Below are 114454 nucleotides of genomic sequence, written 5' to 3'. Positions count from 1 at the left end.
CGGTGGCGAAGGTCAACCTGAAAGACCTGTGGACCCAGCCGCCGAAGCCCTTCACCGAAGGCGACCTGATCAAGGCGATGAAGAACGTCGCCAAGCTGGTGGAAGACCCGTTGCTCAAGCAGAAACTCAAGGACACCACCGGCATCGGCACTGAAGCGACCCGGGCCGGGATCATCCAAGGTTTGCTGGATAGGGGTTATCTGGTGAAAAACGGCAAGGCCCTGTCCGCGACACCCGCGGCGTTCAGCCTGATCGATGCCGTACCACGGGCGATTGCCGACCCCGGTACCACGGCCATTTGGGAGCAGGCGCTGGACATGGTGCAAAGCGGTGAAATGAGCCTGGAAGAATTCGTCTCCAAGCAGGCCGCGTGGATGAGCAAGCAGGTCAGCCGTTGCAGCGGGTTGAGCCTGACTATCAGCGGTCCAGCCAGCCCGGCGGGACGTGGCGCCACACCCTGGAAAAACAAACGCAAGCCCGCCAAACGCAAGACCACCGCCAGCCCGAAACACGCAGCAAAACCGGCAAACAAGACGTGAACAGGGAAAAAGTCCTGCCAATGACGTTTTTCGACGGGATATACAGCGCTTTAGACCTTGCTCAGTCGTGGACCGTCTAGGATTCTGTAGGGATCGCTGACTTCCCAACAACAACACCGGAGTGGCCGCCATGAAGACCGTTGCACAAGTGCTCAAATCCAAGGAACAGAAAAACCAGGAAGTCCATACCATCAAGTCACACCAGACAGTGATGGAGGCTCTGATTCTGATGGCGGCAAAAAACGTCGGTGCCCTGCCGGTCGTTGATGAAGGCAAGGTTATCGGCGTCATCAGCGAGCGTGATTACGCGCGCAAACTGATTCTCAAGGGTCGATCCTCTGCCACGACAGCGGTCAGCGAAATCATGAGCTCACCGGTGATTACCGTCGACATTCACCAAAGCGTCGAGAAATGCATGAACATCATGACCGACAGTCACCTGCGCCACTTGCCGGTGGTGGAAGATGGGAAGTTGCTGGGCCTGCTGTCCATCGGCGACCTGGTCAAGGAAGCGATTGCCGAACAGGCCGACCTGATCAAGCAGCTGGAGCAGTACATTCGCGGCGAGTGACAGGCATAAGCATCTACAACAGCAACTGCCGTAGCAGTTGCCGAGCCCCAGCGAGGCTACGTTGGCCTCACCACTGCCATCAGTCGTCCTCGACGCTGCTGGTGGAACGCTTGGGATAGCGAAAGCACTCGACCCACCCGCACAAAAAATGACGCTCAAGTCACAACTTCCTGCTTTCTCCTGCCTCCGCAACGATTTATGTAGTGATCAAAAATAATCACTACATAATCGTTGACGTAACCTTTTTGTCCTTGCATGATTCAGTTGTCTCCCGGATCGGGAGCGTTGGTAACAAGCGCTTTGAACTAGCTCGTCTGACCGCCGAGCTGTTTTTCCCGGATGTGCACTGCCCACAAGGCAGATTGATGAAGCTGACTGGCCCGAAAGGATCGGTACAAGGAGCTAAAACGCTGCTTGTCTTCGTTATGAAAGCATTGCGTAGCAGTTCATCAGCAAGACTACATGCATCAGGTTCAAGACCCTGCCCGTATTCGGCAGTCCGTCGCTGACGCCCGGTTTTCGGAACCGGAGACAACTAAACAGTTTTAACGAATCAATTGAAGATCGCCAACTGGTCAAGGGGCTTACACATGAATCTGAACAACCAACCAACTATTAATGAATTGGCTGAGATGTTCGCAGCGCAGAAAGACACGCTCGACGACCATATCCTGTGGATTGGTAAATCGGGTCAGGTCCATATTGACTGCCTGGCGCCCCATACCGTGGAAGAAGAGTTCGACAAGAATAACCGTGAGTTGGCAGCGCGCCTGAAGGTGTACCGCCGCGGCCAGGGTTATGTCGGCAAGAAGGCTGCCGCCGATCGCGGCTTTATCGAGCAGGTTTTCCATACGCTGAACAGCGAATGGCAGGCTTTGAAAGACAACTCGAAAGTTCGAGTTATTGATAAATACTGCTGATTAATAGCAACTAATAACTTGAGCCTGCTCGCTAAACCGAGCAGGCTTTTTTATTGCTGATTTTTATAACTAGGCCGGAAACCGCCCCCTCCCCGCCTCATCGCGAAAGATATCAAACAATGCCTGGGCTGCTGCCGAGAGTTCATGGCCGGATTTGGTCAATACGCCAATGGGTCGTTCGATCACCGGATCACGCAAGGTAATGCAATGGGCGCCCGCCTCCTGCATTTGTCGGGCACACAACGCCGGTACTGCGCTGACACCCAGGCCACTGGCGACCATTTTTCCCACCGTCGCCAGTTGATGGCTTTCCAGCGCCACTGGCAATTTCATACCCAAGGCGCCCAGGTGTTCCTCCAACATCACCCGTACCGTTGAAGGGCGTTGCAGGGTAATGAAGGGTTGCTCCAGCAGGCTTTTCCAGTCGATCTCGGCCATTTGCGTCAACGGTGAGTCAGCGGGTACTACGGCGATAAAACGGTCCAGGTACAACGGGGTAAATCCCAGTGACGAGCTTTGTGGCGGCTCGAAGGCTACCCCCAGCTCCACTTGGCGATCACGGACCATTTCCAGCACCTGCTCGTTGATCACGTCATTGACCGTGACATTGACCTGGGGAAAACGCGCACGAAATATCTTCAGGATCGGCGGCAGCAGGTTGCCGGCAAATGACGGCATCGCCGCCACGGTCACCCGCCCACGCTGCAGGGTGAAACGCTGGCGTAGTTCGTCCTCGGCGTTATCCCAATCAGCAATCAAGCGCCGAGCCAGGGGCAACAGGGATTCGCCTTCCGGGGTCAGCGCGACATTACGGGTATTTCGGCTGAACAGGCGCCCGCCCAGGCCCTCCTCCAGGCCTTTGATGGTCAGGCTCAGCGCCGACTGGGAAAGGTGCAGGCGCTCGCAGGCGGCAGCAAAACTCAAGCTATGGGCCACGGCAAGAAAGGCCCGCATCTGTTTAACTGTCATGAGACTACTCCGGACCGTCGGCGACTATGCTGTTTTTTAAATCAATCAACCTTAAAAAACAACTTAACAAATCAATCCCACGGCGCAACACTCGGGGCATATGGCTGACCCACAAACAATAAAAGAGGTGCATATGGCAGGTTTCGATAAACGCGTGGCGTCCTATGAGGAAGCGCTGGCAGGTCTTGAAGACGGCATGACCGTACTCTCCGGCGGTTTCGGCCTGTGCGGCATCCCGGAAAACCTCATCGCCGAGATCAAGCGCAAAGGCACCCGCGACCTGACTGTGGTCTCCAACAACTGTGGCGTCGATGGTTTCGGCCTGGGCGTGCTGCTGGAAGGCAAGCAGATCAGCAAGGTCGTCGCCTCCTACGTCGGTGAAAATGCCCTGTTCGAGAAGCAACTGCTCAGCGGCGAAATCGAAGTAGTGCTCACTCCCCAAGGCACCCTGGCGGAAAAGCTGCGTGCAGGCGGCGCCGGCATCCCGGCCTTCTTCACTGCAACCGGCGTCGGCACCCCGGTTGCCGAAGGCAAGGAAATCCGCAAATTCAATGGTCGCCCTTACCTGATGGAAGAATCCATCACCGGCGACTTCGCCATCGTCAAAGGCTGGAAGGCCGACCACTTCGGTAACGTGATCTACCGCCACACGGCGCAGAACTTCAACCCGCTGGCCGCCACCGCCGGCAAGATCACCGTGGTCGAAGTCGAGGAAATCGTCGAACCGGGCGAGCTGGACCCGGCGCAGATCCACACCCCTGGCATCTACGTCGACAGGATCATTTGCGGCACCTTCGAGAAGCGCATCGAACAGCGCACCGTGCGCAAGTGACCTTTATCCAGCCCAAATAATAAGGAGACAACACATGGCTCTTACCCGCGAACAAATGGCTCAACGCGTCGCCCGCGAAATGCAGGACGGCTTTTACGTGAACCTGGGCATCGGCATCCCGACCCTGGTGGCCAACTACATCCCCGAAGGCATGGAAGTGATGCTGCAGTCGGAAAACGGCCTGCTTGGCATGGGCGCGTTTCCTACTGAAGAAACCATCGATGCCGACATGATCAACGCTGGTAAACAAACCGTCACCGCCCGTATCGGCGCTTCGATTTTTTCCTCGGCCGAGTCCTTCGCGATGATTCGCGGTGGCCATATCGACCTGACGGTATTGGGCGCCTTTGAGGTCGACGTCGAAGGAAACATCGCCTCCTGGATGATCCCCGGCAAGCTGGTCAAGGGCATGGGCGGCGCCATGGACCTGGTGGCCGGTGCAGAAAACATCATCGTCACCATGACCCACGCCTCCAAGGACGGAGAGTCGAAACTGCTGAGCCGTTGCAGCCTGCCGCTGACCGGTGCCAATTGCATCAAGCGCGTGCTGACGGACCTGGCCTACCTGGAAATCGAAAATGGCGCATTTGTCCTCAAGGAACGCGCACCTGGCGTCAGCGTTGAAGAGATTGTCAGCAAGACCGCCGGTAAACTGATCGTCCCGGACCATGTTCCAGAAATGCAGTTCGCTGCGCAGTGAGGAAAGATTCCATGCAAGACGTCGTCATTGTTGCTGCCACACGCACCGCCGTGGGTAGTTTCCAGGGCTCGCTGGCCAACATCCCAGCGCCGGAACTGGGGGCTGCGGTGATCCGCCGCCTGCTGGAGCAGACCGGCCTGGACCCCGCGCTGGTGGATGAAGTGATCCTCGGTCAGGTGCTGACCGCAGGCGGCGGCCAGAACCCGGCACGCCAGGCCTCGATCCTCGCCGGCCTGCCCCACGCCGTACCCGCGCTGACCTTGAACAAGGTCTGCGGCTCGGGCCTCAAGGCCCTGCATCTTGGCGCGCAGGCCATTCGCTGCGGTGACGCCGAGGTGATCATCGCTGGCGGCATGGAAAACATGAGCCTGGCGCCCTACGTCCTGCCAGCCGCCCGCACCGGCCTGCGCATGGGCCACGCCAAGATGATCGACAGCATGATCACCGACGGCCTGTGGGATGCGTTCAACGACTACCACATGGGCGTCACCGCCGAGAACCTGGTGGACAAGTACGGCATCAGCCGTGAAGCCCAGGACGCTTTCGCCGCCGCCTCCCAGCAAAAAGCCACTGCCGCCATCGAAGCTGGGCGATTTGTTGATGAGATCACGCCGATCCTGATTCCCCAGCGCAAGGGCGACCCGGTTGCCTTCGCCGTGGACGAGCAGCCTCGCGCCGGTACCACCGCCGAATCCCTGGGCAAGCTCAAGCCGGCCTTCAAGAAAGACGGCAGCGTTACCGCTGGCAACTCCTCCAGCCTCAACGACGGCGCTGCTGCCGTACTGCTGATGAGTGCCGACAAGGCCAAAGCCCTCGGCTTGCCGGTGCTGGCGCGTATTGCCAGCTACGCCAATGCCGGCGTCGACCCGGCGATCATGGGCATTGGCCCGGTTTCGGCCACCCGTCGCTGCCTGGACAAAGCCGGCTGGCAGTTGAGCGACCTGGACCTGATCGAAGCCAACGAAGCCTTCGCCGCCCAGTCGCTGGCGGTGGGCAAAGAGCTGGAATGGGATACAGCAAAGGTCAACGTCAACGGCGGCGCAATTGCCATCGGCCACCCGATTGGTGCGTCAGGCTGCCGAGTGCTGGTGACCTTGCTACACGAAATGATCAAGCGTGATGCCAAGAAAGGTCTGGCGACCCTGTGCATCGGCGGTGGCCAAGGCGTAGCACTGGCCCTCGAACGCAGCTGATTCAAAGAGCACCATGGAACAGGCCCGGCTCCACGAAAAGCCGGGCCTTTTCTTTGCCTGGATTTACCCGGAACTTGCCACACGTCGCGTGCCCTGCGCTATTCACATAGCTGTCGAGCTTTAGCGAGGCGGTGTCAGGGGCAACTTGGTACCTGCGGCACCGCAAACACCGCACTGGCCCGCACCACCACCTTCTCCCCTACCTGCAAGCTCACTGTGGCAAAGGCCATCTGCCGACCGCGCTTGTGGTGTTCCAGTCGGACCTCGATCCACTCCCCCACCTGTACCGAACCCAGGTAGTCCAGGGTCATGCTGGCAGTGATCAGTGGCAATGGTGGCTCACTGGAAAACGCCATCGCGTAGCCCATGCCGACATCCGCCAGGGTTGCCAATACGCCGCCGTGGACGGTGCCGCGCCCGTTGGCGTGGCGGTTGTCGGCGCGCAGGCCGAGTTCCAGTTGCAGGCCTTCGCCGCGACAGTACACCGGACCCAACAAATCCAGGAGAGGGCTGCTGCGCGATAAGGGGATAAATCCTTCGGGGACACGGGTCATGGCAGGTTCGTCCTAGAGTGAGACTTGAGGTGTAACCCGGCCCATCCGCCGAGACCAGCAAGATCAGCGCGGCAAATCCCGGGCGATGCTTTGCGTTAATCCTGCAGACCCGCTTTAATCGCCCTCGACCTTATCTTGCACACTCAAAGGAACTGCAATGCACCACCTGGAAGGCAGATTCACCGCGCTGATGTTGTTGACGACCCTGGCCCTCACCGGCGGCTCACCCAAGGATCACCCAAGGATCACTCCGAAGCCACGGTGATCAATGGCGAACAAGGCCGCGCAGATGCGCAATTGGCCTATGAACATGAATTGAGCCTGTCCTTGCCCGTCGCCGTGCTGGTACCGCGCATGCAGGCCACCCGCGAAGCCTGCGAATCGGCACGTTTCGGTGCCTGCAATATCCTGCGTATTGAAGAGAACAGCGACGGCGGCACGATTGTGCTGCGTATCGCCCCCACCGGGGTCGAGCCGATGGTGGCCATGGCCGCCGAAGGTGGGCAACGCGGGCAACGGATCACCAGCGCCGAGGACTTGGCCGATGCCGTAGCTAACAACCGCCGCGGCCAGGAACGCTTGCAGGCACAGCAACAGCGCCTTGATGCATTGGCTGCGCGCAAGGACATCACCGTGGGCGACCTGATTGCCTTGACCAAAGAGCAGGCAAACATCGAGAACGCATTGCAGGAACTGGCCCAGGTCGCCGCCGGCCACCAGCGGCGGCTGGACACCAACCGCGTGACCCTGAACTTCCGGCCATCCGATGGCACGCAACAACAGTCGCGCTTGAGCCGGATGTTCAGCAACCTGGGGGACAACCTGGTGGACGGCACCGCCGATGCCCTGGAACGGTCGAGCTACGTACTGCCGTTCGTGATCCTGGCGTTCCCGGTGTTGTGGCTATGGGTCTGGTTGTGGCGCAAGCTCGTGAAGCGTCGTCACTGAGCGTCGTCGTAGCCAGTTGGGCTGGGCCGTGTCAGCGCTTCATGCAGCGCTGGTAGCGATCATCCACCCGCTTGGCAAACCAGGCCGTGGTCAGGTTGCGGGTGATCTTCGGGCTTTTCAGCACGATGCCCGGCAAAATCGCCCGAGGCAGCGGTTTGCCTTCGGCCTTCTCGGCCAGGGCAAACACGCGTTGATACAGGGTGGTGTCTTCGAAATCCAGTCGGTCACCCTGCTCCAACTGGCTGCGAATACTCGGGTTTCGCATGTCCAGGGCCTTGCCCAGGGAGCGCACCGCCAATTCCGTGGTGCCCGGCAGGATCGAGCCATAGCGGATCAAATCCCCATCCAGTGCCAGACTCTTTCCCGAAGCGCGACTGACCGCCGCCTGGAACGCGGCGTTGCGGCTGGCATACCAACCGGCGTTGAAATCGGCGAAGCGGTACAGCGGCTGATCGTAGCTCACCGGGTAGCCCAGCAAATGGGCGATGCCAAAATACATACCGCCGCGACGGGTGAACACTTCCCGGCGAATAGTGCCATCCACCGTGTAGGGATAACCCCGAGCCTGCTTCTCGGCGAAGGCAATGCTCACCTGCATCGGGCCTGCGGTGTGCACCGGATTGAAACTGCCAAACAGCGTGCGCCCCAAGGGTACGACACTGATGAAATCATCAAAGATCGCGCTCAGGTCCTTTTCCGTGCGCGCAGCACTCAAGCGTTCGGCATAGGATTTGCCCGTCGGCGAGCGCAATTGCAGTGCACCACGCACCAGCACAGCGGGCATATGCACCTTGGCCGCACGCCGCAGAATTTCATCCTGGGCAATCTTGCCCATGCCCGGCACTGGCGGGTCGACCTGATAAGTTGACTCCTGTTCGGTCACCGCCAATACCGCGCAGATATTCTCGGTGCTGGGGTAGATTTTCTGGATATCGAACGCGGTATAGATGTCCTGGGCCCAGCCGGTGCGGTCCGGGACTTTCGCCGGCAGCAACCGCACGATCTGCGCCTTGACCTCGGCTTCGCTGCGCTCAGGCTGTTGCGCGGTACGTTGGCTGGAGCAGCCGGCCAGCACCAGCAATGTGGTCAGGCAGAGGATCAGGCGGTGGGAATGCATGGGGCTTCCTTGGGCAGCGACAGTCCAGTCATGGCAGATATCGACAGGCAAGTTTAACGCGGGTTCTATCGTATGGCTGCGGGATACATCCCTACTCGCCGATGGAAACGAAACGTGAAAGGATTGGATTCCCCTCGTTCCAACAAGGAGTTTGAATGCCATGCTCAGCCTGAACTTCCTCATTACCTGCCTGATTGTCGTGCTAATCCCCGGCACCGGCGTGATTTTCACTATTTCCACAGGCCTGACGGCCGGTAAGCGTGCCAGTATCTTCGCGGCGCTGGGCTGCACCGCTGGAATCGTCCCGCACCTCCTGGCATCGGTATTGGGGCTGTCCGCCCTGCTGCACACCAGTGCATTGGCATTCGAGGCGTTGAAGTTCGCCGGAGCGGCTTATCTGTTGTACCTGGCCTACGCGACGTGGCGCGATCGCTCGGCGTTTGCCATGAACGACACACCAACGGTTTCCAGCTCCCGCAGCCTGATGGTCAGAGGCTGCCTGCTGAATATCCTCAACCCGAAGCTGACCATTTTTTTCCTGGCCTTCCTGCCGCAATTCGTCAGCCCAGGCAGCACCGCACCGGCCGTGCAAATGCTGATGTTGAGCAGTGTGTTCATGGCAATGACGCTTGCGGTGTTTGTGATTTATGGCCTGCTGGCCAATGTTTTCCGCCGTGGCGTAATCGAATCGCCACGGGTGCAGAATTGGCTGCGCCGCAGCTTTGCCGCGACGTTTGCGGGGTTGGGGTTGAATCTGGCGTTTGCGCAGCGGTAAGGCTACTTCCTCTGTACAAGGAGCGAGCTTGCTCCTACAGAGGATTGGGCTTGGATCAAATCCCGGCCAACGCCAGGTCCATCGCAAAGTAGGTAAAGATCAAATCCGCACCGGCCCGTTTGATCGAGCCCAGGGTTTCCCTAACGATCCGCGCTTCATCAATGGCTCCAGCCTGGGCGCCGAACTTGATCATCGCGTATTCGCCGCTGACCTGATACGCCGCCACCGGCAAGCGCGAGGCTTCGCGGATGTCGCGGATGATGTCCAAGTATGCGCCGGCCGGCTTGACCATCAGTGCGTCGGCGCCTTCCTGTTCGTCCAGCAGGGATTCGCGCACGGCTTCGCGGCGGTTCATCGGGTTCATCTGGTAGCTTTTACGATCGCCCTTGAGCGCGCTGCCGCCGGCTTCGCGGAACGGGCCGTAAAGCGCCGAGGCAAATTTGGTGGAATAGGCCATGATCGGGATATGGCTGAAACCAGCCTCATCCAGGGCACGGCGAATGGCCTGGACCTGACCGTCCATGGCCGCCGAGGGCGCGATTACATCGGCACCGGCGCGGGCGGCTGCCACGGCTTGCTTGCCAAGGTTGACCAGGGTGCGGTCGTTGTCCACTTCACTGCCGTGCATCACGCCGCAGTGGCCGTGATCGGTGTATTCACAGAAGCAGGTATCGGACATGACGATCATTTCCGGCACCGCATCCTTGGCGATAGCGGACATGCGCGAGACCAGGCCGCGCTCGTTCCAGGTGTCGCTGCCACTGGCATCCAGGTGATGGGAGACGCCGAAGGTCATCACCGATTTGATCCCGGCACGGGCGTAACGCTCGATTTCGCCCGCCAGTTTCGATTCAGGGATGCGCATCACGCCGGGCATGCTGGTGATGGGCACGAAATCGTCGATTTCTTCTTCGACGAAAATTGGCAGCACCAAGTCGTTAAGGGTGAATTCGGTTTCCTGGAACAGGCTGCGCAACTCAGGGGAACGGCGCAGGCGACGGGGACGGGCTTCGGGGAACTGGCTAGACATTGGTTTTCCTACAATTTTCTACAAAAAGGGCCAACGCATGTGGCGAGGCAGATAGCTTAATAGGGCGAAAGCTTATGCCCGGATTGACCGAAAACACAAACACCGCATCCATAACGGTGCCTTTGCGTTTGCGTGATAATGGCTTTTGCGACTATGCCCGGAACAAACAAAAGGCACGCTGGCGGCGAATAATCGTTAAAGGGTCAACCTCCCCTCAATACACACCGAGACCGCGCCTCCAATCCATATCTCGTCGTCTTGTTGTTCCACGCGGATTCGCCCGGCGCGGCCCATGGCCGTGCCCTGGCTGACCACATAGCGGCTCGGCGCCAGGCCTTCACCCAACAGCCATTGGGCGACGCCGGCGTTGAGGCTGCCGGTTGCCGGGTCTTCCGGGGCGCCGTCGCCAGCAATGAAGGCGCGGACTTCGAACTGCGCTTCGTCGCCGTCCCGATCCAGGTTCCACGGGGCGATCACGCCTACCGCCAGCCCCTGCAGTTGCGAATAGTCCGGACGCAAGCCCAACACCTCCTCACGATCAGCCAACATTACCGCCAGCCAGCCTGCACCGTTGTCGGCCCACTGGGTACGCACGATGGCACCCGGTTCAAGGCTCAAGGCCAGGCGAACACGCTCCACCAACTCGGCCTCGATCGGACCGGATCGCAACAGCGGTGGTGCAATAAACGCCAGTTCGTCACCTTGACGACGGATACGCACCAGGCCGATTTCGCACTCCTGGATGATCTCCTCACCCATAGGCTTGCCACCGGCATGCAGCCAGGCATGACAACTGCCCAGGGTTGGGTGCCCGGCGAAGGGCAATTCCTGCAGCGTGGTGAAAATTCGCACACGATAGTCGGCACGTGGGTCACGGGGTTTGAGCAGGAAGGTGGTTTCGCTGAGGTTGGTCCACTTGGCGAAGTCGGCCATCTGCTGGTCGCTGAGGCTGTCGGCGCCCAGCACCACGGCCAGTGGGTTGCCTTTGAGGGGCTGGGAACTGAAAACGTCCAGTTGCTTGAAATCGAAGGAAGGCATCGGGCTGCACTCAAATGGAGATTAGGCTGTTGGAATATTCAGGCCGCGGATCACCGCCGGCCGCGCGACAAACCCGTCCAGCGCCCGCAGCACGTTAGGAAAGTCGGTAATCCCCACCAGGTCGCCTGACTCATAGAAACCAATCAGGTTGCGTATCCAGGGAAAGGTGGCGATATCGGCGATACTGTAGTCATCACCCATGATCCAGGTGCGGCCCAACAGGCGCTTTTCCAGCACATCCAGCAAGCGCCTGGCTTCGGCGACGTAACGGTCGCGGGGGCGCTTGTCTTCGTAGGCCTTGCCGGCGAATTTGTTGAAAAAACCGACCTGACCGAACATTGGACCAATACCGGCCATCTGAAACATCAGCCATTGAAGCGTCTCGTAACGCGCCGCCGGGTCAGTGGACAGGAACTTGCCGCCCTTCTCTGCCAGGTAGATCAGGATCGCACCGGACTCGAACAGCGCCAGCGGTTTACCACCTGGGCCATTGGGGTCAATGATCGCCGGGATCTTGTTGTTCGGGTTCAAAGAAAGGAACTCGGGCGAGAACTGGTCCTGAGTCTCGAAGCTGACCCGGTGCGGCTCGTACGCCAGGCCTAGCTCTTCCAGCATGATCGACACTTTGACCCCGTTGGGGGTCGGCAACGAGTACAGTTGCAGGCGCTCGGGATGTTGGGCTGGCCATTTGGCAGTGATCGGGAAGGCAGAAAGTGAATTCATCAGAGACCCCAAGGCAAGAAGTGCCAATGATAGTCATCTGGCGGGCAACCTGCACCGGTCTTCAATTCGCAACATCTGCTGACTATTATCCCTTGGAACCGAACGAAAACGCGTGAGTACACTCTTAAGTGCGCTCAACCGACTGAAGGGAGGCGCGCGCCCACACCGACACGAAACACCGCACGACGCTGGATGCGTCGTTGGGGCCTGGCTTGTACGCCTTAATCCGACGCACTGAAGACTCGAACCATAATGAAGATCAAGCCTCTGTGCCTTGCCAAACGCCTTAAACGATATTCATACACCATGTTGCCGCTGCTACTGGTAGGCGGAGCGCTGGTGCTGACCCTGGAAGCCCGGGAAAGCCGTGCCCAGCAAGTGGACGGCGTGCAGACCCTGGTGTTCCTGCGCCACGGCGAAAAACCCGCCGGCGGCCTGGGCCAGCTCAATTGCCAGGGCCTCAACCGCGCCATGAACCTAGCCACCGTGCTACCGGAAAAATTCGGCAAGGCCAACTTTGTGTTCGCCGCCAACCCGACGCGCAATGTCGAGGAAGGCGAACTAGACAACTCCTACAGCTACATTCGCCCGCTGATGACCATCAGCCCCAGCGCCATCAAGCTCGGCCTGCCAGTGAACATCAAGTTCTCGGCCAACGACACCAGCGCCCTGGCCGATGAACTGGTGGAAGACAAGTACCACAACTCGATCATCTACACTGCCTGGTCCCACGGCTATCTGCCGGAGTTGATCAACAAGGTGGCGAGCGAAGCGGTCGGTGAAAAGCACACCATCACCGATGACTGGTCCGGCAGCGATTTCGATACCCTGTATGTGCTGACCCTGACTTGGCACAACGGCAAGGCCACCTTGCTCAGTCGCAACTACAAGCAGGGCCTGGATAATGGCCTGGAAACTTGCCCGGATGCGACGCAGGTCAGCGCCGATACCTGAATGCACTGAATCTGTGGCGAGCGGGCTTGCTTGCTCGCCACAAGAGCCACACGGAGTATGATGCGCCGCTATCGACTCATCTGCGGAATCCCAACATGTCCAACCTCACCTCTACCAGCCTCGCCCGGGGCTGGTCCTTCTGGTGGAAGCCTGCGCTTTTTCTGCTGGTGGCCTGTGTCGGCCTCTACTACGTAAAGTGGTCGCCCTACTACTTCAAGGCGTTTGTGGCTGCGGATAACCACAGCATCGGCGCCTCGATTCTCAACGACGAGCAAAGTACACCACTGGCGGCAGCGCTGGCCTATGCCAAGGTGTATTTCCTGGCCATCTGGAAAGCTGCTGTCCTGGCCGTGATTCTCGGCTCATTGCTGCAAGTGCTGATCCCCCGGGACTGGCTGTTGCGCCTGTTCGGCCGTGCCGGGCTGGGTTCAACCCTGCGCGGTGGGCTGTTCGCCTTGCCGGGGATGATGTGCAGTTGCTGCGCCGCACCGGTAGCCGCAGGCATGCGTCGACAACAAGTGTCAGTGGGCGCCGCACTGGCGTTCTGGATTGCCAACCCGGTGCTTAACCCGGCGACCCTGGTGTTCATGGGCTTCGTTTTGGGTTGGGGGTTTACTGCCTTGCGACTGGTGGCGGGGATTGTGCTGGTGGTCGGAGTGTCCCTGGTGGCGCAGCGTATCGCCCGTCCTGATCAGGTACCCGAAGCGGCGCTGGACGCCGTGGCCGAAGTCAGCACCACCGACAGCCAACCGTTCCTGACCCGCTGGCTGCGCACCTTGTGGCAGCTGTTCTGGAGCACCATTCCGGTCTATATCCTGGCGGTATTGCTGCTGGGCGCGGCGCGGGTCTGGCTGTTTCCCCACGTCGACGGGACGATGGCTGACAGCCTGTGGTGGCTGGTGCCACTGGCGATTGTCGGCACGCTGTTCGTAATCCCCACAGCGGCGGAAATCCCTATCGTCCAGACCATGATGACCCTTGGGATGGGCACCGGCCCTGCAGTGGCATTGCTGATGACCCTGCCGAGCGTGAGCCTGCCGTCGCTGTTGATGCTGCGCAAGGATTTCGATGCGCGGGTGCTGGTGACGGTGGCAGGGCTGACCATGCTCATGGGCGTGCTGTGTGGCTTGGTCGGGGCCTTCATTCTCTAAACTGACCGAGCAGCCCGCTCGCGCAAATACTCCAATACGGCCACCTGTTCCCCGGAGAACTCGATTCGTACGCCTTTGCTTTCACGTTGGAAGGCGTACATCGGGTCGTAATACTCTCGCAACAAGCCTTCGATCCAGCCCCGATGCAGGTCTATGGCACCGCTGCGCGCCTGTTCCGCCAGGGCGTCCTGCATGATCGCCTGCAATCGTTGAAATCGCTCGCCGCCCAAGCGTTTATGGATGTTACCCAAGCTTTGGGTTAGACGCTCGGCGAATAGCCGGTAACCCGTTTCGCCAAATACCTCGATAAATTCAGCACACAAGTCGATCACATAATCGCGCAGGATTCGTTCGACCCGGCCTTCAACGCTGTCTTCCAGCCACACCAAGGGAAAGGCCTGCATACCTTTATGCAATGGCAATGGCAGGGCACAACTGCCGATCATGCGGCTTTCGTCCTCTACCACGAACTGTTCGATGCCAAGCGCACGTTTTTTCAGCAGGTCGACCGCCAGGCGATTCTCAAAATCGATGTTGGAGGGCTGCGTTGTGGCGCGCTTGCCAAAGCTGGAACCACGGTGATTGGCGTGGCCCTCAAGGTCCAGGGCATTGTTCAATTGACCGAGCACTTCGGTTTTGCCGGTGCCAGTCATGCCACCCAGCAACACGAAATCACACTGGGCGGTGGCCTGCTCGACGGTGTCGAGCAGGAACGTGCGCATAGCCTTGTAGCCACCCCCGATCCGGGGATAATCGACTCCCGCCTCGCTTTTCAACCATTGCTGGACGATCTGCGAGCGCAGTCCGCCGCGAAAGCAGTACAGATAACCGTCAGGGTTGGCGCGTGCGAACTGCGCCCACTGCTCGATACGTTCGACCTTGATCGTCCCGGACACCAACTCATGCCCGAGCACAATCGCCGCCTGCTGGCCCTGCTGTTTGTAACAAGTGCCCACGCGCTGACGTTCATCGTCGTTCATCAGCGGCAGGTTGATTACCCCAGGGAACGCGCCCTTGACGAACTCCACCGGCGCACGGGTATCCATCATTGGCCGGTCGTTGAGAAAGATGTCGCAGTAATCGGTGATGTCGATGGGCATCAAAACACCTCTACCGCGTTGGTCTGTCGCTCAACCAGTTGACCAATCGGCTCCAGGTTCAACCCCAACTCAGCCGCCACTGCCAGGAACTCGGCATCGCCCTCGGGCGTAACCGCTACCAACAGGCCGCCGCTGGTTTGCGGGTCGCACAACACACGCTTGTGCAATTCAGTCATGCGCCCCAGTTTGCTGGCGTAGCTGTCGAAGTTGCGCAAGGTACCGCCGGGCACGCAGCCCTGCTCCAGGTAGTACTCGACCCCTGGCAGGCGTGGGACTTTTTCGTACTCGATGCGCGCGGTCACACCGCTGCCGTCGGCCATTTCCACCAGGTGGCCCAACAGGCCGAAACCGGTGACATCAGTCATTGCTGTGACGCCGGACAACTTGCCAAAACGGCTGCCAGGTTTATTGAGGGTGCACATCCAATCCCGCGCCAGGCAGATGTCGTTTTCCCGCAGTTTGCCCTTTTTTTCCGCCGTGGTGAGGATGCCGATGCCCAAGGGCTTGGTCAGGTACAACTGGCAGCCGGCGGTGGCGGTGTCGTTGCGCTTCATATGGCGTTTTTCCACTAGCCCGGTAACGGCGAGACCGAATATCGGCTCCGGGGAGTCTATGGAGTGACCTCCGGCCAGGGGAATGCCTGCAGCGTCACACACCGAGCGGCCACCGCGAATCACCTCACGGGCAATCTCCGGGGCCAGCACGTTGACCGGCCAGCCGAGAATGGCGATGGCCATCAACGGGTCGCCGCCCATGGCGTAGATATCGCTGATAGCGTTGGTGGCGGCGATGCGGCCGAAGTCGAAGGGATCATCGACAATCGGCATAAAGAAATCAGTGGTGGAGACCACGCCACGTTCGTCGTCGATGGCGTAAACCGCCGCGTCGTCGCGGGAGGCGTTGCCTACCCAGAGCTTGGGATCAAGGTTCTGCGCGCCGCTGCCGGCAAGAATCACTTCCAGTACCTGAGGGGAAATTTTGCAACCACAACCCGCACCATGGCTGTACTGGGTCAGGCGAATCGGCTCGTTCATGGTTTACCTCCGGACATCAAGGTGACGGATTCTAACAGAGCCGTCCGGCAAACCTGTGTTCTTGGTGTCAGACAGCAAAAAGGCCAGCCGCGCTGATCAGAGCGCGGCCGGCCTTTGTTGTTTCAGCCCTTAGTGTTTTTCAGCAAGCCGTCTATGCCGGGTACGCCGTGCAATATTCAGGCACTCGATCACCGCCGAGAACGCCATGGCCGCGTAGACGTAGCCTTTTGGAACATGAGCGCCGAAGCCTTCGGCAATCAGGGTCATGCCGATCATGATGAGGAAGCCCAGGGCCAGCATCACCACCGTCGGGTTGTCGTTGATGAACTTGGCCAAAGGTTCGGCCGCCACCAGCATTACGATTACCGAGACCACCACGGCAATGATCATGATCGGCAAGTGCTCGGTCATGCCCACGGCGGTGACGATGCTGTCGATGGAAAACACCAGGTCCAGCAGCAGGATCTGGCCGATGGCCGAGGCAAAGCCCAGGGACACGCTCGGCGAATTACTTCCAACCTTTTCCGGCTCTGGGTCCATGCTGTGGTGGATTTCGGTAGTCGCCTTCCACAGCAGGAACAGGCCACCGGCGATCAGGATCATGTCTTTCCAGGAGAACGCATTCCCCAGGATTTCAATGACTGGCTCAGTCAGTTGCACGATAAACGCGATGGTGCTCAACAGGCCCAGACGCAAAATCAGCGCCATGCTGATACCGATGCGCCGTGCCTTGGCCCGGTGTTGTACGGGCAATTTGTTGGTGAGAATCGAGATGAAGATCAGGTTGTCGATCCCCAACACGATTTCCATGACGATCAAGGTCGCCAGGGCCACCCAGGCGGTAGGGCTCGCGGCCAGTTGTACAAGGTAGTCCATAGGTCAGTCCTGACTCGGTGTGCTGGGGTTAGGTTTCCTGCGAGGAAGCTTCACGCGTCTCGCTGTCGGATTGCTCTTCGGCGTTTTTCTCTTTGGGGCTGATCAACCCTTGGGTCGCCTCGCTCAACGCCTGCTCGGCCGCCTGATGAGTATCGTCGATGACTTGCTTGGCCGACTCGCTCGCTTTGCCCAGCAGTTGCTGCGCACTTTTCTCGGCCTGATCACAACCACTGATCATCACCAATGAAAGCGCAAGCAACGACGCCGCGCCCAGAGAATTGAGTTTCATGATGCGTTCCTCGTTAGAACCGTTGGACCCAAGCATTGAGCCCGCGATAGCGAGGCATTCTAAGGAAGCAAACAGTTCAGGAAAATTCGTATTTTTTCCGCTTATACTTCGATTTACACGAAGTAACACTCTCCCTTAAGGCGGCCCATGCTCAATTACCGACAATTGCACTACTTCTGGGTGGTCGCCAAGACCGGCAGTATCGTGCGCGCCTGTGAGCAATTGAACCTCACGCCGCAGACTATCAGTGGGCAAATCAGCCTGCTGGAGCAGACTTTCGGCGTGGCGCTGTTTCAGAGGGTGGGGCGCAAGTTGGAGTTGACTGAGGCCGGACGGCAGGCGCTGCCTTATGCCGAACAAATGTTCCAGATGGGTAATGAATTGGAAGCCATGCTGCGGGCCCAGCCCAATGAGCAGCAGATTCTGTTTCGTGTCGGCGTCGCTGATGTGGTGCCCAAGTCGATCGTCTACCGGCTGATCGCGCCCATCATGGAATTGAGCGAGCCGATCCGCATTACCTGCCGCGAAGACAAACTCGAACGCTTACTGGCGGACCTGGCGATCCAGCGGCTGGACCTGGTGATCTCCGACAGCCCGATGCCCTCGCACCTGGATATCAAGGGCTACAGCCAAAAACTGGGGGAATGCGGCATCAGTTTCTTTGCCACCCAGGCATTGGCTGACCGGCATGGCGGCGAGTTTCCACAGTGCCTGCAGGGCGCTCCGCTGCTGATTCCGGGGGTGGAAACGGTGGTACGTAGTCGTTTGTTACGCTGGTTTGCCGAGCAGCAGATCCAGCCACGGATTGTCGGTGAGTTTGACGACAGCGCCCTGATGCAGGCCTTCGGCCAATCCGGCAGCGGCATTTTCATCGCCCCCAGCGTCATCGCCGATGAGGTCAAGCACCAGTACAGCGTGGCCCTGATCGGCCAGACCGACGCGGTGACTGAATCGTTCTACGCTATCTCGGTGGAGCGCAAGATCAAGCACCCCGGCATCGTGGCGATTACCGAAGGTGCCCGGCGAGAACTGTTTACCTCACTGCCCGGCTAGACGCAGACTTCGCGGGCCTTGGCGGTCATCAGCCAAAACGCCAGGAGGATCGACAGCAGGATAAAACCGGCGGCGGCAAAGCCAAGGCTACCCAGCCCGAGGGTATCGATCACCCGCCCACCGACCATCGCCCCCAGGCCAATGCCCAGGTTGGCACCGGCGATGTTCAGCGAAGCGGCAAACGCCGGAGCATGAGGCGCCACTTTCATCAGTCGTACATGGCTGACCAGGAACAGCGCCGCCTGGGTCACGCCCCAGATGCCCATCGCCGCCGCCAGGCCCAGGGTGGAATGGATAGCCGGCACCAGCGCCACCATACCGGTGATCATAAAACCGCAGAACACCATCGAAGCCATCAGCGGATGGCGGTCGACCATGCGTCCGCCCAATGAGTTGCCGATCAGGCCAACGGCGCCAAAGCCCATCAGGCACCAGCCCACCAGTGTGCCGTCGAAGCCGGCCAAGCGCTCCAAAATGTCCGCCAGGTAGGTATAAACGGTGAACATGCCGCTAAAGACCAGAATCGACAGCAGAACGTGGCCTTGCATCAAAGGGCTGCGCAGGATTTTGAACTGCGAACGCAAGGTCACCGCTTCTTTCTTCACCGTGGTGGCAGGCAGGTAGATAAACAGCAACAAGGCCTTGGCAAGCGCCACCACGGCGAGAATGCCGAAGGCTGTGCGCCAGCCGAACATATCGGAGATCAATGTGCCCACCGGAATGCCGAACACCGTGGCACAGACGATGCCGAAGCCGATCTTGGCAATGGCCCGGCCCGCGTACTCCGGCCCGACGATGTCCACGGCGGTTTCACTGGCCAGGGCCCAGAACACGGGTAGCCCAAGCGCCGGAATTAGCCGCGCCACGGACATGACCCAGATATTGGGCGCCAGGGCCGCCAGGGTATTGGCCAGGCTGAACATGATCAGGATCGTGATAAACAGGCGCTTGCGCTCAAAGCGGGCGAAATAGGCGGTAAGGAACGGGCCGAAGGCCGCTACGGTGAAGGCAAACAGGGTCACCAGCAAACCGGCCTGGGACACACTGACATCCAGGTCGCGGGCGATGGAAGGCAGCAGGCCGACGATGACGAACTCCGTGGTCAGCACGGTAAAACCGGCTGCCGAGAGCAGCAGGATGGGCAACAACATGAATAACTCCAGAAACAGCGACGCCAACGACAGCCCGAGGGCCCGCTGACAGGTATGGAATAAAAAGGATATTGAATGTTAGCAGAGTGTGTCGATCTTGGGGACCGGTAAGGTTGAATGGTCTGATCTCTGAGCGACCTAATGCCGCACGCTGGGCGGGACACGTCCTACAGCATGTTAGACTTCGTCGATTGCACCAGGCGCATTCGGCTACCGTGTGCCCTCATCAAAACTTTCCAGCGTTTTACTCTCTGGCAGCCTGCCCGGCTTCTGCTGCCTTGGTTGCACGCACCGCCGCACACACTAAAAAAACTAGAGACGCCCTTATGACTGCTGTCCCGCCCCTCTTTCGTCGACTCATGCGCGTCAGCCTGGTCACGCAAATTATCATCGGCCTAGTGGCCGGTATTCTGCTGGCTCTACTTTTGCCCGGTGTCGCCCAATCCACGGGGTTTATCGGCAAGGTGTTTGTCTCGGCCCTCAAGGCAGTCGCGCCGATCCTGGTATTTGTACTGGTCATGGCCTCAATCGCCAACCACAAGCACGGCCAGGAAACCCATATTCGGCCGATCCTGTTCCTGTACCTGCTGGGCACCTTTGCCGCTGCCGCCGTTGCGGTGATTGCCAGTATGCTATTCCCTTCCCCCCTGGTGCTCGTGACCCACGATGTGGCCGTGAGTGCCCCCGGCGGCATCGGCGAAGTGCTGCAAAGCCTGTTACTCAGCGTGGTGGACAACCCGGTCAGCGCGCTGATGAACGCCAACTTCATCGGTATCCTGGCCTGGGCCATCGGCATGGGCGTCGCTATCCGCCATGCCGGCGAAACCACGCGCACCGTGCTGAATGACCTGTCCAACGGGGTCACGTTGATCGTACGCATGGTGATTCGCTTTGCGCCGCTTGGGATCTTCGGCCTGGTGGCCTCGACACTGGCCACCTCCGGTTTCGGCGCGCTGCTGGGCTACGCACACCTGCTGCTGGTGCTGATCGGTTGCATGCTGTTTGTAGCGTTGGTGGTCAACCCGGCCATCGTCTTCTGGAAACTGCGCCGCAACCCTTACCCGCTGGTGCTGATGTGCCTGCGGGAAAGTGGCATCACGGCGTTTTTCACCCGCAGCTCAGCAGCCAATATTCCGGTCAACCTGGCGTTGAGCAAGCGCATGGGACTGCATGAGGACACCTATTCAGTGTCGATCCCGCTGGGGGCAACCATCAACATGGCCGGCGCCGCCATCACCATTACCGTATTGACCCTTGCCGCCGTGCATACCTTGGGCATTGCCGTCGACTTGCCAACCGCCATACTGCTCAGCGTAGTGGCAGCGGTCTGTGCCTGTGGTGCGTCGGGAGTTGCCGGTGGCTCGCTGCTGCTAATCCCCCTGGCGTGCAGCCTGTTCGGTATTCCCAGTGAAATCGCCATGCAAGTGGTCGCCGTGGGCTTCATCATTGGCGTGCTGCAGGACTCGGCGGAAACCGCACTGAACTCATCTACCGACGTGCTGTTCACTGCCGCTGCATGTCTGGGTCAGGATGCAAAAACTGCGGCATAAACCGTCAGCTACAAAAAAAGCCCGGGCCAACTCACTGCGAGCTGGCCCGGGCTTTTTTATGTCGCTGGGTTTAGAACGCGCCCATGTAATCGCGCTTGCCCACTTCCACTCCGTTATGACGCAGCAAGGCGTAGGCGGTGGTGACGTGGAAGAAGAATTGCGGCAGGCCGTAGGTCAGCAGGTAGGCCTGGCCGCTGAAGCGCTTCTCTTTAGGTGTGCCTGGACGGGTGACGATTTCGATGCCTTCCTTACCGTCGACTTGGGCTGGGGTGATGGTGTCAATAAAGGCCAGGACCTTGGCGATCAGTGCTTGCAGGTCGGCGAAGGTGACTTCGGTGTCTTCATATTTCGGCACTTCGATCTCAGCCAGGCGCGCGGAAACACCCTTGGCGAAGTCGACAGCAATCTGCACCTGACGCACCAGCGGGAACATGTCCGGGGACAGGCGCGCTTGCAGCAAGGCGTTCGGGTCGATGTTCTTGGCGGTGGCGTGGGCTTGGGCCTTGTTCAGCACATCGCTCAGGGCGTTGAGCATTTGCTTGAAGACCGGGAGGGAAGCGGCGTACAGGGAAATAGTCATGACAGTCTCGACAGTTGTGGCAGGGTTCGGATCAGGCACGATTATAGCCATGCAGGCTGCCAGTGCCGCTTGTCTTTTATTTTTTCGAGATTAGGCTAGTGGGCTCACAGCATAGGGAAAGCGCGATGACCAGCGAGCACGACACCACCTCCTCAGAGCCACGCCTCAACAGCACGGAAATCCGCGTTTTGGGTTGCCTGATCGAAAAACAGGCCACCAACCCTGAAACCTACCCGCTGACGCTTAACGCCCTGGTGATCGCCTGCAACCAGAAAACCAGCCGGGAACCGGTAATGAACCTCAGCCAGGGCCAGGTCGGCCAGAGCCTGCGTGCCCTGGAAGGTCGCGGCTTTACCAAGCTGGTGATGGGCAGCCGTGCCGACCGCTGGGAGCACCGTGTGGACAAGGCCCTGGAGCTGGTGCCAGCCCAGGTGATTCTCACCGGCCTGCTGTTCCTGCGCGGCCCGCAGACGGTCAACGAACTGCTGACCCGCAGCGGGCGCATGCACGACTTTGAAGATGCTGAGCAAGTGGTGCATCAGTTGGAACGCCTGATCGCTCGCGACCTGGCATTGCTGGTGCCTCGTCAGGCGGGGCAGCGCGAAGATCGCTATATGCATTCCCTGGGGGACCCGGCGGATATCGAGGTGATCCTTGCCGCCCGCGGCAATCCGCAGGAACGTGGTGCTGGCGGCGGTGTTTCCCTGGAGCGCATTGAAGAACTGGAAGCGCGAATTGCAGCGCTGGAAGAGCGCCTTACCCGCCTGGAATAAAACCCTCTGTGGCGAGCGGGCTTGCCCGCTCGCCACAGGTGTAGTGGTCACAGGTACAGTGTTCACCCTTAACTGCTTGCCACATTACCCCCTAGCAAACGCCACCGCAGCCTGAAACTGCTCATCCGTCGGCCGCACGCCGGTGTACAGCACAAACTGCTCCAGCGCCTGGATCGCGATCACTTCCAGACCAGTAATCACCCGCTTGCCCTGGGCACGACCGCGCTGAATCAACGGGGTTTCCGCAGGAATCGCCACTACATCGAACACAGTGTCAGCAGCATCGATGGCATCGGCGTCAAAGGCCAACTGCTCGGCTTGCGGGCCGCCGGTCATGCCGATGGGCGTCACATTGATCAGCATCTGCGGGCGCAGGTCGCCCAATTGCGCCTGCCACTCATACCCCAGGCTTTGCGCCAATGCCCTGCCGGCGGCTTCGTTGCGCGCAACAATCACGCCCTTGGTGTAGCCGCCATCGCGCAATGCGCTGGCCACGGCCTTGGCCATACCGCCGCTCCCGTGCAGGGCGAAGGTCGAATCCTTGGGCACCGCATGTTTTTTCAGCAATTGTTCAATGGCGATGTAGTCGGTGTTGTAGGCCTTGAGGTGCCCGGCGGTGTTGACGATGGTATTGATCGAAGCGATAGCCCTGGCCGAATCGTCCAACTCGTCCACCAGGGCAATGCAGGCTTCCTTGAACGGCATGGACACACCGCAACCGCGAATGCCCAGAGCGCGGATACCGGCCACGGCGCCGGGCAAATCCTGACTACTGAAGGCCTTGTAGTAAAAATTCAGACCCAATTGTTCATACAGGTGGTTGTGAAAGCGCAGGCCAAAATTCCCGGGGCGCCCCGACAGTGACATGCACAGTTGGGTGTCCTTGTTGGGGTTCATCAGCATGAGTAACTCCTTGAGTAAGCAAATCGGTACAGACCTTACACAACCTTTACCTACCGGCTGTGCTGTTTTTCAGAAATACGCTGTCTTAAAAGTATCCCCGCGACAATCCTTGAGTCTATTGATTGCAGACCACAAGCGCAGGGACCAACCGAGGAATGACCATGATTCGTAAAATCCCCAAGATCGCGTTGCTGATCGGTGCACTTGCTGTGGCAGGCCAAGCCTCTGCCCACGGTGGTGGCTGGGGTGGCCCGGCCGTAATCGGCGCCGTCGTCGGTGCAGCCGTAGTGGGTTCGGTGATCGCCAACCAATCCCGGCCGGTCTATGTAGAGCAACCGGTGTATGTCCAGCCGCAGCCGGTATACGCGGCTCCACCGCCGGTCTACTACCAGCCACAACCGGTCTACGTGCAACAGCCGGTTTATTACCGCCCTGCCCCGGTCTACTACGGGCCACCACGAGGTTATTACGGCCCACCTCGCGGCTACTACGGCCCGCCCCACGGCTATTATGGCCGCGGCTGGTAACTTGTTTGACTGAGACACCTGAACAGGCCTCGCAGCAGCTGCGGGGCCTTTTTTATGGCTCATACGGCCTGAATAAATCTTGCCGAGGTCGTTGTGAGGACAATGGCTGCGGTTAAATCCGACATCATTGAGTCAATGTGCACTTGCCCAAACCGGGTTCGTGCTGTCATGTTTTCGTCATGTCACGCTTTCACTATCAAAACTGTCCACCCCTGACAACTCATAACAACAAGGACGCCCCAGCATGCCCACACAGAACCCGCACCGCACTGCCGGCCTCTGCACTTCCAGCAAGGTCTATAGCGCCTTGACCGAACTCAAGCACCTGGAAGGCCATCGCAGCGCCAAGTTCCTCTCGCTGCTAACGGAAAACCTGGTCCGCAAGGGCCTGCTCAGCGAACAGGAAGTGGTGAGCATGCTCGATCAGGTGGTTGACTGATCGCAGCATGCCGCGCTTGTCTCGATGACAGTGATGTCGACTATCGAGCAGGGTGATTTCTCCCCAAGGCGTATGAACCGTAAGGTGAACGCCATAGAGAAATGGAGGTAGATATGCCCACTATTAAAATCATGTCCGTCATCGGCAGCGCCGTTCCCGCCCCACTCAGGGATCTGGGTTTACTCGCCTGCTGGTACCTGGTACGGGACGGCGAGGCCATCAGCGGCCCGCTCACCTCATTGCCCGACGCCCAGGCCCTGTCACGCAAGATGGCTCACTGTTTCCAAGCCTAAGGCAATCGTACCCGTGGCTTGGTTTCGACGAACAGCGCCCAGCTCGACATGAACAACGCAGCGATCAACGGCCCGATGACAAACCCATTGAGACCGAAGATCGACAGGCCGCCCAAGGTCGAGATCAGAATCAGGTAATCGGGCATCTTGGTGTCCTTGCCTACCAGGATCGGCCGCAGCACGTTGTCCACCAGGCCGATCACAAAAATGCCGAACAGCGCCAGCACCACCCCTTGCCAGATCGAACCGCTGAGCAGGAAGTATGCCGCCACCGGGGCCCAGACAATCCCCGCGCCCACTGCCGGTAGCAGTGACAGAAACGCCATCAATACCGCCCACAGCAATGCACTGGGAATATCCAGAAACCAGAAGATCAAACCGCCCAGCGCGCCCTGGGTCACGGCCACCAGTAGGTTGCCCTTGACGGTAGCGCGCACCACCCGGTTGAACTTCAGTTGCAAGCGACGCTTCTGTGGTTCGGCCAGCGGCACCGCCGTGCGCACCTTGCGTACCAGTTCAGGGCCGTCGCGCAGCAGGAAAAACAGCAAGTACAGCATGATGAAAAAACTGACAAGGAAATCAAAGGTGCCCTGGCCAAAGCTGAACGCCTGGCTGGCGAAGAACTGGCTGCCTTGCATGGCGCCCTTGACGATTTTTTCCCGCAGCCCTTCCAGGTTGCCCATGCCGAAGCGATCCAGAAGGTGCTGGAAATACGGCGGCAGAAGGGTCTTGAATTGCTCGATATAGCCGGCAATGTCCAGTTTGCCGCTTTCAATATTTTTGTACAGCGTCGCGCCTTCCTGCACCAGCAAGGCACTGGTGATGATCACCGGCAAAATCGCGATTACCAGGCAGACCAGCAGGGTAGAGAGTGACGTCAGGTTTCTATTCCAGCCAAACCGCAGCTGCAGGCGCTGCTGCAGGGGCGCAAAGACGATCCCCAGAATAATCGCCCAGAACACTGCGCCGTAGAACGGCAGCAGTATCCAGAGAAACGCACTGGTCACCAGGGCCAGCAGCAACAGCAGGGTTTTGAATTGCAAATTCGTTTGGTTCATGTCCAATCCATGCCAGAAAAACACAGAGCGCCCAGCGCGCCCTGTTGCTTAGTCCGCCGCAAATCCTGCGAGTGCCATCTTTGTCCCTACAGAATAGACGCAGATCAATAAAGCCCAGGCCGGGTTCGATTACCCTGCCACCCTTTTGCGATCGAAGTCCTCATGTTCCCTGCCCTCGCCCCCGAATTGCTAGCTCCCGCCGGCACCCTGAAAAACATGCGCTACGCCTTCGCCTACGGCGCCGATGCGGTGTACGCCGGGCAACCGCGCTACAGTCTGCGGGTGCGCAATAACGAGTTCGACCATGCCAACCTGGCCCTCGGCATCGAGGAGGCCCATGCCCAGGGCAAGCGTTTCTACGTGGTGGTCAACATCGCGCCCCACAACGCCAAGCTAAAAACCTTCCTCAAGGACATGGCGCCTGTGATCGCCATGGGGCCGGACGCGTTGATCATGTCCGATCCGGGCTTGATCATGCTGGTGCGCCGACACTTCCCGCAGATGCCGATTCACCTGTCGGTGCAGGCCAATACGGTGAACTGGGCGAGCGTCGAGTTCTGGCAGCAGCAAGGGATCTGCCGGATCATCCTGTCCAGGGAACTGTCCCTGGAAGAGATCGCTGAAATCCGCCAGCAGGTGCCAGCCATGGAGCTGGAAATCTTTGTCCATGGTGCGCTGTGCATGGCCTACTCCGGACGCTGCCTGCTGTCGGGTTACATGAACAAGCGTGACGCCAACCAGGGCACTTGCACCAATGCCTGCCGCTGGAAGTACCAGGCGACGCCTGCGGTGGAAAACGCCGCCGGCGATATCGTCCAGGAATATCAACCCGAGCCGACCCTGGGCTTTGGCGCCCCCACCGACCAGGTATTCCTGCTCCAGGAAGCCAATCGCCCGGACGAACAGATGCCAGTGTTCGAAGACGAGCACGGCACCTACATCATGAACGCCAAGGATTTGCGGGCGGTGCAGCACGTCGAGCGCCTGACCCGGATGGGCGTGCATTCGCTGAAGATCGAAGGCCGGACCAAATCACATTTCTATTGCGCACGCACCACCCAGGTCTACCGCCAGGCCATTGATGACGCGGTCGCCGGACGGGAGTTTGACCGTGGCCTGATGACCAATCTGGAGTCCCTAGCCCAGCGCGGCTACACCGAAGGCTTCCTGCGTCGACATGTGCATGACGAGTATCAGAACTATCAGAACGGCAGCTCAGTGTCGGAGCGCCAGCAGTTTGTCGGTGAGTTGACAGGTGAGCGGCGTGGGGAGTTGGCCGAGGTCAAGGTGAAGAATCGCTTTGCCGTGGGCAATCATCTGGAGTTGATGACGCCGGCGGGAAATTTTCATTTTGATCTAGGGATGATGCAGAACGGTAAAGGCGAGGCAATCGAGGTAGCACCGGGGGATGGGCATACCGTGTATGTGCCGATACCCATGGAGATGGATCTGCGGTTTGGGCTTTTGATGCGTGATGTTTAAGGGAAATTGAGGGTACCTGTTCCGGCCTCATCGCAGGCTTGCCCGCGATGAGGCCCGTATAGGCGCCTCATCGCCTGAATCAGATTCTGAACTGCCCCACCAACTTGCCCAGCCGCTGCCCCAGATCAGCAAGGCTACGGGACGTCTGCGCGCCCAGCTGAGTCTCATCCGCCACGCTGTCCACCGCCACGGCAATCTGATGCACGCTGCGGTTGATCTCTTCGGCTACGGCAGTCTGCTCTTCGGCGGCGCTGGCGATCTGCGCGTTCATTGAGTTAATGGTGCCGATCAACTGGGCCATGGCGTCCAGAGACGCACCGGCTTCGTTGGCCTGGGCCGAGGTGCCATCGCCAGCATCGCTGGAGCGGCGCATGGCTTCCACGGCCGCCTCGGTGCCCTTTTGCAGGCGGTCGATCATGCCCTGGATTTCCTGGGTGCTTTGCTGGGTGCGGCTGGCCAAGGCCCGCACCTCATCGGCCACCACCGCAAAACCACGACCGGCTTCACCCGCGCGGGCCGCTTCGATGGCGGCGTTGAGGGCCAGCAGATTGGTCTGATCGGCAATCGAGCGAATCACCCCGAGCACGCTGACAATCGACGAAACGTCATGCTGCAGGCTGTCCAGGGACACGCCGCTGCTGCGGATGTCATTCACCAGCGCATGGATCTGCGCAATGCTGCCGTCCACCACACGCTTGGCAGCCTGGCCTTCGGCGTCGGTCTGTTGCGCCGCCACTGCCGCACCCTGGGCACTGCGGGCCACTTCATGGGCCGCCGAGGACATTTCATTGATAGCCGTCGCCACTTGGTCAGTCTCGTGACGTTGACGCTCCATCGCCTGTTCCGAGCGATGAGCCTGATCGGAGACCTGGCTGACAAGGCCAGTGAGTTGCGAGGTCATTTCGGTGATCTGGCGCACCAGACCGTGGATCTTGTCGACAAAACAGTTGAACGAACCCGCCAACTCTCCAAGCTCATCCTGGCTGGTGATTTCCAGGCGACGGGTCAAGTCACCTTCGCCGGCGGCGATGTCGTCAAGGTTGACTTTCATCAGGTGTAGCGGCCGCAGGATGGTATTGGCCACCAGCATGCCGACAGCAGCGATCACCAACAGCACCACCACGGCGATGCCGATGATGCTCATCAGTACGCCTTCCATGCGCTCATGAACCTTGACCTCGACCTCGGCGACCTGAGCCTCGATGCCATCCAGATTGACCGCGGTACCGATGACCATGTCCCACTTGGGCAAGTATTCGGTGTAGCCGAGTTTGGGCACCAAGGCCGTTTGCCCAGGCTGCGTCGAACTGTATTGCAGGTAATGCGTGCCATCCTTGCCCACTTTTACCAGGTCACGATTGACGTAGACGCCGTTGGGGTCCCGGTTGTCCTTGAAGCTTTTGCCAACGCCCTCAGGGCTGTTGCCCTTGAACAGGCGAATGGTTTCGGAGTCGTAGCCAAAGAAGTAGCCATCCTTGCCGTAGCGGGTGTTCGACAGCAGCTTGACCACCTGCGCCCGCGCGGCCGTGTCGCCTGGGGCGGCGGCATCGTAGAGCGGTTTGATGGTAGTCATTGCCACCTCGACATAACTCTGCAGGGTGACCTTGGCGTCATTGAGTAAGTTCTGACGGGTTTCTTCGACCTCGTTACGGGCTTGCTCCTGGAGAATCCACACCGTGGTCAGGCTGATGACCACGGCAAACAACAGAACGGGCAGTACTGCGAGGGACAGTACTTTGGCCTTCAGGCTAAGGCGCATGGCTTTTCTCTCTCGTATAGGGGCGACGTAAGAGGGTTAACGGCCTGAGGGGATAAAACTGTAGGCGCGAGCTTGTTGTGGCGAGCGGGCTTGTCGGATCGCCACAAGACAATTCAACGTCACAAGGTCATCGCGGCAAACCAGCCAAACGCCAGCAACGGCAGGTTGTAGTGCAGGAACGTCGGCACCACGGTGTCCCAGATATGGTGATGCTGGCCGTCGATGTTCAAGCCCGAGGTCGGGCCCAGTGTCGAGTCTGAGGCTGGCGAACCGGCATCGCCCAGGGCGCCGGCCGTACCGACGATGCAAACGATCGCCAGCGGGCTGAACCCCAGCTGCACACACAGCGGCACGAAAATCGCAGCAAGGATCGGCACCGTGGAGAACGACGAGCCGATGCCCATGGTCACCAGCAGCCCGACCAGCAACATCAGTAAGGCGCCCACACCACGACTATTGCCGATGAAGGCGGCGGACGCTTGCACCAGGGTCTGCACTTCGCCGGTGGCCTTGAGCACTTCGGCAAAACCCGACGCGGCGATCATGATGAAGCCGATCATCGCCATCATCTTCATGCCTTCGGTGAACAGATCGTCAGTGTCACGCCAGCGCACGATGCCCGACACCGAGAAGATCAGGAACCCGGCCAGGGCGCCGATGATCATCGAATCCAGCCACAACTGGATAATGAACGCAGAGGCAATCGCCAGGCCGGCCACCAATAGAGTCAACGGGTTGTATTGCACGACGACCTGCTCGACCCGCTCGATTTTCTCCAGGTCGTACACGCGTTTCTTGCGGTAGCTGATAAACACCGCCACCAGCAGCCCGAACACCATGCCCAGTGCCGGAATACTCATGGCGTGGGTGACGTTGACCTGACTGATGTCCACCCCGCTCTTGGCAACGTTGGCCAGCAGGATCTGGTTGAGGAAGATATTGCCGAAACCCACGGGCAGGAACATATAGGGGGTGATCAGACCGAAGGTCATGACGCAGGCAATCAGGCGGCGGTCCAGTTGCAGCTTGGTCAGCACATATAGAAGCGGCGGCACCAGCAGCGGGATAAAGGCGATATGAATCGGCAGGATGTTCTGCGAGGCGATGGCCACCGCCCAGAGCAGGCCGATCAGTACCCATTTGACGTGGTTGCCACCGTTGGCTTCCTGGCGATCCACCAGCAGCAGGGCCTTGTCCGCCAAGGCGTGGGCCAGGCCAGACTTGGCAATCGCCACCGCGAAAGCACCGAGCAAGGCGTAGGACAACGCCACCGTGGCGCCGCCGCCCAGGCCGCTGTTGAACGCCTTCAGCGTCGCATCGATACCCAGCCCACCGGTCAAGCCGCCCACCAGGGCGCCGACAATGATCGCGATGACCACATGCACACGGGACAGGCTGAGCACCAGCATGGTGCCGACCGCGGCAATGACTGCATTTATCATGGTTACCTCAAGACAGAAAACATAAAAAACAGCAACAAACGGCACACATCCGCCCTGGCTACCGTCGAGAACGGCTGCCGGAAGGGAAGCAAAAAGGGAGTTTTATTAGAGGGCGCGCACTTTGCAGCAGGTGGAGCAGCATGTCAAAGAGCGACGTCGCTGGCAGCGATTCAATTGGGCGTATGAATAAAGAAAAAACCCGAGCCGCCGATACAGTTAATCATCTCTGCCGTAACGAAGGTTAAGGATCTCCATGTCGCTCAGACAGCTGTCCATTCAATGGAAAATCACCCTCCTGGCCGGCCTTTGCCTGCTGGGGATCGTGACCCTGCTGGTGGGTCTTTCGCTGTATCGCATGGAGCAAAGTTCCCTGCGGGTCAAAGCCTCCAGCATGGAGATGCTCGACGTCGCGGCCCAGGCCCGTATCGAGGCCCAGGGTGAAGTGCAGGCGCTGGGCATTCGCCAGCAATTCATGGACGCCTATCAGTACGGTCACGGGTTTTCCCGTCAGGTACTGTTCCTGCGCGAACAAGCCGAGAAGCGCTTCCTGGATGCCTTCGACCTGCGCGAAGACCTGACCCGCCAGGTCAAGGCGGCGCTGCAAGCCAACCCCGACCTGCTGGGCCTGTCCCTGGTGTTCGAGGCCAATGCGCTGGATGGCAAGGACGAACTGTTTACCGGCCAGAAAGATCTGGGCAGCAACGAAAAAGGTCGATTCGCCCTCTACTGGTCACAGCCAACACCCGGCACATTGACCTCCATGCCGCTTCCCGAAAGCGACATGTCCGACACCAGTGTCGGACCCAGCGGCGAAAAGGCCAACGCCTGGTTCACCTGCCCACGCAACACCCTCAAGCCGTGTGTAATCGAGCCCTACTTCTATGTGATCGATGGGCAAAACGTGCTGATGACCAGCATCGTCTTCCCGTTGATGGTGGACGGCAAAGTCATCGCCTCGCTGTCGGTAGACATCAACCTCAACAGCCTGCAGACAATCAGCCAACGCGCCAGCCAGAAGCTTTATAACGGCCAGACCAACGTCAGCATCATCAGCCCGGTGGGCCTGCTGGCCGGCTACAGCCCGGACGCCAGCAAACTCAGCCAGCGCCTGGACAGCGTTGACACCGCCAGCGGCGCGCAACTGATCAGCGCACTGGCCGCCGGCGCCCAGACACATAGCCTGCGCACCGACCATCAACTCAAGGTGCTGGCGCCCTTCCAACCGATTCCCGACGGCAAGCCCTGGGGCGTGTTGCTGAACGTGCCGGAAAAAGTTCTGATCGGTCCCGCCGAAGCCCTAAAGGCCGAACTGGACGCTGATAACACCAAGGGCACCCTGCTGGAACTGGGCCTGGGCCTCTTGGCAGCGGTGGTCGGCCTGTTGCTGGTGTGGCTGATGGCCCGCAGCGTGACCCGGCCAATCCTTGGCGTGGCGCGCATGCTGGAAGACATTGCCAGCGGCGAAGGCGACCTGACCCGGCGCCTGGCCTACGACAAGCGGGATGAACTCGGTGAGCTGGCCGGCTGGTTCAACCGTTTCCTCGACAAACTTCAACCGATCATCGCCGAGGTCAAGCGTTCGGTGCAGGACGCACGTGGCACCGCCGACCAGTCCGCCGCCATTGCCACCCAGACCAGCGCCGGCATGGAGCAGCAATACCGCCAGGTCGATCAGGTGGCCACCGCCTCCCACGAGATGAGCGCCACCGCCCAGGACGTCGCCCGCAGCGCCGCCCAGGCAGCACAGGCCGCCCGCGATGCCGATAAGGCCACCCGCGAAGGCTTGACCGTGATTGACCGTACCACCACCAGCATCGGGCATCTGGCCGCCGACATGAGCACGGCGATGGCTCAAGTCGAGGGCCTGGCCGCCAACAGCGAGAAGATCGGTTCGGTGCTGGAAGTGATCCGCGCCATCGCCGAACAGACCAACCTGCTGGCGCTCAACGCGGCCATCGAAGCCGCCCGTGCCGGTGAGGCCGGTCGTGGTTTTGCGGTGGTTGCCGATGAAGTGCGCAACTTAGCCCGGCGTACCCAGGAGTCGGTGGAGGAAACTCGCCTGGTGATTGAGCAATTGCAGAACGGTACCCAAGAGGTGGTTGGCTCCATGAGCAACAGCCATCGCCAGGCCCAGGGCAGTGTCGAACAGGTAGGCCAGGCGGTCACGGCCTTACGCCAGATCGGCGAGGCGGTGACGGTGATCAGCGATATGAACCTGCAGATTGCCAGCGCCGCCGAGGAGCAAAGTGCCGTGGCCGAGGAGATCAACAGCAACGTGGCGACTATTCGCGATGTGACCGAGTCGTTGTCCGAGCAGGCCAACGAGTCGGCGCGGGTTAGCCAGGCGTTGAACAGCCTGGCCAATCAGCAGCAGGGGTTGATGGATCAGTTCAAGGTTTGAGGCACTGGCGTCATCGCCCGTTCGATGACAATCCAGTGTGGTTTGTCTGCGATAGCTATGGGTAGCTGCACATTGTTGCAGGCCTTCAGACATGACGGCGGGGCAATTCGATCACCACCTTCAACCCGCCCAACGCGCTCTCCTGCAACTGCAATGTCCCATCCCACACCTCGACGATATCCCGCACGATCCCCAGGCCCAGCCCGTGGCCGGCGGTCTGCTCATCCAGTCGCGTGCCACGGCTGAAGACCTGATCACGCTGGGCCTCGGGAATGCCAGGCCCATCATCCTCGACGCTCAGACTAAAGCCTTGCGCAGTTTCAACGATGCTCAAGCGTATCTCGACATCCGCCCATTTGCAGGCGTTGTCCAGCAGGTTGCCAAGCAGCTCCAGCAAGTCCTCGCGGTCCCACGGCAATTGCAGACCAGGACGAACGTGATAGCTCAAGTCCAGATGCTCGCCGTGGATCATATTCAGGGTCGCCAGCAATCCCGGCAATTCTCCATCGCAATCAAACAACGCGCCCGGCAAGGTCTCCCCGGCCAGCCGCGCGCGATTGAGTTCGCGGTTGAGCCGTTGCTGCACCTGCTCCAGCTGCTCACGCAACAGCTTGCTCAACTGTGGATGGTCCTTGAGCTGTTCGCTGGAGGCCACACTCAGCAGTACCGCCAGAGGGGTTTTCAAGGCATGACCTAGATTGCCCAGGGCATTGCGTGAACGTTTGAGGCTGTCTTCGGTGTGGGCCAGCAGATGGTTGATCTGTGCCACCAGCGGCTCCAGTTCCACCGGCACCTGTGTGTCCAGTTGCGAGCGCTGGCCTTGTTGCAGTTGGGCGATCTGTTCGCGGGCGGTTTCCAGTGGGCGCAAGGCCCGGCGCACGGTGACCCGTTGCAGGATCAGGATCAGCAGCAACGCCGCCAATCCCAGCACCAGGCCGACCTGGCGCATTAAGCGAAAGCTTTCCCTGACCGGTGTGTAGTCCTGGGCCACGCTGATGGAAATCGACTGGCCAAAACGCTTGTAGTCCGAACGCAACACCAGCAGTTGCTGACCTTCTGGCCCCAGTTGCAGGTTGCCCTTGAGACCGGCCTGGGGCAGTTGCGGCAACTCCTGATCCCACAGTGAGCGAGAGCGCCAATGAGTGTTACTAAAGTCGATACGGAAATAGTGCCCGGAAAACGGCCGCTGATAGGCCGCAGACAAGCGCTGCTCATCCAGCTGTACGCCATTGGGTCCGCGGACCAGTGCCACCAACAGGTTCTCACTGTCGTTGCGCAGCCCTGATTCGAGGTAACGCTGCAAACCCACTTCGAACAGCCACAGACTGGTCTGCGCCAGCACCAGGCCTACGATCACCATCACGCTGATCAGTCCCAGGCTCAACCGCTGCTGGATGGATTTCACGTTGGGGCGGCGCCAAAACGGTAGCCCTGGCCGCGCCGGGTTTCGATCACGCTGCGGCCCAGCTTGCGGCGCAGATGGTTGACGTGGACTTCCAGCACGTTGGAATCGCGTTCGGTCTCACCGTCGTACAGATGCTCGGCCAGGTGGCTTTTCGAAAGAATCTGTTCGGGGTGCAACATGAAATAGCGCAATAACCGGAACTCGGCGGCGGTCAGTTGAATCTCTTCACCGTCGCGGATGACGCACTGACGGCCTTCGTCCAGGTGCAAGCCGGCCGCCTGCAAGGTTGGCTGGTTAGGCTGGCCATGGGAGCGGCGCAGCAGGGCCTGGATGCGCAGGTACAACTCTTCAGGGTGGAATGGTTTGCTCAAATAGTCATCGGCGCCGGCCTTGAGCCCTTCGATGCGTTCGGCCCAGGAGTCACGAGCGGTAAGGATCAGCACCGGGGTGGCCAGCGCGGCGGCGCGCCATTGGGCCAACACTTCAAGCCCGGGCAAACCCGGCAGGCCGAGGTCGAGGATGATCAGGTCGTAAGGTTCGCTACGGCCCTGATAGACCGCATCGCGCCCGTCCGCCAGCCAGTCCACCGCATAGCCTTGGCGGTTGAGCCCTGCCATCAGTTCATCGGCCAGCGGGACGTGGTCTTCCACCAGAAGCAGGCGCATCAGTCATCTTCCTTGTCTTTAAGCACTTGACCGGTGTTGGCGTCGAGTTCGATCTCGCGCACCACACCGTCGACGGTCAACAGTTCGATTTCATAGATATAGCGCACCGAGCGATCCTTGTGCTCCTCCAGCTCCGCATCCAGCAGCTTGGCACCCGGATAGCGCGCCATGGCTGGCCCCAACAGGTGCTCAAGGGGTGCGATTTCGCCCTTCTGGCGCAGGTGCAGCGCTTCGTCCTGGCCCAGGTCCCGGGCAGCTACCACCGAGCAAAAAGCCAGGAGCACCAGTGCCACTCGACTGCTGGTGCGTAGATTTACCTTCATTACGTATCCTGATGATCCTTGAGAACAACCCCAGTGACGGCGTCCAATTCCAGATCCCACTCAATGCCCTGGGCATCGCGCAGTTCAACCTGATAAAGGTACTTGCCGTACTCCTCTTCAAGCTCGGTTTCGGTCACCGTCGCTCCGGGATGCTTGGCCAGTGCCGTGGCATTGAGCTTCTCGAAAGACACAATGGTACCAGCGTCGCGCAGTTTCAACGCCTCATCCGGCCCCAGGTCGCGGGCCTGGGCCAGGCTAGCGGTGAGAGCGATGATACTGGTGGCAACTAAAGCTGTGAGTTTTTTCATGGTGCGTCTCCGTTTCAGGATATTTTTCCTACGACGCTCACGGTAACGCCTGCAACTTAACTGAAACTGAATTGCCACCATGGCAATTATCCTAAACACCTTGCCCTCAAGCGTGCGAGATTTTCTATACTGCCCTGCTCGCGTCAAAAGAGAACGGTATGACCGCTATTCACATCAAGTTTCCAGCCCTCACGCTCAAGGCCGGCAAGCGCGCCTTTTCGCGCATTCGTGAACAAGGTTTGAAGCCGGTTGATGTCGGCATTCTCCCCGGCGCGGCGGGTGGCCCGAAAGCCCTGGGCATCCAGGGCCTGGACCTGGCGCTGTTCGGTGACTGGCTGGCACGGGAACCCCGGGAGCGCTCACTGATCGGCGCGTCCATCGGCTCCTGGCGCTTTGCCAGCGCCTGCCTGCCTGACCCGGTGCAAGGCCTGCTTGACCTTGGCCGCTTGTACAACGAACAGCGTTTTGCCAAGGGCGTGACCATGGCCGAGGTCAGCCAGAGCTGCCAGCGCATGCTCGATGATCTGCTGGCCGGGCGCGATGCAACGCTGCTGACGAACCCCCTCTATCGCCTGAACATCGTCGTGGTCAAAAGCCATGGCTTGCTGGCCGACGATCACCGTGGCCGCCTGGGCCTCGGGTTGTCATCGGTGATTGCCGACAACCTGCGAGGCCGTGCACGGCTGTCACGACACTTTGAGCGGCTGATCATCCACGACCCCCGCCAGGCGCCGCCGCTGCACCCGCTCAAGGATTTCCCCTCGCGTTTTCTCGACCTGGACACGGGCAACCTGCGCCAGGCGCTGCTGGCGTCCGGCTCGATCCCGATGGTCATGCAAGGGGTGCGCGACCTGCCGGGGGCCGGTGCCGGAACCTACCGCGACGGCGGCCTGCTGGACTACCACCTCGACCTGCCCTACCAGGGCGATGACATCGTGCTGTACCCGCACTTCACCGACCGGGTCATCCCCGGCTGGTTCGACAAGGGCCTGCCTTGGCGACGTGGCAGTCAACAGGGTCTACAGAATGTATTGCTACTGTCGCCGTCGAGGGAATACCTGGCCCGCTTGCCCCACGGCAAACTGCCAGACCGTAGCGACTTCAAGCGTTTCATGGGCGATGACGCGAGCCGCAGCAAATACTGGCAAGCGGCAATGAGCGAAAGCCGTCGATTGGGCGATGAGTTTCTGGCGTTGGCCGATAGCGGACAATTGGGTGAACGCCTGACGCCCCTCTGATCAGCCGGTGTGCCCTGCGCCGGATCAAGCTGTTAAACTCGCCGCCTGCCAGACACCTGACCGAGCTGAAAAACACTGTGGAAATTTTTAAAGAATTTACCTTCGAGTCCGCCCACCGCCTGCCTCACGTGCCCGAAGGCCACAAATGCGGGCGCCTGCACGGCCACTCGTTCAAGGTGGCCATCCACCTGAGCGGCGACCTCGACCCGCATACCGGCTGGATCCGCGACTTCTCGGAGATCAAGGCGATTTTCAAGCCGCTCTACGAGCGCCTCGACCACAACTACCTCAACGACATTCCAGGCCTCGAAAACCCAACCAGTGAAGTGCTGGCCAAGTGGATCTGGAATGAGTTGAAACCGTTGCTGCCGGAACTTAGCGCGATTCGGATTCATGAAACATGCACCAGTGGCTGCATCTATCACGGCGAATAAGCCAGCGTTGTGAAAAACCACCTTTATAGGTGGTTTTTTTATGCCTGCTGGCCTTGCTCCACAGGCCAGCAGTGATTAAAACGGGACTTCCCCGCATTCAAGGACCCCACCATGGAAAACACCTGGCTGGCTCAGGCCAAACGCCTGCAAGCATTGGCCTCAACAGGGTTGCACTTTTGCAAGGATGACTTCGAGCGTGAGCGCCTGGAAGAAATCGCTCATATTGCCCACAGCATGCTGGCGCAACTGGGTAACTTGCCGCTAGAGCGCATCACCGGGCTGGTCTCGGACTTCGCCCAGCGCTATTCAACGCCGATGATCGATGTGCGTGGTGCGGTGATCGAGGGCGACCGTATCCTGCTGGTGCGGGAACTGACCGACGGCTGCTGGGCATTGCCCGGTGGCTATGCCGATATCGGTTTGTCGGCCGCTGAAAACGTCATCAAGGAAATCCGTGAAGAGGCTGGCTTGACCGTCACCGTACGGTCGCTGTACAGCGTTACCCATAAAGCCAAAGGCTTGTACCGGCCCGATGTGCGGGACTTCTACAAGCTGTACTTTCTCTGTGAGCGAATCGATCAGGCCGCACCGATGGCCGGTTTCGAGACCACGGATGTCGGCTTCTTCAGTCTGGATGACCTGCCGCCACTGTCACGGGGCAGGACCATTGAAAGTGATCTTGAGGCAGCGTTTGCGTTTCATCGCGGAGAGACGACTCACACCCTCTTCGATTGAGGCAACTAGCGGTGATCCAATTTGTATCACCGACGCACCGCTTTCGCGCCTGAACGGGCAGAAAGAACAACTGTTCCCGCCGATTCCCCCTGCCCGTCTATAAATACTGTGCAACCTGCACATCACCCACCGCGCGCCTCTCACTGCAGCGCAATTGGCACGACCGGTGCAACAGGCCTGCGTCACTCACTCAGGGGAAAGGCACATGACGCAGAAAGAACCGGGCAACGATTACCCTCTCAGCGAAGTGCCCATGCACGCGCGCAAAGGCCTTGCCTCCACGGCCATGGTGCTGCTGGGTTTCACCTTTTTTACCGCGACCATGTTCGCCGGCGGCAAGCTGGGAGTGGCCTTCAGTTTTACCCAGATGCTCGGCGTCGTGGCCCTGGGTAACCTGCTGTTGGGTATCTACGCCGCAGGCTTGGGTTACATCGCCTTCAAGAGCGGTTTGAACTCGGTGCTGATGGGGCGCTTCTGCTTCGGCGAAGTGGGCAGCAAGTTGAGTGACCTGATCCTCGGCTTCACCCAAATCGGCTGGTACGCCTGGGGCACCGCCACCGCCGCCGTGGTGCTGGGGAAATATTTCGAATTGAGCCAGGGCAGCGTACTGGCATTGATGGTGCTATTGGGCATGGTGTTCTGCGCCACCGCCTACGTGGGGTATCGCGGGCTGGAGATTCTGTCGTATATCGCGGTACCGGCCATGTGCATCCTGCTGTTTCTGTCGATGTGGGTCGCCACGGTGAAAGTCGGCGGGCTCGACGGACTACTGGCAGTGGTGCCCACAGGCGAGTTGGGCCTATCCACGGCCATTACCCTGGTGTTCGGCACCTTTGTCAGCGGCGCAACCCAGGCCACCAATTGGACCCGATTTTCCCGCTCGGCCAAGGTCGCGGTGCTGGCCAGCCTGATTGGCTTCTTTGTCGGCAACGGTCTGATGGTGCTGATTGGCGCCTATGGTGCCATCGTCTATCAGCAACCAGACGTGGTGGAAGTGTTGCTGCTGCAAGGTTTTGCCCTGGCGGCAATGGCCATGCTGCTGCTCAATATCTGGAGCACCCAGGACAACACCATCTACAACTTCGCCGTCGCCGGTTGTAACCTGCTGCGCACCCGACGCCGCAAGACCGTGACCCTGATCGGCGCGGTGATCGGTACGCTACTGGCGCTGCTGGGCATGTACGACATACTGGTGCCTTACCTGATTCTGCTGGGCACGGTGATTCCGCCGATTGGCGGGGTGATCATGGCCGACTTTTTCTACCGTTATCGCGGCCACTACCCACGCTTGGCCGAGGCCCGCTTGCCGGCGTTCAACTGGCCTGGGCTGACGGCCTACGCGGTTGGTACCGTGCTGGCATTCAACTCACCATGGGTGGCGCCGCTGGTGGGGATTGCCGCCGCGTCCGCAACCTATATCGTGCTGACCGCCCTGCTGCGAGTACGCGCACCGTTGGCTGACGCCCAGGTATGAGCCTGACCCTGGCGGCTGTCGCCTGATTGTTTTTTGCCAAAGAGGAACTTGCCCATGCACATCATCAACGCTCGCCTGCGCAACCGTGAAGGCCTGCATGATCTGCACCTGGAACATGGCCGGATCACCAGCATCACCCCACAAGGTGCCGCACCAACACTGGGGGCGGACGACCTGGATGCCGGCGGCAACCTGGTGGTGCCACCCTTCGTCGAGCCGCATATCCACCTCGATGCCACCCTCACCGCTGGTGAGCCGCGCTGGAACATGAGTGGCACACTGTTTGAAGGCATCGAGTGCTGGGGCGAACGCAAGGCCACCATCACCCAGGAAGACACCAAGACTCGTGCCAAAAAAACTATCCAGACCCTGGCCGCCCATGGCATCCAGCATGTGCGCACTCACATCGACGTCACCGACCCGGACCTGACCGCGCTGAAGGCCATGTTGGAAGTGCGCCAGGAAAGCACGCACTTGATCGACCTGCAGATCGTCGCCTTTCCCCAGGAAGGTATCGAGTCCTACCGCAACGGCCGCGAACTGATGGAAGAAGCCATTCGCCTCGGCGCCGATGTGGTCGGCGGTATCCCGCACTTTGAATACACCCGCGACCAAGGCGTCAACTCGGTGAAATTCCTGATGGACCTGGCCGAGCGCACCGGTTGCCTGGTGGACGTGCATTGCGACGAAACCGACGACCCACATTCGCGCTTTCTTGAAGTACTGGCCGAAGAGGCCCGCAGCCGAGACATGGGCAGCCGGGTTACCGCCAGCCATACGACGGCGATGGGCTCCTACGACAATGCCTACTGCGCCAAGTTGTTTCGCCTGCTAGGGCATTCGGGTATCAGTTTCGTCTCCTGCCCCACCGAAAGCATTCACTTGCAAGGGCGCTTCGACAACTTCCCGAAACGCCGAGGCGTAACCCGAGTCAACGAATTGCTGGAAGCCGGCATGAATGTCTGCTTCGGCCAGGACTCCATAGTCGATCCCTGGTATCCACTGGGTAACGGCAACATCCTGCGGGTGCTCGAAGCCGGGCTGCACATCTGCCATATGCTCGGCTACCGTAACCTGCAAAGCGCCCTGGACCTGGTCACCGACAACAGCGCCCAGGCCATGGCACTGGGGGATCGTTACGGGCTGGAACCGGGGCGTCCGGCCAACCTGCTGATCCTTTCTGCCGACAGCGACTACGAAGTGATTCGCAGCCAGGGATTGCCGTTGTACTCGATTCGCGGGGGCAAGGTGTTGATGAAGCGCCAGCCCGCCCAGGTGGAGTTTTTGTAGCTTTACACGATCGAATCGATATCCAGGGTTTGCGCCCTTCCCAGTCCCCAGTCGTCAGCCGGTTGCGGCGGGATACTTGCTACTTGCGACAGCTCGCGGTTCTCCTGATGGGTAAACCAGCGTACCGTGGGTGTCCAGGGTTTGTTGCCAGCGACGCAGGGTGGCCCAGGCTGCCGGGATGTAGCTGGCGACCATAAAGTGCTGGCTGGACTGGACGGTTGGCTCGGTCAGGCATGTCTGCGTTGAGTTGCAAGGCGCGTTTGCAGGCTGCCTCCTCGATGGATTCGCAGCCGGGGGTCCACAAGACAGAGGACTGAGTGCCGTCAGGCAAGATGAGCGGCATGATTCAACCGCCCCGCGTACTGATGCCCGGCGCTATCCTGAAGATGGTAAGGCAAACCGCCATATGCCTTGCCATCCCCCATCTCGTCGACTACACAGAAGCTTGCCCAATGCCCTCGCAATGGACAGGCAGGCATCTTGTTGCTGAAAAATGGTTGCTTCCATGCATCCTGTTTCATGAGGCCGCTCCTATTCTTTACACGTCGGATAGGTGGTGCACATGCGCCCATCCGGCATTTTGAAGAGTTTGAAATCTGTAGTATTGCCACGGCAGTACGCATACACAAACTTTCCCCCATGCAACGTTTCTAGCCCCCTGGGACGGCTACCCAATTGTCGTCGACAGCGGGCTGCTCCTGATCAGTCAATCCCAAGGCCATCCTTAACGTTCTTCCTCGCAACGGCTCCCTTTGCACGACGCCACCGGCACGCCCCATACGCAATTGCCCGCTCGCGTCCAACGAGTTGCATTTCATAATCTTCCTGATCGCGTGTAACGGCCCTAACGTCCGAAACAACCACTGACACTGCGCCGCCAGCTCTTGAACACCAGACGCAGGCATTGCGGGCATATCAGACTCCAACCGATCCAGTACATGGATATAGGCATAATCCCCACCAACCGCTGACCAGTGCTCGCCCCACTTGCCATAAATATCGAACGTAATACTGCCCAATACCAACGGGCAGCCATTCACCTGCTCCGTCAACGGCACGTCAAAGCTGACCCGATTAGCTACCGGTTTGCCAGCCGTATCGAAAACCTTGAACTCCGGCCGCTTGCCCCGACGTTTGGGCAACGTGCAGGTCTCGCCTGTCGCGGGACGATAAACCGCGTCGCCTCTGAATCTAAAATTCGCCGGCAGATCGACCTCCAGATTGAAGCTGTCAGCAGGCTTCAATGCACATCCCGATATAGCAAACACAGTACTGACGAGCAGCATCCGTCTTACGATCAACGTGATCCGTTCACCCATGACATTTCTCTCTCTGCGACCGACGCCACTGCTCAACCACCCGCTGAAAATGATCCACGGCCACCTCCCCCGGCATCGACTGCCAGCGAATTACCGCTGTTCCAACTGCCTCAGCCAGACGTTGAACCACCAGAAACTCCAGCTGTTCCGGGCTTTGCCACTGCCAGGCACGTGCCTGTTCCAGCACGTTGTTCAACCAGACTTTCGGGTCTTGGTGTTCTGCCAAACGAGAGAGGTCCTCACTGTGTTCAGCCAACAGGTATCGCAAAATATTGGTCTGCAAAATCGTCATGGCCTGAGGGTTCGGCACGTTGAGCCAAAGCGCTGGATCAGGCACCGGATACTCACCTGGCATCGGGTTGTCGGCACTACACCAATGCTCACCCTGCCAATAACACACGCTGATAAGTGGCCCGAGAAAGGCGGGCCATTGCTGGGTTGGCAGGTGGGCCAAGGCTCGCGCCAAGGTACGATTATCATGAAAACGGTACAGTGCCTGGCTTCCCGCTGGCCCCACCAACAACCGTTCACGCCAATGCCGGATAACGGCGCCCAAGTCATCATCGGCCAGACTGCCCAACCACCCCCAATGGGTTTGCGGGGTTTGCAGCAAGGTGAGCAGCGCCGCTACATCACCCGGCGCCAACGGAGTTGCCGACCGCGTAGCGTCAGGCGTTCCCCCCAAGGTAATGGGTCGGCTGCTAAAAATGCCCACCGCCTGAATCAGCAAATGCTCACCGCCCGCCTTTAAGCTCAACTGCGCACCGGCATCGATCACCAGGCGGCTGTCGTTACCGATGACCTGTTCCATATCCCGTTGAGCCCGCAGGTAGACAAGCTCCTCGCCACGGCGATCTTCCAGATGCAATTCATTGGCGCCACCGGGCGGGGAACTGCGAGTGCGCAAGACACTTCGGGTCTTGTGTTGCGGCAACGGATAAGGCGTGGTTTGCCGGGCGTTGGGCAGGCAGCCATTGATCAGCGGCTGGTCCGGGTCGCCCTCCAGAAAGGTCACCAGCACTTGCATCCCCACCCGCGGGATCATCACGGCGCCAAAGCCGTCGCCCGCCCAACCTGAAGCCACCCGAACCCAGCAACTACTCTTGTCGTCATCCTTGCCGGCCCGACCCCAGTGGAAGCGAATCTTCACGCGACCATGCTGGTCGCAATGCACATCCTCACCCGCGGGACCTGTGACGGTGGCAGTCTGGCTCCCGCTGATACGCGGCTTGGGGTGTTTGAGCGGTGGACGCAAAGGCGCACGCCAAGGCGTCGCGGTGAATCGGTTGCGGTAGCCGTGGAAAGCGCCGGTGTCCACGGTCGCCTCCTCCAGCACTTGGGGTTGGTAGCCTTCATGGCGTACGCCGGTCACCAGCCACAGGTCGTTACACGACGCCTGTGGATGATCCTGCAATTGGAGAAAGTGCCCGCTGCGCAACGCCGACTGATCGCTCTTGCCCAATGCCCGATGTCGGTCCCGCTGATGCCGCACCAGCCCGCGTCGAGCCAGTTGCGCACCGCGCTGATGGCCGGTGAAGCCCGCCGGGCAATAAAAGTCCTCAAGGACCTCACTGGATAATGGCCCGGCCTGATCCTGCAGGCGCAGGGACGGGTGCTCGAAATCGTAGTCCCGCCGCACCACCTGGCGACTACGGGTCGAGAGACGCACATCAAACCGCTGGATCACCCGTTGCTCGGCCACCAGCCCGCCCCTGGGCCGATAACGCTGCGCCGCCAGCCGGCGGAACACCGTCTGGTCATCACCGAACACCAGCATATGGCCGTCCGGGCTATGACGCAGGTGGTAATGAATACCCTCCTCTTCACACAACCGATGGATGAAATACAGGTCGGTTTCGCCGTACTGCACACAAAGTATTCGCGGCGGGTAGACCACGGGGCCCAGCTCGAACGTATACGCATCCGCCAGGATGCCGTGCTGCTCCAGCACCGCCGCAATGATTTGCGGCACGCTGCGCTGTTGGAAAATCCGTTGGTCGCGGCGATGGGTGAGATACGCCAGGCGCGGTGCCAGCGTCAGGTGATAACGGGTTAACCGCTCACCCGTTTCATCCCGGCCAATGGCGTAGATCTGCCCGTGAAGGCCTTCACCAGGGTCCCCGAAATCCAGGTAAGCGGGCTGGTGCAGGAAGCTTTCCAGGTCCAGAGAGGGGTTTTCGCTGACCAACTGTACATGGATGGAAAAAGGTTGATTGATGGATTCACTGCCCTTGAAGGCAAGTACCTGAAAGTCATTGGCCAGCCCCGCAACGATCAGTTTGAAACGTGGTGCAACAAACGCGTTAAACATCCATTGTTACCCGCCATTAATTACAAAACTAAAATAACGCCTCCTATACAACCGCGCACAATGCTGTTTAAACATTGAAATTAACGGATGATAAAAAGCGTCTGGACGGCGTTAATCATAGCTATTTCAGGCGAAATTCGGCCTCTGCAAAATAAAACAGAAGTTTCGTACGTCGATGATGGAAGTATCTTTTATTAAACAGAGAAATGCAGTCAAGTAGCCAGCATTAAACAACAGGAAAAGTCTTACGCCGTTATTCACACTGGAAACTTAACTATTAGGAATTAACTGAGCGCACTCATTAAATCGGAAATAACCTATACAACGTCCAGCCCTCAAAAACCCTGGCGCCGCGCCGTTCCAAACAGGCTGACACTGCTCAACTCACCCTCATGCTCCTCAAGCCGAACAGGTGCCGTGCCACCCGGCATGACCACCTCCACCGCTCCTGCCGCAACCCAGCCCACATGCCAAGCCGCACAGGCCACCGCGCTGGCGCTGGTGCCGGAAGACGCTGTGGGCCCTTCACCACGCTCGAATACCCTGGCCATCAGGCGATTGTCAGACTCGCGAGCCACCCATTGCAGGTTGACCCCGGCCGGACAAGGTCGTCCCACGCCAGCGGGAGGTGCGAAGGCGACAGCCAGCAACGGCTCAAATAGCCCCGATTGCAGCATCTGCTGATTGCTCGGCAGCGCCGAAGCATCAGGCACGAAGGTCACGCAATGGGGATTGCCCACCCGTACAAACTGACTGCGATTCCACAGAGGGTTGAGCCTAGAAAGCCCTGGAACATGGCTCGGTCCGCTGCTGTTGAGCGCCAGCGACGGCGCACCCACTGCCAACGGCCCGAACTCAGGCCGCCCCAGCGCCAGCCAGAAACCCTGGACCTCTTCGAGAAGTGCAGGCTCGACCCCTGTCACCACCGGCGACAATGCATCCGCCTTATCGTGATGGACTCGCAACTCACACGCCCCGGACATCAACCCCTCATCAGTCAGCGCCTGGGCAAATATCGTCAAGCCATTGCCACTGCGTTCGGCCAAGGTGCCGTCGGTGTTGACAATCAACAGGTCAAATGGCGGCGCGGCCTGAAACGGCCCCACCAACAGGCCGTCACAACGATGGGCCTTGGCGTCCGGCGGGCGCGGCAACGAGCCCCAGCCGCACTCGGATGCGATGGCCGCCAGCGCCCAGGCCAGTCGAGAGCCGGCGGCCAGGACGGCGGTGGCCGGCAACTCTATGCCCAGCTCACGCAGCACGGCCGGGCTGACCACCCCATAGATATTGCCGCGCGCATCGTAAAACCGGGTCATTGCGCCGTCCGCATAAAGATCCGCACCACTTCCTCCAGATGCTTGCGCATGGCCTGGCGGGCGCCTTCGGCATCCCGTTGTTCCAGGGCGTCGAGGATGCGGCGGTGCTCGTCTTCGGAGCGATGGGGCATGTCGTCAGATGTGTAGTGGGCCTGCAAACGCTGGAACATGCTGCCGTAGCGATGTCCCAGCAGGTGCGCGATCATCAGTGCATAAGCCGGGTTGCCCGATGCCTGGGCGATGCGGATGTGGAACAGGCGATCGCCGGGATGTGTGTGGGAACCGTCACGGTTGTCCTGGGCGTTGCGCTCGAACGCCTCGCGGATGCCCGCCAGTTCTTCGTTGGTAGCCTGCTTGGCCGCCAAGGCGGCGGTTTCCGGCTCGATCAGGCGACGGGCCTGGAGCAGGGAGAACGGCGGGATCTCAGCGTTGAAGTCGACGTGCAGGTTCAGCTCCGGATCAAATTCCTTCCATTGGTCACGGGTGGCCTGGGCCATCACCGGTTCCTGGCTGATTTTCGGTTGCGCCGGTTCACAAACCAACACGCCGTTGCCGACCCGCACGTCCACCAGGCCGATGACCTCCAAAGCAATCATCGCCTCCCGCACCGAGGCGCGACTCACCCCCAGCAATTTGGCCAATTCCCGCTCCGCCGGTAGACGGCTGCCAGGAGGAAATTCGCCGCTGTCGATCAAGGCCCGCAACTGGTCGGCAATCTGACGATAAAGACGTTGGTTATCAATAACTTGAAATGGCATCTAGGCTCAGCTCGGTTCACGCACAGCACGCCGACTGGGTTCAACTTGCAAAAAAGCCGCTTGTTGACCGAGAAGTCCCGTGCTAAAAATTGGACCAATGGCCTGACCATTGGATCGTTTCCAGTGCAGTGATCATAGCAAACCCGCAAGGATTGGCTATGGGCTACGTCGAGGCTAGCTACGCCCTTAATGGCCTGACCATTGAGCCAATAATAACAATCAAGGGAGTCTGTCATGGACCTCACCGGTAAACGCGTGCTGATCACCGCCGCCGCCCAGGGCATTGGCCGCGCTAGCGTCGAAGCCTATCTGGCTGCTGGCGCCGAGGTATTTGCCGCCGACATCAATCAACAGGCACTCGCTGACCTGCCTGGCGCACGTACCGTGCTGCTGGATGTAACCGATGCAGCCGCCATCCAACGCATCGCTGAACAGTTGGGCCCGCTGGATGTGCTGTTCAACTGCGCCGGGATGGTCCACGCCGGCAATATCCTCGAATGCCCGGAAAGTGACTGGGCGTTTGCCATGGACCTCAACGTCACCGCCATGTACCGCATGATCCGCGCCTTCCTGCCCGACATGTTGGCCGCAGGTGGCGGATCGATCATCAATATGTCGTCGGTAGCCTCCAGCATCAAAGGCGTTCCCAACCGATTCGCCTACTGCGCCAGCAAGGCTGCAGTGATCGGCCTGACCCGCTCGGTGGCCGCCGATTTCGTCACCCAACGCATTCGCTGCAACGCCATATGCCCAGGCACCGTTGAATCGCCGTCACTGCATCAACGCATCGCCGAACAGGCCACTCGCGAAGGGCGGCAACAGGATGAGGTATACGCCGCATTCACCGCCCGCCAGCCAATGGGCCGCCTGGGCACGCCGCAGGAAGTTGCCCAACTGGCGCTGTACCTCGGCTCTGACGCCAGCGCATTTACCACTGGCACCACGCAGATTATCGACGGCGGCTGGAGCAACTGACCGCCCCACCTTTATAAGAGGATTGCCCATGAAATTGTTGCGCTATGGCGAAAAAGGCCAGGAACGCCCGGCCCTGCTGGATGCGGATGGCCAGTTGCGAGACTTGTCAGCCCATATCAGCGATATCGCAGGTGACACCCTGCTGCCGCACACTCTCGCCCGCCTGCAAGACCTTGACCCCGCCAGCCTGCCGTTGGTGCCCGGCAACCCGCGCCTGGGTGCCTGTGTCGGGCAAGTAGGGAAATTCATCTGCATCGGCCTGAACTACGCCGATCACGCAGCGGAAACCGGCGCGCCAATCCCTGATGAGCCGATCCTTTTCAACAAGTGGACCAGCGCCATCGTCGGCCCCAACGACAATATCGAAATCCCCCGCCACTCACGCAAGACCGACTGGGAAGTGGAACTGGGCGTGGTGATCGGCCAAGGCGGACGCTACATCGACGAAAGCCAAGCCATGGAACACGTGGCTGGCTACTGCGTGATCAACGATGTGTCCGAACGTGAATTCCAACTGGAACGCGGCGGCACCTGGGACAAGGGCAAGGGCTGCGACACCTTCGGTCCACTCGGGCCGTGGCTGGTGAGCCGCGATGAAATCGCCGACCCCCATCAACTGGCGATCTGGCTGGAAGTCGACGGGCATCGCTACCAGAACGGCAACACCCGCACCATGATTTTCCAGATCCCCAAGTTGATCAGCTACCTGAGCCAGTTCATGAGCCTGCAACCCGGAGACGTGATTTCCACCGGCACGCCACCCGGCGTCGGCCTGGGGATCAAGCCCATGCCGGTGTACCTCAAGGCCGGGCAAAAAATCCGCCTGGGCATCGAAGGCCTCGGCGAACAGAACCAGATCACCGTCGACGCCTGACAAGAGCCAAGGAGCCGTTCATGACCACCCTTACCGCGATTCGCGTCGAAGATATCCGCTTTCCCACGTCCCAGTCCCTGGACGGTTCCGACGCCATGAACCCGGACCCGGACTACTCGGCCGCCTACGTGATACTGCAGACCGATAACCCGGGCCTTGAAGGCCACGGCCTGACCTTCACCATCGGCCGGGGCAACGAGATTTGCTGCGCAGCGATCAAGGCCATGGAAAACCTGCTGGTGGGCCTGACCCTGGAATGGATCACCGCAGACATGGGCCGCTTCTGGCGCCATGTCACCAGTGACAGCCAGTTGCGCTGGATCGGTCCGGACAAGGGTGCGATCCATCTGGCCACCGGCGCAATCGTCAACGCGGCATGGGATTTGTGGGCCAAGGCTGAAGGAAAACCCCTGTGGCGCCTGGTCGCCGACATGGGCCCGGAGCAGTTGGTGCGTTGCATCGATTTTCGCTACATCACTGACTGCATCACACCCGCCGAAGCCCTGGCCTTGCTGCGCCAGCGCGCCGAAGGCAAGGCCGAGCGCATGGCCGACCTGCAAGCCAATGGCTACCCCTGCTACACCACCTCGGCGGGCTGGCTCGGCTATGGCGATGAAAAGCTGCGACGCCTGTGCCAGGAAGCAGTGGACGCCGGTTTCAACCACGTCAAGCTCAAGGTCGGCCACGACTTGCAGGATGATCTGCGCCGCGTGCGCATTGCCCGTGAAGTGCTGGGGCCAGACCGGCAACTGATGATCGACGCCAACCAGGTGTGGGAAATTGACACCGCCATCGACTGGGTGCGGGAATTGGCGTTTGCCAAACCCTGGTTTATCGAAGAGCCCACCAGCCCCGACGATATCGAAGGCCATCGCAAGATTCGCCTGGCCGTCGCACCGGTCAAGGTGGCGACGGGCGAGATGTGCCAGAACCGCATCATTTTCAAGCAACTGATCATGCGTGAAGCCATTGATGTGGTACAGATCGACGCCTGCCGCCTGGGCGGGGTCAACGAGGTGTTGGCGGTGATGCTGATGGCCGCCAAGTATGGCTTACCGGTGTGCCCACATGCCGGTGGCGTCGGGCTTTGCGAATATGTGCAGCACCTGTCGATGATCGATTATCTGTGCATTGCCGGCACCCATGAAGGGCGAGTCATCGAATTTGTCGATCACCTGCACGAACATTTCGAAGAGCCTTGCGTCGTTCGTGGTGCGGCCTATATGCCGCCCCAGGCGCCGGGTTTTTCGATCCAGATGAAAGCCGCGTCCCGGGAGCAATTCCGCCACCGGCCGTGACCTGAACCGCACTTTGAATGGACGGAGCACAATAATAATGTCGTCCCCATCACCGCTCAGGCTCGATGCGCACCAGCATTTCTGGCGCTACCGGGCCGCTGATTATCCGTGGATCGGCGAGCGCGAAGCCGACCTTCGCCGGAACTTTATCCCACTGGATTTAAAGCCCTTGCTCGACGCAGCTGGCCTGGATGGCTGCATCGCCGTGCAAGCCCGTGCCGGTGAGCAGGAAACCAACGCGCTGCTGGAAATGGCGCGACAACACCCATGGATATTCGGCGTGGTGGGTTGGGTCGACCTGTGCGACCCAGCCCTTGAACAGCACCTGCATCAGTGGCGCGACCAACCCCAACTCAAAGGCTTTCGTCATCAGATCCAGGATGAGCCCAGACCGGCGACGCTCATGGCTCATCCAGCCTTTTCCCGAGGCCTGCAGCAGTTGCAACAGCGGGGCTACGTTTATGAAGTGCTGATCCGCTGCGCCGACCTAAGCGCCGCCACTGCCCTGTGCCAGCGCCACGACCAGCATCATCTGGTGCTCGACCACCTGGGCAAGCCGGACATCGCCAAAGGCCCCGGCGCCTGGGCCGATCACCTGGCACCCTTGGCCGCCCTGCCGCACGTCAGTTGCAAACTGTCGGGCCTGCTGACCGAAGCCGGCCCCGGTCAACGTAATGCCCAGGCGCTGCGGCCGTTTATCGAACTGGCCCTGGAGTTGTTTGGCGCCGAGCGCCTGATGTTCGGCTCCGACTGGCCGGTGTGCTTGCTGGCCGACGAATACGAAGGCACCTGCCAAGTGCTGGAGCAGACCATCGGCCAGTTGTCCCCCAGTGAACACCAGGCTATCTGGGGCGGCACCGCCCAACGGGTCTATCAACTTGAAGGAAGCTGCCCATGAATCTGCACTTGCAGGACCGCGTTGTGATCGTCACCGGCGGTGGCTCGGGGATTGGCGCGGCTATTTTCCTGGGGCTGATCGCCGAAGGGGCGATCCCGGTGATTTTCGGCCATCAGCCTTTATCCTCCGCGTTTTGCACACAGCTTGAAGAGCAAAGCCAAAGTCATTTCGTGCGGGTCGAGTTGCGCGATGAAGAGGCTTGCCATGGGGCCGTCAATGAAGTGCTGCAGCGCTTCGGGCGGATCGACGGGCTGGTCAATAACGCCGGAGTGAATGATGGCGTGGGCCTGGAAGCGGGCCGCGCGGCCTTCGTCGAGTCCCTGGAAAAGAACCTGATTCACTACTACTTGATGACCCACCTGTGCCTCGATGCGCTCAAGACCAGTCGCGGAGCCATCGTCAATATCAGCTCCAAGACCGCCCTCACCGGCCAGGGCGGCACCAGCGGTTACACCGCCGCCAAGGGCGCGCAATTGTCCCTGACTCGGGAATGGGCGGCATCGTTGCTGGAGCACGGCATTCGGGTCAATGCGGTGGTACCCGCCGAAGTGCTGACGCCGTTGTATCAGCGTTGGATCGACGGCTTCGACAACCCCGAGGACAAGCTGGCCGCCATCGTCGAAAAAATCCCGTTGGGCAAGCGGATGACCACGCCGGAGGAAATCGCCGACAGCGTGTTGTTCCTGCTCTCACCCCGCGCCTCCCACACCACCGGGCAATGGCTGGTGGTGGACGGCGGCTACACCCATCTGGACCGGGCGCTGACGTGAGCGGCCAACGCTACTGCCGGGCCCTGGACCTAATCGATGACCCGGTCTTGATCGCCGAATACCAACAGTTGCATCAACGCATCTGGCCAGCCGTGGCCGAGCATCTGCGCAGCCAACAGGTACTGGACATGCAGATCTGGCGCCTGGGTACGCGGCTGTTCATGGTCATGGACACCGGGCCCGATTTCAGCTGCGACGGGATGGACAGCGCCGCCCGCCACAACCCCGAGGTGCAAGCCTGGGAAACCCTGATGTGGCGTTTCCAGACGCCCACGCCATGGACCGCTGCCGGCGGAAAATGGCAGCCCTTGGAGCAGATCTTCAGCCTGATGGAACAACCGTAACCCCGCTGCATCGCACGCCTTGATCCAATAAAAACAACAGGAGAAGCGTCATGTTAAGCAAAGACACACAAGTGGCAGACGGCGCCCGCGCCGTGCCGACCTATCGCTGGGCGCTGATGCTGGTAACCAGTCTGTTCTTCCTTTGGGGCTTGTCCTACGGGTTGCTGGATGTGTTGAACAAGCACTTCCAGGAAACCCTGCACGTCAGCAAAGCCCAGTCTGGGCTGTTGCAGAGCGCCTACTTCGGCGCCTATTTCCTGATCGCTCTGCCGGCGGGCCTGTTGATGGACCGCCATGGCTACAAGGCCGGGATTCTTCTGGGCTTATGCCTCTATGCAGCCGGGGCGCTGCTGTTCATGCCGGCAGCGGCGGCGGCCAGTTTTCCGTTTTTCCTGCTGGCGCTGTTCGTCATCGCCTGCGGCCTGGGCTGCCTGGAAACTGCGGCCAATCCTTACGCCACGGTGCTGGGCGAACCCGAGGGTGCCGAGCGGCGGCTGAACCTGGCGCAATCGTTCAACGGCCTCGGCCAGTTCTTCGGGCCGCTGATTGGCGGTGCAATGTTTTTCAGTTCTGGCAGCACACCCGCCTCAGACATGAGTTCGCTGCAAACCACCTACGTGGTGATCGCAATTCTGGTGTTGCTAGTGGCGGTGCTGATTGCCCGCACGCCACTGCCGGACTTGCGCGCCCAGGAGCAGGCGCTGCAACCGGCTGCCGGCAAGGGACTGTGGCAGCATCGGGAGTTTGTTGGCGGCGTTATCACGCAGTTTTTCTACGTCGCGGCCCAGGTCGGTGTCGGTGCGTTTTTCATCAACTATGTCACTGAGCATTGGACGCAAATGAGCAGTCAGCAGGCCGCGTATCTGCTGTCGATTGCCATGCTGGCCTTCATGTTTGGGCGCTTCTTCAGCACTTGGTTGATGGGCCGGGTCAGTGCTCAGCGGTTGCTGCTGATTTATGCGCTGATCAATATCGTCCTGTGCGCATTGGTGGTGATGGGGCTGGACGGTGTGTCAGTGATTGCGCTGATCGCGGTGTTCTTTTTCATGTCGATCATGTTCCCGACGCTGTTTGCCATGGGCGTGAAAAATCTCGGTCCTCATACCAAGCGTGGCAGTTCGTTCATGATCATGGCGATTGTCGGTGGCGCGCTGATGCCTTACCTGATGGGCAAGGTGGCCGATCACAGTTCGGTGGCCATGGCATACCTGTTGCCGCTGGGCTGTTTTGTGATTGTTGCGGTGTATGCCCGCAGCCGGTTGCGTCAGGGATAACGCCGAGGGTTCATCTGGAAGGTGGTAATCCACTGCAAGAAGCCCGGGGTTCACCAGTTCCCACACGGATTACGCACCTTCCAGATGACCTCATACAACAAGCGGGCAAGTGCCATACAGATCAGTGATACATAAGTGGCTGGGAAGCTGAATAGTGTTCCAGCCTTATAAAAATAAAGATCCAGTGCCCCCTGCCCCGGCAAACCAGGGGAACCCTGCTCGCTCGATACGGCCTGATATGCAAGGATGTTGTGCTGCACATCGTCGTTGAACGCAAAGCCAAGGATTTTCATGACTGCCATCAGCACCCCAGCACCCGTGCTCCCCGGGCGGTTGGAACAAATGTCGACCCGCATCGCCTTTTTCATCGCAGGATTCAGCATTGCCGCCTGGGCGCCGCTGGTGCCTTACGCCAAGGCCCGCGCCCAGCTCGATGAAGGCACCCTCGGTTTATTACTCCTGTGTCTGGGGGTAGGCTCAATCATCGCCATGCCGGCCGCAGGTGCCCTGGCGTCACGGTTCGGTTGCCGGCGAGTGTTGATTGGCGGGACGATTTTGATCTGCCTGGCCCTGCCACTGCTGGCCACAGTCAGTTCGATCCCACTGCTGATGGCTTCGCTGTTTCTGTTTGGCGCCGGCCTTGGCACCGTGGATTCCACGGTCAACCTGCAAGCTGTGATCGTCGAGCGGGCCAGTGGCAAAACCATGATGTCAGGCTTCCACGGGCTGTTCAGCCTGGGCGGTATTGTCGGTGCAGCGGGTGTGAGCGGATTGCTGGGATTGGGCTTATCACCGCTGCAGGCAATCCTGGTGGTCATCGTGATCATGGTGGTAGCGCTGCTCAAGGCGGCGCCACACTTGTTGCCCTACGGCAGTGAAAGCTCGGGGCCGGCCTTTGCCATTCCCCATGGCGTAGTGCTATTTATCGGTTGCCTGTGTTTTATCGTGTTTCTCGCCGAAGGCGCCGTGCTGGATTGGAGCGCGGTATTCCTCAGCGCCGAACGCGGTCTGGACGAGGCTTATGCGGGGCTCGGTTATGCCGCATTCGCTTTGACCATGACTGCGGGGCGCCTGATGGGAGATGCCATCGTCCGTCGTCTGGGCGCCACCAAGGTCATCATTCTTGGCGGGGCTCTTGCGGCGCTCGGCATGCTTCTTGCCACCTTTTCCTCCGACTGGGCAATGGCATTGCTCGGTTATGCGCTGGTAGGGGCAGGAGCCTCCAATATCGTGCCGGTGTTGTACACCGCCGTCGGCAAGCAGAATGTCATGCCTGAACATATCGCCGTGCCGGCCATCACCACGCTGGGTTACGCGGGCATTCTCGCTGGGCCGGCATTGATCGGGTTTGTCGCTCATGGCAGTAGCTTGAGCACGGCGTTTCTGTTGATTGCGCTGTTGTTGGTCGGTGTGGCAGTCAGCGGGAAAATTCTGCGGGTATAAGCTCAGCGCTTGAGATGCTTCGAGGCGTCTCAAGCACCGATGAGAGGATGTGTTACATGCCCTTTTCTTTCTTGTCGTTCTTCAGCCAGCGATCAATGCTGTAGTTCTTTAGCCAGCCATCGTCATTGTGGCTACCAAAAATATTGGTACCGTTGGCTTTGGTGCTGTCCAACGAGGCCAGCAAGCCAGGACGTTCAATCAGGTTCTTTGCCATGTAAACCTGTTGTTCGCTGTATTTTTTCTTGGGCAACCCATTCGCTGGATCGAGGACCACATTCGCGCTCTTGTCGACTTCGTCAGGGTCCTTGCCCATCTCGATGAGCTTGTCTTTATTCACGTAACGGTGTTTTTCGAAAAAGAATGACCGGTCTTCTGATTTGTCCCTCAAATCATCAAATACGCCTCTAAACGTCTTGACGAGTTGGGCGTTGCTCATTGAATGAAACGGATCAGCGCTCTGCGTATTAGGGTCGGTGTTGCCCACCAGGCTGTCAGCCGCCTCGGCAAGGCTTTTTTCGGTGATTTTTCCAGCATTGCCGATGATCGCTTCGTTCAAGCGCGGACGATTGAGGATCGCCTTGGCCAGCATGATATTGCGGTCCCGCCCTTCACTCTCGCCCATTTTTTCAGCAGCGATTTTCTGCAGGGAGGACTGGGTCAATTTGCCATCTTTTTTAAATTTATCCAGCTCTGAAAAGTTGTTCTTGAATGCGGTCGCCAACAGGCTGTCCGACGAGCTGACGTAGGGATTTCCAGAAGTCTGCATCCCGCCATGGATGTTCTGAAAGTCCACGTGCCGGGTCTGGGGGGCAGGCATGCCTGGAAACTGCAAAGGGCCGGCATAAGCAGTGACCTGACCAGGTGCACCAAGCGCTCGGACATCCATTCCCGGACGAGTGTAACCCGTACCACCGGATGCCACGGGGGCTGCGCGCTGCTCCGAACCAAGTATTGCCTTAATATGCGGCGGTACGAGAGTTAGTGTGCCGCCGGGATTGATACCGTTGATAGTCATGATTCACTCCACATATTTGAATTGTGATGCCTTGGCCCTGACAACCGTAATATCCGAGAACAGGCCGTCTATTAATGCGGGACAAGCAAAACCTGTGTGGTGCTACAGCCGTAATGGTTCCGGGAAAAACCCTTGATAACGTTGCCAGGTGCCAGGAAAGTTTGATTATTTTTAACTGTCGGCTCTGCCAACCAGGAATCGGGCCAGCCTACTGCGGGCTGGCCGAGCCAAACAGCCTGGCCCATAGGTGACTCATGCAGAAGGACATGGCTGCCCATATTGGCGAAGACGGTTTCACGTCCTGAAGCGTGTGCGATTCGCTGGGCAAGGTGCCTCTATTAAAATCTTCGGCAGTAGGCGCCTGAAAGACGCGTTGACGCGCAACCGACCCGGGCGGCGATGAAGAGCAGTTGGGACCGTGCTGCGCAGCAGTTACTGGTAGCACCGCGCCAACACTCATGATGAGAAGCGCAGCGTTGCTGACACCTTGTAAAAGCCCACTCTGGTAACCTGTAGGCATCTGTTCTGAAACAGCGATGGACGGCCGATTACAAGGATCATTGCGAAGGAAACTGTGGGATTCAAGCGAGGTTGAATTCATGGTCAAAACCTAGTCCAGGGTGTAAAAGCCCAACCACTCAAGAGCCCGCCGGCATGCCCTGTGTGGCAAACCAGCGAAAATGGTTCCTGCACATTGAGCAAAGCTGACAAGACACCTCAAGTTTATCCAGATGCCGTTATCAGCGGCTCAAGGCAGGTTATTACGACTTCAATATCTATGAATAGTGTGGCCAGAAAACTATCGAACTCTAGCCTGGCAAAGACGACGCTGTTACTCCATCACCGTAATAAGGGTTGCTATTACCCTTGGACTTTTCTACTGCAATCTGTAGATTTTTTCGATCAATAAGCCCGTCATAATTTCCGGTTTCAGAGTGTTTATCTGAAAGCCCGAGAAGATTGGGACGCATCAAGTACTCTTGAGCCAGCAGAGTGTCACGATCCTGCGAGAAGTTACCGGAAGGATATGGACGATCAGCAATCGCCTTGAGTGATTTTTCAGAGATATATCCACGCTCCTTTGGATCTTCGAACGTGCCAAAGCTGTTTTGCAGTGCTTGGGCAAGACTCGCATCAGACTGCCGGGAAAACTCATTCCTGGGAGGTTGCCCGTAGGATGGCGGCGGGCAATACCCCGGATCCGGCAAAGGCTGCGGGAAAACTCCGGGCCCACAGCCATTCCCCGGCTGGCCGGGTATGCCGCCACCCCAACCTGGGCCGCCCCCACCCACAGGAGGTTGACCCATCACTTGCATGAAAAAATTCATCATATTCATATAGAACCGCTGGATCGGGTTCATATAGGAAGCCTGTACCTGGCCATAAGAGGGCGCCGCGTTATTGCCCGGTGCCTGGAATGAGTTCGAACGTGTAAAGTTCCTCATGTTCGGGGAGCCAAAAACCTGGTTCTGGCGTTGCGATTCAAAGAATTGAAGCCCTTGCGGCGCCCCCCCTCCGTTGAATACAAACGGAGCCTGTGTCGATTGATACCCTGAATGCTGTCGCGGGCAACAGGTGCTTTGCATGCCGGACGTCGCCTGTTGAGGATCAGGCTTTTGACCTGCAGAAATAGACACAGTCACTCCGTTACTACTGCGAAACTCAGTTTGTGCGTATGTCATGTGAAACCCTCTGCTCAGTTTGTGAAAGCACACCACCTGCCGACGTCCGGGCGCCAGCAAGTACACGTTATGTGGCAAGCCAGCAGAGTTGGTTCCTCGATATGATTTTTATGCGTTATTGGCTGAGGGAAAAATCCGACATTAACCTGTTAACAGTACTTATTGCGCCGTCAGATAATAATCAGCCAATACTCATTGGCAGGAATAGTCCTACCCACTTGAATCACGTAGTCATCACGCCGACTCAATGTCGAGTATGGAACCGATTGGAAAGGCCCAACGTCCTCTATCAAGCTAAATAGACTCCCACAGACTTGCATTGCGCATTCTGTAAGAGTCTGCTTGAGCGGGTACTTAGAAACCTACGCTGGCCTGCACAAAGAACGTGCGCGGTTCGCCCAGGTAAATCCCGGCATTGTTATCACTGGAACGGGTGTAGTGCTGCTGGTCGAAGACGTTTTTCACACCGACGCCCAGTTTCAGGTTCGACAGTTGCGCACCGAAGTCGTAACCGCTGCGCACGTTGACCGACACGTAGCCTGGGATATCACCGTACTGACCGTCAGCGGTGGGCTGGGTGACGTAGGTGCTGGTAGTACCCGGCGCACGCTGGCCGGACTGGGCGTAGACGTCGAGGTTGTGGGTCCAGTGGTTGACGTCGTAACGCAGCCCCAGGGTCGCCACTTCTCGGGAGTACAGCGGCAGGTCACGGCCCTTGAACGGCACGTCGCCCTCGGAGGTGGCCTTGGTGTAGGTGACGCCGGCATTGGCGGTCAGGCCTTCCAGGCGCGGGTCCAGGTTCGCCAGGTCGTAATGGGCCGAGGCCTCGATACCGGTGTGCTTGGTGGCGCCGAGGTTGGTCCAGCCCACGTCGTTGCTGACGTATTGCAGCTCATCGGAGAAGTCGATGTAGAACAGCGTCACTTCGCCGCCCCAGACGTTGTCGTTGTAGCGCGTACCGATCTCGTAGGTCTTGGCTTTTTCCGGTTGCAGGCCGTTGGCGGTCTGGTCGCCGTTACCGCCCTGGCCGAGCTGAAAGTATTGCAGGCTGCCAAAAGACGTTTCGTAGTTGGCGAACAGTTTCCAGGCATCGGAGAGGTGGTACATCACGCTCAGTGCCGGCAGCGGCTCATTGTTTTTGATCTGGCGACGTTTCTCCTGGACCGTGGTGCCGTTCAACGCCACCACCGGGCGGTCATGCCATTCGGTGCGAATACTTTCGAAGCGAATGCCCGGCGTGATGGTCCACTTGCCCACGTCGATCTTGTCATCGATATAAAATGAGTTGGCCTCGGTGCCACCGGTGCGGTCCTGGTAAACATGGCCGTCATTCTGGCCGACCGGCGTGGGCTGGTTGTTGACCAGCGCCAGGCTGGTGGCCTGCTCGTGCATGCCTTCTTTCAAGTAGCGATAACCGATGCTGGCTTCCTGGGTAGTCGGGCCCAGATCAAAGACATGGGACACCCGTGGCTCGATGCCGAAGGTGTAGTAGGTGCGTGGGTAGGAACTGAGGGCTTTCAGGTCGCGGTTGGCGATGTTGCTGCCACGGAAACTGTCCGAGTAATAGGTCAGCACTTCGGCCTGGGTGCGGTCGTCGATCTGCCGGATGTATTTGAAGGACACATCCTTGCGCCGGCCACTGAAGTTGTCCCAGTCACGCACCGATTGATACGGGTTGGCGTCGAACTGCTTCTGGGTCAGGCCGCCGGGCATGTCGGCACTGGCATCGTAGTAGTGGAAATTCAGCGAGAAGTCGTCTTGATCGGTCGGCGCCCAGTGGGTCTTGAAGATCACATCGTCGATGTCGTTGGCGTTGTTGCTGTTGCGATAACCGTTGCCGTTGACTCCGGAATACAGCAGCGCCGCACCGATGCCGTTGTCGGCCGTGCCACCGATAAAGGCATTTTCCACATGCTTCCAGCCGCCGTGAGCGGAGGTTTGCAGGGTGGTGCCGACTTCACCGGAGAACTTCTCGGGGATCGCGCGGGTCACGAAGTTGATCACGCCGCCGACGTTCTGTGGCCCATAACGTACGGAACCGGCGCCGCGCACCACGTCGATGCTGTCCAGGTTGCCGGCGGAAATCGGCGCCATCGACAGCTGAGGCTGACCATACGGGGCAAAGGCCGCCGGTACGCCGTCGATCAGCACCGTGGAACGTGGCGACAGGCGCGACGTCAGGCCGCGCACTCCGACGTTGAGGGAAATATCGCTGCCACCGGTACCGTTGGACTCCTGCACCTGCACACCCGGCACGCGCCGCAGCACGTCACCGACGTTCATCGCGCCCTGCTCCACCATGGCTTCGCGGCGAATCACCGTTCGCGCGCCGGGGTGGTTTTGCACCACTTCGGCATTGGCATCGCCCAGCCAGTCGCCGACCACCTTGATGTCGGTGGCACCCAGCTCCAGGGGCGAACCGGCTTCACCGGTGCCACTGGACAACGGGCGCAGCGTCACCGACCCAGAATCAATCTGGTAGTCCAGGCCGCTGCCTTGCAGCAATTGGCGCAAGGCTTGTTCTGGCGACAGGTTGCCGTCCACCGCAGGCGCTTGCTTGCCGGCCACCATGTCTGGGCTGAAAAACACTTGCAGGGAAGTTTGCTGCCCCAGCTGGCTCAGCGCCGAACTCAAGGGTTGAGCCTGGATATGAATGGCGTCGTCAGCGTAGGCCGCCGGGATCGCGGCACTGACCGCAAGAGCCAGGGCCAGTGGAACCCAACGGGATAATTTATTGTTTTTCACGGCGAGTTTTTTCACGTCGAACCTAGTCCTGTGATCGCAAGAGAGTGCGCCCGTTAATGAAAACCAGTTGCAGTTGGACAAGAAGACGAAGAACTCGGAAAAAACCTGAATCTAGCGTGAAATTATTTCCTGGCTGCCGTCGGGAAGTGTGCGCAGGGCCACCGGCAATATGTGCGGCAAGGCCTTGAGCAACGCGTCGGTGTCATTGGATTTGAACACGCTGGTCAGGCGCAGAGTGCTCGCCGCCGTGCTGACCCGTAGCGGTTGCTCGCGGTAGCGGGAAACTTCCCGGGCCACTTCATCGAGGGTCGCGTTGTTGAACACCAGCTTGCCGGTGCGCCAGGCTGTGAGTTCTTCTGGATTGACGGCGTAAGCCGTCGCCACCAGCCCCTGGCCATCAATCACCGTGCCCCGGCCTGCCGTCAGCGTGACGAGATGCTCCGGGGATCGGCCCTGCACCTTGACCGTACCGGCCTCGACCACCACGCGGGTCTGATCCTCATCTCGGCGCACGTCAAAACGGGTACCGGTGACCGTCACCTGCCCTGCTCCGGCCTTGACCACAAACGGCCGACTGCTGTCGTGCTCGACACTGAACATCGCTTCGCCCTGCTTGAGCTCAATGCCGCGCTGGCCCTTTTCGTAATGCACGATCACCACGCTGCGACTGTTCAAGTCCATCAGCGAACCGTCCGGCAACGCGACCTGACGGCGCTCACCCAGGGTTGTACTGAATTGGGCCTCATAAGCCTGCGGATGATTCAAGCCGCTAAACAGCCCAAGGCCAACGGCGAGCGCCAACACACTGGCCGCCACCGCATAACGCAGCAGCGGGGGGCGCTTGGTACGTGCCGGTGGCGTATCGCACAACGCCTGTAACCGATCCTTGGGCAACAAATCAGTGACGCTCCACAGCCCTTGCAACACGTCAAATTCGTACTGATGCTCAGGACTCTCCTCACGCCAGGCGTCGAAACGGCTACGCTCCTCGGTGCTCAACGGGCTGTCCTGCAGACGCACGAACCATTGCGCGGCCTCGTCTCGGGCCGTCGCGCTGCCGCCGGCACACTCACGGGTATCCATCATGGAAGGTCCTGTTTCAAAACGGGCATGGGTCATGGGGCTATCGCGTCCAGGCGCTCGCGCAGATGCCGCAGGGTGCGGATCATATACTTTTCCACCATGTTTTTAGAAAGCCCCAGGCGCTCGGCGATTTCCTGCTGGGTCAGTCCTTCGATCTTTTGCCAGATAAAAATCTTGCGGCAATTGAGCGGCAACTCGGCCAAGGCCCGCTCGATGGAGGCCGCCAACTGGATCGCGTGCATGAAGTGCTCCGGGTCGCCGCTGGGTGGCGAACTCTGATCAAAGGCTTGCAACGCCATCGCCTCCCGCCGGTCTTCGCGACGATAGGCATCGACGGCGATATTGCGCGCGGTCTGATGCAGATAGGCGCGAGGCTGCTCGACCTGGGTCGATTTTGATTCAAGCACCCGCACGAAGGTATCGTGGGCCAGGTCCTCGGCCTGCTGACGGTTTCTCAGGCGGCGCGTCCAGGTCCCGATCAACTCTTCGTAGTGCTCGAAAAAACCTGTTCTGCGGGGCGGCTGAGGAGTCATCGGGATGCACTGGGTAGGCGGGACGTGAATAGTAATGCTTCCTATTAAGCGGAGCAATTGCTTCCCATCGCCCAGACCATTCAAACCAACCGTTTAATCTGCTTATGCCGCCAAACCAACCGGTAATACGCCGTCTGCAACGCCAACATCGTCAAGTACGTCACCGGAAATGCCATCCACACCCCTTCCAGCCCAAACCGCGCATTGAGCAGATACGCCACCGGCAACTCCACCCCCAGCACGCAGAAAATCGAAATCGCCACCGGCATCAACACCACCCCACTGGCGCGCATGATCCCCCCCACCACCGCCTGGAAGCCGAACACCAGGATGCTCCAGAGCATGATGTGCAGCAGGTGCTCGGCCTTGATCCGCGCTTCGTTGTCGGTGATGAACAGTCCCAGCAACCAGTGGGACAACATATAGCCCAGCACAATCAAGCCACCGGTCAGGCAAGTGTTGATCAAAAGCCCCGTGCGCAAGATCGGCCCGATGCGTTCTAGGCGTCCCGCACCAATGGCCTGGGCGCCGAGGATCGAGGCCGTGATGGCAATCGACAGCGCCGGAAACTGCACATAGTTGACGATCTGCGTCACCGCGCCATAAGCCGCCGTCGCCTGGGAACCATGGCTGTTGACCAGCGCCAGGATTACCAGCTCCGACAGCGACAGCACTACCATCTGCAAGCCAGTGGGCAAGCCGATGCGCAAGACTTTGCCGAGGATCGCCCGGTCCAGGCGCAAAGCCTTGAGCAGTTCGCGATCTGGTGCCATAACGTGCTTTTTGTGGCGCAGGCGCAGCACCAGAAACAACATGGCCAAGGCGTTGCCTACCAGCCCGGCCCACACCGCGCTCTGAATACCCATGGGCGGCAAGCCGATCCAGCCGCGAATCAGCGCTGGGGTCAGCAGCAGGCCCACCAGTGTCGACACCACCAATGCCAACAACGGCGACACCGTGTCGCTCACCCCCCGCAGCAACTGGGTGTAGAGGATAAACACCAACAGCAGCGGCATGATCAACATCATCATCTGCGCATAACCGACCGCGTCGTCCAGCACATCCACCGGCGTGCCCAGAGCCTGCATCGCCGGGCGGGCGAACAGGCTGCCCAACACCGCAGCGATCACACCGATCAACGCACCCAGCGTCAAGGTGGCACCGGTGATCGACTTCACCAGGCCCGTCTCCTGCGCCCCCCAGGCCTGGCCGATCAGCACCGAGGCGCCCGCCCCCAGGCCAATCACCAGGGCGATAAAAAAGAACACGATGGGAAACATCCCCGATACCGCCGCCAACGCCTGGGTGCCGAGCATTTGCCCGACATAAATGCCGTTGAGGGTGCCGGAAAAACTCTGCAGGAAATTGGACAGCACCATCGGTGCCAGAAAGATCAGGTAGACCTGCCACAGCGGGCGTTGCAAAGGGTTTTGCATGAAATGCGGGGCCTCGGGAGAACAAAGCGACCGAGGGGTTATACCGTAAATGGATCCAATCGCGCTGCGCTTTATCCGCACTCGGGCTCGACGATCAACGCAACATCTCCCGCAGCCGATACCACAACATCCCCAGCGCCAGCAGTGGCGAGCGCAACGCCTTGCCGCCGGGGAAGGTCATGTGTGGCACCCGGCTGAAAATATCCAGGCCCTGGCTGTGCCCGGCGTGAATACCTTCGGCCAACAACCGCGCGCACCAATGAGTAACGTTAAGGCCATGGCCGCTATAGCCCTGGGCGTAGAACACATTGGGGTATTGGTTGAGCCGCCCCACCTGGGGAAACCGATTGGCGGTGATGCCGATCTTGCCGCCCCACTGGAATTCAATGGCGGTGCTGGCCAGTTGCGGGAAGACCTTGAGCATCTTCGGCCGCATGTAAGCGACGATATCTGCCGGGTCACGACCGGAGTAATGGCAGGCACCACCAAACAACAAACGGCGATCTGCCGAAAGCCGGTAGTAATCGAGCCCGACCTTCTGGTCACACAACGCCAGGTTCTGCGGGATCAACTGGCTAGCTACTTCAATCGATAACGGTTCGGTAGCGATGATATAGCTGCCAGCGGGAAGCACCTTGCCACTCAAGCGCGGCTCCAGGTCTTCCAGATGCGCATTGCACGCCAGCACCAGGCTGCCCGCGCGCACGGTGCCAAACTCACAACGCACCTGCACCGTATCGCCATGGATCAATTCCAGCACTGGGGTGTTTTCGAAGATTCGCACACCAAGGGATGCAGCGACGCGGGCCTCCCCCACAACCAGGTTCAGCGGATGCAGGTGTCCTGAGCCCATATCCACCAGGCCACCGGCATACAAACCCGAACCCACCACCTGCTGTATATCCTGCGGTCCCACCCGCCGGGTTTCATGGGCATAACCCAAGGTTGCCAAACTCTCCAGCTCACCCTGAAACGCCGAGAACTGCGCGGGTGTGTTGGCCAGTTCGCAAAAGCCCCAGCGCAAGTCGCAGTCTATGGCGTGTTCGCGGATGCGCTCGCCCACCAGCGCCACCGAATCGATTCCCGCCTGTTGCAGGTAACGCACGCCTTCCTCGCCCACATAGCGGGCAAAACCGGAGACGTCATGGCCGATTCCGCGTATCAACTGCCCGCCGTTGCGCCCGCTGGCGCCCCAGCCAATGCGCCGGGCTTCCAGCAGGATCACCGAAAGTCCGCGCTGAGCCAACTCAATGGCGGTGTTGATCCCGGTAAAACCACCGCCGATCACGCAGACATCGGCGCTCAGGTCAGCGTCCAGTGATGGACGCCGGGGCATGGCGTTGGCCGAAGCAAGGTAGTAGGACCGGGCGTGGTCTGAAGACGAGAGATTCATTGATTGGACTTCACTTTGCTCCAGCCGCGGGTCATCACACGCATGATCGCCGGGCTTGGGGTGGTCGATATGTAGAGTTTGTCGAGCACTTCCTGGGGCGGGTACACCTCAGGATTGTTCACCAATTGCGGGTCCATATAGGCCTTGGCTGCCGGGTTCGGGTTGGCATAGCCGACGGAGGCGCTGACCTTCGCAATCACCTGCGGGTCCAGCAGGTAATTGATAAAGGCATGGGCTTCTTTCGGGTTGGCGGCGTCCGCCGGGATAGCCAGCAGGTCGAACCACAGGTTGCTGCCTTCCTTGGGAATCGAATAGGCAATGTTGACGCCGTTATTGGCTTCCTTGGCGCGGTTGGCGGCCTGAAACACATCACCGGAGTAACCGAAGGCCACGCAGATATCACCGTTGGCCAGGTCGGAAATGTACTTGGATGAATGGAAATAGGTGATGTACGGCCGCAGGGTCAACAGCTTGGCTTCGGCCTTTTTGTAGTCTTCAGGATTCTCACTGAGCGGGTCCATGCCCATGTAGTTGAGGATCGCTGGGAACACTTCATCCGCCGAGTCCAGTACAGCCACACCGCACTGGGTGAGTTTCTGCAGGTTCTCGGGTTCAAACAACGCCGCCCAGGAATCGATATGGTCGATGCCCAGCACCTGCTTGACCTTGTCGACGTTATAGCCAATGCCGTTTGTGCCCCACAGATACGGCACCGAATGCGCGTTGCCCGAGTCGTTTTTCTCCAGCAGCGTGAGCAGTTTTGGGTCCAGATTCTTGTAGTTGGGCAACTGCGAGCGATCCAGTTTCAGAAACGCCCCTGCTTGTACCTGGCGCGCCAAAAAGTGGTTGGATGGCACCACCACGTCATAGCCGGTGCGGCCAGCCAGCAGTTTCCCCTCCAGGGTTTCATTGGAGTCGAACACGTCGTAGATCACCTTGATCGAGGTCTTGGCCTGGAAGTCGACCAGGGTGGTCTCGCCGATGTAGTCGGTCCAGTTGTAGACGCTGACCGTTGGCGCGGCCTGGCTCGTAGCGCTGAACAACACCGCCAAGGCCAGTGGAAGAAGCTTTTTCACACGACGCATATCGAGACCCCTTTGCATGATTTTATTGTTATGTAATCGCCCACCCACGACGACAAGCTGTCGAGGCGTGTTTGGGGCGTTAGACGCTCAGCAACAAAAACTCGCGCTCCCAGGAACTGATCACCCGCTTGAAATTCTCGTGCTCGGCACGCTTGACCGCGACGTAGCCACGGACAAACTTGTCGCCCAGGTACTGCTTGATGGTTTCGCACTCTTCCATCTTTGTCAGGGCGTCTTCGAGGGTGATCGGCAGGCGCATACTGCGCCGCTCGTAGGCTCGGCCTTGCACTGGGGGGCTCGGCTCGATCTTTTCGATCATCCCCAGGTAGCCGCACAACAGGCTCGCGGCGATGGCCAGGTACGGGTTGGCGTCGGCTCCCGGCAGGCGGTTTTCCACGCGCATGGCGTCGGGGCTGGAAGTGGGGACGCGCAGGCCGACGGTGCGGTTTTCTTCGCCCCACTCGACGTTGACCGGCGCCGACGTCTCCGGCAGGAAGCGGCGGAACGAGTTCACATTCGGCGCAAACATCGGCAGCAGCTTGGGGATGTACGTCTGTAAGCCGCCGATGTAGTGCAAAAACAACTGGCTCATCTTGCCGTCATCGTCGACAAACACCGGCTTGCCGGTGGCGATATCCACCACGCTCTGGTGAAGGTGCATGGCGCTGCCGGGCTCGTCCGCCACCGGCTTGGCCATGAAGGTCGCGGTGACGTTGTGCTTGAGCGCCGCTTCGCGCAGGGTGCGCTTGAACACGGTGATCTGGTCTGCCAGGTCGAGGGCGTCGCCGTGGCGGAAGTTGATTTCCATCTGCGCCGGGCCGTCTTCGTGGATCAGCGTGTCGATGTCCAGGCCCTGGGCTTCGCACCAGTCGTAGACGTCTTCGAACAGCGGATCGAATTCGTTGGCGGCGTCGATGGAAAACGACTGGCGGCCGCTTTCCGCGCGACCTGAGCGGCCTAGCGGGGTTTTCAGCGGCAGGTCCGGGTCTTCGCAGCGCTGGGTCAGGTAGAACTCCATTTCCGGTGCGACAATCGGCTGCCAGCCCCGGTCAGTGTAGAGCTGCAAGACCTTTTTCAGCACGTTGCGCGGCGACAGTTCAATGGGGTTGCCGTGCTTGTCGAAGGTGTCGTGAATGACGATGGCAGTGGGCTCAATGGCCCACGGCACGGCGTAGGTGGCGTTGGATACCGGGCGGCAGATCATGTCGATACCGGCCGGGTCCAGCAGGTCGTAGTAGATGTCGTCGTCGACAAAGTCCCCGGTGACCGTTTGCAACAAGACACTTTCCGACAGGCGCATGCCTCGCTCATGCAGGAACTTGTTGGTGGGTGCAAACTTGCCGCGTGCGATGCCAGTAAGGTCACTGATCACGCATTCGACTTTGGTAATTTTGTGTTCTTTCAACCAGTCGGACAGCTGATCGAAGGGGGTGTGCATAAAGACCTCGGTATAGGTTTGAAAAGCGCCGGCAGTTCGAGCAGGCTCCAATGGCCCACTTCCCCCGCAGCGCGTTGAGGTCTATCTTGAGCCCGCAGCTCGACGGCATCTATCCACTTTTCGCCAACCATAACGCACCAATAGAGTGCGCCCAGGTTACCCATGACACAGGCAACAGCTTTGCGCGTACAGGCCTTCACCACCGGTGATGTGGCCGCTCAATGCAGTGCGACACCCGGCTGGGTGCAGCAGTATCAGCAGATGTCCCCGGGGCATTTTGCCGGGCATATTCGCTATCTGGACCTGCAAGGGGTCCATGTGTACGAAGAGCGGATGAACACGCGGGTGGAGCAGAGTTTCAACGCGCCGCCGGGTTCGTTGGCGTTCTGCTTCGATGGCAGCGACAACGCGCTGTATATGCTCAATGGCGAAAGCCGCAACATCTGGATCACGCCAGAGAACTACCGTGAAGTGGCGGTGGTATTTGGCCCGCAGTTTGTCCAGAGGCATGCCCTGGACGTTGCGAAACTGGAAGGGCTGTTCATGGCCCCGCTTAATTCGCTGCAAAACGCCCTGTTCAGTCGCTGGCTCAGCACAACGCTTACTCGCTTGTCACAAGTAATCGATGCGCCCAACTGCGACGCCCTGACTCAGCAGTTGCTGGACGATTGCCTGTTCATTCTCGATAACGCTTGCGTATGCCTGGACAAGGGTTCGTTTCAGCGCCGTACCGAAGAGCGAATCATCATGGCGCGGATCGGTGAATGGGCGGCGGATGTGCCTGATGAAACCGTCAACCTGATGGAGCTGGCGCGCATTGCCGGGGTGCCGTTGCGCCAGTTGCAAAACGGCTTCAAGTCCTACACCGGAATAAGCCCGGCGCAATGGTTGAGGCTGCGTCGGTTGAACAGTGCACGGCGGGAACTATTGAATCCGCCGTCAGTAGAGACGACCGTGACCGAGGTGGCAATGAAATAGTCGTTTTGGCATTTGGGGCGGTTTTCCAATAGCTATCGGGCGTTGTTCCAGGAGTTGCCGAGCGAGACCCTGAAGCGCCACCAGAAACTTCGGTGACATGCTATCCAGTGCGCAGAAGATCGTTCCCACCCTCTGCATGGGAACGATCAATTTCGGAGAAACACCATCATCAACAGATGTACCGAGGTGATGCCATCGCAGTATCAGTATCTAAACAGCTTCGAAAGCAGGAACTCTCGAAAACTTGTAAACCAGCGTCGTTATGCCTAGTTTAAGCGCCCTTCGCTCTGCGCTCTCAGGCCTTCCCCCATGGTTTTGCGTTTTCGTCCTGCCGTTACCTCGCGTTTTGCCCTTGATGTGCTCACCCTTGGCCTGCTGCTCAGCGGCGGCATAAGCAGCAGCCTGGCCGCTGAAATAGAGCTGCCAGCGGTAAAAATCCAGGGGCAGGACACGTTCGGCTACCAGAACGACACCGCCTCGGTGGGCGGTTTCGACGAAGCGCCGTTGCTGGACACGCCCTCCTCGATCGCGGTGTTCAACGAATCCTTGATCAAGGATCAGCAGGCGCGCTTGCTCAGCGAAGTGCTGCGCAACGATGCCTCGGTCGGTGAAAGCTATGCGCCCATCGGCTATTACGAAAATTTCGTGGTGCGCGGTTTTCCCCTGAACGCCGCCAGCAGCTACAAAATCAATGGCCGCACCATCACCGGCGAGCAGAACGTCGCCCTGGAAAACAAGCAGCGGGTGGAATTACTCAAGGGTTTGTCGGGCCTGCAAAGCGGGATTTCCGAGCCCAGCGGCGTGATCAACTACGTGACCAAGCGCCCGGAAGATGTGCGTTCGGTGACGGTGTCCACCGATGATCGTGGCAGCGGCTATATCGCTACTGATGTCGGTGGCTGGTTTGGCAGCGAGCAGCAGTTCGGCCTGCGAGCCAACGTCGCCCATGAAGACCTCAACTCCTATGTCGAACACGCCAATGGTCAGCGGGATTTCCTGTCCCTGGCGTTTGACTGGAACATCAGCCCCGACGCGGTGCTGCAACTGGACGCCGAGTATCAAAACAAGGAGCAGCGTTCGGTGCCGGGGTATCAGTTGCTTGGCGGTACCGAAGTGCCCCACGACACTTCGCCGAAAAAGCTGCTGGGCCATCAGAGCGGCGCCAAGCAGGTGGGCATCGATTCGCTGAACCTCAATGGCAAGTTCGAGTACCGCTTCAGCGATCAGTGGAAAGGCAGTGTCAGCGCGGCCCGCAGCAAGGTGGTGATTGATGATTACAGTTCGTTTGCCTGGGGTTGCTACGGTTCGACCAGCTGCTCGGCGGCCAAGGTACCGAACTACTTCAGCCCCGAAGGCAACTACGACATCTACGACTTCCGCAGCCCCGATGACACCCGGCGCAATGATGAAATCCAGGCGGCAATGACCGGGTTGTTCAACACCGGTGGCCTGGGGCATGAGCTGACGTTTGGGACCAGCGCGTTTCGGCGGGTTGTAGACAAGCGTGAACCGATCAATTTCATGAGAAATATGCTGCCTGACGGCACAGTGCTCGGCACGGGTAATATCGATCATGACCCAGAAAACTTCCCGGCTTACGACGGCCCACTGAACGACAGCCACCGCCGCCTCGACAGCCGCCAGTACGGTCTGTTCGTCACCGACCGCATCAGCTTCAACGAGCAATGGCAGACCGTACTGGGTGGCCGCGAAGTACGCCTCGACGAACAGGCCTACGACAAGGATGGCAACGAGTCCCGCCATACCCAGCAATATGTATTCCTGCCTCAGGCGGCGCTGATCTACAAGCCGATAGAAAACCTGTCACTGTACACCAGCTACAGCAAGGGCCTGTCCCTGGGTGGCGAAGCACCGTGGTTTGCCCTCAACAGTTTCGAAACCCTCGCCCCAACCGTCTCCCGGCAAATCGAAGCCGGCGTCAAATACGACTGGCGCCGCATCAGCTTCGCCGCCGCCGTTTTCCAGACCCGCCAGGCCTACCAATACGCCAAGCCGGATGCAGCCGGCGACTACACCTACGTCCAACAGGGCGAACAGAAAAATACCGGCCTGGAATTGTCCGCCAACGGCTGGGCCACATCGCGCTTGCAGATTGCCGCCAGCGTGGCGGCGATTCGCGCCCGCGTCAGCGGCAGTGGCACGCCAGAGTACGAAGACCATCAGGCGATCAACGTGCCCAAGCTGCGGGCCAGCCTCTACGCCGACTACGCCCTGCCCTGGGTCGATGGCCTGGCCGTGCTCGGTGGCGTGCAATACAGCGCCAGCAAGTACGCCAATCGCACCGGGCAAGTCGAGGTGGGGGATTATGCAGTGGTCAATATCGGCAGCCGCTACAGCACGCGCATCGACGGCTATGAAACGGTGTTCCGCCTGAGCGTCGACAACCTGTTCGACAAGCGCTACTGGCGCGACGCGGGCGAGTACATGGGCGATGACTACCTGTTCCAGGGCGCACCGTTGACGGCGCGCTTGAGTGCGTCGGTTAACTTCTAACTATTTAGGCATCTTGCGAAAGCCCACTGCCAAGCGATTCCAGCTGTTGATGGTGGCAATGGCCACGCTCAGGTCGACTTGCTCTTGCGGGCTGAATTCGGTGCTGAGCAACGCGTAATCTTCATCCGAAGCATGAGTCTGGCTGATCAGGGTCAGGCTTTCGGCCCAGGCTAGGGCCGCACGCTCGCGAGGGGTGAAGAATGGCGTTTCGCGCCAAGCCGAGACGGTGTACAGACGGCGTTCGGTCTCGCCGCCCTTGCGGGCATCGGCGGTGTGCATGTCCAGGCAGAAGGCACAGCCATTGATCTGCGAGACGCGCAGGCGTACCAGTTCCAGTAGCGGCAGTTCCAGAGAGAGTTTGCCGACCGCGGCTTCGAGGGCGAGCATGGCCTTCATCGCGTCGGGGGAAGCGGTGTAGAAATCGGTACGAGCTTGCATGGTGATGCTCCAGGACAGTGGGGATTGGTGACCAGCTTAGTCACCTCACAGGCGTGGACAAATAGCCAATTCGGACGAAGAACAGGTAGCCAATGCAAGCCCAGGCTGCTACGCAAATCAGAGTCAGGTGCGGCTGCGCAACCACTGCATAAAGCCCTTTTTCACCGGCACCACAGGGCTTTCCTGAGTCAGGTTCTGCGCTGCGTGCAAGCGGAAATCCAACAGGTTTTTCATCGCCTCGCTGATGTCGTGGCGCGCGTCCAGGCACGGCTTGAGGTATTCCTTTTCAATACGGTACAGGGTGCAGTAGGTCTTGGCGGTGAAGTCCGCCTGCATGGCCTGGTCCGACAGTATCCCGCCCTCCCCAATCACTTCGCCCGGCCCCATGCGACCCGCTTCAAACTTGTGCCCGGCCTTGCTCAGGATCACCGAAATCACCCCGGATTCGATGATGAACAGGTGATCGCTGATCTCGCCTTCAGGCAGGATCATGTCGCCGGCGCGGAAGGTTTGCAGGGTCATGTTCTGGCTGAAGGTTTCTTTCTCTTCCTGACGCAGGGTGGAGAAAATATTCGAGCTTTCCAGCAGCGCCCGTGCTCGGGAAGTGGGAGCAGGCGTGGCGCTTTCGGCGGATGACAGCAAGCTCACCCCCGCCGCCTGCAAGTGCCGATAAGCCAGGTCGTAGAGCTGGTTGCGCACCTCGCGCTTGAGGGTCATGGCGGGCACGAAACCGCTGATTTCATACTCCACGCCACCGCTGGCGGAGGTCTTGAAGGCAACGCTGGGCGCAGGTTTGGCCAGCAGCGGCCGGCAGCCTTGCATCGCCCGCTCCAGGGCATCAAGGACGGTTTGTGGTCGCGCATGGGGGCTGACTTGCAGGCTCACCGCCAAACCGAACATGTCCGCTGGGCGCGAGAAATTGATGATCTTGGCCTTGGCCGCCAGCGAGTTGGGAATCACTGCCATGCTGCCCTGGGAGGTTTGCAGGCGCGTGGCGCGCCAGTCGATATCGGTGACGCGGCCTTCGGTGCCGTCGATGGAGATCCAGTCATCAAGCTGATAAGGCTTGGTGGTATTGAGCACAATCCCGGAAAACACGTCGCTCAAGGTACTTTGCAAGGCCAGGCCGACGATGATCGCCACGGCGCCGGAGGTGGCCAGCACACCCTTGACCGGCAGGTCGAGCACGTAGGCCATGGCGGCGATGATGGCGATCAGGAAAATCACCGCGCCCATCAGGTCCTGCAACAACCGCCCGGTGTGGCCGACCCGTTGCATCATCAGCGCACCGAGCAACACCGTGAGAGTGCGCGCGGCAAACAACCACCAGCCGATCTGCAAGGCCGTGGCGGCCAAGTGCAAGGGCGTGTTGTCGGCATAGGGCGCGACCAGCATCGGGTTCATGCCGTCGTTGAACAACACGGCGCTGAATACGGCAAAGATCACCAGCCGTGCCACCAACTTCCAGTTTCCGGGGTTGACGGAGAAAAGGCGCCAGACGGCGATGTCGATGAGGATCAACGCCACGGCGCAGAGCATCGGGTGATCGGAGATAAATAAGAGCATCCAGGCGACTCCAGGGCGAATGGGGTGAAGATCGCATGAAAAGCGGATGGCGGGTATAGGGCCAGAATGCAAATACCCGCCATCGCGCAAAACAGTGTGGGAGCTGGCTGAGACGGCAGTGTTGTTTTATTTGGCGCCAGTCAAGGCGTTGTAGCTGGTAAACAGGTTGCGATAGTCCGGGATGTGGTTGGCGAACAAAGCCCCCAAACCTTCCACATCGTTGCGCCAGTCGCGATGCAGTTCACAGGCCAGGCCGAACCAGGTCATCAGTTGCGCACCGTTGGCCGACATGCGGTCCCAGGCCGAATGACGGGTGATTTCGTTGAAGGTGCCGGACGCATCCGTCACCACAAACACCTCAAAACCTTCCGCCAGGGCCGACAGCGCCGGGAATGCCACGCACACTTCCGTCACCACGCCCGCAATGATCAGCTGTTTCTTGCCGGTGGCCTTGATCGCCTTGACGAAGTCTTCGTTGTCCCAGGCATTGATCTGGCCTGGGCGGGCGATGTACGGCGCATCCGGGAACAGCGCCTTGAGTTCCGGCACCAGCGGGCCGTTGGGGCCGGTTTCGAAGCTGGTGGTGAGGATGGTCGGCAAGTTGAAGTACTTGGCCAGGTCGGCCAGGGCCAGCACGTTGTTCTTGAACTTGTCCGGTTCGATGTCACGTACCAGGGACAGCAGGCCAGCCTGATGATCAACCAGCAGAACGGCGGCGTTGTCCTTGTCGAGACGTTTGTAGGCTGTAGTCATGGGGTAGTCCTCGTTTCAGTGGTTATGCCGAGTCGGTTCGGCGTGGGTGAATCGGGTGCCGCCCACCAAAAGGTCGGCGCACGCAAGATTAAGGAGTAAAGGCCATCTATGGCCCCGGCGAACGCTTATCCGTGCATCTGGCCGAACTGGCCGGACTGGAAGTCGGCGAAGGCCTGGTGGATTTCCTGCTCGGTGTTCATTACGAACGGACCGTGGCCGACGATAGGCTCGTCGATGGGCTCGCCGCTGAGCAGCAGGACCATGGCGTCGTTGTTGGACTCCAGGCTGATCTGATCGCCATCGCGTTCAAACAGCGCCAATTGCCCTTCGCGCACCAGTTCCGAACCGTTGACCTGCACCGTGCCCTTGAGCACTACCAGGGCCGTGTTGCGTCCGGCGTGCAGGTCCAGGGTCACGACCTTGCCGGCGTTGAGTCGCACATCCCACACGTCAATCGGCGTGAAGGTGCGCGCCGGGCCTTGGGCTCCGGCAAATTCGCCGGCAATCAAGCGCAGGCTGCCGGCACCATCGGCCAGAGGCAGCGACGGGATATCGCCGTCGAGGATGGTCTGGTAACCGGCGTCGGCCATTTTGTCCTTGGCCGGCAGGTTGACCCACAACTGGACCATCTCCAGCGCGCCGCCACTGCGGGCGAAGGCCTCGGAATGGAACTCCTCGTGGAGAATCCCCTTGGCGGCCGTCATCCATTGCACATCGCCCGGGCCGATTTTGCCACCGGCGCCGGTGGAGTCCCGGTGCTCGACTTCGCCCTTGTAGACGATGGTCACGGTTTCAAAGCCGCGATGAGGGTGCTGGCCTACGCCACGACGTTGTTCGGTGGGGGTGAAGTCGGCAGGACCGGCGTGGTCCAGCAACAGGAACGGGCTGATGTGCTTGCCCATGGTGTCGTAGGAAAACAGGGTGCGAACCGGAAAGCCGTCGCCCACCCAATGGCCTCGCGGGCTGGTGTAGATACCGATGATATTTTTCATGGTGTGTCTCCAAATGGGTGAAAGCAGTTCATGGACACACCTTAAATCCGTTACCTTTTCAGCACTAGACAGCAAAAATGACCCTTAGCGTTCTATTTGGAGAACGATGGTGGAAGACCTCAACACCCTCTATTACTTCACCCAGGTGGTTGAACACCGTGGTTTTGCAGCGGCAGGCCGGGCGCTGGGCATGCCCAAGTCCAAGCTCAGCCGACGTATTTCGGAGCTGGAAGAGCGCCTGGGTGTGCGCTTGATCAACCGCTCCAGCCGCCATTGTTCCCTCACCGAGATCGGCCAGGCCTATTACCAGCGCTGCTTGGCGATGCGCGTGGAAGCCGAAAGCGCCGCCGAAGTGATCGAGCGCAACCGTTCCGAACCCCAGGGTATCGTGCGTCTGAGCTGCCCCACCGCCCTGCTCAACTCCTGGGTCGGGCCGATGCTGACTCGCTACATGCTCAAGTATCCGCTGGTGGAATTGCATATCGAGAGCACCAACCGGCGGGTCGATGTGATCCACGAAGGCGTTGATGTCGCCCTGCGCATCCGCTTCCCTCCACTGGAAAACACCGATCTGGTGATGAAGGTGCTGGGCAACAGCACCCAGTGCCTTGTGGGCAGCCCGCTGTTTGTGTCACACCTGTCGAACCCACCGCTGCCGGCCGACCTCAATGGCTTGCCGAGCCTGCATTGGGGCTCGGGGCAGCGGGAGTATCAGTGGGAGTTGTTTGGTGAGAACGGCGCCAGTGCGGTGATCCGGCATTTCCCGCGAATGATCACCGATGACCTGCTCGCCCTGCGGCATGCGGCGTGCGCCGGTGTCGGCGTGGCGCACCTGCCCAGCGTGGTGGTGCGCGAAGACATCGCGGCGGGCCGCTTGGTGAGCCTGATTCCCGGCTGGTCGCCGAGAACCGGGATCGTCCATGCAATCTTCCCATCACGCCGGGGCTTGTTGCCGTCGGTGCGCACCTTGATCGATTTTCTTGGCGAAGCGTTTGTGCAAAGCGATATGGCGTAAACAGGTATCCACCTCTATGACGGTCAACGCTCGCGTAGCTAATGACGAGTCTCAAAAGATGAGTAAGTACTTATTCTTCATATCAGCGCCTGGAAAGCTCCATGATCATCCGGCTCAACAGGTAAATCCGCGGCGCCACGCTCTCCACTTCGGCATATTCCTCTGAAGTGTGGATATTGCCCCCGACAATCCCGAAACCATCCAGCGTCGGCGTGCCCACGCCTGCCGACAGGCTGGCATCCGCCGCACCGCCGCTGCCTTCGATGGTCAGCTTGCGGCCCAACTCGCCATAGATACCTTGGGCGATGGCCACCAACTTGTCCGACTCCGGCGTTTGCGGCATCGGCGGCAAGCCGCGTTGCAGGGTGGTTTTAACTTCGGTTTCCGGAATCAATTTATTGGCCGAAACCCGCGCAAGATCCTTCTCGATGCGATCAAATTCTTCCGGCAACGCCGCTCGCACGTCAGCCTTGGCGATGGCCTGATCGGGGATCACGTTGGTGCGGTCGCCAGCCTTGAGCACGGTGAAGTTGATGGTGGTCTTCTTCTCCTCGTCCCCCAGCTTGCCCAGTTGCAGGATCTGGTGCGCCACTTCCATCGCCGCGTTGCGACCCAGTTCCGGCGCGACACCGGCGTGAGCGGCCTTGCCCTTGACCTCGACCACGGCGGTGGCGCTGCCCTTGCGCCAAACCACCAGCCCATCGGCCGGGCGACCCGGTTCCAGGTTGAGGGTGACGTCGTGGGCCTTGGCGGTTTTTTTGATCAGATCGGTGGCGGCGTCGGAGCCGGTTTCTTCGCTGGCGTCCAGCAGGAAGGTGATCTGCGCGTAGTCCTTGAAGTTCTGGTTTTTCAGCACTTTCAAGGCATAGATCCCGGCAACGATGCCGCCCTTGTCGTCCATCACCCCTGGACCGTAGGCGCGGCCATCCTTGATATGAAACGGCCGCTCGGCCGCCGAACCTTCCTTGAACACGGTGTCCATGTGCGCCATCAGCAGGATTTTCGCTTTGCCGGTGCCCTTGAGGGTGGCGATCACATGGCTGTTGTTGGCGGCAGCATCCGGCACCAGTTCGATGCTGAAACCGAGTTGCTTCAGCTCATCGACGGCGATGTCCCGCACTTGGGTCAGGCCGGGTTCGTAGCCGGAACCCGAATCGATATTCACCAGGCGCTCCAGCAGTTTCAGGGCATCGGCCTTGTACTGTTCGGCATCGGCCTGGATCAGTTTGTGAGGTTCGGCGCTGAAGGCCGGCATTGCCAAGCCAAAAGACAGCACCAGGGTGGCGGCCAGTAAGGTGCGGTGAAAATTGAAGGTCATGAACCGATCCTTGTTTTTGTTGGAAGGTAGCGCCACACCCTACCTGACAAAAGCCGGTTTGTTGATCCTCAAACCGACCTCAGCCAACTCCCCTGCACTGCACTGACCCGATTACGCCCGCTGCTCTTGGCCTCGTACAACGCCTGGTCGGCATCGTTGAGCCAACTGGTGGCATCGTCGTGAGACGGTTGATACGGCGCCAGGCCGATGCTCAGGCTGGCGCGCAAAGTCGGGTCCTGGGCGTAGCCGAGGGAACTGAAGCGGTCGCGCAAGGCCTCCATCACTTCGGTGGCGCGGCCCAGGGGCATGTCCGGCAGAATCACGCAAAACTCATCACCGCCATAACGCCCGGCCAAGTCAGTGGCCCGCAGGTTCTGGCGTAGCACTTTGCTCAACTGGCGCAGCACAATATCGCCGGCGACATGGCCGTAGGTGTCATTGATGACCTTGAAGTGATCGATGTCGATCAAGGCGATGGCGGCGCCCTGCTGCTCTTCGCGGCAGCGTTGGAACTCGATTTCCAAGTGGTCTTTCCAGGCACCGTGATTGAGCAAACCAGACAGGCTGTCAGTGCGACTCAGGGCCAGAAACTCGCGTTTGTGCTGGGCCAGGGTGATGGCCTGGCGGTAACAAATCCAACCCAGGGCCAGGGGATAGATCATCAGGATCGGCAGGCAGGCGTAGAGCTGGGTTTCGCTGGTCAAGGCGATGAATGTCGGGGTGAATATCAATATCGACACGCCTATCCCCAGCGCCTGGGCCAGCCAACCGATGAGCATGAACCGTGGGCCGCCGATGGCGACGTTGTTCATGGTCATCATCGACAAGGTGGTGACACTGGGCAGCGGATTGAACTGCATGGCAGCGACCCAGAAACCACCGCAAAACGAATCGAACAGCAGGTTACGGTGCTCGGTACGCAGGGAGTTTTTGGCGCGGCGCGACCATTGGTAAGCCAGGTGCGGCCAGACAAAGGCGTTGATGATCATCCAGGCCCAGACCCAGTTGGGTGGGGCCAATGGATACATGCCGGCAACCACGCAGATAAACCCGAGGCTCAGCCCAAGGCCGCGGGATTTGTACAGGCGTTTGGCGAGCGCAAGTCCTTTTCCTCCTGTAGCTGGCATGGTCTCGTTGATCCTGGATGAATGCAGGAAGTCTATCAGGGCAACGGCCAATAGCCACTACCGCTCAGAGGGTTAATCACCGCTGAGATAGGCGTGCCGACTTGCTTGCGCCACCCCGAGTGCACACAAAAGCGCAACACCGCCCTGCCTCGTTTGTGATGGCCGATCCCCCAAGGGGTTTATATAGTCCAGACCAATAGCCACCCGCCATGAGCCCAGGCCCACCCCAAGGAAGCGCTCGATGACTGATCTGCACACCCTCACGGCCGCGCAACTGCTGGAGCAATTCGCCAGCCGGCAACTGTCCCCCATCGACTACTACGACCACCTGCTGGCCCATATCGATCGCTGGGAACCAAAAATCCGCGCCCTCTACGCCTTCGACCCGGGCCAGGTCCGCCAGCAAGCCCAAGCCTCCACCGAGCGCTGGAACAAAGGCCAACCCAATGGCGTACTCGACGGCGTTCCCGTCACCGTCAAGGAACTGATCGCCACAAAAGGCACCTCGATCCCCCTCGGCAGCGCCGCCACCCGACTCACGCCGGCCCTGAACGACGCCCCACCCGCCGCACGAATGCGCGAAGCCGGCGCCATCATTCTCGCTAAAACCACCGCCCCCGATTTCGGCATGCTCTCCTCCGGCCTGTCGAGTTTCCACGGCATCACCCGCAACCCGTGGAACGTCGCCAACAACACCGGCGGTTCTAGCTCCGGCGCCGCCGCTGCCGCCGCTGCCGGTTACGGCCCGTTGCACATCGGCACCGACATCGGCGGCTCGGTGCGACTGCCCGCCGCCTGGTGTGGCCTGGTGGGTTTCAAACCGACGCTGGGGCGAATCCCCATCGACCCGTATTACACCGGCCGCACCGCCGGCCCCATGACCCGCACGGTCGACGACTGCGTGTTGATGATGCAGCACCTGGCCCGCCCCGATGCCCGCGACGCCACCAGCCTGGCGCCGCTCACCACCGAGTGGAGCAACCAACCGCTGTCGGTCAAGGGCCTGCGTGTCGGTTTGATGCTCGAACCCGGTGCCGGTCTGCAACCGGAGGGGTTTGTCTGCGAGGCGGTCGAGCAAGCCGCACGGTTGTTTGAGGCCCATGGCGCCAAAGTCACGCTGATCCCACCGATCATGGACCGCGCACAACTCGACGGCCTCGACCACTTCTGGCGCGCCCGGCAATGGGGCGATTTGTCGGCCTTGAGCAGTGAGCAGTTCGACAAAGTCTTGCCCTATATCCGCGACTGGGCCGCACCGGGCGCCGACATCACGGGCGTGCAAGCCGTGCAGGGCTTCAACCAGACGTTCGAAATGCGCCGCCGCGCAGCGCAAGCGTTCAGCGATCTGGACCTGATCCTCTCGCCCACCAACCAGGTCAATGCCTTCCCCGCCGAGTGGCCGTCGCCGAGCAATGACCCGCAACAACCGTTCGAGCACATCGTCTTCACCGTGCCGTGGAATATGGGCGAACAACCCGCACTGTCGATCAACTGCGGTTTCGCCGCCGACGGCATGCCCATCGGTTTGCAAATGGTCGCACCGCGCTTCGCTGATATCTGGCTGCTGCAAATTGCTAAAACCTATGAGAGCTGGCGTGGCGCAATCCACCACTGGCCGAACCCGTCCTGACTTTAATGCTGTAACTGAACTGCCCACCCACACGCCTGTTCCTCGGCCACCCGGCCGGGGTCTGGACGACTTATAACTAAAATCGAGGGGCTAGTATGCACACTGAACAATTGACCCGATCCGATCCGGATCAGACACCCGAAACACCGTCCCCGGACGCTGGCAAAAAGAGCATCTTTGCCGTGGTGCTGGGCAACGCGGTGGAGTTTTTCGACTTTGGTGTGTACGCAACTTTCGCGGTGATGATTGGCCACACGTTTTTCCCCTCCGACAGCGCCTTCGTCAGCTTGATGCTGTCGGTCACAGCCTTCGGCATCGGCTTTATCGTACGGCCGTTGGGCGCCGTACTGATTGGCGCCTACGCCGATCGTGTCGGGCGCAAACCGGCGATGTTGCTGACCCTGGTGATGATGGCTGTGGGCACCGGCAGTATTGCGATCTTGCCCGGCTACGAGACCATTGGCATCGCCGCGCCGATCCTGCTGGTGGTCACCCGCATGATCCAGGGCCTGGCCTGGGGCGGTGAAGCCGGCCCCGCCACCACTTACATCCTGGAAGCCGCACCGCCACACAAGCGCGGCACTTATGCCTGTTGGCAAGTGGTCGCCCAAGGCGTCGCGGCGATGGCTGCAGGCCTGGTGGGTTATACCCTGACCAAAGTCATGTCACCCGAAGACCTCAACAGCTGGGGTTGGCGCGTGCCGTTCGTGTTCGGTCTGCTGGTGTTGCCCATCGGCATCTACATCCGCCGCAACCTGGCAGAAACCTTCCACGGCCACGGCGAGCAGACCAGCACCGGCGAGCTGGTGCGGGAAGTCTGCGGTAAGCATCGGCGGGCGCTGGTGCTGGGCTTGCTGATCCTCTCCGGCAGCACCATCACCCAGTACTTCCTCAACTATATGACCACCTTCGCCCTCACCGAACTGAAGTTGCCCACCAGCATTTCCATGCTCTCCACCCTGGTGGCCGGGGCGGCGATGGCAGTGTGCGCAATCGCCGGCGGTATACTCTGCGACCGCTTCGGCCGCCGCGTGATTCTGATGACGCCACGGGTGGTGTTGCTGCTGATCCTGTTCCCCGCGCTGCAACTGATGACCGAACACCCCAGCCCTTCGACCTTCCTCATCACCCTGGCCGTACTGTCGGGCCTGCATGGCATGAGTGGCGCGGCGTTGATCGTGTTGCTGGTGGAGAGCTTTCCCAAGTCGGTACGTTCCACCGGTTTCTCCATCGTCTACGCCTTCGGCGTGGCGGCGTTTGGCGGCACCGCGCAGATCATCATCACCTGGCTGATCGGCACCACCGGTGACCCGATGTCGCCGGTCTGGTACTTGCTGATCGCCAACGTGGTGTGCCTGACCGCCGCCTGGTTTGCCAAGGAAACCCGGCCATCGCTGCCTGGCCAATCGGCCCGCGAAACCCGGCTCACAGAAGCCCCGGTTCGCTGATACCGCTTCCCACTGTCCCGCGTCTTTTCGCCACTGACCGGTCGAGCCCATGGGTTTGGCCGGGACGGTCGCCTTACGTCTTACTTGTGTGGGGATTCACCATGTATCCACGTCTTTTGCTGGCCGTCACCCTGGCCACAAGCACTCAGGCTTTTGCTCAAGAGAATGCCCAGGCCAGCGCGCCCGGTTTTCTTGAAGGCAGCACCCTGGACCTGAACCTGCGTCACTACTACTCCAACCAGCACACAAAGCGCACCACCCGCCTGAGCATCAAGAAACCCGGCGGCATCGAGCCGACCCGCGTGCGGGAAACCTGGGTGCAGACCAGCATGCTCAAGTACAGCTCCGGCTACACTCAGGGCCTGATTGGTGTCGGTGTGGACGTGGGCGTATTCAGCGCGGTCAACCTGGAACGCGGCCATGGCAAGGTGGCCAATGGCGGCGACCGCGTGCTGGTGGACAGCGACGGCGACGCCATCCCGACCTGGAGCCGGCTGGGGGTGGGCGATGTGCGCTTTCGGCTGTCCAGCACCGAACTCAAGGCCGGCCGCCTAATGACCGACAACCCGATTCTGCGCTACAAGGATAACCGCGCCCTGCCCTCCAGCTTCCAGGGCATGGGGCTGTACAGCAACGAACTGGATTGGCTGTCGATTCAAGGCGGCAGTTTCGACCGGGCGATCCCCCGCATCGGCACCGGTGCCGAACGCCTGACCACCACCTTCGGTAACCGCGCCTACAGCGGTGCGCGCATCAGCTATCTGGGCGCCACGATCAAGCCGGGCTATGGCCTGGAAGCCAGCCTCTACGGCTCGCGCTTCGAAGATATGTGGGACCAATACTATGAGTGTGGACGTTACCTGTTCGGCCAGGCATTCGCCCTCCACCGTCAAACGGATACCTCGGGGCCCGCGCTCAATCAGGGCGGCACCAAAGAAGTGCTCCAAGTGCTCGATCTGCCGGCTCACGGCCGTCGGCGTGACGTACAACCGCTCAGCCGCCTTACGCAACGAAGCGCAGCGCGCGACCTCGTGGAAATACCGCAAGGCTCGTAATTGCATGGTCGGGTTGCTCCTGCATAAAGACTGAGCGGTGAAGGGAGGCAATTACTGCGCCAGACCTGTTTGCGACCCTTCTTGACTGAAAACGACCCCTGCCGTTGACGCCCCTCGCCAACCCCTATTAAGTGCTATTTATCCGCATTAATACGATAAATAGAAAACCATGCTCAGCCGCCCCCTGCGACGCAAACGCCAGAAGCTTTCCGATGTGATTGTCGAGTCGGTCAAGCGCTCCATCGTCACCGACGCCCTGAAGCCCGGCGACCGCTTGCCTACCGAGCGTGAGCTGATGGAAAGCTTCCAGTGCTCCAAGGGTTCGGCCCGTGAAGCCCTCAAGGCGCTGGAGGTCGAAGGACTGGTCAGCACCCGCACCGGCCCCAGTGGCGGTGCCTATTTGAATCAGGCCGGCACCGAGCCGGCCAGCCGCGCCTTGCGCAATTACCTGCACTTCCAGCATCTGGATGGCGAGCAGGTCTATCAGTTGCGCAAGGTCATCGAGGTGGAACTGGCCGTGTCGGTGCTCGGTCGCTTGAGCGAAGACGACTATCGCGCCCTCCAAGACAACGTGGATTTTTGCAGCGCACCGGAAGACAGCGAAGCCGGCCAGCGTGAACAGCGCCTGGCGGAACTGGAGTTCCATAATCTGCTGGCCCGTGCCTGCCCCAATCCGCTGCTGAGTTTCATGGCGCAATTTCTCAACGATTTGCTGCGCGACCTCGTGGTGCTGAAAAAAGCTTACAAGCCCAAGCGCAAGCAGTTCGACGCTGCCAACCTGGACTATCACAAGCAGTTGCTGATCGCTTTTCGCGCCGAAGATGAAACCACCGTGCGCACCTTGATGCATGAGCACATGTGCGACGCCGAACACCACATGACCGCGCTCGAAGGCCAAGTCAGCCCGCATTTTCTACTGGAGTTCGATCACAACCACTGACCCCGTTTTACCTGTAGGAGCCAGCTTGCTCGCGAGGGTCGTTAACGATAACGCGGGAAATCTGATGCCCATCGGCGCGCTCGGGTTTCTCGCGAGCAAGCTCGCTCCTACATAAGACCCACCCCAATAAAAGGCCTGCCCACAGGCCGTGATGCGCCGTTTTGCCATTGCCACTCCTGCCAATAACTAAACCAGGGAGTCACCCCATGCAGCGTCGTACGTTGTTGAAAGCCAGCCTCACCGCCGCAGCCGCCCTCAGCCTTCCGTTGAGTGTGCGCTCTGCATTTGCCGCCGAGCCGTTTACCTTTTATGGCCTCAAGTCCATGTCTGGCGCCTTTGCCAGTTATGGCAAGTTTGCCGACATGGGTTCACGCCTGGCGGTGGAACAGCATCCCGAACTATTGGGTCGCCCGCTGAACTACAAGGTGATCGACACCGAAGGCAATGCCGGCAAGGCGGTGCGCAAAGTTCAGGAAGCGATTCAGCAGGACGGCGCGCGGTTCTTCCAGGGGTGTACCCTGTCGTCCTCGGCGCTGGCAGTGGCCAAGGAAGTGGGCAAGGCCGGAGGTGTATTCATGACCCCGGTGGGCGCCGATGAAGTCACCGGAAAAGACTGCAACAGTGCAACCTTCCGCTGGTCGGTGCCAACCTACGGTGCGATCCGCGAAACCATCGTGCCGCTGATCAAGTTACTGCCCGATGCCAAGCGCTGGTACACCATCACCCCGCAATATGTGTTCGGTGAAGCGCTTCTGGAAGGGGCCAAGTCGGTACTCGCCGAACATGGCCTGGAGCACTGCGGCAACAGCTATCACTCGTTACAGGAACAGGAATTCTCCGGCTACCTGACCAACGCCATCGCCGCCAAACCCGACGTGCTGGTGCTGCTCAATTTCGGCAGCCAGTCGTCCAATACCCTGCGCCAGGCAGTCAACTTCGGCATCAAGGAACGCATGAAAGTGCTGCTGGTATGGTCCGCCGGACTCGACCAGTTCCAGGAACTGGGCAGCGACCTTCTCGACGGCGTGTACCTTGGCGCGCAGTACTGGCACCAGGTCGACACCCCGCTCAACCGCGAGCTGGTGAAACTGACCCAAGCCAAATACGGCATCAACCCCACCTACCCTCTGGCCGCTGACTACATCAGCACCAAAGTCATGCTCGACACCATCATCGCCACCGGCAGTTTCGACGGGCCGACCGTGGCCAAGGCCATGCAGGGCCTCAGTTACGAAGGGCCGACCGGCAAGGAATCGATCCGTGCCGGCGACCACCAGGTGATCAAGGACTACTACCTGCTGGTGGGCAAGGCCGCTGGCGATATGGCCGACAAGGACGACCTAGCCAAGGTGATCAGTTCCGGCCAATCGTTCCCGCCGGTAGAGGCCACCGGCTGCGTGCTCGGCTGATCCGCTAAACCATTACCGGTAACACACGACAGGGCCGCTCGGGCGGCCTCCTGTTCGAGGATTCCTGCATGCTCAATCTTTACCTGTTCCAGATACTCAACGGCCTCGGGCTGGGGATGATCTACTTCCTGATCGCGGTCGGGCTGACGATCATTTTCGGCCTGCTGAACTTCGTCAACTTCGCCCACGGTGCGTTTTTCCTGCTGGGCGCCTACATCTGCTACACCGCCGTCAGCCTCACCGGCAGCTTCTGGCTGGCCCTGCTGATCGCGCCGCTGGTGGTGGCCGCCCTGGCCTGGGTGATCGAGCGATTATTGATCCAGCGGATTTACCACTTGCCGCACATGTTCCAGATTCTGGTGACCTTAGGGATCGCGCTAATCATCCAGGAAGCCAGCGTGATGATCTGGGGCCCAGTGGGCAAAAGCGTCGCCGTGCCCGAATTGCTGCGAGGCGTGCTGGTGGTGGGTGATTTCGTCTACCCCTACTACCGCCTGTTCCTGATTGTCTTTTCAGGGCTGGTGGGCCTGGGCCTGTGGCTGCTGCTGGAGCGCACGCGCTTCGGTGCCCTGGTGCGTGCCGGCAGTGAAAGCACCGAAACCGTATCGCTGCTGGGCACCAACATCTTTCGCCTGTTCTCCATGACCTTCGCCCTCGGCGTCGCTCTGGCCGGCGTTGCCGGTGTGCTGTTTGCCCCGTTGCGCGGCGCCCAGCCCTTTGTCGGCCCGGAAATCCTCGGCGTCGCCTTCGTCGTAGTGGTGATCGGCGGCATGGGTTCCTTCAGCGGTGCCCTGGTGGGCGGTTTGCTGGTGGGCGTGGTGCAAAGCCTGATGACCACACTCTGGCCCCAGGGTGCGAGCCTGATGATCTACGGCGCAATGGCCGTGGTGATTCTGGTACGCCCTTACGGCCTGTTTGGGAGAGCCTGACATGAGCGAGAAAAACCCCCTGCCGTTCGCCAAGACCCAGTCGCGCTATATGCTGCTGTTAGTGCTTGCGGTGTTGATCGGTCTGCCGTTGGTCCTGCCTTCGGCGACCCTGGCCACCGAGATCCTGATCTTCGCCATGGCCGCCCTGGCCTGCAACCTGCTCCTGGGCTACACCGGGCTGCTGTCGTTCGGCCAAGGCATCTTCTTCGGTGCCGGGGCGTATTGCGCGGCGCTGTTGATGATCCACCTGCAACTGGGCCTGTTCAGCGCGCTTTTAGGCGCAGCGGTGGCCGGCGGTTTCCTGGCTTTTTTGGTCGGTGCCCTGGCGATCCGCCGTACCGGCATCTACTTCGTGATGCTGACCCTGGCGTTCAGTCAGATGGCCTACTTTATCGCCTACACCTTGAGCGACTGGACCGGTGGTGACAACGGCCTGCTCAGCGTGCCGCGCCCGGAGATCCGTATCGGTGAAACCGTGCTGCTTTCACTGACCGATGCCCGCGCGTTCTATGGCTTTGTCGCGGTGCTGTTCCTGCTGATCTTCATCGGCGCACGCCGGGTGATTGCCTCGCCGTTCGGCAGCACCCTGATGGCGATCCGTGAGAACGAAACCCGCGCCTCGGCCATCGGCTACGACACCCGCCACTTCAAGATTCTGGTGTTCGTATTGTCCGGCGCGGTGACCGGGATTGCCGGTGCGCTGTACGCCATGCTCCTGCACTTTGTGCCGCTGTCGAACATCGACCTGGCGATGTCCGAGAACATCCTGATCATGACCATCGTCGGCGGCGCCGGTTCGCTATTTGGTTCGCTGTTGGGAGCCGGTTCCATCGTACTGCTGGGGGATTTCCTTTCCGACCTGTGGCCGCGTTGGCTGATGCTGCTGGGGGTGATTCTGATCCTGGTGGTGATCTTTATGCGCGGTGGTTTGTGGGGCGGTTTGTCGTCGCTGTTCGAGCGGCTGCGCGGCCATCGTAAAACCAGCGTCGAAACCAAGGAGAAGCTGTCATGAGCATCCTGTTGGAAACCAAGAATCTGGAACTGGCCTACGGCGCCTTCCACGCGGTAAATGGCGTCAACCTCAAGGTCGAAGCCGGCACCATCCACACCATCATTGGCCCCAACGGCGCTGGCAAGACCAGCCTGTTTCACTGTCTGACCGGCGAGCGACAGGCCACTGCCGGGGCGATTCATTTCGACGGCAAGAACCTGATGCGCAAGCCGGCCCACAGCCGCGTGGGCCTGGGCATGGCCCGTTCGTTCCAGCTCACCAGCCTGTTCCAAAACCTCAGCGTGCGGGAAAACCTGCGCCTGGCCGCACAAGGGCGCGACGGGATGAAAGCGCTAAACTTCTGGCGTCGGGTCGACAGCAAACGCGAACACCTGGAGATGGCCGATCAGGTATTGGAACGCCTGCAACTCACCGCCCGCGCCGAGACCCTGGCTGGCGAGTTGTCCCACGGCCAGCAACGGGTGCTGGAAGTGGGCATGTCGATCTGCTCGAAACCGAAACTGCTGATGCTTGATGAACCCACTTCGGGGATGGGCATCGACGACATTCCGATCATGACCCAACTGATCAGCGACCTCGGTCGTGACCATACGGTGCTGTTGATCGAGCACAACATGAGCATCGTCATGTCCATCAGCCAAACCATCACGGTAATGAGCCACGGCCAAATCCTGGTGGAAGGCCCACCGCAATTGGTCCGTGCCGATGAGCGCGTGCGCAGCGCCTACCTGGGAGAAGCCGCCTGATGCTGACCGTCGACAATATCCACTCCTACTACGACAAGAGCCACGTCCTCGAAGGCGTGTCCCTGACCGTCAACCCCGGCGAACTGGTGACCCTGTTGGGGCGCAACGGTGCCGGCAAGACCACCACCCTGCGCAGCATCCTGGGGATTATCTGCCCGCGCCAGGGCCAGATTCACTTCAATGGCCAGCCGCTGGTGGGGCAGAAAATCTTTGAAATTGCCCGCCAGGGCCTGGCGTTGGTGCCAGAAAATCGAGGGATTTTCCGCCTGCTCACCGTCGAGGAAAACCTGCGCATTGCAGTGCGCAAGACCAGTCGCTGGCAGATGGAAGATGTCTACGCCATGTTCCCGCGCCTCAAGGAACGCCGCAAAAACGCCGGCCATGCACTGTCTGGCGGCGAGCAACAGATGCTCGCCATCGCCCGCGCCCTGCTCAACGATCCCAAGCTACTGATTCTCGATGAACCCACCGAAGGCCTGGCCCCGGTGATCGTCGACGAACTGGTGAAGATCCTGCGCAAGGTCAAGGACGACGGCCTGCCGGTGCTGCTGGTGGAACAGAACCTGATGGTCTGCGACAAGCTCGCCGACCGCCATTACGTCCTCGAACAAGGCCGCGTGGTCTACGAAGGCAGCGCCGAAGCCTTCCGCGCGGACCCGACGATCAAGAACCGTTATTTGGCCCTGAGTGCCTGACCGGAGATTCCTTATGAACAGCTCTGTGGATTTGTCCAACCCACTCGATAGCAATGCGCCGTTGATCAATGGCGAGCGCTTGTGGCAGTCGCTGATGGACCTGGCGCGCCTGGGCGCCACACCAAAAGGCGGCGTGTGTCGCCTGGCCCTTACCGACCTCGATCGCCAGGCCCGCGACCTGTTTGTGCAGTGGTGCAAGGCGGCTGGTTGCACTGTCAGCGTCGATGCCATCGGCAATATTTTCGCCCGCCGCGACGGGAGTGATCCGAACCTTGCGCCAGTGATGACCGGCAGCCATATCGACACCCAGCCTACCGGCGGCAAGTTCGACGGCTGCTATGGGGTGATGGCTGGCCTGGAAGTGATCCGCACCTTGAATGACTTGAATGTGCAGACCCAGGCGCCGATCGAGGTGGTGGTGTGGACCAACGAGGAAGGCTCGCGTTTCCCACCGTGCATGATGGGTTCCGGGGTGTTTGCCGGGAAGTTTGACTTGCAGGACACCCTCGACAAACAAGACGAGCAAGGCCTGTCGGTGGGCGCCGAATTGCAGCGTATCGGCTACGCCGGTTCCCGCGCTGTGCTAGGTCACCCGGTTGGCGCCTACTTTGAGGCGCATATCGAGCAAGGCCCGGTGCTGGAAGATCAGGCCATCACCGTCGGTGTGGTCATGGGTTGTCTGGGCCAGAAGTGGTTCGACCTGACGCTGAACGGCGTCGAGGCCCACGCCGGACCGACACCAATGCACCTGCGCAAGGACGCCCTGGTGGGCGCTGCGCAAGTGGTCAGCGCGGTAAACCGCATCGCCCATGAACAACAACCCCACGCCTGCGGCACCGTCGGCTGCCTGAGTTTGCATCCGGGTTCGCGCAACGTAATTCCCGGCCAGGTGCACATGACCATCGACCTGCGCCACCTGCACGCCGACAAGCTGCAAGCCATGGTCGATGAAGTGCGCCAAGTGATCGAGGCCACTGCCCGGCAACACGGCCTGACCTTTGAGCTGACGCCTACCGCCGACTTCCCACCGTTGGACTTCAATCCAGCCTGCGTCAACGCCGTGCGCGATGCTGCCACCGCCCTGGGCTTGAGCCATATGGACATCGTCAGCGGCGCCGGGCATGACGCGATTTTCGTCGCCGAACTGGGCCCGGCGGGGATGATTTTTGTACCGTGCGAAGGCGGCATCAGCCACAACGAAATCGAAAACGCCGCGCCGGATGATCTGGCGGCGGGCTGCGCGGTGTTGCTGCGGGCCATGGTTAATGCGGCGCAGGGAGGTAAAGCACCATGACTGATATTGCCAACCTGACGGCCGTCGAATTGCTGGCCCGCTACCGGGATAAAACCCTGTCGCCGGTAGAGGCGACCGAAGATGCGCTGTTGCGTATCGAGCGCTACAACCCGGCGGTCAACGCTTACTGCCATGTCGACCCCGAGGGCGCACTGCACGCCGCACGGGCTTCGGAACAACGCTGGTTCAAGGGCCAACCCTGCGGCGCCCTCGACGGTGTACCGTCGTCCATCAAAGACCTGACATTGACCGTCGGCATGCCCACTCGCAAGGGCTCACGCACCTCAAATGCCGATGGGCCGTGGGACGTCGACGCGCCCTTCTCGGCGTTTATGCGCAAGGCCGGAGCGGTGCTGCTGGGCAAGACCACCACCCCGGAATTCGGCTGGAAAGGCGTCACTGATAACCCGCTGTACGGCGTCACCCGCAACCCGTGGGACACGCGGATGACGGCTGGCGGTTCGTCCGGCGGTGCGGGTGCTGCTGCGGCACTGAACCTGGGCGTGCTGCACCAGGGCAGTGATGCCGGTGGCTCGATCCGCATTCCCTGCGCCTTTACCGGCACCTTTGGCATCAAGCCGACCTTTGGTTATGTGCCGCAGTGGCCAGCCAGTTCCATGACCATCCTGTCCCACCTGGGGCCGATGACCCGCACCGTGGAAGACGCGGTGTTGATACTGCAAACCGTCGCGCAACCCGATGCACGGGATGGCTTGATCGGCGCACCCCGCACCACCCCGTGGTTGCAGGACGGCACGGACTTGAAGGGCTTACGTATCGCCTACAGCCCGAACTTCGGTTATGTGCAGGTCGATCCGCAAGTGGCCAAGGTGGTCGCCCAGGCGGTCGAAGGCCTGGTGCAACTGGGCGCCCATGTCGAACAGATCGACCCCGGCTTCAGCGATCCATTGGAGGTGTTCAATACCCTGTGGTTCGCTGGCGCGGCGCGCTTGACCGGGCAACTGACCAGCGCCCAATGCGAGCTGATCGACCCAGGCCTGCTGCGCATCGCGCAATTGGGCGAGCGGATCAGCCTGAGCGACTACAGCGCCGCCCTGGAAGCACGGGCCGCTTTGGTGGCGCGTATGGCTGCCTTCCATGAGCATTACGATGTTCTGGTGTCACCGATGATGCCCATCACCGCCTTCGAAGCCGGCCACAACGTGCCGCCGGGTTCCGGGCTGGACGAATGGATGGAATGGACGCCGTTCACCTACCCCTTCAACCTGACCCAGCAGCCGGCGGCATCAGTGCCCTGCGGCTTGGCGGCCAATGGTTTGCCGGTGGGGTTGCATGTAGTGGGCGCGCGGTTTGCCGATGAGCAGGTGCTGCGAGTGTGCCGGGCGTATGCGAGGGCGTTTCCTGCCAAGCACTTGCAGGCCCCGCGTTTTTTGGGCTGAAATATGATCAACGGGTGGGAGGGGTTATTGAGTACATATCCGTTGCTGCGGTAACGGATATGTACTCAATCAAATCCAGCATCTCCCGGCCGGCTACCAGGCCGCCATCGAAGGCAAGCCAGCCCCCACATTTGATCTGCTCTACAATGCTCGTCCTACTCACCCTCGGGACCGACATGGACATCGAACTGGCACGCACCTTCCTGGAAATAACCCGCTGCGGCAGCCTGGCCGCCGCGGCCGAGAAACTCCATGTCACCCAGACCGCCATCACCGCCCGCGTGCAAAAGCTGGAAAGCCAACTCGACAGCACGCTGTTCGTGCGCAACCGTGCCGGCGCCCGGCTGACCGCAGACGGTGAGGCCTTCGTGGTGTATGCCAATCAGTTGGTACAGACCTGGGAAGCGGCGCGCCGCGACCTGCCGCTGCCGGACGGTTACCGCAACGTGCTGCACATCGGTGGCGAAGTCAGCCTGTGCAACCCGCTGATGCTCAGTTGGGCCCAGGCCCTGCGCGAACACATCCCCGGCCATGCCCTGCGCACGGAAATCCGCGACGGTGAATACCTGTTGCGCCAATTGGAACTGGGAGTACTGGATGCTGCGCTGGTGTTCCAGCCGCAGTACTGGCCGGGGTTACAGGTGGAACAAGTGCTGGAAGAGAAGTTGATCCAGGTGCGGCTGGTGGCTCGGCCCGAACCCTATGTGTATATCGACTGGGGCCCGGGTTTCCGTAAGCAGCACGACGCGGCCTTGCCGGACAAGGCGCGGGCGGCGGTGAGTTTCAATCTTGGGCCGTTGGCGTTGCAGTACATTCTGGAGAACGGCGGCGCCGGGTATTTTCGCACGCGGGTGGTACAGAGTTATCTCGACAGTGGGGTGATGGAGCGGGTGCCCAAGGCGCCGGAGTTTGGTTTCCCCACCTACCTGGTGTATTCGCGAGAGCGCGATTGTGCGGTGTTGCAACAGGCGCTGGTGTTGCTTCGAGGCGTGGTCAAGGCGGAAAGTGATTGGTCACAGCGCTGGGACCCGGTGATTTGAGCCACGGGTTGCCAGCGCACATGCTAGCCTGCTGGTGCTTTCCAACTGCCGCACTTTTCCGGACCACCCAAGCATGCCCTGCCGATGAACAAGAAAAAATCCGTCACCATCAGCGACATCGCCAAACGGGTCAATATGACCACCATCACGGTTTCCCGGGCGCTAAACAAACCTGATCAGGTCAAGCCCGCCACCCTGGCGCGGATTCTTGAGGTGGCGCGGGAACTGGACTATGTGCCCAATGCCTTCGCCCGCGGACTCAAACGTAGCGAGAGCCTGATCATCGGCGTCATCACTGCATCGGTGGACAACCCCTTTTATAGCGAGATGATCAAGGCCATCTCCCGTGAAGCGAAAAAGTACGGCTACACCATCATGCTGGTGGACACCGACGAGCTGGAAGAACTGGAAAGCAAGGCCGTCGACACGCTGCTGGGATACCGGGTGGCGGGGATCATTTTGTCACCCGTCTCCGACGAACCCAGCTATCAGCCGGATTACCTGGAGCGCCTGAGCAATGGCAAGACCCCGGTGGTGCTGCTTGATCGCACAATCCATGACAGCCCGTTCAGCCGCGTGGTGCTGGACAACTACCACAGTGGCATCGAGGCCGCGCAATACCTGCTGCGCCAGAACCCGGCGCTCAAGCGCTTGCTGGTGTTGACCGGGCCACAACACTCACGGATCACCGAGGAGCGGCTCAAAGGCTTGCGTGTGGTACTGGCCGAGCATCCCCAGGTGCAGGTCGAGGTGTTTGCCGGTGACTACACCCTGGAACCGTCCTATCAAAGCACCCTGGCCTACCTGGCCGAACACTCGGCACCAGACGCAATCATGGGCTTCAACCAGTTGATCACCCTCGGCGCCTTGAAGGCCTTGCGGGTACACGGCATCCCCCACGAAAGCCTGACCATCTGCGGCATCGACCGCCTACCCTTCGCCGATATCTTTGGCGTGCCGATTGCCTGTGTCGCCCATGATGCCTCGCTGGCGGGCAGCAGTGCGGTACGGCTGTTGCTTGATCGCCTCGAAGACCCGCACAAGCCCCGGGACAAGGTGGTCATTGCCGGCAAGCTGGAGAACGGTTAGCGGCTGGTGTAGCCACCGTCGATGGGCAGGCTGACGCCGCTGATCATGCTGGCGGCATCGCTCAGCAGAAACAGCACCGGCAATGCCACTTCGACCGTCTCGGCAAAACGCCCCAGGGGAATCGCCGCCAAGGCCGGATCGCGCTTGGCCGGATCGGACCAGGCTTGTTGCGCCATGGCCGTCAGGGTCACGGTGGGGTTGACGCTGTTGACCCGAATCCCGAAACGCCCCCATTCGGCACATTGCACGCGGGTGATTGCATCCAGCGCGGCCTTGGAGGCGCAATAGCCGAGGTGATCGTCCAGCGCCACCAGCGAGGCCTGGCTGGACACGTTGACGATACTGCCGGCGATCTTCGACTTGATCATCAACGCCGCCACCCGACTGGCAACTTGCGCCGCCGCACGGGCATTGACGTTCATCACCAGGTCAAATGCCTCGCTGCTGATGGCCGCTGCTGGCTCCAGGCGCGATATACCCGCACAGTTGACCAGCCCGTGCATCGGCGGCAGGCCTTGCAGGGCCTGGTCCAGGGCCGCGCTGTCGGCGATATCCAGGCACAGGGTTTCACAGCCCAGTTGAGACAAGGCGCTGGCGTCACGGCCAAGGGCAAACACCTGGGCGCCGCTGGCGATCAGTTGCAGGGCAATCTCCCGACCGATGCCGCTGCTGGCGCCGGTGACGAGGATGCGCCGGAGGGTGAAGTCAAAAATTGCGTTCATGGTTCACGGCCCTAAAAAGATGGAGATCCAGTGTGGGATGGGTGTTCGCTTAACCCTTTTGCAAGCTGTGCATGACGGGTTTCAACGCCGGGTACAGCTTCAAATAGTCAGCAAATGCCCGGTCATACGCCTGAACATTTTCCGCATCAGGCTCAGCCCTCAATTCCAACTGCACCCATCCCCGCTCCATCTGCCCCTCATCCACCAAACCGACCGAATGCGCGGCCAACAACGCCGCGCCCAAGGCCGCTTCCACCTCCTGGACGATGGTGTACACCGGGTAATGAGTGATGTCGGCAATGATCTGCATCCACAGATCCGAATGGCTCGCCCCGCCCACCACAATCAGCCGCGGGTCGAGGGAATACGCCCCACGAGTACCCGCTTCGATATTGTGGCGCAGGGCAAAACTCACCCCTTCCAGCACCGCTCGATACAGGTGGATGCGGCTGTGATAGAGGTTCAGGCCGACAAAACTGCCACTGGCCCGGTCATCCCACACCGGGCTGCGCTCACCCATCAGGTAAGGCAGGAACAACAGCCCTTCACTGCCCGCCGGGATCTTCGCTGCGCTCTGTTCCAGCAGCCACAGGCTGTCCTGGCCGGTCTGCTGCGCCTGTTGCTCCTCGGCCTGGCAGAACTGCTCGCGAAACCAGTTGACCGACGCCCCGGCGGTGATTGCGCCGCCAAAGATGTATAGGTCCTGATGGCCGTTATAGACGTGAGGCATGCTCACCAAACCATGGCGGGCATCCACCTGCTTATTGAGATAACCCCAGCACATGCTCGTGCCAATCATCGCCACATGATTACCCGGCCGAGTCACCCCGGCGGCCAGTGTGGCCATGGCGGCATCAACGCCCCCGGCAAGAATCGGCGTACCCGCCCGCAAGCCCAGGCGCTGCGCCCACTCTTGCAGCAAACCGCCCACTACTTCACCGGAATACAGCAACCGCTCCGGCATCATCGCCAACGGAATTTCCAGCGCCGCCAACATCTCGGCGGACCAGCCGCGCCGCGCCACATCGTAGACGCCGCCGATATTGCCGGCACTGCTGTGGTCCACCGCCAACTCACCGCTCAGGCAGTAATTGATATAGCTGTTGGGCGGCAGCAGGTATCGCGTGCTGGCCCAGGCTTCGGGCCGGTGCTGCTTGAGCCAGAGCATCTTGGTGAAGCCGTAGTAGCTGTCCACCGAGTTGCCGGTGATCGCGAACAAGCGCTCAAGGTCGACATGCTCACGCACCCATTCCACCTGCTCACCGGCACGACGGTCCATCCAGATCAGGCACGGGTGCAGCGGCTCGATTTGCGCGTCCACGGCAATCCCCGAACCGCCGTAAAGACTGCTGATGCACAGCGCCTTGACCGCCTCCTTCGCCACGCCGGCCTTGCCCATGCACTGGGCAACACAGGTTTCGACCGCATCCAGCCAGACCTGCGGCCATTGCTCGGCCCAGCGCACCTTCGGGGTATCCACGCGATAAGCCTGGCTATGCTGGGCGATGATCCGGCCCTGGCCATCGACCAATAGTGCCTTGGTGCTCTGGGTGCCGATATCCACACCGATGACGTAGTCCATGCTTTTACTCATGGGGAGGCTGCGCCGGCTTCAACAGGACTTTGATCGACCTCACCGAGTTGGCCAGGTCAAACGCTTCGGCCCAGCTGTCCAGCGGGAAGTCATGGGTCACGATGCCCTTGGAGGTCACCAGGCCACGCTCGAACAGGTCGATGGCCACCGGGTAGCAATAAGGCCCCAGATGCGCGCCGCGCACGTCCAGTTCCTTGCGGTCGCCAATGATCGACCAGTCGGCGCTGGTCTCGGCGCCAAACACACTGAACTCGACAAAACGCCCCAGTTTGCGGATCAACTCCAGGCCCTGGGTAACGCCCACTGGCACGCCGGTGGTTTCGATGTACACGTCGCAGCCATAGTTGTCGGTGAGGCCATTGATGATCTCCCGAGCGTTGTCCCGGGACGGGTTGATCACCACATCGGCGCCAAATTTTTTCGCCAGTTCCAGGCGTTCGTCCACCATGTCGATCACCACCAGTTTTTTCGGGGTTTTCAGCGCAGCCACCTGGACCATGCACAGCCCAAGGGTGCCGGCACCGGCAATCACCAGTACGTCGTCGAGCTGGATTTCACCTCGGTTGACGGTGTGAATTGCGCAGGACATCGGCTCGATCAGCGCCGAATCCTCCAGGGACACCGACTCCGGGATCTTGTGCACAATGGCGGTCTTGGGGATACGCATGTACTGGGCCATGCCGCCTTCCGCCACTTCCCGCTGGAAACCGAAGATGTTGTGTACTTCGCACATCCAGTACTTGCCGGACTTGCAGAAACGACACTTGTCGCAGGGCACGATCTGCTCGGCGATTACCTTGTCGCCGACCTTGACCTCGAAGTGTTCCTCGGCGCCCTCGCCCACCTGTACCACGTAACCGAAAAACTCATGCCCTGGCACCACCGGCGCCTTGACCCACGGGTTGTCGCCGCCCCAGAACATTGCCGCACCGGAATGGCATTTGCAGTCACTGGCGCAAATCCCGCAGGCGGCAATGCGGATCACCAGTTCATTGGGACGTGCCTGGGGTTTGCCGATGAGTTCCAGGCGGTAGTCTTTCGGGCCGTGGCAGACGACGGCTTGCATTTGGCTGTGCTTATCCATGGTGTTCTGACCTTTTTTGAGCATGAAGGAGTCCGTCGCGGCCAGCGGGCCGCGCCGAGAAAACGTAGTGGGTTTACTTGTGGCGCTGACGGCTGATAAAGATCGCCAGCAAAATGATCCCGCCCTTGATCACACTCTGAACGTAGGGCGAAACCCCGAGCATGTTCAAACCGTTGTTCAGCACCCCCAGCAGCATGGCGCCGAGCAAGGTGCCGACAATCACTCCGCGCCCACCGGCAATCGAGGCACCACCGAGGACCACGGCGGCAATGGCATCCAGTTCAAACGAAACCCCGGCGTTGGGCTGGCCACTCATCAGCCGTGAGGTCAGCACCAGCCCGGCAATCGCCGCCGTCAGGCCGCTGATGCCATACACCAACAACTTGAACCGCGCCGCCCGTACCCCAGACAAACGCACCGCTTCTTCGTTGCCGCCAATGGCGTAGATGTAGCGGCCAATACGGGTGTGTTGCAGCAGCACATAGGCCAGCAGGTAGGTCACCAGCATGATCAGGATTGGCACCTGTATGCCGAACAGGCTTTCGCGGCCGAAGAAACCGAACCAGTCCGGCAAGCCGGAAATCGGGTAGCCATCGGTGTACATCAAGCCGAACCCACGGGCGATGCCCATGGTCGCCAAGGTGACGATGATTGGCGGCATGTGCAGGTAGGCGACAAACAAACCATTGCCAATGCCAAACGCCACGCCGACCAACATCCCGGCGCCAATCGCCAGCCCTGGCGGCAAGCCCGCGACCATCAAGCCGGCGGTCAAGGTGCCAGACAAGGCCATCACCGGCCCGACCGACAAATCGATACCGCCGGTGAGAATCACGCAGGTCATGCCCACCGCGATAATCGCGTTGATCGACACTTGGCGAGCGATATTCGAAAGATTGTTGACGGTGAGAAAATTGTCGCTGGCAACGATCATCACCAACGTAACCACCAGCAGCCCGACAAACGGATAAAATGCCGGAGAACGGATCAGCCGCGCCAGGTTCAGGCGCAGCCGGGCGGTCCCGACCGTATCAATGGACGTATTCACTTGAGCCCCCTGTTGCATGGCGCATGACCTCTTGAGGATTGACGGCGGACGCTTCCAGTACCTTGACGATGGCGCCCTTGTGGAACACGGCGACGCGGTCGCACATGCCGATGACTTCCGGCAACTCCGAGGAAATCATGATGATTGCGTAGCCTTGTTCGGTGAGGCTGCGCATCAGTGCATAGATCTGTGCCTTGGCGCCGACGTCGATGCCACGGGTGGGTTCGTCGAACACCAGCACATCGCAGTGGTGGTTGATCCAGCGGGCAATCACCACTTTCTGCTGGTTGCCACCGCTGAGGTTGAACACCCGGCTTTCACCGCTGGGCGCCTTGATCGACAACTGGCGCATCAACGTTTCGACGCTGGCGCATTCCTTGTCCTTATCGATCAGGCCGCTGTGGCCCTGGTACTTGCGCAAGTTGTTGAGGGAGATGTTTTCGCGAATGCTGAAATCGGTGATCAGCCCTTCGCTCTTGCGGCTTTCCGGCAGCAGGCCGATGCCGTGAGCCAAGGCCTGGGCCGGGTCATCGAGGGTGACTTTTTCACCCCGCAGCCACACGTCTTTGCTCACCGACGGCAGCGCACCCATCATGCCCAGCGCCAATTCGGTGCGGCCGGAGCCCACCAGGCCGGCAAAGCCGAGGATCTCGCCCTTATGCAACTGGAACTGGTTATGCGGCCCGTTGCGCACCAACTGGATGTCCTTGACCTCCAGCAGCAACGGCCCGCGCTCGCTGGCGGCCTTGGGCGGGAAGCTGCACTCCAGGCGCCGGCCCACCATCATCTCCACCAGACGGTCGATATCGCTGTCAGCCACGTCGGTGACGCCGACATTGCCGCCGTCGCGCAACACGCTGATGCGATCGCAGACCTGGAAAATCTCCTCCAGGTGATGGGAAATAAAAATCACCGCCACGCCCTGGCGCTTGAGTTCACGCATGATGTCGAACAACAGCTCGGCTTCATTCGGTGTAAGCGTCGCGGTGGGCTCATCGAGCACCAGCAACCGCGCATCCAGGGCCAGGGCCTTGGCAATCTCGACGAACTGCTGCTCGGCCACACTCAGGTGCCTGACCGCGCATTGCAGGTCAATGGACACCCCCAGGCGTTGGAATAGAGCGGCCGAGGCGTCATGCATCTCACGTTTGCGCAACAGGCCGAAGCGGTTGCTCAGCTCATGCCCGAGGAAGATATTTTCCACCGCGGTCAGGTAGGGAATCAGGCTGAATTCCTGGAACACGATACCGATCCCGGCGGCAATCGCATCGCGGTAGGTCGCAAATTGCTGCACTTGACCGTCAATCAGAATCCGCCCTTCATCCTGATGCTCGACACCGCCGAGGATCTTCATCAGGGTTGATTTGCCGGCGCCATTCTCCCCCAGCAACGCATGAATCTCACCCCGCTCCACCTGCAGGTCGATGCCCTTGAGAGCTTGCACGCCCGGGTAGCGCTTACAGATGTTTTCCAGCTTCAGCAGACTGCTCATACCGCCGACCTCTTATGCAGAAGGATGACCTTGGCCCCCCTGGTGATAGGGGGCCAAGGGGGATTACCAACTGAAGTCTTTGGCCTTGGCCTGGTCGATCAGGGCAATGTCCACCGGAATGCTGGCTGGCACCTGCGACCCCCACTTCTTGGCCAGGGCAATGCCCAGGGCCAGGCGGATCTGATCACGGGGGTATTGCGCCGAGGTGGCGATGAACTTGCTGCCGGGCTTGAGGATAGCCTTGATCGCTTCCGGCGCACCGTCGACGCTCACCAGCTTGACGTCCAGGCCGCTGGCTTCGATGGCCGACAGAGCACCGAGGGAGCCGTTGTCGTTGACGCTGAAGATACCCTTGAGGTTGGGTTGGGCCTGGAGCATGTTCTCGGTGACCGTCAACGCCTGGTCACGCTCCTGCTTGCCGTTCTGGATACTGACAATCTTGATGTCCGGATGCTTGCCCACGGCCTCCTTGCAACCCCGCACCCGCTCCAGGATCGGCACCACGGCGATGCCGTCGAGGATCGCAATATTGCCTTGGTTACCGATGTGCTTGGCCAGGTACTCACACGCCTGGAACCCGGCGTCGAAGTTCTTCGAACCAACAAAGGAATCCAGCGGACCTTCGGCCTGGGCGTCCACCGCCACCACCACGACACCCGCGGCGTGGGCGGACTTGACGGCAGACTGCACGCCCACTGAGTCGGTGGGGTTGATCAGGAGGATGTCGATGCCTTTTTGCAGCATGTCTTCGACGTCGCTGACCTGCTTGGACACATCGTGGCGGGCGTCGGTGATGATCAACTGCGCACCGATCGTCGCCCCGGCTTCCTGCAGGGCGTCTTTCATGGTGACGAAGTAAGGGTTGTTGATTTCCTGGAAGGACGCACCGATGCGGATGGGTGCGGATTTGGTGTCGGCCTGCGCCAGGGTGGCGGTGCCAATATTGATACTTAAAGCCAGCAAACACAGGGTTTTCGGAAGCGTTTTCATGGCGAGGATCTCTGTTTTGTTTTTATTTTTAGAGCAAATGTTATCGTTAACATTTTGCGAGAAGCTAGCAAAGAAATGGGGGGGTCGCAAGTCTTCTGTTCTTCTTGATGGGGGTAGCTGACCGGGGGGTGTTTGACTGGGTGCATATCCGGTACCGCAGCAACAGATATGTACTCCGCCCCGATCGGCTATCAGCCCGCGCATAATCCCCACAACCAACTAACCTCACCCCCAATAAAAAAACAACAACGAGCCCCGCCCATGAACCACCCCACCGAGGCCTTCCGCACCCGCTATCGCGCCAGCGTCCACCCCCGCTACAACCCCTGGCTGCATGCCAGTTTCGTACTGGGTTACGGCCTGCTATGCATCACCCTATCCTGGCGCAGCACCCACCAGATCCAGCCTTGGGAATGGCTGACCATCCCCCTGGCCCTGGTGTTCTTCAACCTGTGCATCTACCTCGTCCACCGCTACCTGGGCCACCACAAACACGGCTTTGCCAAGCTGTTCTACGCCCGCCACACCGGCGACCACCACAGCTTTTTCACCCCCGGCCACATGACCTACGACAGCCCGAAAGACTGGCGAGTGATCCTGTTCCCCTCCTGGCTGATCGTCCTTCACAGCCTGGCCATTACCCTGCCTGCCTGGTGGCTGCTCAAACAGCTGAACCCCAACGTCGCCGGGTTGTTCGCCGGGTGCATGATCCTCGGCTACCTGCTCTATGAAATTTTCCATGCCTGCGAACACCTGCACGAGAACCATCCCCTGGCCCGCCTGCCATGGATCAAGCAGATGCGCCAGTTGCACGCGCTGCATCACCGCCGCGAACTGATGCAAAGTCGCAACTTCAATATCGTGCTGCCGCTGATGGATTACCTGTTCGGCACCCTGCACTGGGAGCCGGCCGCCCCTCAACCCCAAGACTCACGGAAATTGTCATGAGTACCCGTTCAAGAAAAGTTCGCCATTTACTCCTGCTGATCCTGATTGTGGTCGTTGCCTTCCTGCTGTTGATGCCCACCAAGGTCCAGCCCGTCAACTGGTCGCCCCCCAAGGCGCCGTCGATGAAGGATGGGCCCTTCGCCGAAAACCAGCGCCTCAAGGACGTGCAACGCATCGGCGCCCAGGAGATCGCCGGGCCCGAAGCGTTGCTGGTGGATGCCCAGGGGTTTCTCATTACCGGCCTGCATGACGGCCGCATCATCCGCACCTCGCCCGAAAGCAAAACCCTGGAAGTGCTGGCCAATACCGGTGGCCGTCCCTTGGGCCTGGCACTGCACCCGGACGGTCGCCTGATCATTGCCGACGGTGTCAAAGGCCTACTGGCCCTGGATACCCAGCACAAGCTCACCACCCTGAGCACCAGTGCCAACGGCCTGCCGTTCGGTTTTACCGATGACGTTACCGTGGACGCTGCCGGGCGTTATGCCTACTTCAGCGATGCGTCGAGCCGCTGGGGTTATGGCGAGGACGGTGAAGCAGTGATCGAACACGGCGGCGATGGTCGACTGTTGCGCTACGACTTCAGCAACAACCAGACCGAGGTGCTGCTCGATCAGTTGCAGTTCGCCAATGGCGTGGCGTTGGGCCCTGACGAGAACTATGTACTGGTCAACGAAACCGGTGCCTATCGCATCAGCCGCTATTGGCTCAAGGGCGGCAAGGCTGGCACCCATGACCTGTTTATCGACAACCTGCCGGGGCTGCCGGACAACCTCAGTTTCAACGGCCAGGACCGTTTCTGGGTGGCCCTGTATTCGCCGCGCAACCCGCTGCTCGATGGCTTTGCTGGTTATCCGCTGATGCGCAAAGTGATGGTGCGAGCGCTGATGGTGGTGCCCAAGCCGATAGAGCGCAAAGCCTTTGTCCTGGGGCTTGACGTCAATGGCCAGGTAATCGCCAACCTGCAGGATGGCAGCGCCGGCAACTATTCACCCATCACCACCGCCCGTGAATATGGCGACTGGCTCTACCTGGGCTCGCTGAAGAACACCAGCATGGCACGCTTGCCGATGAAGCTGGCGCTGGCGCACTAACGAAAAAAAGGTAGTTGTCGAACTTTAGCGAGGCTACGTTGGCCGCAACACTGCCATCAAGCCAGGCAAAAGAAACGCGGCGCGCCTGACGCAGCCTCGCCAAAGCTTGACCATGAACAGAGTTACGGCCCGCAGACCTAGTACCCGGTCATCTCCAGATACCCCACCCCACCCTGGAACTTCACCGGCCCTTCCCAGTAAGGAATGCTTAGGTTCATCCACGCCTTGGGATTAACTGCTTCGGTGGTGATATCGAGATTTTTGCCAGGGACTTTCAGCGACCAACGCGTGGGTACGCTGCGCCCGTCGATCTCGGTACTGGTTAACGGCGTGAGCTGGATATCCTGATTGTGCAGGGTCTGGGTGCGGCCCTGATGGTCGATCCAGGTGCCAGTCAGGTAGGCCGCGCCTTCTTTTTGCCGCACACGAAACAGCATCAACTGCTCGCCGCTGTCCAGATGCAGGGAGAACCAGTCCCAGCCGGTCTGGTTGGCGGTCAGGGGTTGGCTGCTCCACTCGCGGTCGAGCCAGGCGGGGCCGCCGACCTGATAGCGTTTACCGTCGATAGTGACCGTGCCATGGGCCCGGAAAAACGGCTGGCTGTAGTAATACGATGCCTGGCCCCGGTCGGATTTGCGGCTATAGCCTTGGTCGCCCTGGAGTACCAAGGGGCGGCTGGAAGTCAGTTGCAGGTCGTAGTTGAAGTGCTCGCCGCTGGCCTTGAGTCGCATGTCGGCCAAGGGGCTTGCAGCATCGGGGTGGGTGACGAAGTTCCAGTCGTCGATCCAGGCATTGAAGGGCACCGCGTTGGCCCCCGCCTGGCCGACGCCGCCTCGGGCGTAGCGCTCGGCGGAGTAGTGGCTTGTGGCCGAGGTGACGGCGGCGTGGCCCAGCCAGACGGTAGAGTCGCGCCAGCCCGGCTGCACGGGGCCAGCCTTGAGGGCATTGCGAAACAGTGTCCATTGCACGCCGAACAGGTTGCCTTCAGCGTCCTTCAGGTTGGCGGTGACGTACCACCACTCGATGCGAAAGCCATCATGTGGCCCGTGATCCTCGGGAAAACTGAAGACCTTGCCGGGCACTACTTGGGCAAAGTCCGAGGCGTCGCTGCCAAGGCCGGCGAAGCTTTCCTCGGGCGGCGCCTGCTGGTCGCAAGCAGCAAGCGACAACAGCAAGGCAGCCCACAGCAGGCACTTAATCTTCATTGGCAAAGGTCCTCAATAAATCCGCTGGCCGGCTGCGGTACAACTGCCACAGCGGCCAGGCCGAAGCCAGCAGCGTCGCTACCATCGCCAGCCCCAGCAACTGCGCCAACTGCCAGGGAAAAACCTGCAACGGCAAGCGCCAGCCAAAAGCCTGGACGTTGATCACCGCATCCAGACACCAGGCCAGCAGCAGGCCCAGGGGCAACGCCAGCACCAGGGTCAGCATCGCCAGCAGCCAGGCTTGCCCCAGGTTGAGCAGCATCAATTGGCGCCGCGTCACCCCCAACGCCCACAATGGCGCCAGTTGGCCGAGGCGGCTTTGACTCTGGGTCAACAGGCTGATAAACAGCGCAACGCCGGCTACGCCCAGGGTCAGGCTATTGAGCGCAGCGGTGGCGGCGAAGGTGCGCTCGAAGACCTGGCTCGACCAGCCCTTGAGTTGCTGTTGATCGACGATGCGGCTGTCTTCCAGCGCGAACTGCTTTTGCACTTCACCGACCAGAGCCGGCACATTGGCCGGCAATACCCGCAGATTGAATCGCGCCGGCGACAAGGCCGGCCAGTGCTGCAACAGGTGCCGGGCATTGACCAGCAGATGGCCCTTGGGGTTGCCGTAGTCGGCATAAATTCCCACGACTTTAGGCGACCACGGCCCCTGGGACGTGGGAATCGTCACCACATCGTTCAACTGCACCTTCAGCCGACGCGCCAGTTGTTCGCTGAGCATCAGCGTGTCGCTTTGCAGCAACTGATCCCAGGGATCGCCGGCCACCGCTTCCAACAGCGGCCAGTGCTGGCGATAGGTCGGGTCATCGACCACGCCAAAGACCTCCGCCGGCCAGCCCTGCAATTGCACCGCGACTTGCCAGGTGGGCAATACGGCCTGGACCAGCGGTTGCTGTGCCAGCCAGCTGTGCAGGTGTTCGGCCTGAGCCGGGTTTTGCGGGTTGAGGTACAGCTCGGCAGTCAGGCGTTGCTCCAGCCAGTTGTTGAAGGTATGACGAAACCCCGAGGTCATGGAGCCGGCGCCAATATTTGCCGCCAGCGCCAACAGCAACGCCATCAGGGCCAGGCTCAGGGCCGGTAACTGCTGACGGCAATCGGCGAGAAACCATTGCCCCAGCACCGAACGGCTGCGCCCCAATACCGCCTTGAGCAGGCCGTTGAGCACTACTGGCAAACCCAGGGCCGCCCCCAGCAACAAGGCGGCCATCAACACAAAACCGCTGGCCAGGCTGTCGCCCAGCAGCAGCGCCAACAGGGCGATCAGCAGTGCCGTGCCGGCCACCCAACCCTGACGCCGCAACCAGCGCCCGTGGGCCTGGTGCCAGGCTTGTGCGTTGGCCAGGGCCAGCAACGGCAAACGCGCCGCCCGCCACAAACTGCTGGCGCCGGCGAGCAAGGCGCCCAGCACACTCAAGCCCAGGCCACTGGCCCACCACAGCGGGGTCAGGCTCAGTTGGCCCTGCACCTCGGCGCCATACAAACCCCGCAAGCTGGCCGCGACATCCGCCAGCAACAGGCTGGCCAGCAGGTAGCCGCTGGCGACACCCGCAAGACCGCCCAACAAGGCCAGGCCACCCAACTCGACGCTCAGGCTGACAATCAGCATCCGCGCGCTGACCCCACAGGCGCGCAAGGTGCGCAGCAGGCCGCGTCGTTGCTCTAGGGCCAGGCCGATGGCGGCGTGGGCGATAAACAGCCCTACCACGAACGACAAGAATCCCAGGGCATCGAGGTTCAGGTGAAAACTTTCAGTCAGGCGCGACAGGTTGTTTTCTTCGCCGTGCTTGAGTTGCAGTTGCCCACTTAACTGCGCCGGCAATGCCGGATCGCTCGCGGCAAAGTCCTTGTCCAGCAACAGCCGCGACAGGCGCTCGGGCATGCCCAGCAGCGGTTGGGCGAAGCCGATGTCTGTCAGCAGCAAACCGGGGGCCATGTCCGGCTGTGCATGCAGCGGTGGCAAGGCTTGCCCGCTGGCGCTCAGCGGCTGGTCGCCCTCGTGCAACCCCAACGCCTGGAGGGTCTGGGGCGCAATCCAGGTGCGTCCCGGCGGATTGAAGAAGGCGATCATCTGCGCCCGATCCAACGTCTGCCCGGCGACCGTTCCACCACCAGGCAGCGAGACGGGGTCGATACCCATCAGTTGCAAACGTTGCTCTTCATGGCCCTTGAGGATCAACCGCCCCTGCACCACTGGCGACACCGGCCAGCCCGCGCGGCGCAGGGTAACGAATATCGCTTGAGGGAAACTGGCGCCGTCCGGCGTGCCGAGGCTGGCCTGGGGCTCGCCGCCAATCAACTGGCTGGCCCGTGCGTAGCTGTCCCGCGCCTGGCTGTTGAGGGCTTGCACGCCGGTCAACAACGCAGTGGCCAGCCACAGGCCAGTGAGCACGCTGAAGAACTGCACGGGGTGGCGGCGCCAATGGCTGAGTAACGCGCGCAAGGTCCAGTAGAAGACACGCACCTCAGTGAGTAGCCGCAGTCAATACGTGGCCGCGCTGCAACATCACCTGCCGGTCCAACTGCGCCGCGATGCGTGGGCTATGAGTGACCATCAACAGGCAGGTCGGGCTATCGCGCAGCAGGTCCAGGAGTAATTTCAGCACTTCGTCGCTGGTAGCTTCGTCCAGATTACCGGTGGGCTCATCGGCCAACAGCAGGCCGGGACGGGACGCCAGGGCGCGGCCCACGGCCACCCGTTGCTGCTGGCCGCCGGAGAGTTGTTCGGGATAGCGCTTGAGCAAATCCCCCAGGCCCAGGCGCTCCACCAATTGCGCCTGCCACAGCGGATCAAAACGCCCGGCCAACCGCGCCTGGAAGGCTAGGTTGTCCTCCACCCGCAAACTGCCGATCAGGTTGAACTGCTGGAACACCAGGCCGATGTCGGTGCGCCGCCAGTGAGCCAACTGCGCCTCGCTCATCTGGTCCAGGCGCTGTTCGCCCACCTGGATGCTGCCGCGATCAACACGGTCCAGCCCCGCCACCAGATGCAGCAAGGTGCTTTTACCGCTACCGGATTCGCCCATCAGCGCCAGGCTGCTGCGCTCGGCCAGGTGAAGGTCGACACCCGCCAGCACCGCCAACGGACCCTGAGGCGTGTCGTAGCTTTTGAAGACACCTTGCACCTGAAGCATAGAAAGACTCGCTTGCCGATGGACTGCGGTCGAGGATAACGGCTGACTGTCCAACCCATGCAATTTTTTCACATTGATTTCACCGAGTTGCCACCTGCCACACTTTAAATTACTCACCAAGCGCAGGTAACTACATTGCTACCTGAAACTTGTTAGTTTCCTCACGCGCACAATTTTAATACCCACATGTTCAGCAAAAAGACAGCGGTCCTATGACAGGATTTTGCTCCACCACAGGCAGTTGTCTGTTAGCTGCGCCTGTTCAATTCAATGCCGCCAACAGTGCCCCATGGTGAAAAGTGTGGTTGATCTGACCCTGACCAAGCCCCGCTCCCGCCGGGCCCCTGTAAAACGCCTGAAAAATCTCTGCCTGGGCCTGGCCTTTATCGGCCTGCTGGTGGCTGGCGTGATGTTCTGGCCCTCTTCGCCCCTGGACCTGGGCGTCGGCAATCGCCTGCTGACCTCGGGGGTATTGGCCAGTTGGCACAATGGCGACCTGATCGTACTGGTGCGCCATGAAGAACGCTGCGACCGTTCCACTAATCCCTGTCTGGGCCCGGAAGATGGCCTGACCCTGCCTGGCAGCCAGTCCGCAAGCGCCCTGGGCAAGGCTTTCCAGACCCTGGGCATGGACAGCAGCGATGTACTGAGCAGCCCCGCCACCCGCACGGCGCAGACTTTATTGTTCATGTTTGGCAAGACCCAACTGTCCCCCGGCCCACTGGCCATCTGCGGCGACGCCATGGGCGAGGAAATCCTCGGCCACAAGATCCCTGGGCGCAACCTCCTGCTGATCACCCACAGCGCCTGTATCAGCGACTTTGAACGGGCCCTGGGCTTTGAGCATGCCGACGCCGCTGAATACGGCAGCTCACTGTTTGTCGAGGTGAGCGCCGACGGCACGCTCAAGGCCCTGGGCATCATGAACAGCCAGGATTGGGCCGCCGCGCTTAAACAACTCTAGGCACTTTATTACCTGTAATAACACCGGGAATGTTCAGCAAAGCGACAGCCACGACGTGGCATCGTTAGTTGCTGTAACTCAGACGCATGTCGAGCCCTTCAATAGTTCACTAACGGTTATTACCTGAAGTCTTATTTCAATTACCGAGTGGACACTCTGTGATTCCTTTACCTATTAGCGCACACGCCCGCCTTAAACCATTGCTGCTACTGGTCTTGGCATTTGCCCTGTTTTTCCTGCTGCCTCTGGGCAGCCACGGCCTGTGGATTCCCGACGAAACCCGCTACGCCCAGGTCAGCCAGGAAATGCTCATGAGCGGCAACTGGGTAGCGCCGCACTTTATGGGTGTGCGCTATTTCGAAAAACCCGCCGCTGGCTATTGGCTGATTGCCATAGGCCAGGCAATGTTTGGCGACAACCTGTTCGGCGTGCGTATCGCCTCGGTCCTGACCACAGGCCTGAGTATGCTACTGACCTGGCTGATCGCCCGCCGCTTGTGGAACGAGCCGCGTAAAAGCTTCGCCTGCGCACTGTTCTACCTGAGTTTTGGCCTGGTAGCCGGCCAAGCGGGCTATGCCAACCTCGACCCGCAGTTCAGTTTCTGGGTCAACCTGAGCCTGGTGGCGCTGTGGTTTGCCCTGGACAGCAGCACCCGTTGGGCGCGACTCGCGGCCTGGGCCTTGCTCGGCCTGGCCTGCGGCATGGGTTTTATGACCAAGGGCTTTCTGGCCTGGCTGTTGCCGGTGCTGATCGCCGTGCCCTACATGCTCTGGCAGCGGCGGCTGGGTGAACTGCTGCGCTATGGCCCGCTGGCGATGGGCGTGGCCGCGTTGGTCTGTCTGCCCTGGGCCCTGGCAATCCATCTGCAGGAAGCCGATTACTGGCGCTTCTTTTTCTGGCATGAACACATTCGCAGGTTCGCCGCCGACAACGCGCAACACACTCGGCCCTGGTGGTTTTACCTGCCGCTGATGGTAGTGTCCGCTCTGCCTTGGGCCGGGTTGCTGCCGATGACCCTGCTCAAGACCTGGCGCGAAAAAACCGACCCGCCAATTCTGTTCCTGGCACTGTGGCTGTTACTGCCCCTGGGCTTTTTCAGCCTGAGCAACGGCAAGCTGGCGACCTATATCATGCCGTGCCTGCTGCCCCTGGCCCTGTTGATGGGCCATACCCTGATGGACCTGCTGGCACGAAGCAAACGCCGCGCCATTTGCCTCAACGGCCTGCTCAACTTTGCTATCGGCATGGCGGCGATGGTCGGTCTGCTGTACCTGCAAATCACCGATCCGCTGTACAGCAATAGCCACCGGGAAATGTTCAGCCTGTCCCTGGCCTTTATCGTGCTGATGGGCTGGATGCTCGCCAACCTGCTACAAGCCTTTCGCCCACTGACCTTATGGGCCATGCCGGCACTGGGCATCTGGTTGCTGGTGGCACTGTTGCCGGCGGGGATGCCGGCCATGGTAGCGGATAACCAAATGCCCGATCAGTTCATCCTCGAACACCTGGATGAGCTTCAACAAACCCGCTCACTGCTGAGCAATGAACTGGGCTCTGCGTCGGCCCTGGCCTGGCGTCTGCGCCAGCCCGACGTGGCGTTCTACGACACCGTCGGCGAGTTGAGTTACGGCCTGCAATACCCCGACGCCAGCCATCGCAAGGTGGACCTGGACAGCGTGCAGGCGTGGATGAGCGACGCACGCCAGCGAGGGTCGGTGGGGGTGCTGATGCGGGTCAAGAGCACCAGCGAAATGCGCGAGGCCGGGCAATTACCGCCAGGAGGCAAGCGCTATCGCAAGGGCAATCTGGTGATCACGATTTACCCGCAATTGCCGTAACACAGCATCGCTATTTTGATTCGGCTTGCACCTCCAAACCTCACCCGGACATCACCCATGACCTTCTGGAAAACTGAACGAGGCGCCCTGTTCGTGCTCCTCAGCGTGTCCGCCGTGATCCTGTTGCTGGGCCTGGGCAGCCGCGATGTGTGGGGGCCGGAAACCCGCTGGGCGAACATCACCCTGCAGATGCTGCAAAGCGGCGACTACTTCGACCCTTACCTCAAGGGCACGCCGTACTATGACAAACCCCTGCCCTCATACTGGTTGATCACCGGGTTCGCCAAGCTGATGGGCGGCCTCGGGCCATGGTCGTTGCGCCTGCCCTCGGTGATTGCTGCCTGGCTGAGCATCTGGTTGGTGTACCTGATCGGCGAACGCCTGTACCGCAAGGGCACCGGGCTGATGGCCGGGTGGATGCTGGCGACCACCTTCTACTTCATGTTCTGGGCCCGAGTGGCCACGGCCGATGTGCTGACCGTGTGCGGAGTGCTGGCGGCGGTCTGGTGGTACTGGCGCGGCCCGGACGACACGCGACTGGGCCGCTACACGGTATTTTTCCTGCTGCTGGCCGCGACCTCACTGTTCAAGGGGCTGATTGGCTTCGTGCTGCCGGGGCTGGTGTTGCTGCCGCATCTGCTCAGCGAGGGACGCTACAAACGCCATCTCAACCTGCGCCTGCTACTGGCGCTGGTGATCGCTGGGGCGTTCTATGCCATTCCCTTTATGCTGTCCCATCTCTACGGCGCGCCCACCTATGGTGAAAGCGGCCTGCAATTGGTCTTCAGGGAAAACGTGGTGCGCTTTTTCGACCCCTTCGACCATATGGGACCGATCTACACCTACCTGATCTACCTGCCGGCCTACACCTTGCCATGGGCGCCATGCTGGATACTCGGTTTGTGGCTGGCGCTGCGGCACTGGCGCCACACCGTACCCAACGTGCGCTGGCTGGTCTGGGGCCTGGGTTTACTATTCCTGTTCTTCACCGCCAGCGGCAGTCGGCGCAGCTACTACGTGTTGCCACTGGTGCCCTTTGCGCAGTTGCTGGCCGCGTGGTGGGTCAGTGAGCGCGTTGCCCGCAAACACAGTGCAGCCGTTTGGAACCGTGGCTTCGCTGTCGCCGCCGTCGTATTGATGCTGGTCCTCGGGGTGATCTATCCATGGACCAACGGCAACGGCGGCGTCACCCGCTTCGCCGCCGACGTGCAAGCACAGGCAGTTAAACGCGCACCCTGGGACCAATGGCGGATAGTGATGGTGGAAGTGGATAACAAAGTGCCGATGTACCTGCAAAACCACGGCGCGCCGTTCTACTACGTGGCGCAAACCCAGGACTTTCCGCGCGAGGGCGACAGCGCGGCGTTCATGGCCTGGCTGGACAAGGCCAGCGGCCAACACTTCGATACGCAACGCACGATCATCGTCGCGCAGTCTGCAAAAGATGACCCGGCGCCACTGGCTTATCTGGGCAGCGATCATCAGGTGATCCGCACCCAGCCGGACAATGGCGAGCGACTGTTTCAGCGTCGTGACGGCGGGAGCGTAGCGTTTGTGCCAAACCCGCACTAACGCTGGATAACGTTTGTTAACTCGATGTTCCCCCAGGGTTAACCCGGCAACGGAATCACCCGCAACGGCCGCACCGACTTATAGGAGAAACTCGAATAGATTTCCTTCACACACGGCAGCGTCTGTAACACCTCCCGCGCAAACTCGCCGAAAGACTCCAAATCCTTGGCCACCACTTCCAGCAGAAAGTCATAACGCCCGGACACGTTATGGCAGGCCACGATCTCGGGGATCTCCAGCAAGCGCTGTTCAAACGCCCTGGCGATTTCCCGCGAGTGGGTGTCCATCATGATGCTGACAAACGCCGTCACCCCATACCCCAGCGCCTTGGGCGAAAGGATCGCCTGATAGCCGCTGATCACCCCGCTGTCTTCCAGGTTTTTCACGCGGCGCCAGCACGGCGATGTGGTCAGGGAAACCCGTTCGGCCAACTCGGCGACGGTGAGGCGGGCATTACCCTGCAACGCGTTTAACAGGGCTTTATCGGTACGGTCCAGGCTCGCAGGCATGTCTTGCCTCAAAAAGTCATTTTTATTGGTTTTCATCCCAGACTGGAGGGTTTTCCCGGCAAAGTATGGAATGTTCAGCTGCGGTTATGAGCATAGCATTGTAGGAAATAAGGAGCCTGAGACCATGAAAAATAAACATAATACGTTCGGCTTTTCTACACGTGCCATCCACCACGGCTACGACCCGCAAGACCATCACGGCGCGCTGGTGCCGCCGATTTATCTGTCGGCAACCTTCGCCTTCCCCACCGTCGAATATGGCGCAGGTTGCTTTGCCGGCGAGGAAAGCGGGCACTTCTACACCCGCATCTCCAACCCCACGCTGGCCCTGCTGGAATCGCGCATGGCGACGCTGGAAGGCGGCGACGCGGCAGTGGCGTTCAGTTCCGGCATGGGCGCCATTGCGGCGACGTTCTGGACCCTGCTGCGACCGGGGGATGAGGTGATCGTCAGCCAGACGTTATACGGCTGCACCTTCGCCCTGCTGCACCACGGCATCGGCGAATTCGGCATCAAGGTGCGCCACGTCGACCTGACGGACCTGGCCGCCCTGCGCGATGCGCTGTCCCCCGCGACCCGCATGATCTACTGCGAAACCCCGGCCAACCCCAACCTGCAGCTGGTGGATATTGCCGCCGTGGCCGAGATCGCCCACCGACAACCCGGCATCACTGTGGTGATCGACAACACCTATTGCACGCCCTACCTACAGCGTCCCCTGGAACTGGGCGCCGACGTAGTCGTGCACTCCGCCACCAAATACCTCAGCGGCCACGGTGATATCACCGCTGGCATCGCCGTCACCAGCCACGCCCTGGCCCAGCGGATTCGCCTGCAAGGCTTGAAGGATTTGACCGGCGCAGTGATGTCGCCCCAAGACGCCTTCCTGCTGATGCGCGGCCTCAAGACTCTGGCTCTGCGCATGGATCGCCATTGCAGCAACGCCCAGGCCGTGGCCGAAGCCTTGCAGGCGCACCCGGCAGTGGAATGGGTCACCTACCCCGGCCTGCCGTCCTTCCCACAATACGAACTGGCCGCACGGCAGATGAAATTGCCCGGCGGCATGATCGCTTTTGAACTCAAGGGCGGCATCGAAACCGGTCGGCGCTTCATGAACGCACTCAAGCTGTTCACCCGCGCGGTCAGCCTGGGGGATGCCGAATCGTTGGCGCAGCACCCGGCGAGCATGACCCACTCCACCTACACGCCGGAGCAGCGCGCCCACCATGGGATCAGTGAAGGTTTGGTGCGGCTGTCGGTGGGGCTTGAGGATGTCGCGGACCTGTTGGCGGATGTGCAGCAAGCCCTGGCCAGGAGCACGAAAATCACCGCGCCTCGCCAAGCTTCGATGGCGTCGCATGCATCGAAGTGACGGGGCTGGCGCAGCACGGCGGTGAGGCTACTTGATCAGGCGGATTTCTTTCGACGGCCTGTAGCCAAAATACGCGCTATAGCATTTGCTGAAATGGCTGGGGGAAACAAAACCGCAGGCCACCAGCACATCGACCTGAGACAGTTCGGTGTGTTGGAGCAGCCGCCGCGCCTCAGTGATACGCAGCTCCAGATAATAACGTTGCGGCGTTGTCCCGAGCTGCTCTCGGAACAGCCGCTCCAACTGGCGACGTGAACGGCCCGCGTAGCCCGCCAATTGTTCCAACGCCAAGGGCTCTTCGAGGTTGGCGTCCATCAGCCTCACCACCTCACGCAATGGCGCGCTCACACAGATATTTTCAGCAGGCTTTATGCGCCGATAACGAGACTCCTCAAATGCCAGGATGTCCTCGATACCCTCCACCAACGCCTTACCGTGCAACCCCTTGATCCAGTCCAGCGCCATATGGAAAGCACCCGAGGGACTGGACGCGGTGAGCCGGTCGCGATCAATCACATAGGGCTCACTGCTGACATGGCTGGCCTTGGCGATCTCTGTGAGTGCGGGCCGATGTTCGGGGTGGATGGCGCAACGATAACCGTCAAGCACGCCGGCCTTGCCCAGGAACCATGCGCCATTCCACAACCCGGCCAGGCTGACACCCTGCTGCGCCGCGGCTTGCAGCAAGTGAATGAACGCATCATCAGCCTTCAGCGCAGTCCGGTAGCCGCCGCAAATGACCAGCAGTTCGAGGTCTTGAGTCACCGAACAATCGATACGAGCATCCGGGCGAATGACCAGGCCCAAATCGCTGATGACCTCTGCTTCGGTCAATCCGAACGTGCGCGAAGCAAACAAGCCGGGGCGCAGAAGGTTCGCGGTGATGATCGTATCCAGGGCCTGGGTAAACGCGGGCAACGAAAAGTGTTCAAGCAGCAGAAAGCCTGCTCGAACCATTCGCGGCACCTGGCCTGGATTTTCATTCAGATAGCGCAGGTTCTTGCCCTTCATGCCTGTGCTGAATTGCCGTCTTTGCGTCACTGTTCGAGCTGCTCCGTAGCGTTAACCAACCTGTTGGTTCAGGGCTTGATGCCCTTTAGCTCATTGAGCAACGCCAACAACTGCTCCAACTTCTCCTCGCCAAACTGTTCCTGAATCTTCAGGTAGTTACTTTCCATCCCCGCGCTCATCTCGACAAAGCACTGTTGCCCTTGCTCGGTCAGGGCGACGAACATCCGGCGCTGGTCTTCGCTGGATTTGCGCCGCCGCACGATGCCATCGCGTTCCAGCCGTGTCAGCACGCCGGTCATGCTCGGCTTGAGGATGCAGTCCTGATGAGCCAGTTGATGACTTTCCAGTTCGCTTTGTTGGCGCAGGATGCGGATCACCCGCCATTGCTGCTCCGTCAAACCATGTTGGTTGAGGGAAGGACGAAAGAAACTCATGGCCGCTTCACGGGCCTGCAACAGGGCCAAGGTCAGAGATTGCCGGGGTTTGAGCATAGGGTCAGGGTCACGATTTATTTAGATAATAATTTAACGAAACTCTAACACCCCGCTCCCCTGGGCGCGCTATAGCTTCTTGGTTGCCATTGGGTTCTGGCGGTCTCGGCACCCAGGATCAAGATATCCACCCCGCCAGGGCCCCTAATGGCAGGCATCCGCTTTGGCGCCTTCCTTCACTTCCCAGGCTGCGCCATGATCACTATCGAAACGCCCACCTATTACACAGCCACCAAGAAATACAACCTCAGTTCCCCGACCCTGGAACAGGATGTTGAAGCTGACGTCGTGGTGATTGGCGGCGGCTTTTCCGGCATCAACACGGCCCTGGAACTGGCCGAAAAAGGCATCACCAACATCGTCGTGCTGGAGGCGCGCTACCTGGGTTTTGGTGGCAGCGGGCGTAACGGCGGGCAGATCATGGCGGGCATCGGCCACGATCTGGAGAAGATCAAGAAGGACGTTGGCGCGGCCTGCGCCCGCTTGTACGCCGCCGAAGGCACCAACCTGGTGCTCATCGGCCGCCGTCGCGAACTGCTGGAACAGGTGGTCGGGAAGACTGGTGGCCTGGCGCTGGTGGGCGAGGTTTGAAACCACGCTGTTTTTTTAACGAAACGTCCTACCACGCGGCCAGATAACCTCTACTCCCCGGCCTTGTAAACCTCTGCAAAGTCTCTCGTCTGATCACTCAGCGCGAGGGAACGCCGATGCTTTTTCCAATTGATGCCCTACCCAATGGGCCTGCCTCTTGAATCCCGCCATTGGCTTTATGGTCCTGGCGGCGATGGACTCGAAGACGCGCGACGTCGATTCGGTCCTCAGCGACTTCAGGCAATGCCTTAACACCTATGACGAGTGGGCCGAGAGCTTCTGGAGCTTTTCGGCGCTGGATGTCGACCAGGTGTTCAAGGTGGGGGATGAGGTCGCGCTGGTGACGCCCGTTACCCGCTCTCTCCTTCCCAGCAGCACCGTCGCCATGTGCAAGGCCAGTGGTTCATTGACGCTGGTGCATATGTTCCAAAGTGCTCGCTTTGTGCCGATTGGTAATACGCCGGTGATGCTGCAAATGGTCTCCAGGGACGATGGACCGCTCGGCGACCCCATCCATAAAACCATCGGCCCCAGCGGCATTCTTGAAGTCACTGAGTGCACCCGCGACCAGCAGTATCGGGTCAGCTTTTATCCCAACGTTTCCAGGGATCACGTCAAGGCGCTGTATGCGTCCTATCAGGCGCAGATCAGCTCGCTGGAAGGCAGCTTGCGCGGTGAGTGGACGGACACGTTCAAGCCGATATGGGAGAGCTACTCCAAGGCCGGTTTTGTCGAGCGTTACACCTCGCTGCAACTGGCGTATGCGCAGGGGTTTGGAAACGTGCTTTACGGTCTCTGGGACGGTATTGCGCAATTGT

At 60.2% G+C, this 114454-nt stretch carries 105 protein-coding genes and 8 pseudogenes (1 of these 113 cut by a window edge); 56 read left to right on the top strand and 57 right to left on the bottom strand.

What is annotated here, in order from left to right; genetic code table 11:
* From FQ182_RS17125 to FQ182_RS17115, 3 genes are all read left to right on the top strand, one after another.
* Window positions 1-539, top strand: partial view of a DNA topoisomerase III gene (locus FQ182_RS17125; protein WP_149413095.1) — the 3' portion only. The gene continues 1411 nt to the left of window position 1, outside the view; 539 of the gene's 1950 nt are visible here — the last part of the coding sequence; its start codon lies off the left edge, out of view; it ends in the stop codon at window positions 537-539.
* Window positions 540-669: 130 nt separating this feature from the next.
* Window positions 670-1110, top strand: a complete 441-nt coding sequence (locus FQ182_RS17120; protein ID WP_149413096.1) for a CBS domain-containing protein — start codon at window positions 670-672, stop codon at window positions 1108-1110.
* A gap of 590 nt (window positions 1111-1700) precedes the next feature.
* Complete coding sequence (locus tag FQ182_RS17115) at window positions 1701-2030, top strand: hypothetical protein (RefSeq protein ID WP_149413097.1); 330 nt, start codon at window positions 1701-1703, stop codon at window positions 2028-2030.
* A 69-nt stretch (window positions 2031-2099) separates the two neighbouring features.
* Here FQ182_RS17115 and FQ182_RS17110 read toward each other — a convergent pair whose 3' ends face one another.
* On the bottom strand, window positions 2100-2999 hold the full coding sequence (locus FQ182_RS17110; RefSeq protein WP_149413098.1) for a LysR family transcriptional regulator: 900 nt from the start codon (window positions 2997-2999) through the stop codon (window positions 2100-2102).
* A 133-nt stretch (window positions 3000-3132) separates the two neighbouring features.
* Between FQ182_RS17110 and FQ182_RS17105 the strand changes: the two genes are divergently transcribed.
* The 3 genes from FQ182_RS17105 to FQ182_RS17095 are packed head-to-tail and all read left to right on the top strand — an operon-like array spanning window position 3133 to window position 5724.
* On the top strand, window positions 3133-3831 hold the full coding sequence (locus tag FQ182_RS17105; protein WP_149413099.1) for a CoA transferase subunit A: 699 nt from the start codon (window positions 3133-3135) through the stop codon (window positions 3829-3831).
* 34 nt (window positions 3832-3865) lie between these two features.
* Window positions 3866-4531: a CoA transferase subunit B gene (locus FQ182_RS17100; protein WP_133100412.1), complete on the top strand. Its 666-nt coding sequence runs from the start codon at window positions 3866-3868 to the stop codon at window positions 4529-4531.
* Window positions 4532-4542: 11 nt separating this feature from the next.
* Window positions 4543-5724 (top strand): acetyl-CoA C-acetyltransferase, encoded by a 1182-nt coding sequence (locus tag FQ182_RS17095; protein ID WP_149413100.1) that lies wholly within the window; start codon window positions 4543-4545, stop codon window positions 5722-5724.
* Between the two features lie 134 nt (window positions 5725-5858).
* On the opposite strand, the gene FQ182_RS17090 is transcribed toward FQ182_RS17095, so the two are convergent.
* A complete protein-coding gene (locus tag FQ182_RS17090) occupies window positions 5859-6278 on the bottom strand; it encodes a PaaI family thioesterase (protein WP_149413101.1) in 420 nt (139 codons plus the stop codon).
* Between the two features lie 177 nt (window positions 6279-6455).
* On the opposite strand from FQ182_RS17090, the gene FQ182_RS17085 reads away from it, so the two are divergent.
* Entirely contained in the window at window positions 6456-7226 is a 771-nt protein-coding gene (locus tag FQ182_RS17085) for a DUF4349 domain-containing protein (protein WP_149413185.1), read from the top strand.
* Window positions 7227-7257: 31 nt separating this feature from the next.
* On the opposite strand, the gene FQ182_RS17080 is transcribed toward FQ182_RS17085, so the two are convergent.
* Window positions 7258-8343, bottom strand: a complete 1086-nt coding sequence (locus FQ182_RS17080) for a DUF1615 domain-containing protein (RefSeq protein ID WP_149413102.1) — start codon at window positions 8341-8343, stop codon at window positions 7258-7260.
* Between the two features lie 160 nt (window positions 8344-8503).
* On the opposite strand from FQ182_RS17080, the gene FQ182_RS17075 reads away from it, so the two are divergent.
* Window positions 8504-9118 carry a LysE family translocator gene (locus FQ182_RS17075; protein ID WP_149413103.1) on the top strand — a complete coding sequence of 205 codons (615 nt, stop codon included), beginning with the start codon at window positions 8504-8506 and terminating at the stop codon, window positions 9116-9118.
* Between the two features lie 55 nt (window positions 9119-9173).
* On the opposite strand, the gene hemB is transcribed toward FQ182_RS17075, so the two are convergent.
* The 3 genes from hemB to FQ182_RS17060 all read right to left on the bottom strand — a co-directional run bounded on the left by hemB (window position 9174) and on the right by FQ182_RS17060 (window position 11909).
* Window positions 9174-10148: a porphobilinogen synthase gene (gene hemB, locus FQ182_RS17070; RefSeq protein ID WP_149413104.1), complete on the bottom strand. Its 975-nt coding sequence runs from the start codon at window positions 10146-10148 to the stop codon at window positions 9174-9176.
* A 195-nt stretch (window positions 10149-10343) separates the two neighbouring features.
* A complete protein-coding gene (locus FQ182_RS17065) occupies window positions 10344-11186 on the bottom strand; it encodes a PhzF family phenazine biosynthesis protein (protein ID WP_149413105.1) in 843 nt (280 codons plus the stop codon).
* A gap of 21 nt (window positions 11187-11207) precedes the next feature.
* Window positions 11208-11909 carry a glutathione S-transferase N-terminal domain-containing protein gene (locus FQ182_RS17060; RefSeq protein ID WP_149413106.1) on the bottom strand — a complete coding sequence of 234 codons (702 nt, stop codon included), beginning with the start codon at window positions 11907-11909 and terminating at the stop codon, window positions 11208-11210.
* Window positions 11910-12161: 252 nt separating this feature from the next.
* Between FQ182_RS17060 and FQ182_RS17055 the strand changes: the two genes are divergently transcribed.
* Both FQ182_RS17055 and FQ182_RS17050 read left to right on the top strand, forming a co-directional pair.
* Window positions 12162-12863, top strand: a complete 702-nt coding sequence (locus FQ182_RS17055; RefSeq protein WP_149413107.1) for a histidine phosphatase family protein — start codon at window positions 12162-12164, stop codon at window positions 12861-12863.
* A gap of 95 nt (window positions 12864-12958) precedes the next feature.
* On the top strand, window positions 12959-14014 hold the full coding sequence (locus FQ182_RS17050; protein ID WP_149413108.1) for a permease: 1056 nt from the start codon (window positions 12959-12961) through the stop codon (window positions 14012-14014).
* Here the strand turns inward: FQ182_RS17050 and mnmH are convergent.
* The 4 genes from mnmH to FQ182_RS17030 all read right to left on the bottom strand — a co-directional run bounded on the left by mnmH (window position 14011) and on the right by FQ182_RS17030 (window position 17313).
* Entirely contained in the window at window positions 14011-15114 is a 1104-nt protein-coding gene (mnmH, locus tag FQ182_RS17045) for a tRNA 2-selenouridine(34) synthase MnmH (protein WP_149413109.1), read from the bottom strand. The genes FQ182_RS17050 and mnmH overlap by 4 nt on opposite strands.
* Window positions 15114-16148: a selenide, water dikinase SelD gene (selD, locus tag FQ182_RS17040; protein WP_149413110.1), complete on the bottom strand. Its 1035-nt coding sequence runs from the start codon at window positions 16146-16148 to the stop codon at window positions 15114-15116. Before selD ends, mnmH begins: the two co-directional genes overlap by 1 nt.
* Before the next feature lie 129 nt (window positions 16149-16277).
* Complete coding sequence (locus tag FQ182_RS17035) at window positions 16278-17024, bottom strand: TerC family protein (RefSeq protein ID WP_149413111.1); 747 nt, start codon at window positions 17022-17024, stop codon at window positions 16278-16280.
* A 28-nt stretch (window positions 17025-17052) separates the two neighbouring features.
* The gene (locus FQ182_RS17030) at window positions 17053-17313 is read right to left on the bottom strand and encodes a hypothetical protein (RefSeq protein ID WP_149413112.1); all 261 of its coding nucleotides are present in this window, start codon (window positions 17311-17313) and stop codon (window positions 17053-17055) included.
* A 147-nt stretch (window positions 17314-17460) separates the two neighbouring features.
* On the opposite strand from FQ182_RS17030, the gene nhaR reads away from it, so the two are divergent.
* Window positions 17461-18366: a transcriptional activator NhaR gene (gene nhaR, locus FQ182_RS17025; protein ID WP_149413113.1), complete on the top strand. Its 906-nt coding sequence runs from the start codon at window positions 17461-17463 to the stop codon at window positions 18364-18366.
* Here the strand turns inward: nhaR and FQ182_RS17020 are convergent.
* Entirely contained in the window at window positions 18363-19517 is a 1155-nt protein-coding gene (locus FQ182_RS17020) for an MFS transporter (protein ID WP_149413114.1), read from the bottom strand. The genes nhaR and FQ182_RS17020 overlap by 4 nt on opposite strands.
* Before the next feature lie 326 nt (window positions 19518-19843).
* On the opposite strand from FQ182_RS17020, the gene sstT reads away from it, so the two are divergent.
* Window positions 19844-21067: a serine/threonine transporter SstT gene (gene sstT / locus FQ182_RS17015; protein WP_149413115.1), complete on the top strand. Its 1224-nt coding sequence runs from the start codon at window positions 19844-19846 to the stop codon at window positions 21065-21067.
* Window positions 21068-21137: 70 nt separating this feature from the next.
* Here sstT and FQ182_RS17010 read toward each other — a convergent pair whose 3' ends face one another.
* Complete coding sequence (locus FQ182_RS17010; protein ID WP_149413116.1) at window positions 21138-21647, bottom strand: DUF1993 family protein; 510 nt, start codon at window positions 21645-21647, stop codon at window positions 21138-21140.
* Window positions 21648-21772: 125 nt separating this feature from the next.
* On the opposite strand from FQ182_RS17010, the gene FQ182_RS17005 reads away from it, so the two are divergent.
* Window positions 21773-22420, top strand: a complete 648-nt coding sequence (locus FQ182_RS17005; protein WP_149413117.1) for a YceH family protein — start codon at window positions 21773-21775, stop codon at window positions 22418-22420.
* 84 nt (window positions 22421-22504) lie between these two features.
* Here FQ182_RS17005 and FQ182_RS17000 read toward each other — a convergent pair whose 3' ends face one another.
* Window positions 22505-23323, bottom strand: coding sequence for a shikimate 5-dehydrogenase (locus FQ182_RS17000; protein ID WP_149413118.1), 819 nt, complete (start codon window positions 23321-23323; stop codon window positions 22505-22507).
* Between the two features lie 155 nt (window positions 23324-23478).
* Between FQ182_RS17000 and FQ182_RS16995 the strand changes: the two genes are divergently transcribed.
* From FQ182_RS16995 to FQ182_RS16985, 3 genes are all read left to right on the top strand, one after another.
* Window positions 23479-23850 (top strand): hypothetical protein, encoded by a 372-nt coding sequence (locus tag FQ182_RS16995; RefSeq protein WP_178114473.1) that lies wholly within the window; start codon window positions 23479-23481, stop codon window positions 23848-23850.
* Between the two features lie 244 nt (window positions 23851-24094).
* Complete coding sequence (locus FQ182_RS16990) at window positions 24095-24289, top strand: hypothetical protein (protein ID WP_133100434.1); 195 nt, start codon at window positions 24095-24097, stop codon at window positions 24287-24289.
* A 113-nt stretch (window positions 24290-24402) separates the two neighbouring features.
* Window positions 24403-24582 carry a hypothetical protein gene (locus FQ182_RS16985; RefSeq protein ID WP_149413120.1) on the top strand — a complete coding sequence of 60 codons (180 nt, stop codon included), beginning with the start codon at window positions 24403-24405 and terminating at the stop codon, window positions 24580-24582.
* On the opposite strand, the gene FQ182_RS16980 is transcribed toward FQ182_RS16985, so the two are convergent.
* Window positions 24579-25640 carry an AI-2E family transporter gene (locus tag FQ182_RS16980; protein ID WP_149413121.1) on the bottom strand — a complete coding sequence of 354 codons (1062 nt, stop codon included), beginning with the start codon at window positions 25638-25640 and terminating at the stop codon, window positions 24579-24581. The two genes, FQ182_RS16985 and FQ182_RS16980, sit on opposite strands and share 4 nt — an antisense overlap.
* A 162-nt stretch (window positions 25641-25802) precedes the next feature.
* Here FQ182_RS16980 and yegQ point away from each other — a divergent pair, with 162 nt between their 5' ends.
* Window positions 25803-27122 carry a tRNA 5-hydroxyuridine modification protein YegQ gene (gene yegQ, locus FQ182_RS16975; protein ID WP_149413122.1) on the top strand — a complete coding sequence of 440 codons (1320 nt, stop codon included), beginning with the start codon at window positions 25803-25805 and terminating at the stop codon, window positions 27120-27122.
* A 79-nt stretch (window positions 27123-27201) separates the two neighbouring features.
* Here yegQ and FQ182_RS31005 read toward each other — a convergent pair whose 3' ends face one another.
* The 3 genes and pseudogenes from FQ182_RS31005 to FQ182_RS16965 all read right to left on the bottom strand — a co-directional run bounded on the left by FQ182_RS31005 (window position 27202) and on the right by FQ182_RS16965 (window position 30320).
* Window positions 27202-27957 carry a methyl-accepting chemotaxis protein gene (locus FQ182_RS31005; RefSeq protein ID WP_371923892.1) on the bottom strand — a complete coding sequence of 252 codons (756 nt, stop codon included), beginning with the start codon at window positions 27955-27957 and terminating at the stop codon, window positions 27202-27204.
* A 102-nt stretch (window positions 27958-28059) separates the two neighbouring features.
* Window positions 28060-28881 (bottom strand): annotated as a pseudogene (locus tag FQ182_RS31000) (cache domain-containing protein); the annotation flags it as partial.
* Between the two features lie 119 nt (window positions 28882-29000).
* Window positions 29001-30320 (bottom strand): Na+/H+ antiporter family protein, encoded by a 1320-nt coding sequence (locus tag FQ182_RS16965; RefSeq protein WP_178114475.1) that lies wholly within the window; start codon window positions 30318-30320, stop codon window positions 29001-29003.
* Between the two features lie 256 nt (window positions 30321-30576).
* On the opposite strand from FQ182_RS16965, the pseudogene FQ182_RS30995 reads away from it, so the two are divergent.
* Together FQ182_RS30995 and FQ182_RS30990 are read left to right on the top strand one after the other, a co-directional pair.
* Window positions 30577-31866 (top strand): annotated as a pseudogene (locus FQ182_RS30995) (HAMP domain-containing protein); the annotation flags it as partial.
* Between the two features lie 102 nt (window positions 31867-31968).
* Window positions 31969-32724, top strand: coding sequence for a methyl-accepting chemotaxis protein (locus FQ182_RS30990; protein WP_371923891.1), 756 nt, complete (start codon window positions 31969-31971; stop codon window positions 32722-32724).
* Window positions 32725-32809: 85 nt separating this feature from the next.
* Here FQ182_RS30990 and FQ182_RS16955 read toward each other — a convergent pair whose 3' ends face one another.
* The 4 genes from FQ182_RS16955 to FQ182_RS16940 are packed head-to-tail and all read right to left on the bottom strand — an operon-like array spanning window position 32810 to window position 35425.
* Window positions 32810-34129 carry a sensor histidine kinase gene (locus FQ182_RS16955; protein ID WP_149413126.1) on the bottom strand — a complete coding sequence of 440 codons (1320 nt, stop codon included), beginning with the start codon at window positions 34127-34129 and terminating at the stop codon, window positions 32810-32812.
* Window positions 34126-34794 (bottom strand): response regulator transcription factor, encoded by a 669-nt coding sequence (locus tag FQ182_RS16950; RefSeq protein WP_149413127.1) that lies wholly within the window; start codon window positions 34792-34794, stop codon window positions 34126-34128. The genes FQ182_RS16955 and FQ182_RS16950 overlap by 4 nt, the downstream gene beginning before the upstream one ends.
* The gene (locus FQ182_RS16945) at window positions 34794-35117 is read right to left on the bottom strand and encodes a PepSY domain-containing protein (protein WP_133100443.1); all 324 of its coding nucleotides are present in this window, start codon (window positions 35115-35117) and stop codon (window positions 34794-34796) included. The genes FQ182_RS16950 and FQ182_RS16945 overlap by 1 nt, the downstream gene beginning before the upstream one ends.
* Window positions 35117-35425 (bottom strand): PepSY domain-containing protein, encoded by a 309-nt coding sequence (locus FQ182_RS16940; RefSeq protein ID WP_133100444.1) that lies wholly within the window; start codon window positions 35423-35425, stop codon window positions 35117-35119. The genes FQ182_RS16945 and FQ182_RS16940 overlap by 1 nt, the downstream gene beginning before the upstream one ends.
* A 158-nt stretch (window positions 35426-35583) precedes the next feature.
* Between FQ182_RS16940 and FQ182_RS16935 the strand changes: the two genes are divergently transcribed.
* The 5 genes from FQ182_RS16935 to codA all read left to right on the top strand — a co-directional run bounded on the left by FQ182_RS16935 (window position 35584) and on the right by codA (window position 40596).
* Window positions 35584-36663, top strand: coding sequence for a patatin-like phospholipase family protein (locus FQ182_RS16935; protein ID WP_149413128.1), 1080 nt, complete (start codon window positions 35584-35586; stop codon window positions 36661-36663).
* 77 nt (window positions 36664-36740) lie between these two features.
* Window positions 36741-37097, top strand: a complete 357-nt coding sequence (gene queD, locus FQ182_RS16930; RefSeq protein ID WP_019692825.1) for a 6-carboxytetrahydropterin synthase QueD — start codon at window positions 36741-36743, stop codon at window positions 37095-37097.
* A 111-nt stretch (window positions 37098-37208) separates the two neighbouring features.
* Window positions 37209-37832, top strand: coding sequence for an NUDIX hydrolase (locus FQ182_RS16925; RefSeq protein ID WP_149494035.1), 624 nt, complete (start codon window positions 37209-37211; stop codon window positions 37830-37832).
* Window positions 37833-38037: 205 nt separating this feature from the next.
* Window positions 38038-39306, top strand: coding sequence for a cytosine permease (gene codB, locus FQ182_RS16920; protein WP_149413130.1), 1269 nt, complete (start codon window positions 38038-38040; stop codon window positions 39304-39306).
* Window positions 39307-39360: 54 nt separating this feature from the next.
* A complete protein-coding gene (gene codA, locus FQ182_RS16915; protein WP_149413131.1) occupies window positions 39361-40596 on the top strand; it encodes a cytosine deaminase in 1236 nt (411 codons plus the stop codon).
* Between the two features lie 114 nt (window positions 40597-40710).
* Here codA and FQ182_RS30365 read toward each other — a convergent pair.
* The 7 genes and pseudogenes from FQ182_RS30365 to FQ182_RS16885 all read right to left on the bottom strand — a co-directional run.
* Window positions 40711-40939, bottom strand: a pseudogene (locus FQ182_RS30365) (lipase family protein); the annotation flags it as partial.
* Window positions 40920-41117 (bottom strand): hypothetical protein, encoded by a 198-nt coding sequence (locus tag FQ182_RS16905; RefSeq protein WP_149413132.1) that lies wholly within the window; start codon window positions 41115-41117, stop codon window positions 40920-40922. The gene FQ182_RS16905 and the pseudogene FQ182_RS30365, both read right to left, overlap by 20 nt.
* A 129-nt stretch (window positions 41118-41246) precedes the next feature.
* Window positions 41247-41915, bottom strand: coding sequence for a hypothetical protein (locus FQ182_RS16900; protein ID WP_371923890.1), 669 nt, complete (start codon window positions 41913-41915; stop codon window positions 41247-41249).
* Window positions 41908-42528 (bottom strand): DUF4123 domain-containing protein, encoded by a 621-nt coding sequence (locus FQ182_RS30360; protein ID WP_256667226.1) that lies wholly within the window; start codon window positions 42526-42528, stop codon window positions 41908-41910. The genes FQ182_RS16900 and FQ182_RS30360 overlap by 8 nt, the downstream gene beginning before the upstream one ends.
* A gap of 33 nt (window positions 42529-42561) precedes the next feature.
* Window positions 42562-44226: pseudogene (tssI, locus tag FQ182_RS16895) on the bottom strand (type VI secretion system tip protein TssI/VgrG); the annotation flags it as partial.
* 335 nt (window positions 44227-44561) lie between these two features.
* A complete protein-coding gene (locus tag FQ182_RS16890; protein WP_149413134.1) occupies window positions 44562-45542 on the bottom strand; it encodes a diaminopimelate epimerase in 981 nt (326 codons plus the stop codon).
* Window positions 45539-46300: a FadR/GntR family transcriptional regulator gene (locus FQ182_RS16885; protein ID WP_149413135.1), complete on the bottom strand. Its 762-nt coding sequence runs from the start codon at window positions 46298-46300 to the stop codon at window positions 45539-45541. Before FQ182_RS16885 ends, FQ182_RS16890 begins: the two co-directional genes overlap by 4 nt.
* 234 nt (window positions 46301-46534) lie before the next feature.
* On the opposite strand from FQ182_RS16885, the gene FQ182_RS16880 reads away from it, so the two are divergent.
* From FQ182_RS16880 to fucP, 7 genes are read left to right on the top strand one after another with little or no spacing between them, the layout of a single operon-like run.
* Window positions 46535-47275, top strand: coding sequence for an SDR family oxidoreductase (locus tag FQ182_RS16880; protein WP_149413136.1), 741 nt, complete (start codon window positions 46535-46537; stop codon window positions 47273-47275).
* A gap of 28 nt (window positions 47276-47303) precedes the next feature.
* On the top strand, window positions 47304-48149 hold the full coding sequence (locus tag FQ182_RS16875) for an ureidoglycolate lyase (RefSeq protein WP_149494034.1): 846 nt from the start codon (window positions 47304-47306) through the stop codon (window positions 48147-48149).
* 20 nt (window positions 48150-48169) lie between these two features.
* The gene (locus FQ182_RS16870) at window positions 48170-49447 is read left to right on the top strand and encodes an L-fuconate dehydratase (protein ID WP_149413138.1); all 1278 of its coding nucleotides are present in this window, start codon (window positions 48170-48172) and stop codon (window positions 49445-49447) included.
* A gap of 37 nt (window positions 49448-49484) precedes the next feature.
* Complete coding sequence (locus tag FQ182_RS16865) at window positions 49485-50345, top strand: amidohydrolase (protein WP_149413139.1); 861 nt, start codon at window positions 49485-49487, stop codon at window positions 50343-50345.
* The gene (locus FQ182_RS16860; protein WP_149413140.1) at window positions 50342-51115 is read left to right on the top strand and encodes an SDR family oxidoreductase; all 774 of its coding nucleotides are present in this window, start codon (window positions 50342-50344) and stop codon (window positions 51113-51115) included. The genes FQ182_RS16865 and FQ182_RS16860 overlap by 4 nt, the downstream gene beginning before the upstream one ends.
* A complete protein-coding gene (locus FQ182_RS16855; RefSeq protein ID WP_178114472.1) occupies window positions 51112-51459 on the top strand; it encodes an L-rhamnose mutarotase in 348 nt (115 codons plus the stop codon). The genes FQ182_RS16860 and FQ182_RS16855 overlap by 4 nt, the downstream gene beginning before the upstream one ends.
* Before the next feature lie 50 nt (window positions 51460-51509).
* Entirely contained in the window at window positions 51510-52733 is a 1224-nt protein-coding gene (gene fucP, locus FQ182_RS16850) for an L-fucose:H+ symporter permease (RefSeq protein ID WP_149413142.1), read from the top strand.
* 50 nt (window positions 52734-52783) lie between these two features.
* On the opposite strand, the gene FQ182_RS16845 is transcribed toward fucP, so the two are convergent.
* Window positions 52784-53035 carry a hypothetical protein gene (locus FQ182_RS16845; RefSeq protein ID WP_149413143.1) on the bottom strand — a complete coding sequence of 84 codons (252 nt, stop codon included), beginning with the start codon at window positions 53033-53035 and terminating at the stop codon, window positions 52784-52786.
* Here FQ182_RS16845 and FQ182_RS16840 point away from each other — a divergent pair.
* The gene (locus FQ182_RS16840; protein WP_149413144.1) at window positions 53025-54176 is read left to right on the top strand and encodes an MFS transporter; all 1152 of its coding nucleotides are present in this window, start codon (window positions 53025-53027) and stop codon (window positions 54174-54176) included. The genes FQ182_RS16845 and FQ182_RS16840 overlap by 11 nt on opposite strands.
* A gap of 52 nt (window positions 54177-54228) precedes the next feature.
* Here the strand turns inward: FQ182_RS16840 and FQ182_RS16835 are convergent, their stop codons facing one another.
* The 9 genes from FQ182_RS16835 to FQ182_RS16795 all read right to left on the bottom strand — a co-directional run bounded on the left by FQ182_RS16835 (window position 54229) and on the right by FQ182_RS16795 (window position 66586).
* Window positions 54229-55191: a hypothetical protein gene (locus FQ182_RS16835; protein ID WP_256666204.1), complete on the bottom strand. Its 963-nt coding sequence runs from the start codon at window positions 55189-55191 to the stop codon at window positions 54229-54231.
* Between the two features lie 809 nt (window positions 55192-56000).
* Complete coding sequence (locus FQ182_RS16830) at window positions 56001-56828, bottom strand: hypothetical protein (protein ID WP_149413145.1); 828 nt, start codon at window positions 56826-56828, stop codon at window positions 56001-56003.
* A gap of 399 nt (window positions 56829-57227) precedes the next feature.
* Window positions 57228-59633, bottom strand: a complete 2406-nt coding sequence (locus tag FQ182_RS16825) for a TonB-dependent receptor (protein WP_149413146.1) — start codon at window positions 59631-59633, stop codon at window positions 57228-57230.
* 96 nt (window positions 59634-59729) lie between these two features.
* Window positions 59730-60701: a FecR family protein gene (locus tag FQ182_RS16820; protein WP_149413187.1), complete on the bottom strand. Its 972-nt coding sequence runs from the start codon at window positions 60699-60701 to the stop codon at window positions 59730-59732.
* A 32-nt stretch (window positions 60702-60733) separates the two neighbouring features.
* A complete protein-coding gene (locus tag FQ182_RS16815; RefSeq protein WP_149413147.1) occupies window positions 60734-61234 on the bottom strand; it encodes a sigma-70 family RNA polymerase sigma factor in 501 nt (166 codons plus the stop codon).
* An 80-nt stretch (window positions 61235-61314) separates the two neighbouring features.
* Window positions 61315-62670 (bottom strand): MATE family efflux transporter, encoded by a 1356-nt coding sequence (locus FQ182_RS16810; protein ID WP_149413148.1) that lies wholly within the window; start codon window positions 62668-62670, stop codon window positions 61315-61317.
* A gap of 94 nt (window positions 62671-62764) precedes the next feature.
* Window positions 62765-64063: an FAD-binding oxidoreductase gene (locus tag FQ182_RS16805; protein ID WP_149413149.1), complete on the bottom strand. Its 1299-nt coding sequence runs from the start codon at window positions 64061-64063 to the stop codon at window positions 62765-62767.
* Entirely contained in the window at window positions 64060-65148 is a 1089-nt protein-coding gene (locus FQ182_RS16800) for a polyamine ABC transporter substrate-binding protein (RefSeq protein WP_149413150.1), read from the bottom strand. The genes FQ182_RS16805 and FQ182_RS16800 overlap by 4 nt, the downstream gene beginning before the upstream one ends.
* 79 nt (window positions 65149-65227) lie before the next feature.
* Window positions 65228-66586 (bottom strand): glutamine synthetase family protein, encoded by a 1359-nt coding sequence (locus FQ182_RS16795; protein ID WP_149413151.1) that lies wholly within the window; start codon window positions 66584-66586, stop codon window positions 65228-65230.
* 162 nt (window positions 66587-66748) lie between these two features.
* Here FQ182_RS16795 and FQ182_RS16790 point away from each other — a divergent pair.
* Both FQ182_RS16790 and FQ182_RS16785 read left to right on the top strand, forming a co-directional pair.
* Window positions 66749-67660 (top strand): annotated as a pseudogene (locus FQ182_RS16790) (helix-turn-helix domain-containing protein).
* 213 nt (window positions 67661-67873) lie between these two features.
* Window positions 67874-70078, top strand: a complete 2205-nt coding sequence (locus tag FQ182_RS16785; RefSeq protein WP_149413152.1) for a TonB-dependent siderophore receptor — start codon at window positions 67874-67876, stop codon at window positions 70076-70078.
* On the opposite strand, the gene FQ182_RS16780 is transcribed toward FQ182_RS16785, so the two are convergent.
* The 4 genes from FQ182_RS16780 to FQ182_RS16765 all read right to left on the bottom strand — a co-directional run bounded on the left by FQ182_RS16780 (window position 70079) and on the right by FQ182_RS16765 (window position 73827).
* Window positions 70079-70516, bottom strand: coding sequence for a carboxymuconolactone decarboxylase family protein (locus FQ182_RS16780; protein ID WP_149413153.1), 438 nt, complete (start codon window positions 70514-70516; stop codon window positions 70079-70081).
* A 123-nt stretch (window positions 70517-70639) separates the two neighbouring features.
* Window positions 70640-72082 (bottom strand): mechanosensitive ion channel family protein, encoded by a 1443-nt coding sequence (locus FQ182_RS16775; RefSeq protein WP_149413154.1) that lies wholly within the window; start codon window positions 72080-72082, stop codon window positions 70640-70642.
* 126 nt (window positions 72083-72208) lie between these two features.
* Window positions 72209-72835, bottom strand: a complete 627-nt coding sequence (gene ycaC, locus FQ182_RS16770) for an isochorismate family cysteine hydrolase YcaC (protein WP_133100476.1) — start codon at window positions 72833-72835, stop codon at window positions 72209-72211.
* 125 nt (window positions 72836-72960) lie between these two features.
* Complete coding sequence (locus FQ182_RS16765; protein WP_149413155.1) at window positions 72961-73827, bottom strand: pirin family protein; 867 nt, start codon at window positions 73825-73827, stop codon at window positions 72961-72963.
* Between the two features lie 106 nt (window positions 73828-73933).
* On the opposite strand from FQ182_RS16765, the gene FQ182_RS16760 reads away from it, so the two are divergent.
* Entirely contained in the window at window positions 73934-74842 is a 909-nt protein-coding gene (locus tag FQ182_RS16760; RefSeq protein ID WP_149413156.1) for a LysR substrate-binding domain-containing protein, read from the top strand.
* Between the two features lie 82 nt (window positions 74843-74924).
* Here FQ182_RS16760 and FQ182_RS16755 read toward each other — a convergent pair whose 3' ends face one another.
* Window positions 74925-76160 carry a M20/M25/M40 family metallo-hydrolase gene (locus FQ182_RS16755; protein ID WP_149413157.1) on the bottom strand — a complete coding sequence of 412 codons (1236 nt, stop codon included), beginning with the start codon at window positions 76158-76160 and terminating at the stop codon, window positions 74925-74927.
* A 68-nt stretch (window positions 76161-76228) separates the two neighbouring features.
* Window positions 76229-77287, bottom strand: a complete 1059-nt coding sequence (locus tag FQ182_RS16750; protein ID WP_149413158.1) for a diguanylate cyclase — start codon at window positions 77285-77287, stop codon at window positions 76229-76231.
* Window positions 77288-77528: 241 nt separating this feature from the next.
* Between FQ182_RS16750 and FQ182_RS16745 the strand changes: the two genes are divergently transcribed.
* The 3 genes and pseudogenes from FQ182_RS16745 to FQ182_RS16735 form a co-directional block, all read left to right on the top strand.
* A complete protein-coding gene (locus FQ182_RS16745; protein WP_149413159.1) occupies window positions 77529-78917 on the top strand; it encodes an amidase in 1389 nt (462 codons plus the stop codon).
* A 95-nt stretch (window positions 78918-79012) separates the two neighbouring features.
* Entirely contained in the window at window positions 79013-80365 is a 1353-nt protein-coding gene (locus FQ182_RS16740; protein ID WP_256666205.1) for a citrate-proton symporter, read from the top strand.
* A gap of 101 nt (window positions 80366-80466) precedes the next feature.
* Window positions 80467-81210: pseudogene (locus FQ182_RS16735) on the top strand (OprD family outer membrane porin); the annotation flags it as partial.
* Window positions 81211-81300: 90 nt separating this feature from the next.
* On the opposite strand, the pseudogene FQ182_RS30355 reads toward FQ182_RS16735, so the two are convergent.
* A pseudogene (locus tag FQ182_RS30355) lies at window positions 81301-81426 on the bottom strand (LysR family transcriptional regulator); the annotation flags it as partial.
* Window positions 81427-81589: 163 nt separating this feature from the next.
* Between FQ182_RS30355 and FQ182_RS16725 the strand changes: the two are divergent.
* The 10 genes from FQ182_RS16725 (at window position 81590) to FQ182_RS16680 (ending at window position 91974) form a co-directional block, all read left to right on the top strand.
* The gene (locus FQ182_RS16725; RefSeq protein ID WP_149413160.1) at window positions 81590-82360 is read left to right on the top strand and encodes a FadR/GntR family transcriptional regulator; all 771 of its coding nucleotides are present in this window, start codon (window positions 81590-81592) and stop codon (window positions 82358-82360) included.
* 206 nt (window positions 82361-82566) lie between these two features.
* A complete protein-coding gene (locus FQ182_RS16720) occupies window positions 82567-83769 on the top strand; it encodes an ABC transporter substrate-binding protein (RefSeq protein WP_149413161.1) in 1203 nt (400 codons plus the stop codon).
* A 68-nt stretch (window positions 83770-83837) separates the two neighbouring features.
* On the top strand, window positions 83838-84698 hold the full coding sequence (locus tag FQ182_RS16715) for a branched-chain amino acid ABC transporter permease (RefSeq protein WP_003215751.1): 861 nt from the start codon (window positions 83838-83840) through the stop codon (window positions 84696-84698).
* 1 nt (window position 84699) lies between these two features.
* A complete protein-coding gene (locus tag FQ182_RS16710) occupies window positions 84700-85710 on the top strand; it encodes a branched-chain amino acid ABC transporter permease (RefSeq protein ID WP_149413162.1) in 1011 nt (336 codons plus the stop codon).
* Window positions 85707-86456, top strand: a complete 750-nt coding sequence (locus FQ182_RS16705; RefSeq protein WP_149413163.1) for an ABC transporter ATP-binding protein — start codon at window positions 85707-85709, stop codon at window positions 86454-86456. The genes FQ182_RS16710 and FQ182_RS16705 overlap by 4 nt, the downstream gene beginning before the upstream one ends.
* Window positions 86456-87151, top strand: a complete 696-nt coding sequence (locus FQ182_RS16700) for an ABC transporter ATP-binding protein (RefSeq protein WP_149413164.1) — start codon at window positions 86456-86458, stop codon at window positions 87149-87151. Before FQ182_RS16705 ends, FQ182_RS16700 begins: the two co-directional genes overlap by 1 nt.
* Window positions 87152-87164: 13 nt before the next feature.
* The gene (locus FQ182_RS16695; protein WP_149413165.1) at window positions 87165-88445 is read left to right on the top strand and encodes a Zn-dependent hydrolase; all 1281 of its coding nucleotides are present in this window, start codon (window positions 87165-87167) and stop codon (window positions 88443-88445) included.
* Window positions 88442-89845: an amidase gene (locus FQ182_RS16690; RefSeq protein ID WP_149413166.1), complete on the top strand. Its 1404-nt coding sequence runs from the start codon at window positions 88442-88444 to the stop codon at window positions 89843-89845. Before FQ182_RS16695 ends, FQ182_RS16690 begins: the two co-directional genes overlap by 4 nt.
* A 176-nt stretch (window positions 89846-90021) precedes the next feature.
* Entirely contained in the window at window positions 90022-90885 is an 864-nt protein-coding gene (locus FQ182_RS16685; protein WP_149413189.1) for a LysR family transcriptional regulator, read from the top strand.
* Between the two features lie 84 nt (window positions 90886-90969).
* Entirely contained in the window at window positions 90970-91974 is a 1005-nt protein-coding gene (locus FQ182_RS16680; RefSeq protein ID WP_149413167.1) for a LacI family DNA-binding transcriptional regulator, read from the top strand.
* Here FQ182_RS16680 and FQ182_RS16675 read toward each other — a convergent pair.
* The 6 genes from FQ182_RS16675 to FQ182_RS16650 form a co-directional block, all read right to left on the bottom strand.
* Window positions 91971-92696, bottom strand: a complete 726-nt coding sequence (locus FQ182_RS16675; RefSeq protein WP_149413168.1) for an SDR family oxidoreductase — start codon at window positions 92694-92696, stop codon at window positions 91971-91973. The genes FQ182_RS16680 and FQ182_RS16675 overlap by 4 nt on opposite strands.
* A gap of 49 nt (window positions 92697-92745) precedes the next feature.
* On the bottom strand, window positions 92746-94278 hold the full coding sequence (locus tag FQ182_RS16670) for an FGGY-family carbohydrate kinase (RefSeq protein ID WP_149413169.1): 1533 nt from the start codon (window positions 94276-94278) through the stop codon (window positions 92746-92748).
* 4 nt (window positions 94279-94282) lie between these two features.
* Window positions 94283-95374, bottom strand: coding sequence for an alcohol dehydrogenase catalytic domain-containing protein (locus FQ182_RS16665; protein WP_149413190.1), 1092 nt, complete (start codon window positions 95372-95374; stop codon window positions 94283-94285).
* 73 nt (window positions 95375-95447) lie between these two features.
* Window positions 95448-96440, bottom strand: coding sequence for an ABC transporter permease (locus tag FQ182_RS16660; protein WP_149413170.1), 993 nt, complete (start codon window positions 96438-96440; stop codon window positions 95448-95450).
* Complete coding sequence (locus FQ182_RS16655; RefSeq protein ID WP_149413171.1) at window positions 96406-97914, bottom strand: sugar ABC transporter ATP-binding protein; 1509 nt, start codon at window positions 97912-97914, stop codon at window positions 96406-96408. The genes FQ182_RS16660 and FQ182_RS16655 overlap by 35 nt, the downstream gene beginning before the upstream one ends.
* Before the next feature lie 63 nt (window positions 97915-97977).
* The gene (locus FQ182_RS16650; RefSeq protein WP_149413172.1) at window positions 97978-98904 is read right to left on the bottom strand and encodes a substrate-binding domain-containing protein; all 927 of its coding nucleotides are present in this window, start codon (window positions 98902-98904) and stop codon (window positions 97978-97980) included.
* Window positions 98905-99165: 261 nt separating this feature from the next.
* Here FQ182_RS16650 and FQ182_RS16645 point away from each other — a divergent pair, with 261 nt between their 5' ends.
* Both FQ182_RS16645 and FQ182_RS16640 read left to right on the top strand, forming a co-directional pair.
* On the top strand, window positions 99166-99852 hold the full coding sequence (locus tag FQ182_RS16645) for a sterol desaturase family protein (protein ID WP_149413173.1): 687 nt from the start codon (window positions 99166-99168) through the stop codon (window positions 99850-99852).
* Window positions 99849-100946: an SMP-30/gluconolactonase/LRE family protein gene (locus FQ182_RS16640; RefSeq protein ID WP_149413174.1), complete on the top strand. Its 1098-nt coding sequence runs from the start codon at window positions 99849-99851 to the stop codon at window positions 100944-100946. The genes FQ182_RS16645 and FQ182_RS16640 overlap by 4 nt, the downstream gene beginning before the upstream one ends.
* A 137-nt stretch (window positions 100947-101083) precedes the next feature.
* Here the strand turns inward: FQ182_RS16640 and FQ182_RS16635 are convergent, their stop codons facing one another.
* Genes FQ182_RS16635 through FQ182_RS16625 form a run of 3 tightly spaced genes read right to left on the bottom strand, consistent with a single transcriptional unit; the run spans window position 101084 to window position 105288 of the window.
* Entirely contained in the window at window positions 101084-102151 is a 1068-nt protein-coding gene (locus FQ182_RS16635; protein WP_149413175.1) for a lipocalin-like domain-containing protein, read from the bottom strand.
* Complete coding sequence (locus FQ182_RS16630; RefSeq protein WP_149413176.1) at window positions 102141-104618, bottom strand: FtsX-like permease family protein; 2478 nt, start codon at window positions 104616-104618, stop codon at window positions 102141-102143. Before FQ182_RS16630 ends, FQ182_RS16635 begins: the two co-directional genes overlap by 11 nt.
* A 1-nt stretch (window position 104619) precedes the next feature.
* Window positions 104620-105288 carry an ABC transporter ATP-binding protein gene (locus FQ182_RS16625; RefSeq protein ID WP_149413177.1) on the bottom strand — a complete coding sequence of 223 codons (669 nt, stop codon included), beginning with the start codon at window positions 105286-105288 and terminating at the stop codon, window positions 104620-104622.
* A gap of 289 nt (window positions 105289-105577) precedes the next feature.
* Between FQ182_RS16625 and FQ182_RS16620 the strand changes: the two genes are divergently transcribed.
* The 3 genes from FQ182_RS16620 (at window position 105578) to FQ182_RS16610 (ending at window position 109662) form a co-directional block, all read left to right on the top strand.
* Window positions 105578-106252, top strand: a complete 675-nt coding sequence (locus FQ182_RS16620) for a histidine phosphatase family protein (protein WP_149413178.1) — start codon at window positions 105578-105580, stop codon at window positions 106250-106252.
* Between the two features lie 158 nt (window positions 106253-106410).
* The gene (gene arnT / locus FQ182_RS16615; protein WP_256666206.1) at window positions 106411-108090 is read left to right on the top strand and encodes a lipid IV(A) 4-amino-4-deoxy-L-arabinosyltransferase; all 1680 of its coding nucleotides are present in this window, start codon (window positions 106411-106413) and stop codon (window positions 108088-108090) included.
* Between the two features lie 57 nt (window positions 108091-108147).
* The gene (locus tag FQ182_RS16610; protein ID WP_149413179.1) at window positions 108148-109662 is read left to right on the top strand and encodes a glycosyltransferase family 39 protein; all 1515 of its coding nucleotides are present in this window, start codon (window positions 108148-108150) and stop codon (window positions 109660-109662) included.
* A 38-nt stretch (window positions 109663-109700) separates the two neighbouring features.
* Here FQ182_RS16610 and FQ182_RS16605 read toward each other — a convergent pair whose 3' ends face one another.
* Window positions 109701-110171, bottom strand: coding sequence for an Lrp/AsnC family transcriptional regulator (locus FQ182_RS16605; protein ID WP_133100505.1), 471 nt, complete (start codon window positions 110169-110171; stop codon window positions 109701-109703).
* A gap of 124 nt (window positions 110172-110295) precedes the next feature.
* Here FQ182_RS16605 and FQ182_RS16600 point away from each other — a divergent pair, with 124 nt between their 5' ends.
* The gene (locus FQ182_RS16600; protein WP_149413180.1) at window positions 110296-111543 is read left to right on the top strand and encodes a methionine gamma-lyase; all 1248 of its coding nucleotides are present in this window, start codon (window positions 110296-110298) and stop codon (window positions 111541-111543) included.
* A 27-nt stretch (window positions 111544-111570) separates the two neighbouring features.
* Here the strand turns inward: FQ182_RS16600 and FQ182_RS16595 are convergent, their stop codons facing one another.
* Both FQ182_RS16595 and hpaR read right to left on the bottom strand, forming a co-directional pair.
* A complete protein-coding gene (locus FQ182_RS16595) occupies window positions 111571-112554 on the bottom strand; it encodes a GlxA family transcriptional regulator (RefSeq protein ID WP_149413192.1) in 984 nt (327 codons plus the stop codon).
* 68 nt (window positions 112555-112622) lie between these two features.
* A complete protein-coding gene (gene hpaR / locus FQ182_RS16590; protein WP_149413181.1) occupies window positions 112623-113045 on the bottom strand; it encodes a homoprotocatechuate degradation operon regulator HpaR in 423 nt (140 codons plus the stop codon).
* A gap of 195 nt (window positions 113046-113240) precedes the next feature.
* On the opposite strand from hpaR, the gene FQ182_RS16585 reads away from it, so the two are divergent.
* A complete protein-coding gene (locus FQ182_RS16585; RefSeq protein WP_256666207.1) occupies window positions 113241-113636 on the top strand; it encodes an FAD-dependent oxidoreductase in 396 nt (131 codons plus the stop codon).
* A gap of 193 nt (window positions 113637-113829) precedes the next feature.
* Window positions 113830-114454, top strand: a pseudogene (locus FQ182_RS16580) (type IV secretion protein Rhs); the annotation flags it as partial.

The sequence above is a fragment of the Pseudomonas sp. ANT_H4 genome, from assembly GCF_008369295.1.
Taxonomy (GTDB): domain Bacteria; phylum Pseudomonadota; class Gammaproteobacteria; order Pseudomonadales; family Pseudomonadaceae; genus Aquipseudomonas.
The sequence above is the reverse complement of the archived record's forward strand: the minus strand, read 5'-3'. Positions and strand labels throughout refer to the sequence as shown.

Coding starts and splice junctions, on each gene's coding strand:
- FQ182_RS17120 (WP_149413096.1), top strand. CDS start 670: ATGAAGACCGTTGCACAAGTGCTCAAATCCAAGGAACAGAAAAACCAG.
- FQ182_RS17115 (WP_149413097.1), top strand. CDS start 1,701: ATGAATCTGAACAACCAACCAACTATTAATGAATTGGCTGAGATGTTC.
- FQ182_RS17110 (WP_149413098.1), bottom strand. CDS start 2,999: ATGACAGTTAAACAGATGCGGGCCTTTCTTGCCGTGGCCCATAGCTTG.
- FQ182_RS17105 (WP_149413099.1), top strand. CDS start 3,133: ATGGCAGGTTTCGATAAACGCGTGGCGTCCTATGAGGAAGCGCTGGCA.
- FQ182_RS17100 (WP_133100412.1), top strand. CDS start 3,866: ATGGCTCTTACCCGCGAACAAATGGCTCAACGCGTCGCCCGCGAAATG.
- FQ182_RS17095 (WP_149413100.1), top strand. CDS start 4,543: ATGCAAGACGTCGTCATTGTTGCTGCCACACGCACCGCCGTGGGTAGT.
- FQ182_RS17090 (WP_149413101.1), bottom strand. CDS start 6,278: ATGACCCGTGTCCCCGAAGGATTTATCCCCTTATCGCGCAGCAGCCCT.
- FQ182_RS17080 (WP_149413102.1), bottom strand. CDS start 8,343: ATGCATTCCCACCGCCTGATCCTCTGCCTGACCACATTGCTGGTGCTG.
- FQ182_RS17075 (WP_149413103.1), top strand. CDS start 8,504: ATGCTCAGCCTGAACTTCCTCATTACCTGCCTGATTGTCGTGCTAATC.
- hemB (WP_149413104.1), bottom strand. CDS start 10,148: ATGTCTAGCCAGTTCCCCGAAGCCCGTCCCCGTCGCCTGCGCCGTTCC.
- FQ182_RS17065 (WP_149413105.1), bottom strand. CDS start 11,186: ATGCCTTCCTTCGATTTCAAGCAACTGGACGTTTTCAGTTCCCAGCCC.
- FQ182_RS17060 (WP_149413106.1), bottom strand. CDS start 11,909: ATGAATTCACTTTCTGCCTTCCCGATCACTGCCAAATGGCCAGCCCAA.
- FQ182_RS17055 (WP_149413107.1), top strand. CDS start 12,162: ATGAAGATCAAGCCTCTGTGCCTTGCCAAACGCCTTAAACGATATTCA.
- FQ182_RS17050 (WP_149413108.1), top strand. CDS start 12,959: ATGTCCAACCTCACCTCTACCAGCCTCGCCCGGGGCTGGTCCTTCTGG.
- mnmH (WP_149413109.1), bottom strand. CDS start 15,114: ATGCCCATCGACATCACCGATTACTGCGACATCTTTCTCAACGACCGG.
- selD (WP_149413110.1), bottom strand. CDS start 16,148: ATGAACGAGCCGATTCGCCTGACCCAGTACAGCCATGGTGCGGGTTGT.
- FQ182_RS17035 (WP_149413111.1), bottom strand. CDS start 17,024: ATGGACTACCTTGTACAACTGGCCGCGAGCCCTACCGCCTGGGTGGCC.
- FQ182_RS17030 (WP_149413112.1), bottom strand. CDS start 17,313: ATGAAACTCAATTCTCTGGGCGCGGCGTCGTTGCTTGCGCTTTCATTG.
- nhaR (WP_149413113.1), top strand. CDS start 17,461: ATGCTCAATTACCGACAATTGCACTACTTCTGGGTGGTCGCCAAGACC.
- FQ182_RS17020 (WP_149413114.1), bottom strand. CDS start 19,517: ATGTTGTTGCCCATCCTGCTGCTCTCGGCAGCCGGTTTTACCGTGCTG.
- sstT (WP_149413115.1), top strand. CDS start 19,844: ATGACTGCTGTCCCGCCCCTCTTTCGTCGACTCATGCGCGTCAGCCTG.
- FQ182_RS17010 (WP_149413116.1), bottom strand. CDS start 21,647: ATGACTATTTCCCTGTACGCCGCTTCCCTCCCGGTCTTCAAGCAAATG.
- FQ182_RS17005 (WP_149413117.1), top strand. CDS start 21,773: ATGACCAGCGAGCACGACACCACCTCCTCAGAGCCACGCCTCAACAGC.
- FQ182_RS17000 (WP_149413118.1), bottom strand. CDS start 23,323: ATGCTGATGAACCCCAACAAGGACACCCAACTGTGCATGTCACTGTCG.
- FQ182_RS16995 (WP_178114473.1), top strand. CDS start 23,479: ATGACCATGATTCGTAAAATCCCCAAGATCGCGTTGCTGATCGGTGCA.
- FQ182_RS16990 (WP_133100434.1), top strand. CDS start 24,095: ATGCCCACACAGAACCCGCACCGCACTGCCGGCCTCTGCACTTCCAGC.
- FQ182_RS16985 (WP_149413120.1), top strand. CDS start 24,403: ATGCCCACTATTAAAATCATGTCCGTCATCGGCAGCGCCGTTCCCGCC.
- FQ182_RS16980 (WP_149413121.1), bottom strand. CDS start 25,640: ATGAACCAAACGAATTTGCAATTCAAAACCCTGCTGTTGCTGCTGGCC.
- yegQ (WP_149413122.1), top strand. CDS start 25,803: ATGTTCCCTGCCCTCGCCCCCGAATTGCTAGCTCCCGCCGGCACCCTG.
- FQ182_RS31005 (WP_371923892.1), bottom strand. CDS start 27,957: ATGGAGCGTCAACGTCACGAGACTGACCAAGTGGCGACGGCTATCAAT.
- FQ182_RS30990 (WP_371923891.1), top strand. CDS start 31,969: ATGGAGCAGCAATACCGCCAGGTCGATCAGGTGGCCACCGCCTCCCAC.
- FQ182_RS16950 (WP_149413127.1), bottom strand. CDS start 34,794: ATGCGCCTGCTTCTGGTGGAAGACCACGTCCCGCTGGCCGATGAACTG.
- FQ182_RS16945 (WP_133100443.1), bottom strand. CDS start 35,117: ATGAAGGTAAATCTACGCACCAGCAGTCGAGTGGCACTGGTGCTCCTG.
- FQ182_RS16940 (WP_133100444.1), bottom strand. CDS start 35,425: ATGAAAAAACTCACAGCTTTAGTTGCCACCAGTATCATCGCTCTCACC.
- FQ182_RS16935 (WP_149413128.1), top strand. CDS start 35,584: ATGACCGCTATTCACATCAAGTTTCCAGCCCTCACGCTCAAGGCCGGC.
- FQ182_RS16925 (WP_149494035.1), top strand. CDS start 37,209: ATGGAAAACACCTGGCTGGCTCAGGCCAAACGCCTGCAAGCATTGGCC.
- codB (WP_149413130.1), top strand. CDS start 38,038: ATGACGCAGAAAGAACCGGGCAACGATTACCCTCTCAGCGAAGTGCCC.
- codA (WP_149413131.1), top strand. CDS start 39,361: ATGCACATCATCAACGCTCGCCTGCGCAACCGTGAAGGCCTGCATGAT.
- FQ182_RS16905 (WP_149413132.1), bottom strand. CDS start 41,117: ATGAAACAGGATGCATGGAAGCAACCATTTTTCAGCAACAAGATGCCT.
- FQ182_RS16900 (WP_371923890.1), bottom strand. CDS start 41,915: ATGGGTGAACGGATCACGTTGATCGTAAGACGGATGCTGCTCGTCAGT.
- FQ182_RS16890 (WP_149413134.1), bottom strand. CDS start 45,542: ATGACCCGGTTTTACGATGCGCGCGGCAATATCTATGGGGTGGTCAGC.
- FQ182_RS16885 (WP_149413135.1), bottom strand. CDS start 46,300: ATGCCATTTCAAGTTATTGATAACCAACGTCTTTATCGTCAGATTGCC.
- FQ182_RS16880 (WP_149413136.1), top strand. CDS start 46,535: ATGGACCTCACCGGTAAACGCGTGCTGATCACCGCCGCCGCCCAGGGC.
- FQ182_RS16875 (WP_149494034.1), top strand. CDS start 47,304: ATGAAATTGTTGCGCTATGGCGAAAAAGGCCAGGAACGCCCGGCCCTG.
- FQ182_RS16870 (WP_149413138.1), top strand. CDS start 48,170: ATGACCACCCTTACCGCGATTCGCGTCGAAGATATCCGCTTTCCCACG.
- FQ182_RS16865 (WP_149413139.1), top strand. CDS start 49,485: ATGTCGTCCCCATCACCGCTCAGGCTCGATGCGCACCAGCATTTCTGG.
- FQ182_RS16860 (WP_149413140.1), top strand. CDS start 50,342: ATGAATCTGCACTTGCAGGACCGCGTTGTGATCGTCACCGGCGGTGGC.
- fucP (WP_149413142.1), top strand. CDS start 51,510: ATGTTAAGCAAAGACACACAAGTGGCAGACGGCGCCCGCGCCGTGCCG.
- FQ182_RS16840 (WP_149413144.1), top strand. CDS start 53,025: ATGACTGCCATCAGCACCCCAGCACCCGTGCTCCCCGGGCGGTTGGAA.
- FQ182_RS16845 (WP_149413143.1), bottom strand. CDS start 53,035: ATGGCAGTCATGAAAATCCTTGGCTTTGCGTTCAACGACGATGTGCAG.
- FQ182_RS16835 (WP_256666204.1), bottom strand. CDS start 55,191: ATGACTATCAACGGTATCAATCCCGGCGGCACACTAACTCTCGTACCG.
- FQ182_RS16820 (WP_149413187.1), bottom strand. CDS start 60,701: ATGGATACCCGTGAGTGTGCCGGCGGCAGCGCGACGGCCCGAGACGAG.
- FQ182_RS16815 (WP_149413147.1), bottom strand. CDS start 61,234: ATGACTCCTCAGCCGCCCCGCAGAACAGGTTTTTTCGAGCACTACGAA.
- FQ182_RS16810 (WP_149413148.1), bottom strand. CDS start 62,670: ATGCAAAACCCTTTGCAACGCCCGCTGTGGCAGGTCTACCTGATCTTT.
- FQ182_RS16805 (WP_149413149.1), bottom strand. CDS start 64,063: ATGAATCTCTCGTCTTCAGACCACGCCCGGTCCTACTACCTTGCTTCG.
- FQ182_RS16800 (WP_149413150.1), bottom strand. CDS start 65,148: ATGCGTCGTGTGAAAAAGCTTCTTCCACTGGCCTTGGCGGTGTTGTTC.
- FQ182_RS16795 (WP_149413151.1), bottom strand. CDS start 66,586: ATGCACACCCCCTTCGATCAGCTGTCCGACTGGTTGAAAGAACACAAA.
- FQ182_RS16785 (WP_149413152.1), top strand. CDS start 67,874: ATGGTTTTGCGTTTTCGTCCTGCCGTTACCTCGCGTTTTGCCCTTGAT.
- FQ182_RS16780 (WP_149413153.1), bottom strand. CDS start 70,516: ATGCAAGCTCGTACCGATTTCTACACCGCTTCCCCCGACGCGATGAAG.
- FQ182_RS16775 (WP_149413154.1), bottom strand. CDS start 72,082: ATGCTCTTATTTATCTCCGATCACCCGATGCTCTGCGCCGTGGCGTTG.
- ycaC (WP_133100476.1), bottom strand. CDS start 72,835: ATGACTACAGCCTACAAACGTCTCGACAAGGACAACGCCGCCGTTCTG.
- FQ182_RS16765 (WP_149413155.1), bottom strand. CDS start 73,827: ATGAAAAATATCATCGGTATCTACACCAGCCCGCGAGGCCATTGGGTG.
- FQ182_RS16760 (WP_149413156.1), top strand. CDS start 73,934: ATGGTGGAAGACCTCAACACCCTCTATTACTTCACCCAGGTGGTTGAA.
- FQ182_RS16755 (WP_149413157.1), bottom strand. CDS start 76,160: ATGACCTTCAATTTTCACCGCACCTTACTGGCCGCCACCCTGGTGCTG.
- FQ182_RS16750 (WP_149413158.1), bottom strand. CDS start 77,287: ATGCCAGCTACAGGAGGAAAAGGACTTGCGCTCGCCAAACGCCTGTAC.
- FQ182_RS16745 (WP_149413159.1), top strand. CDS start 77,529: ATGACTGATCTGCACACCCTCACGGCCGCGCAACTGCTGGAGCAATTC.
- FQ182_RS16740 (WP_256666205.1), top strand. CDS start 79,013: ATGCACACTGAACAATTGACCCGATCCGATCCGGATCAGACACCCGAA.
- FQ182_RS16725 (WP_149413160.1), top strand. CDS start 81,590: ATGCTCAGCCGCCCCCTGCGACGCAAACGCCAGAAGCTTTCCGATGTG.
- FQ182_RS16720 (WP_149413161.1), top strand. CDS start 82,567: ATGCAGCGTCGTACGTTGTTGAAAGCCAGCCTCACCGCCGCAGCCGCC.
- FQ182_RS16715 (WP_003215751.1), top strand. CDS start 83,838: ATGCTCAATCTTTACCTGTTCCAGATACTCAACGGCCTCGGGCTGGGG.
- FQ182_RS16710 (WP_149413162.1), top strand. CDS start 84,700: ATGAGCGAGAAAAACCCCCTGCCGTTCGCCAAGACCCAGTCGCGCTAT.
- FQ182_RS16705 (WP_149413163.1), top strand. CDS start 85,707: ATGAGCATCCTGTTGGAAACCAAGAATCTGGAACTGGCCTACGGCGCC.
- FQ182_RS16700 (WP_149413164.1), top strand. CDS start 86,456: ATGCTGACCGTCGACAATATCCACTCCTACTACGACAAGAGCCACGTC.
- FQ182_RS16695 (WP_149413165.1), top strand. CDS start 87,165: ATGAACAGCTCTGTGGATTTGTCCAACCCACTCGATAGCAATGCGCCG.
- FQ182_RS16690 (WP_149413166.1), top strand. CDS start 88,442: ATGACTGATATTGCCAACCTGACGGCCGTCGAATTGCTGGCCCGCTAC.
- FQ182_RS16685 (WP_149413189.1), top strand. CDS start 90,022: ATGGACATCGAACTGGCACGCACCTTCCTGGAAATAACCCGCTGCGGC.
- FQ182_RS16680 (WP_149413167.1), top strand. CDS start 90,970: ATGAACAAGAAAAAATCCGTCACCATCAGCGACATCGCCAAACGGGTC.
- FQ182_RS16675 (WP_149413168.1), bottom strand. CDS start 92,696: ATGAACGCAATTTTTGACTTCACCCTCCGGCGCATCCTCGTCACCGGC.
- FQ182_RS16670 (WP_149413169.1), bottom strand. CDS start 94,278: ATGGACTACGTCATCGGTGTGGATATCGGCACCCAGAGCACCAAGGCA.
- FQ182_RS16665 (WP_149413190.1), bottom strand. CDS start 95,374: ATGGATAAGCACAGCCAAATGCAAGCCGTCGTCTGCCACGGCCCGAAA.
- FQ182_RS16660 (WP_149413170.1), bottom strand. CDS start 96,440: ATGCAACAGGGGGCTCAAGTGAATACGTCCATTGATACGGTCGGGACC.
- FQ182_RS16655 (WP_149413171.1), bottom strand. CDS start 97,914: ATGAGCAGTCTGCTGAAGCTGGAAAACATCTGTAAGCGCTACCCGGGC.
- FQ182_RS16650 (WP_149413172.1), bottom strand. CDS start 98,904: ATGAAAACGCTTCCGAAAACCCTGTGTTTGCTGGCTTTAAGTATCAAT.
- FQ182_RS16645 (WP_149413173.1), top strand. CDS start 99,166: ATGAACCACCCCACCGAGGCCTTCCGCACCCGCTATCGCGCCAGCGTC.
- FQ182_RS16640 (WP_149413174.1), top strand. CDS start 99,849: ATGAGTACCCGTTCAAGAAAAGTTCGCCATTTACTCCTGCTGATCCTG.
- FQ182_RS16635 (WP_149413175.1), bottom strand. CDS start 102,151: ATGAAGATTAAGTGCCTGCTGTGGGCTGCCTTGCTGTTGTCGCTTGCT.
- FQ182_RS16625 (WP_149413177.1), bottom strand. CDS start 105,288: ATGCTTCAGGTGCAAGGTGTCTTCAAAAGCTACGACACGCCTCAGGGT.
- FQ182_RS16620 (WP_149413178.1), top strand. CDS start 105,578: ATGGTGAAAAGTGTGGTTGATCTGACCCTGACCAAGCCCCGCTCCCGC.
- FQ182_RS16610 (WP_149413179.1), top strand. CDS start 108,148: ATGACCTTCTGGAAAACTGAACGAGGCGCCCTGTTCGTGCTCCTCAGC.
- FQ182_RS16605 (WP_133100505.1), bottom strand. CDS start 110,171: ATGCCTGCGAGCCTGGACCGTACCGATAAAGCCCTGTTAAACGCGTTG.
- FQ182_RS16600 (WP_149413180.1), top strand. CDS start 110,296: ATGAAAAATAAACATAATACGTTCGGCTTTTCTACACGTGCCATCCAC.
- FQ182_RS16595 (WP_149413192.1), bottom strand. CDS start 112,554: ATGAAGGGCAAGAACCTGCGCTATCTGAATGAAAATCCAGGCCAGGTG.
- hpaR (WP_149413181.1), bottom strand. CDS start 113,045: ATGCTCAAACCCCGGCAATCTCTGACCTTGGCCCTGTTGCAGGCCCGT.
- FQ182_RS16585 (WP_256666207.1), top strand. CDS start 113,241: ATGATCACTATCGAAACGCCCACCTATTACACAGCCACCAAGAAATAC.